This is a genomic window from Amycolatopsis sp. NPDC101161, assembly GCF_044768185.1.
Lineage (GTDB): Bacteria > Actinomycetota > Actinomycetes > Mycobacteriales > Pseudonocardiaceae > Amycolatopsis.
Genome location: NZ_JBIWPI010000002.1, coordinates 251,804 through 363,881, shown reverse-complemented (window position 1 = coordinate 363,881; position 112,078 = coordinate 251,804). Strand labels below are relative to the sequence as shown.

Here is a 112,078-nt window from a genome sequence, read left to right as displayed (position 1 = left end):
TGGGCTCGCTTGTGGTGCCCGTGGAGAACACGGTGTGCGCGTTGCGCCGGCTCGCTCCCGGCGCGGCGTTGCGCTCGCCGGAGTCTCCGGAGCTGCGGGTGCTGGCGCGGGCGTTGCGGTCGTGTTCGCCAGCGGAGCTGGCCGCCGGTCATCCGGGTGCGGTGGTGCGGGCGGTGCTGAAGGCGCAGTCGCGGGCGCTCGACCGGGCGATGACGGGCCTGTTCGGCTCGGACGCCCCGGAGGCGGCCCGGCTGGTCCGGGCGGCCCGGTTCAGCGGGCGCGGCTCCCAGCTGTCGCGGGTCCGGGTGGAGCCGGGGTTGCGGGCGGCGGCGCTGGGCTGGGCGTCGGCGACGGGCGCCCGGTTGCTGGCCGACTCGCTGCGGGGCGTGCCGCTGGTTCCGGACACGGCCGACGGCCGGTTCGCGGCGGAGCTGGCGGTGGCGGCGTTGCTGCCGCGGGCGGAGGCGGGCGGGGAGGCCGTGGCGGTCGACGGCCGCGCCGGTTTTCTCGAGGCCCGGTCGGTGCGGGTGGGCGACAGCGGGTTCCGCGTCGACATCCGCGCGGACCCACCGGTGGAGCTGACGGGGGTCGGCGAGACCCTGGCGCTGCGGGCGCTGTGGTGGAACGGCCTCGACCGTGTGGCGGATGACCTGGGGCATGAGTATCTGATCGTGCGGAAGGACCCGGAGGGCGCGGGGGTGGTTCGGCACTGGTGCCACCCGCGGCCGGCCCCGGGGGCGAAGGTGTTGAAGCTGGAGTCGGCGGGGTACCGGGGCGAGTGCCTGCGGCTGGCACCGGCGGCGGTGCACGGGACTTCGGCGGAGGTGCTGGTGAAACGGGAGTTGATGGTCCGGCTGGGGGCTTAGCGCGGCGGGTTGCTGCTGCGGGGCTGGCGGGCGCCCGCTGTTTGGTTGGGCCTGGCGCGGCGGGTTGCTGTGCTGCGGTCCGCTTGGTGGGCTGGCGGGCTGGGGCGGCTGGCGGGCTGGCGCCGAAGTCCGGCTGGGCTTGGACCTGGTCTCAAAACTCGGCGTGTCGGTAGGTGAACCAACGGCCCGCCCCTGGCTCCGCACCCGCCCGCCGGTGGGCCCGGCCCGACGGACCGGAGGCCTGTCAGAGAGACTGGGGGCCAGTGCCCGCCCTCTCGACCTGGAGACTTTGATGCCGCAAGGGACCGTCCGTTGGTTCGACGCCGAACGGGGTTTCGGCTTCCTCGCGCCCGAGGACGGCTCGCCGGACGTGTTCGTGCACGCCTCCGAGATCGTCGGGGACGGCGGCGCGAGAGTGCTCCGCGAGGGTCAGACCGTCGTGTTCGAGGTCGGCGAGAACGACCGCGGGCCCCAGGCGCTGCGCGTTCGCGTCACCGCCGATGCGGCCACCGGCAGCGCCGTGGGCCTGCTCGGCACCATCAACTGGTACGAGCCGGGCAAGGGGTACGGCTTCGCGTCGCCGGACGGCGGCGGCGCCGACATCTTCGTGCACAGCTCCGCCATCGTGACCGGCGGCGTGGTCACCGAGGGGCAGCGGGTGGCCTTCCTGATCGTCGAAGGCGAGCGCGGCCCGCAGGCCGGGCACGTGATCCCGCTGGGAGCAGGGGCCGGCTCACCCGCTGCGGCTGGTACCGCGGACGGTGCCGACGGCACGGTGGCCTGGTACGACGAGGACAAGGGCTTCGGCTTCATCAACCCCGACTCCGGCGCCGGGGACGTCTTCGTTCACGCCCGGGCCCTGGCCGAGGGGCTGACGTGGCTCGCGGAGGGCGACCGCGTCGCCTACGAGGTGGCCAGTGGAGACAAGGGCCCGCAGGCCCGCGACGTGCACCTGGTCCAGGGCGCCGAGCCCCAGACGGCGCCGCAGCGGTCGGCACCTGCCGCGGCCGCAGGGCCGGCGGCGCGGGACGTGCCCGTACGAGGCGGCGAGGGCGTCGTCGCGCGCTACGACGGCGACCGCGGCTTCGGCTTCATCACCCCGGACGCAGGCGGCGACGATCTCTTCGCCCACGCGTCCGTGATCATGGGGTCGGAGCCGCTGCAGAAGGGTGACCGGGTCCGGTACGCGGTGCGTCAGAGCGACCGGGGCCCGCAGGCCGACCGCGTCGAACGCCTCTGAAGAGGCGGCCCCACCGCAGCTCGAGGCGTTCGAACCGCAGCAGCCAGGAGATGGTGCGTTCGACGACCCAGCGGACCCGGCCGAGGCGGGACTTGCCCTCAATCCCGCACCGGGCGATACGGACCTTGATTCCGCGGCGGGTCAGGCAGCGGCGGCAGCGGCGGTAGTCGTAGCCCTTGTCGGCGTGCAGCTTGCCCGGTCGGCATCGAGGCCGGCCCGCCCGGCCGTGGTGGCCGCCCACGGTCGGGTTCGTGTCCAGCAGCGGCTCGAACAGGATCCCCTCCAGCGCGGCACGTCATCGATCCGGGGCCGCCCGTCCGGACCGCGCGGCGCCGGTCGGGACGGGATCAGGGGTTCGATCAGCTCCCGGAGCCGGTCTTCGACCCGCCGCTGCTGCGTCGTCTTCGCCACGACTGCCCACGATCGACGACCAGGACCGGCAGGTGGGTCGCGTCGCGGTGCGGTCCGGCTGGGGGCCTAGCGCGGCGGGTTGCTGTGCGGCGCGGTCCGCTTGGCGGGGTGGGGCGGTCGGCTGGCGCCGGGGTCCGGCTGGGCTTACCGCGGCGGGTTGCTGTTCTGCTGGCGGCTGGCGGCTGGCCGGCGCCGCGGTCCGGCTGGGCCGAGCGCGGGCGAGCTGGCGCCGCTCCTTGCTCAGCCGGGTGGGTTCTCCGCGCCGCCCGGGAGGCCCCCACCAGGGGTGTCCGGGGCGAAACACACCTGGTCTCGGCCGTTCTCCTTCGCCAAGTACACCGCCGCGTCCGCCGACTGCAAAAGGCGCTCCAGCGTGTCTCCGTGGCGGGGGTGGCGGGCCACGCCGATCGACGTTGTCCGGTCGGCGACCGTGGCTGGGTCGCCGCGCTTGTCCGTTGTCACGATGTGCAACTTGGCAATGGCAACGCGTATGCGTTCCGCCGCGTCCCACGTCGACTCTTCGTCGATGTCCGGGAGCAGAATGAGGAATTCCTCACCCCCGAAACGGCCGACCAAGTCGCTCGGTCTCGTCACTTCGTCGAGGGTTTGCGCAACCGTCCGGAGGACGTCGTCGCCCGCCGGATGTCCATAGGTGTCGTTAATCCACTTGAAGTGGTCGAGATCGACCATCAGCAGTGCCAGTTGATCACCCGATCGGGCGGTCCGTTCCAGTGCGCGCTCGGCCGACTCCGACCAGCCGCGCATGTTGAGAATCCCGGTTTTCGGGTCGGTGCGGACGTCGTTCTGGAGCTGGTCGAGTTCCGCGAGCCGATTGAAGACCACGGTGACCACGGCCATCACCGCCACCATCGGCGGGACGGCGTCGAGCAGGATCGCGGTCACCGCGCCCAGGCCGATGGTGATCGCTTCGAGCATGTTGTCGGCCGGGCTGCCCAGCACGTTACGGACGCTGCGCCCCGCGGGCGACCCGAGCAGCAGGACCCCGCCCACGTACACGATCTGGATCGCCTCGTAGATGGCGCCGGTGACGGCGATCGTGCCGAACTCGCGCAGGAAGCCGCCCCAGCCCGCGGTGCCCAGCAGGGGTGGTCCCAGCGCCGTGTACGTCAGGTGCGCGAGCGTGCCGGCGAGGCCGTGGGTAATGGACGAGAAAACGAAGTTGTGCGCCGGGCGGCGCGCGATGAACCAGTGCTGCGCCCGGATCACGGCGATGACGGAAAGCGTCAGCGGTACCGGCAGTATCATCGCCGCGGAAAACGTCCACACGGCGGTGAGGTCGATCAGTACCGTATTCGCCCGGTTTCGCCGCCGCTCTTCCTGACGCTGCGTCAGCTGAATGTGCACGGTGGCCCCGGCCGCCAGGATCGCGAAATTGATCCAGTCGTTTCCGGCCGGAATCGGCGAGCGGGCGAACGCGACGACGAGAATGGCGGCCGCGACGGCTTCGGCCACGAGCATGAACGCGACCTGTGCCGGCCGGCGGCGCCACAGCGCCCAGTTGCGCGGGCGGTAGGGGTGGCCGGTTCGGACGGTCGCGAGTGGATCACCCGTCGTGGTCGCGGTCCCGTCCGTGGTCACGCCCCGTTCCGCCGCGGTTCCCCGCTGCGTCGGCTCCGCCGCGGCCGGCTCGTCCGGCGTGCCCGGGCCGCCGTCCGGTCCTGGATGCAATTGGTCACCTCCTTTCCAGGCTAGTCGCCGTCTTGAGTAATCTCATCGGTACCTGGCAGAGTGTTCACGCATTCCGCGGCCGGGTACCATCCCACAGCAACGGACTCGCCAAGGCCCCGGATGAACTGCCGGGAACGCGGCGCGAAAATTCCCGCGAGACTGTCCCCGCATGGAGGTGTCCCCCATGAGCAACCGCGACTGGTGAACCATCCGCGAATTGTCGCCCGTGAAGTCCGCGAATGCCATTCATGATCTTGGCAGCACAGAGAGGTGGCACCCGATGGCCAACCGTGACTGGTGATCCGTCCCGCTCATGACCGCCGCGGTTCCGGTTCGGTGCCGCCGACGCGGCGCCAGGACACCGCGACCGGGACCGCCAGCAGCAGTCCCACCGCGCCCGCCAGCGCGATGGTCGTGTGCGCGGAACCGAGCCACTGGGCCACGAGCCCGCCGATGCCGACGCCCACACCCTGGGCCACCCGCAGCCCCGTCCGGTAGAGCCCGCCGGCGCTGCCCCGGATCTCGTTGGGGATCCACGTGATGAACGTGGCGGTCACCGTGATGACGTACGCGCCGGTCGCCCCGGCCAGCGCGAGCAGAACCAGGGCGAAAGCCAGGTTCGGCCGCAGCGCGAACGCCGCGAGCGCGGCCAGCGGCAGCGCGGCCAGCACCCCCAGCAGCCGGCGCCGGTGCTCCGTCGAGACGAACCGCGACAGCAGGAACGTCCCGACGACGAAGCCGAGCGGATCGGCCGCCAGCAGCCACCCCACCGCCTGGTCGCCCGCGCCCAGCTGTGCGGCGAGCGGCGCGGCGAGGCCCTCCGGGATCACCGCGAGGCCGACGAGCCACGACAGGTAGAGCAGCACCCGGAGCCGTTCGTCGCCGAAAACCTGCCGGATGGCGCCGAACCACGGGGTGCCGCCGTCCCCGGCGGCCGGTCGGCGCAGCACCGCCAGCCGCACGGTGACCGCGGCGACGAGGAACGTCAGCGCGTCGATCGCCAGCGCCCACGACGTGCCGACGCCGGTCACCAGCAGGCCGCCGACGGCCAGGCCGGCCAGCATCGCGGTGTTGTTCGTGATCCCGCGCAGGTCCTGGCTCTGCAGGTAGACGTCGTCGTCGCCGAAGATCTCGCGGCCGAGCGCGTTCTGCGCCGCGTTACCCGGCGCGTTCGCCAGCCGGGCGAAGACGAAGAGGACGAACAGCCAGCCCATCGGCATCCCGGGCACGGCCATCAGCCCGATCAGCACGGCTTGCGCGAGCGAGCCGGACACGAGCACCGCGCGGCGCGGGAACCGGTCCGCGAGCTGGGACAACCCGAGCCCGCCGGCGAGCGCGGGCAGGAACGTCAGGGCGTAGACGACGGCGGAGAGCAGCGGTGACCCGGTCCGGTCGAAGATCAGGATGGCCAGCGCGACGATGGTCAGCTGGTCGCCGAGCATCGACTGCGTTTCGGCGAACCACAGCGCGCGGAACTCGCGGTTGGCCAGGACGGCCCGGAACCGGGGGGTCGCGCGCGTCGTCACCTCGTAACCACCGTCCCCCGATCGAGTGAATGGATCGTTCGCATTGTGCCTCGCGCGTGACGACCCCGTCCGGGGGAGTCACACTCGGCCGCCCGGAAGCACTGACAGTATGCCGCCGATTACGCGCCGGTGTCACCGGAACGCGCGTCCCGGTTCCCTTCGGAGCCGATCGGGTTACGCCGCTCCCGGGTCCCGGTGATCGGCCGTGACCGGCCCGCGGGTACCTCCGGGCTGATCGAACCGGATTCGCTCGGCGCAGGGCGACGGCCGCTCGTCGTCGTGGCGCTGCCCCGTTGGGCCGGATGGGCCAAGACTGGATGTCAGAGCCGGCCGGGGTGGACGGACCGCGCCAATGCCGGCGCGCCGCAGAGCGGGGAGACGACGATGGACGGGTTGATGCAGGGCAAGGCGGTCGTGGTGACCGGTGCCGGCCGTGGCCTGGGCGAGGCGTTCGCGGTGCACGTCGCGCGGGCGGGCGGGTCGGTGGTCGTCAACGACATCGACGTCGAACTGGCCGAGCGCACGGCGGAGAACATCCGCGTGCACGGCGGCCGCGCCGTGGCCAGCGGGCACAGTGTCGCCGAGGCCGGGGAGGCGCAGGAGATCGTCGACCTCTGCGTCAAGGAGTTCGGCGGGATCGACGGGCTGGTGAACAACGCCGGCCTGAACTACGAGGCACTGCCCTGGGAGGACGACGCCGAGCAGGCGCGCGAGCTCGTCCAGGTCAACGTCATGGGCGTGGTGAACACCGGCCTGGCCGCCATCAAGGCGATGGTCGACGCCGGCACCGGCGGCTCGATCGTCAACATCTCCTCGGGCGCCTCGCTCGGGCAGCGCAAGCTCGGCGTGTACGCGGCGAGCAAGGGCGCGGTGGCGTCGCTGACCTACTCGTGGGCGCTCGACCTCGAAGAACAGGGCATCCGCGTCAACGCCGTCTGCCCGCTCGCGCACACGCGGATGGTGTGGAAGTCCGAACGCTCGCTGCGCGCGTGCCCGCCGGACCGCACGCCGTCGCGGATCGCGCCGGTCGTGCTGTTCCTGCTGGGCGAGGGCTCGCACGGCATCACCGGCCAGATGATCCGGTGCAACGGCCCGCAGCTGCACGTCATGGGCCAGCCGTTCCTCAAGGAGCCGATCCTCGAGCGCCCGGTGTGGGACACCGAGACGGTGCAGAAGGCGTTCGACGAGGTCTTCTCCGCCCACCTGGAGAACTACGGCCTGGAGAAGCGCGTCCCGCCGCGGCTGCGCAAGTGGACGGAGTCGACCTCGCCCCGGACCGCCTAGGCGCCCGCGGCGGGCTCGCGCGCCGCCGCGTACAGGGCCTCGATGTCGGCCGAATAGCGGTCGTTGATGACCCGGCGCTTGAGCTTGAGCGTCGGGGTCAGCTCGCCGGACTCGGGCGTCCACGCCTTCGGGAGCACGTGGTAGCGCTTGATCTGCTCGATCCGCGCGAGCCTGCTGTTGGCCGACTCGACCGCGCGCTCCAGCTCGGCCCGCACGGCCGGGTGGTCGGCAAGCTCGTCGGGTGCCGCTTCGACGCCGTTCGCCGCGGCCCAGCCGGGGGCGATCTCGTCGTCGAGCACGATCAGCGCCGTCACGTACGGCCGGTCGTCGCCGATCGCGACCGCCTGGCCGATCAGCGGGTGCTCCTTGAGCAGGCCCTCCACCCGGGTCGGCGCGATGTTCTTGCCGCTCGAGGTGATGATCAGCTCCTTCTTGCGGTCGGTGATCGTCACGAAGCCGTCTTCGTCGATCGTGCCGATGTCACCGGTGGCGTACCAGCCGTCGGCGTCGGTGGCGTCGGCGATCGTCCCGTCCTCCTGCAGGTAGCCGAGGAAGACGATCGGGCCGCGCACCAGCAGCTCGCCGTCTTCGGCGACCTTCACCTCGACGTCGGCGAGGGGCTTGCCGACGGTCCCCGCGCGGAAGTGCTCGCCGGAGTTCGACGTCGCCGCGCCGGTCGTCTCGGACAGGCCCCAGACCTCGCAGATCTCGACGCCGAGGCCGGCCAGGAAGTAGATGATCTCCACCGGCAGGGCGGCCGCGCCGCTGGAGGCGACGAGCACCTTGTCGAGCCCGAGCAGCGCGCGGATCGGGGCGAGCGCGGTCTCGTCGGTCTGCCGGATCTTCTCGGCCAGTTCTTCGGGCACCGGCTGCCCGGCGCTGCGCAGCTTGTAGCCCTGCTGCAGCAGTTCGTTGGCCTGCAGCAACGCGGTGCGCCGGTCCTCGGGCACGCCGCCGAGCATGTTCTTCAGCCCCGCGACCATCTTCTCCCACACGCGCGGGACGCCGAAGAAGCTCTCCGGGTGCACCTGGCCGAGCGCGCCGACGACGCCGGAGGGGTCGGCGAGCGTGTGCACGTGCCCGGCCCAGACGATCGGCAGGTAGATCGACAGCTCCCGCTCGGCGATGTGCGCGAGCGGCAGGTACGCGATGTTCGTCGCGTGCATCGGCGGGTGGTGCAGCTCGGTGACCGCGTACGCCTGGTGGATCGCGTTGCGGTGCGACAGCACGACGCCCTTGGGGTCGCCGGTCGTGCCGGAGGTGTAGATCATCGACAGCGGGTCGTCCGGCTTGATCTCCGGCCAGGACCGCTCGAAGGCGCCGGGGTCGGCGGCAAGCGCTTCCCGGCCCTGGGCGCGCACGTCGGCGAAGGAGTCGAAGCGGTCGTCGCCTTCGGGGATGGCCGACTCGTCCATGACGACGATGTGGCGCAGGGCCGGGAGGTCGTCGAGCACCTGCCGCCAGCGCGCCAGCTCGCTCTCCCCGCCGAGCACGACGACCGGCGCCGCGCTGTGCCGCGCGACGAACCGGATCTGGTCCGGGCTGAGCGTGGCGTAGGCGGTGCACGGGATCGCGGACAGGTGCGTCGCGGCGAGGTCGGCGATGATGTGGTCCGGGCAGCCCGGCGCCATGATCAGCATCCGGTCGCCGGCGGCGAGCCCGAGCCCGGCGAGGCCGCGCGAGACCTCGGCGATCGCGGTGCGGAACTCCAGCCAGCTGAGCGTCGGCTTGCCTTCGATGTCGAGCGAGGTGATCGCCGGCAGGTCCGGGTAGTCGACCGCGTTGCGGTGCAGCAGCCGCGGGATCGTCAGGCCTTCGGTCTGCTCGGCGACGGACGGGGTGGTCAACGCTGGCCTCCTCGGTGCTGAAGATGGCCACACTGTATTGGCTCCCCGCCGAGGTGGATAGAGAATCGCGGCCACGCCAAACGTCCCCTTCACACCGGCTCACGCGGTCAGGTCCCCACGACTGTCCACAGTGCACACGGGCGCCGGCGCGCGAACTCCGGTTCAATGGAGGAGGACTTCCAGGGGGGAACGATGACGCGGTCGGCTCGGAAACTGCTCGACGAGATCCAGGCGGAGCTCGCGCCGCACGACGGCGACAACCGGCTCGTCCCGCTGATCACCGCCGGCCGCGCGCCGCGCGCGGTGTTCGCCGCGCTCGCCGCGGAGGAGAAGCGGATCACGCTGTCCGACTGGCGCAGCTTCCACGCGCTCGCCGCCCGCGCCGACGAGCCGAACGCGCGGACCTTCTTCGGCGGGCTCGCGCCGGGGGAGCAGCAGGCGAACGGGATGCTCGACGCGTTGCAAGCGGCCGCTGGTCCGGACCACGGGAAGGAACGGCCGCGCGCCGGCTGCCAGGTCTACCCCGCGTACGTCGCGTGGCTCGCGCTGAACGGCGAGTCGTCGGCGACCGCGGCGGGGATCTTCGCGAACTTCGCCGCCTTCGGCCGGTACTGCAAGGACGTCGCCGCGGGCATGCGCCGGCACTACGGCTTCGGCGACGACGCGTGCGCGTTCTTCGACTTCTTCGCGGCGGACGTTCCGGAAATTGAAGAACAAGCGCTCGCCGCGATCCAGGCGGGCCTCGACGCGCACCGGCTCGACGAACGCGAAGCCCACCTCTACGCCCGGCTCTTCCAGAGCTACGAACTGCAGTTCTGGAACACCCTCGCGGACGAGTTCCCGGGCTGACGCCCGCGGAACCGGTTCCAGGGCGTTCGGGGTGCCACTCGCGGTGGTCGAACCACCGCGCATGCGGAATAGCGGGAATTTCGTCTCGCCGTCCGGTGAATCCGCGGTGAGGGTGGCGAATGCCACGCAATTCCGCTTTGCGGAGCCCGCGAACCCCGGACGAAGGAGGCGGCCCCGGTCGCCGTGGTCCGCTCGTGACCTTTCTCACCGAACCATCCGGCCGTTCCGTACGTAGGGCGTCCCCGCCGGAGCGCCGGGTCGATCGCCCCATCGAAGAGCGTGCACCCAAGGGGCGAAACGGAAGTCGCCCTGGGACGAACGTCACGACTTTCGGTGGTGGACTTTCCAAGCGCAGGCAGCAAGTGTGGACGGGTCACCGTTCCAAGATCACGTTCTCGCCACGGACTTGACGCGCCCTACGGGGCTGCATACCGTCGTCGCGGGCGAAGCAGACCACGGTGATGTTGATCCGGCTGGTCGGAATCCGGGTGTTGACCGCCTCGGGCGACCCGAAACCATGTACTGCCGGAAGGAAAACGGACCCAGGTGAAGCAGATTTCTCTTCGACGCAACCGGGGATCCTCGATTCGGAAGCGCGTGCTCACGATCGCGCTCATCCCCAGTGTTGCCTTGCTGTTGGTCGGCGTGGCCCTCGCGGGCTACCTCATCTACGACGCGGTCACCGCGCGCGACTACACGACCAAGATCCGCAACTCGGAAGCCCCGGCGATCCCGTTCTTCGCCGCAATCCAGCAGGAGCGCCAGGCGACGCTGAGCCTGCTGGCCGGCCAGGGCAACCAGCGGGCCGTGCTCGCGGCCGTCCGCCCGAAGGTCGACGCGACCGCCGCGAAGGAGATCGAGAACCTCCGCGACAACTTCGCCGACTACAACGGCACGCCGCCGAGCGTCCAGAAGAACATCGCGACGTTCTTCGGGCTGTTCCAGCAGCTGCCGCAGACCCGCCAGGCGGTCGACGGCGGCCAGATGCAGATGCTGCAGGCCTTCGGCTACTACAACAAGATCATCGACCAGTTCACCGACGGCGTCGCCGGGCTGGCGCAGAACGCCCGCGGCGCGCAGAACGCGTTCGACCGGCTGACCGCCATCCCGATGTTCACCGCCGCGGACGAGATGCAGCGCAGTGACGCGCTCGCCGCGGCCGGGCTGGCCGCGGGCGGCCTCGGCAACGACGAGTTCCGCACCTACGTCGGCCAGGTCGGTGCCTACCACGCGCAGCTCGACGCGTCGGCGCCGAAGATGATCCCCGAGGTCAAGGCGAAGTACGACCAGCTGCTGGCCAGCCAGCCGTGGCAGACGGTGACCCAGGTCGAAACCGCTTTCCTGCGCGGTGACCTGTCGAAGCTGCCGGTGGCGCAGGACCAGTGGCGCACCGCCGCCCGCCAGGTCGGCGACGCCCTGATGGGCATCTTCGTGGCGCAGAGCTCGAACGCGAGCCAGGCCGCGATCGACGACGCCGACTCGACGTTCACCGAGTCGCTGATCGCCGGCGTGATCGCGGTCCTGTTCGCGGTCTTCGTGGTGTTCGTCGCCGTCCGGCTGTCGAACCGGCTCATCGGCCGCCTGCACCGGCTGCGCGAGGACACCCTCGACGCGGCCGAGGTCCGGCTGCCCGAGCTGGTCGCCCGGGTCCAGGCTGGTGAGCCCGTCGACCTCGAAGAGGGCGGGCACTTCCTCGACCACGGCACCGACGAGATCGGCCAGGTCGCCGACGCGTTCAACAAGGCGCAGCAGACCGCCATCGCGGCCGCGATCGACGAGGCGAAGATCAAGGAGGGCACCAAGACGGTGTTCCTCAACATCGCCCACCGCAGCCAGGTCATCGTGCACCGGCAGCTCAAGGTGCTCGACCAGGCCGAGCGCAAGCAGGAGGACCCGGAGCAGCTGGACACCCTGTTCCAGCTCGACCACCTCTCCACCCGCGCCCGCCGCAACGCCGAGAACCTGATCATCCTCGGCGGCGGGCAGCCGGGCCGGCAGTGGCGCAACCCGGTCGGGCTCGCCGAGCTGGTCCGCGGCGCGTCCGCCGAGACCGAGGACTTCGCCCGGGTCAAGACCGCCGCGCTGCCGCAGATCGCCATCCGCGGCCCGGTCGTCGGCGACCTCGTGCACCTGCTCGCCGAGCTGATCGACAACGCGACGTCGTTCTCGCCGCCGCAGTCGCGCGTCGAGGTGCGCGGCAACGTGGTCGGCAAGGGCGTCGTGATCGAGGTCGAGGACCAGGGCCTCGGGCTCGAGCCGGACCAGACCGAAGAGATCAACTCGATGCTGGCCAACCCGCCGGACTTCGGGATCATGGCCCTGTCCGACGAACCGCGCCTCGGCCTGTTCGTGGTCGCGCGGCTGGCGGCCCGCCACGGCATCCAGGTGCACCTGCGCGAGTCGGCCTACGGCGGTACCCGGGCGATCGTGCTGGTGCGCACCGACCTGCTGGCCCCCTTGGCGGAGTCCGAGCCGGAGCAGCCGATCACCCCGCCGAAGCCGGAGCTCGTGCCGAACCCGGTCGAGCCGGAGCCGGTGAACGACGAGGTCGCGCCGCTGCGGCGGCCGGTCCGCCGGCCGGCCCGCCACCGCACCGAGCCGCCGGCCCCGGTGACCCAGCCCGAGCCGGTCGCACCCGTCGCGCCGCCGGCCCCGGCGCAGCCGCCGTCCGCGCCGACGCCGGTCCCGGTCGGGTCCGTGTCCGTCTCGGAGCCGGTCAGCCAGCCGACCCAGGCGCAGCCGGCGGTCGCGCCGGTGCGCCCGGCCGCGCCGCCCGCCCGGACGTCGCGCCCGGCCCGCCCGGCCGCGCAGCAGCCGGTGTGGCCGCCGTCGGAGCCGCGTCCCGCGGTGCCCGAAGGCCGGCCTTCGCAGCCGCGCCGCCCGGAGGCCCCCGGCCGCCCGCCGCTGCCGCAACGGCGACGCCAGCAGAGCCTCGTTCCCCAGCTGCGGGAAGATAGGCCCGCACAGGAACGCGAAGAGGTCAGGCTGGACTCGCCGGAAGCCGCCCGCAGCAGGCTGTCCGCTTTCCAGCAGGGCACCCGCCGGGCCCGTGACGAAGAACCGGCTGAGAACGACGACAGGTACGGAGAGCGCGACTAATGGCCAACGTCAGTGAGCTCGACTGGCTGCTGGACGACCTCGTCAAGCGGGTCGCCGGGGCGGACCGCGCGGTGGTCTTGTCCTCGGACGGCCTGCTCATCGGGCGGTCGGGCAACCTGTCCGAGGAGGACGCCGAGCACCTCTCGGCGGTCGCCTCGGCGTTCCAGAGCCTCGCCCGCGGGACCGGCCGCCACTTCGGCGGCGGCAACGTCCGGCAGACGATGGTCGAGATGGACCACGCGTTCCTGTTCGTGACGGCGGCCGGCCGGGGCGCCTGCCTCGCGCTCCTGGCCCGCGAAGACGCGGACATGGGCCTCGTCGCGTACGAGATGAACCTGATGGTGAAGCGCGTCGGCCAGGTGCTCACCTCGGCCCCGCGCACCGGCGCCGGCGTCCTGCCCACGTCGCCATGAGCGGACGGCACGAAGCCTGGTTCGACGACGAGGCCGGCCCCCTGGTCCGGTCCTACGCGGTCACGGGCGGCCGCACGCGGTCGGACACGCTCGGGCTCGACCTCATCACGCTCGTCGTGGCGCTGCGGACGGCGCACGAAGCGGGCATGCTCGAACCGGAGTACGCGCGCATCATCGCCCTGTGCCAGCGGCCGGTCTCGGTGGCGGAGGTCGCCGCCCGCGTCGACCTGCCGCTGCCGGTCGTCAAGGTGATGCTCAGCGACCTCATCGAGCAGAACCTGGTGCTGTTCCGTACCGCGGCACCGGCCCAGGAATCCCCCAACCGACACGTATTGCAGGCGGTCCTTGATGGCATCCGGAAACTCTGACCCCCGGCGGAACCTGACCGCGACCGCGGTCAAGGTACTCATCGCCGGCGGGTTCGGGGTCGGCAAGACCACGATGGTCGGCTCGGTGAGCGAAGTGCCGCCGCTGCGTACCGAAGAGGTCATCACGACCGCGTCCGAGGGTGTCGACGACCTCTCGGGGATCGAGCAGAAGACGACCACGACGGTCGCGCTCGACTTCGGCCGCATCACGATCAACCCGGACCTGATCCTGTACCTGTTCGGCACGCCCGGGCAGGACCGGTTCTGGTTCATGTGGGATGAGCTGGCGGAGGGCGCGCTCGGCGCGGTCGTGCTGGCCGACACCCGCCGGCTGGACAGCTGCTTCGCGGCGGTGGACTTCTTCGAGCGCCGCAACCTGCCGTTCGTCGTCGGCGTGAACTGCTTCGACGGCGCGTACCGCTACGGCACCGAGGAGGTCCGGCAGGCGCTCGACGTCGGCATGGACGTCCCGCTCCTGCTGTGCGACGCGCGTGAGCGGGAGTCGACCAAGCAGGTGCTGACCAGCCTGATGGAACACGTGATGGCGCGGTCCGACCTGGCGGCCGCCCAGGGCGGCTACTAGACCGGACCGCGCGTCTTCTCTCAGCGCTTGCGCAGGTTGTCGAGCGCGAGGCGGCCGGGACCGATCGCGGCGAACAGCAGGAAGACCCACGAGTAGACCGCGGCGGGCTCGCCCATGTTCTGCAGGGGCAGCAGTCCCATCGGCGCGTGCACGGTGAAGTAGGCGTAGGCCATCACACCGGACAGCAGGAGCGCGGCGGGCCTGCTGGCGAGCCCGGCGAGCAGCAGCGCCGCGCCCACGAGTTCGAGGACGCTGCCCCACCAGCCGGGGAACGAGCCGAACGGGACGCCGCCGCCCTGGCCGTCGATGCCACCGAAGAAGCCGAATCCCTGCAGGCCGTGGAAGCCGAAGAGGAACGAGATCACGATCCGCGAGGCGCCGACGACGATGCCGGTGACCGGGGTGGTCTTGGTGGCGGCGGTCCGGGTCTGGGTCTCGCGGGCGGTGGTGGTCATGGCGGGTTCCTTCCCTGGGTTCTTCCTTGCCTTCTGCCTACGCGTCGAGTGAGTTCTCGCCGGATCGACAGCGTCGCGGAAAAAATCTCGGCCGGGTTTCGGGGACCGGCCGGGTGACGTGATCCCCGCACTCCCCGGGTTCGACGCGGCGATCTTCGCCGTGCCAGCGCCGGCTTCCTGCACGGCGAGCACGGCGTCGGCCACCACAAGTGAGCACTCGACGCCGATGCTCCCGAGTGGACCGGCGAACGAATCGAAGCGCTGGTCCGGTCCTGCCCACACGACGAGTCCCAAGCCGTGGTTCTGCCCGAGACCGCGCTGCACACGGCGGCGATCGCCGACCGGCTCGACGAAGCCGCCGGCCGTCCGGTCCTCACCGCCACTCAGGTCAGCGCACGAGGGGTGGCCGGTGCTCCGCCGACAGGCGGATGAGGTTCACTGTGCCGATGGCGGGCAAACGCAGTGCCGGGCTCCTGCTCCACCGCGGGCGGGGCGAGGACGTCGAAGTGCTGCTCGGGCACATGGGCGGGCCGTTCTGGGCGAAGAAGGACGCGGCGGCTTGGTCGCTGCCCAAGGGTGAGCTGGACCCCGACGAGCCACCCGAGAAAGCAGCGCGGCGCGAGTTCGAAGAGGAACTGGGCCTGCCCGCGCCCGCGGGGGAGTACGTCCCGCTGGGCGAGGTGAAGCAGTCCGGCGGCAAGGTTGTGACCGCGTGGGCCGTCGAGGCCGACCTCGATCCGGCGTCGGTCGTGCCCGGGACCTTCACCATGGAGTGGCCGCCGCGCTCGGGGCGGCAGCAGGAGTTCCCCGAGCTGGACCGGGTTTCGTGGTTCTCGCTCGACGTCGCGCGCGAGAAGCTGGTGAAGGGCCAGCTCCCGTTCCTGGACCGGCTGGTCGCGCTGCTCAGCGAGTGAGCAGGGCCTCCAGGGGCTTGGCGGTGAACGCCGGGAGCACGACGTCGGCCTGGCCGAAGTCGAGGCTTTCGGTGATGGCGTTCGGCACCGCGACGCAGGTCAGCCCGGCGGCCTTGGCCGAGGTGACGCCGTGGGGCGTGTCCTCGAAGGCGATGGTCTCTTCCGCGGTCGTGCCGAGCGCGTCCAGGGCGGCGAGGTAGAGGTCGGGGTCGGGCTTGGCCTTGTGGAGGTCGCCGGTGAGGACGGCGTCGAAGTAGGGCGCGATGCCGAGCCGGTCGAGGTGCGGGTTCACCCAGGCCCCCGACGAACTGGACGCGACGGCCAGCTTGAGGCCTCGCTGACGGGCGTCCTCGAGGTAGGTGCGGACGCCTTCACGCGGGCCGAGCTCGTCGAGGAGCTCGAAGACGCGGGCTTTCGTCTTCGGCCGCAGCGCTTCGGGGTCGATGCCGGGGACGTGCTCGGCGAGCAGGCTGAACATCGCGGGCGTGGTGTGCTGCGTCCCGATGACGGCGTACCAGGCTTCCATCGGCAGCTCGACACCGTGGTCGAGGAAGAGCTCCCGCCACGACTGCAGGACGGCGGACTCGGTGTCGGCGAGGGTCCCGTCGAAGTCGAAGACCAGGGCGCGGGTGGGCACGCCTGCACCCTGCCCGCCCGGTGATCGCTCAGGCAAGGGAGTTGTGACGAGCCCGAAAGGCGGCCATGGCCTCGGCGCCGCGCAGGGCGAAGACGACCTCCTCGATCCCACCGGCGTCGGCCTGGCTGACGGTGGTGAGCGCGATCTCGGCGGCCGAGTCGAGCGGCCACCGGTAGATGCCGGTGGAGATGGCCGGGAAGGCGACGGTCTTGGCCCCCAGCTCGTTGGCCACCTTCAGCGCGTTCCGGTGGCAGTCGGCGAGCAGCTCGGACCGGTCCTCGGTCTTCGACCAGACCGGGCCGACGGTGTGCACGACCCATTTCGCGGGCAGGGTCCCGGCGGTGGTGGCGACGGCCTGGCCGGTCTTGAGGCCTTTCCCGTAGTGGCCGGCCCGCAGCTTCCGGCACGCGGCGAGGATTTCGGGGCCGCCCTTGCGGTGGATGGCCCCGTCGACCCCGCCGCCGCCGAGCAGCGAAGAGTTGGCGGCGTTGACGACGACGTCGACTTCGAGGGTGGTGATGTCGGCGTCGAGGATCCGGATGTTCGTCACTTGAGGTAGAACTCCTTCAGGACCGGGGCCAGCGCCGCGGCTTTCACGATGTGCGTCTGGCCCGGCAGCGTCCGGTACTCCGCCGCCGGCAGGACCTTGGCCAGCGCGGCCACGCCGTTGCGCATCCAGTCGGGGCTCTTGCCGCCGTCCGCCACCAGCGCCGGGACCTTCACGTCCGGCCACGCCGCCGGGAGGGGCTCGCCGGACTGGCGGCCGTCGACCAGCGCCGCGTCGTACGGGATCGTGTGGGCCACGCGCTTGAGCTTGGCCCAGAACGGCATGATCCGCATCAGCGCCACCGTCGTGCCGCTCAGGCCGACGCCTTCGGTCATGAACATCTTGACCGCCTTGCCGCGCTTGCCTTCCCGGAGCGCCGCGTCGAGCCGGGCCGGGTAGTCGGCCGGGACGCGGGGGCGCGTGTCGTCGACGATGAACGGCGGCTCGTACAGCGCCAGCTTCGTCACCGGGAGGCTGCGGGCCGCTTCGAGCGCCAGCGCCGCACCCGAGGAGGTGCCGAACAGGAACACCTCGCCGCCGGCTTCTTTGACCAGTGCGGCGAGGTCCTCGACCTCGCGCTCGACCGCGTACGGCCCGGTGTCGGTGCTCTCGCCGCGTCCCCGCCGGTCGTAGGTGTACACCGTGAAGTGCGCGGCCAGCTCTTTCGCGAGCGCGTCGTTCGGGGACGAGCCGCGGTAGCACATCGCGCCGTCGACGAGGACGAGCGCGGGGCCGGACCCGGCGCGGGTGTAGGCGATCTTCGTGCCGTCGGCGGAAACCGTCGTGCTCATCGGGACTCTCCTCTCGACAGCAGGTGGGTCGACGTGGTGGCGAGCCACGCGAAGGCGATCACCACGGCCGCCCAGAAGCCGAGGATGACGACCGGGCTCGTCGACCCGGACGCTACGCCCGCGAAGCCCGCGAGGAACAGCAACCCGCTGAGCCGCGAGTACCACGCTCGCGCGGGCGTCAGGTGCGAGCCGATCGCGAAGCAGGCCGCGACCAGGGCGAGGAACCCGACACCGCCGGCGGCGAAGTGCAGCGTGCCGTGCCAGCTGATCGTCGACGGCGGACCGGCGGGCGTGCCGGCCGGGAAGCCGTCCTGCGGGTCGGCGCGGAACACGCCCGCGCACAGCAGGCCGATCCCGTAGACCGTGAGGAGTCTCGGCCCCCAGCGGCCCGGCAGGACGCGCCGGATCCCGGCCGCGGCGGCGATCGCGAGCAGGCCGGTGACCAGGAAGTTCGCGATCTGGACGAAGCCGAGCGACCCGTTGGACAGGACGCTCGCGGGGTGGCGGGTGAAGTCGAAGCCGGCGCGGGTCAGGCCCTGGACGACCCCGGTGGTGACGAAGACGGGGCCGGCGAGGATCCCGCAGGTCAGCAGCGCGCGGGTGGTCGAAAAGGTGCTGGTGGGAAGCGTTGTGGTGGTCATGGCGGACAGCTTGGCATCCGACGATCGAAACTGTCAAGACAAAAAAAGTTGTCGGTGGCGGGGTTGCCAGCCGTGAAGGTGCCCTTCGTGGCTTTCGAGTCAGGCGGAGCGCAGCGTGAGGAGCGTGATCTCGCTGGGCGCGAAGACGCGGAACGGCGGACCCCAGAACCCCGTCCCCCGGCTGTTGTACAGCTGGGTCGGCCCGTGCCGGGTCAGCCCGGACAGCGTCGGCTGGTCCAGCCGCACCAGGAGGTGGAACGGCCAGATCTGCCCGCCGTGCGTGTGCCCCGAGATCTGCAGCGCGACGCCGGCTTCGCGCGCCTGCTCGACCTGCTTCGGCTGGTGCGCCAGCAGGACCACCGGGACGTCGGCGGGGGCGTCCGCCAGCGCCGCGGCCAGGTCGGGACCGTGGCCGGGCAGGCCGGACGCCGACCCGGTCGGGTCGTCGATGCCGGCGAACACAATGCGGTCGCCGTCGCGCTCCAGGAGCGCCGAACGGTTGTGCAGCGGCTCCCAGCCGAGCCCTTCCATGTGGTCGAGCCAGGCCTGGGCCTCGCCGAAGTACTCGTGGTTGCCGGTGATGTAGAACCGCCCGAGCGCGGCCTGGACGCCGCCGAGCGGGTCGACCTGCTTGCGGCGCTCGGCCACCGCGCCGTCGGCCAGGTCGCCCGCGTGGCAGACGACGTCCGCCTCGAGCGCGTTGACCGCCGCGACGACCTCCTCCGACCACTTCGTCCGGTCGATCGGCCCGTAGTGGGTGTCGGTCAGCACGGCCACGCGCAGGCCGTCGAGGCCGGGGCCGAGCCGCGGGATGACGACGTCGGTCGCCTTCACCGGCGGCACGCGCATCGCGACGCGGTTGCCGTGCACGAGCAGCCCGGCGGCCACCACGAACGTCGCGGCCGCGACGATCCGCGAGCGCAGCGGGTCGTCGACGCCGAGCAGCGCGGCGCGCAGCACGAGGCTCAGGATCGACCAGCTGAACAGGACCCAGATCACGGCCAGCAGCGAGTCGCCGACGCGTGCGGCGCCGTCCTGGTGCCGCGCGTGGCCGCGGAACATCGCGACCGGCATGGTGACCAGGCCCAGCGCGAACACCGCGGTGCCGGCGACCGTGGCCGCCGTGCCCCAGTCCGGCGCGAGGACGAGCGTCCACCAGGGCACGGTGAACAGCAGGATCAGCGCCAGGATCGGCACGACGACGAATTGGCCTCTCATCGAACCAGGTTACAGCCCATCGGGCTCTTACCCCCGGCGCCCGGGGTCGCGATTCCGCTACCCTGGGGTTTCGGAGGATAGGGGGACGACCGCCGTGAACACACTGCTGGAGCTGGCGTTCCCCGTCGTCTCGAGCCCGACGGCGCTGGTCGCCTTCGCCTCCATCGCCGCCGCGAGCCTCCTGGTCGTGCTGCTGGTCGGCAGCACCCACCGCGGCGAGTTCGCCGTCTGGTCGGCGCCGGTGCGCAGCCGCGCGACCGCCCTGCGCCGCCGCGCGCGGCGTGCCGAGTCGATCCGCCTGCGCGACCCCGGCGCCCCCGGACGCAGCAGGCCACGAGCACCCGGTTCCCGCAGCACGGCTGCGTAGGAACCTCTTCGACGCAGCCATTCCGCTCACCCACACCCCTTCCACTCATGCGGAGTGCTGCCCATGTTCGGCTTTCTCGACGTGCCCGTCGAAGGCGCGTACCACCTGATCCACGCGTTGACCGGCCCGTTCTCCACGGCGTTGGCGATCGTCCTGTTCACCCTCGGCGTGCGGCTGCTGCTGCACCCGCTCGCCCGGTCGGCCGCGCGCGGCGAGCGCGTCCGGGCCACCCTGCTGCCGGAAATCAAGACGCTGCAAGCGAAGCACGGAGGTGACCGGGACCGGCTCGCCGCGGAGGTGACGAAGCTGCAGCAGGAGTCCGGGACCTCGCTGTTCACCGGCTGCCTGCCGATGCTGCTGCAGCTGCCGTTCTTCACGGTCATGTACCGGCTCTTCACGACGCCGGTGATCGGCGGCGAACCCAACTCGCTGCTCGGCGCGACCCTCTTGGGGACGCCGCTGGGTGCGCACGGCCTCGCGGGCGGCCCGCTCGTGTTCGTCATCGCCGCCGGGCTGGCGGTGGTCGCGTGGTTCTCGGTCCGGCAGAACCGGCAGGCCGCCGACGGCGTGCCGGGTGGCAGGCTGATCCGGCTGCTGCCGTACGGCACCGTGCTCGCGACGCTCGTCCTGCCGCAGGCGGCCGGGATCTACCTGCTCACGACGACGGCGTGGACCGCGGCGGAACGGGCGTTGCTACGACGCGGCTCGTGAGCGCCGCCAGTCCGCGACGGCCTCCTCGACGTCCACCAGCGCCACCGTGAGCGGCGGGCCCGTGTGGTGGTTGAGGTAGGCCTGGCGGATCCGCAGGTTGAGGTCGTCGACGACCTCCCGCACCTGCTGCTCGGTCCGCTCGGCGGCGAGCCGGCCGGGCAGGTCCTGGACTTCGCGCTTGAGCGCGAGCGCCGGCGGCAGCAACGCCTTGGTGTCGTGGCCGCCGGCCCGGACCTGCCGCAGCACCCAGTCGGTCGCCGCGTCGTTGCCCGTGGGCTTCGGCAGCGGCTTGCCGGTGCCGGGCAGGTCGTCGAACTCGCCGCGGTCGCGGGCCTCGTCGATCTGCCGGTCGACCCACCAGCGGAAGGAGACCTTGGGCGGCTTGCGTCGGGTCATGCGTCCAGAATGCCAGGTGGGACGGGTGGGCCGGGTAGGATCACCGGCGGGGAGCGAGGGGAGCGCATGACCGCCGAACGCACTGGTGCCGACGACGTGGACCGGACGCTCGCGCTGCTCTGGCGCGCCCGCGGCGGCGCGGCCGAGCCGACCCGGGGCCGCCGCCCGACGCTGACGATCGAGCGGATCGTCGCCGCGGCGATCGCGGTCGCGGACGCCGACGGGCTGGTGGCCGCGTCGATGCACCGCGTCGCCAAGGAGCTCGGCGCCGGCACCATGACGCTCTACACGTACGTCCCCGGCAAGGCCGAGCTGGTGGACCTGATGGTCGACGACGTGCTCGTCGAGCGCCGGCTGCCCGGGCCGGGCGAGCCGCGGCCGGCGGACTGGCGCGCGCAGGTGGCGCTGTACGCGGAGCGGACGCACGCGGCGTACCGCAAGCATCCGTGGCTGTGCGAGGTTTCGCGGGTCCGGCCGCCGCTCGGGCCCGGTCAGCTGGCCGGGCAGGAGTACCTGCTGTCCATCATGGACGGTCTGGGGCTGCCGCCGCGGCAGGCCGTCGCGGCGGCCAACGGGATCGGCACGTACGTCGACGCGAACGCGGCGCTCGGCGCGGAGAACACCCGCCTCGAGCGCAGCACCGGGCAGTCGACCGAGGCGTGGTGGCACCAGCGCTCGTCGTTCTGGGAGAACTACTTCGTGGTCGACGCGCACCCGGCGATGAACCGGATCTGGCTCGGCGGCGGCTTCGACGACAGCCCGAAGGGCCAAGGCGAAGCGGCGTACGAGTTCGGCCTCAACCGCATGCTCGACGGCATCCAGGCGATGGTCGGCTAGCGGCGGGTCCGCCACCTCGACCGGCGGCGCTCCTGGCGGGGCACCGACGGCTCGGGCGCGTCGCGCAGGAGGTCGCGGCAGATCGGGTCGAACCGGCCGGGGGCCTCGATCATCGGCGCCGCCAGCACCACGTGCCCGCACACCGCGCGGAACCGCCCGTCGTGCCGCCCCGCCGCGAACTCGTCCTCGGTGACGGCGTGGGTGTAGCCGTCGGTGTCGCAGCGGATGTGCACCAGGAACGGCTCCACCGGGCTCACCCGGTCGGGCTGGTCGTGGTGGACTCGGTCGGCGTGCTCGCCGAGCCGGCGGCGGTGCTGGTCGGCGCCGCGGAGCTGGTCGCCGGCGTGGTCGGCGTCGTCGCCGGCGGCGGCGTGGTGGTGGTCGTGGACGACGGCGGCGGGGTCGTCGTCGGGGCGGTCGTGGGCGTGCCCGGCTTGGTGGTCGGCGTGGAGGACGACGACGGCGTGGTGGTCGGCGTCGTCGTGGTGACCGGGAGCGAGCCCGGCGGCAGCGCGACCACCGGCGGCGCCGGCGGGGCGGGCGCGCCGACCGGGCCGCCCGCGGCGGCCGCGTCCGGGGCGTTCGGCGTGCCGATCGGGACCTCGCTGTCGGGCAGCTGGGCCACCCCGCCGCGGTAGGCCGCGGCCCACGCCATCACTGTGTCCACATAGGACTGCGAGTTGTTGTAGCGGCGGACGGCCAGGCGCTGTCCGGCGTCCGTCGACAGGTCCAGCCCGCCCGAGCACAGGTAGCGCGCGGTGGCCAGGGTCTCGTCGTAGATGTTGTTCGGGTTCGACACGCCGTCGCCGTTGCCGTCGGAGGCGTAGCCGCGCCACGTCGACGGGATGAACTGGGTCGGGCCGACCGCGCGGTCCCAGACCGCGTCGCCGTCGTACTTGCCGCCGTCGGTGTCCGGGATCGCGGCGAACGCGCCGGCGCCGTTGAGCACCGGGCCGAGGATCGGCTCCAGGGTGTCGCCGTTGGCGTTGACGTACCCGCCGCGCGCGTGGTTCGACTCGATCCGGCCGATGCTGGCGATCAGCGCCCAGTCCAGGTGGCAGTTCGGCTGCTCCTTGGCGAGGATGTCGGCGGCGTTCTTGTACGCCTTGAGCATGCTCGCCGGGATGCCGAGCGGCCCGGAGATGCCCGCGGAGCCCGCGCGCCCGCCGGGCACGACCAGCGGGGTGGGCAGCGGCGGCTGCGGGAGGCTGCCGTCGACGGCGACGGGCGGCATCACGATGTTCGGCGGCTGCAGCGGGGCGGCGGCCTGGTCCGGCAGGGTGTCCCCGGCGTTGGCGACCACGACCGGCGTCGGCAGGCCGGTGGTCAGCGTCGGCAGCACGACGAGCGCCCCGCCCGCGAGCGCGGCCGCGGCCCGGCGAACCGTCCGCGAGCTCTTGCGACGTGGCCGGTGCTTCGCCATGGTGCGTCCCCGCTTCCCTCGATCTTCGCTGATCGCCTCACCCGATCGGCCCCACCCACCGGTACTGACCGGTAGGAGCAAGCTATCCGATGGAACCAAACTTTGGCGAATAGCACAGCGAAATCGGGGTGGCGGAGAGAAGTTCGTCCTGATGGCACAAAACCTTCGTAGGGAATCTGTCACATTCACGAGGACTTAACGAGGGGTTGAGGAGAGTTTGTCCTGGAGGACGCCCGGAAGGGCGATCCCGCGGTGCCTTACGTCCGCGGAAAACCGCCGGACGAGTGGATCCGACGGCGTCGCGGTGAACGTGACGACGTCCCGGTGCAGAGCGGGCTTCAGCCGTCGCAGCGCGCCGGGGAACGTGCGGGTCAGCGCGGTCGTCGGGACCAGCGCGACGCCCAGCCCGGCCGCGGCGAGCTGCGCCGCCGTCGCCGCCTGCTTCGTCCGCATCACCGCGCTCAGCACGGTTCCGCGCCGCGCCGCCTCCTCGTCGAGCCAGCCCCCGAGGCCGTTGTCCGGGTGGTAGTGCACCACCGGCAACTCGGCCAGGTCGGCCATCGGGACCGCCGCCCGGGTGGCGAGCGGGTGGTCGGCGGCCAGGGCGACGACGACCTCCTCGCGTCCGACCAGCTCGGTGTGCCCGGTCCAGTGGGTCGGCCGCGGCCCGGCGGCGACGTCCGCTTCGCCCGCTTCCAACGCCGCTACCAGCGCGTCCGCGCTCGTCGTCTCGGTCAGCGTGATCAGCACGCCGGGGCGGTGCCGGTGCCAGGCCCGCAGCACGGGCGCGAGCAGGCCGGCGGTCATGCTTTCCGCGCACGCGATCCGCAGCGTGCCTTCGCCGCCGGCGGCCACCGCGCGGCCGGTCCGGACCACGCGCTCCGCGGCGGCCAGTGCGGCTCGCGCGTCGGCCAGGACCGCGCGTCCGGTGGCGGTCGGCCGGACCCCGCGCGGCAGGCGTTCGAGCACCGGCGTGCCCAGTTCCCGTTCGAGCGCCCCGATCTGGTGGGACAGCGCGGGCTGCGACAGGTGCAGCCGCGCGGCCGCTTCGGTGATCGACCCGGCGTCCAGCACCGCGACCAGGCACTCGAGCGCGCGCAGCGTAGGCATTCGCCGATTCTATCGCAGCCATCGAAAACCTTCGGATCGCGATGGGATGAATACGGCGCCGGCCCGCGCTGACTCCTGGTGTGCGAAACGGAAGGAGCACGGAAATGTCGTTCGAAGGAAAGCGCCTGGTCGTCGTCGGAGGCGGTTCGGGGATCGCGCGCCGGATCGCGGTGGACGCGCACGCGGCGGGCGCGGAAGTCGTCTTGGCCGGCCGGGAACCGGCGCGGATCGACGTTCCCGGTATTCGCGCCGCATTCGCGGATCTCGGGGACGAATCGTCGCTGAAAGCGCTTGCCGAAGAGGTCGGCGAACTCGATTACCTCGTCACGCTCGCGGCGGCGCCGGCGAACGGGCCCGTCTCGGCGCTTTCGCGCGACGCGGTCACCCGGGCCTTCGACGCCAAGGTGATCGGGCCGCTGCTGCTGGCCAAGCAGTTCGCGCCGAGGTTCCGGGACGGCGGCGCGATCGCGTTGTTCTCCGGCGTCGCGGCGTGGCGCCCGGCGCCCGGACGGGTCGTGATGGCCACGACGAACGGCGCGGTCGCGTTCCTCGCCGAAGCGCTCGCGGTCGAGCTCGCGCCGATCCGGGTCAACGCCGTCTCCCCGGGCATCGTCGACTCCGGCGCCTGGGACCGCCTCGGCGACGGGAAGGACGAATTCCTGCGCCGGACCGCGGAGGCGAATCCGGCGCGCCGGGTGGGGCAGCCGGCGGATGTCGCGGCGGCGACCCTGCAGGTGCTGGCGAATCCGTTCATGACCGGCACGGTGCTGCACGTGGACGGCGGCGGCCGGCTCGCTTAGGAACGCTGGGTGATTGAGCCTTTACAGAGGCCTGAACCATTCCTATGATCGGCCGTCCGGACGCAGTTGCCCGCGTCCGGTCGGCCCAGGTGGAGGGTTTGATGGCACGCAGGGCTCCGCGCGGCGACGCGGTCACGGTCGCCGAGTTGCTGGTCCGGTCCGCGGCGGACGGTCGACACCGCGAGCCTTCGCGGCATCGCGAGAAATCCCAGGCCTTGCGCTCGCTGGCCCGGTTGCGGGTGTTCTCCGTGGTCGCCGGCGCGCTGGCGCTGACCGGCGGCGTCGCGACGGCGGTGTCGATGCCGGCCGAGCGCGGCACGGGAGCGGTCTGGCCGCCGGCCGGGCTGGAACCGCCGGCCGCCGCGCTGGTGCCGTTCCCCGCGGACGTCGTCGTGCCGCCCGCCGCACCGGCTCCGAAATCCGTTCCGGCCGTCGGTGAACCCGACGAAGTCGCCCCGATTGTGGCGCAGCCGGTTTCGAATTCCGGAACGACGGCGGCTCATCGCGGAAATCTCGCGAAGGCGGTCAAGATCGTCGGCAAGGTGAAGCCGCAGAAGCTTTTGAAGGTGCCGGTCCTGTCTTCGCCGTCTCCGGCTCAGGGCAAGAAGGCGGCGCCGGTGCGGCACGAAATCCCGGACTTCTCGGCGTGGTGGCGCGAGTGGGCGCAGCAGCCGCCGTCCCACGGCCGGCACGACGGCTGCGGCCACCACCGCCGGTGAGCTCAGAGCGGGATTTGGTACTGCATGAAGCCCTTGTCGAGGGCGACCTGGTCGTAGAGCCGGCGCGCGGTCGTGTTCGACGTCTGCGTGTGCCAGTAGACGCGCACGCAGCCTTGCGCGCGCGCCCAGCCGGCGACGGCTTCGATCAGCGTCCGGCCGACGCCCCGGCCGCGGGCTTTGCTGTCGGTGAACAGGTCCTGCAGGTAGCAGACGTCGGCGGAGGTCGTGCTCGGGTGCGTGAAGAAGTGCACGATGCCGACGAGTTCGCCGTCGAGCCGCGCGCCGAGCGCGTGCATGCGCTCGCCGGTCTCGAACTCGCGCCAGGCGCGGTCCACCAGTTCCGGATCGAGCGTCCTGCCGTAGAACGTGTTGTAGCCGGCGAACAGGTTTTCCCAGGCCGGACGGTCTTCCGCGGTGAGGGCCCCAGTGGTGATCACGCATTCGAGGCTAACGCGCGGGGTGACACGCTGGACACAACTGGCCAGTAAGGTGACGAACCCGAATCCGATTCATAGAATCACCAGCCATCAGGTCCCGATCAGTGGAGGTTACCGATGGCGCGCACGGCGCACCGTGCCAGTGGCAAGCCGGTGACGGTGGGAGAGCTGATGCTCCGCCCGGACGTCCACGGCAGACGCCGGCCCGAGGACCTGGAAGTACTGGAGCTGGCGTACCGGATGCGCCGCCGGGTGGGCCCGGAGCCGATCGTGGCGCGCACGCCGCGTTCCCGGGCATTGGCGGTGGTCACCGGCCTTTGGCGGCGCAAGGCGCGGTAGGTTCGCCGCTCTGGTGCCGACGCGACTCATTTCTTTGTGGGCCACCCTTCTGGCGAGGGTGGCCTTTTTCGTGCCTGGCAGCGTGCAGGAGTCACCGCCAATGCAGCATACTGCTCGAAACAGCCGCGAACAGAGCACGAGACTGCGCGAAAGCCAAAACCAGGGAGCACCGGATGGCCCGGCACGAAAGACTCACCACCCTTCTGGACATGCTGGGCCAGCGAGAAAAGATCGACGTCGAAGACGTCGCAGCCGAACTGGACGTCTCCGCCGCCACGATCCGGCGGGACCTCGACCACCTCGCCGAACAACAGCTGCTCACCCGCACCCGCGGCGGCGCCGTCGCGAACGACCTCGCCTACGACCTTCCCCTGCGGTACAAAACCGCCCGTCACGTCCCGGAAAAGCAGCGGATCAGTACCGCGGCGGCCGCGGAAGTCACCAAAGGCATGGTGGTCGGGCTCAACGGCGGGACCACCACCGCGGGTGTCGCTCGCGCTCTGGCTATGCGGGCCGATCTCAGTGGACGCGGGGATGCTCCTGGCCTCACCGTCGTCACCAACGCCCTCAACATCGCGCACGAGCTCGCCGTGCGGCCGAACGTCAAGATCGTCGTCACCGGGGGTGTCGCGCGGCCGCAGTCGTTCGAGCTCAGCGGGCCTCTTGCCACGCGGGTGCTCAGCGAGCTCACCATCGATCTGCTGTTCCTCGGCGTCGACGCCTTCGACGCCGACGCCGGCGCGTTCGCCCACCACGAAGGCGAGGCCAGCATCAACCGGCTCATGGTGGAACGCGCCGAACGCGTGGTCGCCGTCGCGGATGGGTCGAAGCTCGGCCGGCGGGCCTTTGCCCGGATCTGTGAAACCACGCAGGTGCACGCCCTCGTCACCGATACCGACGCCGACCCCGAGGCGGTTCGGGCCTTCGAAGCCGCCGGGGTCGAGGTGCGGACCGTCTGACTCAGCGCGCGAACGCCAGCGCCGCGGCCAGTGCGCGGTGGCCGGCCGCGCTCGGGTGGACGTCGCAGCCGCCCGTCGGGAGCTTGACCAGCAGGCCCGCCGCGCACGGGTCGCCGCCCGTGCGCAGGGATGCCAAGAGGAACGCCGTGAAGCCGTCCGCGACCTTGCCGTGGTAGCGGCGGGTCACCTGGATCAGCGCCGCGTCGAGCGCCTTCACCTGCGCCACCTGCGTCGGATCGCGGTAGTCGAGCGAGTAGTACGACACCAGCACGACGTCGCCGCGATACTGGGCACGCACCGCGGAGAGGATGGCCGCGAGGTTGCGGCTCACCTGGTTCAGGGCGGCCTGGAAGTCCGGGCCCGTGCAGTGGTCCGGCGTCGTGTTCTGGCACAGGAACATGTCGTTCGCGCCGATCGTCAGCGTCACGAGCCGGGTGTCGCGGTGCGTCCGCAGGTACTGCACGGCGTAGTCGATCTGGGCGCCCGCGTACGAAACGTGCAGCGGGTACGCCAAGCGGTAGCCGTTTTCGCAGCCGTTGCTCGGTGCGGTGACCACCAGCAGGCTCCCCGTCGTCTCACCCGGACAGGACGCGTTCGCCAGCCGCAGCCCGCGCAGGGCCGCGTATTTCTCCGCGTAGCCGCTGAAGTTGGCCGCGTTCAGGTAGTCCGCGCCCGCGTTGGGCCGGTAGCCGAACGCGACGGAGTCGCCGAGCGCGAGGTACCCGCCGTGGCGGGACGTCGCTTGCGCCGGCGCCGTCAGGAGCGCGCTCGCCGCGATGACCGCCGCGGCCATGACGAAGAATCGACGAAGCATCCTCGGCTCCCTTCCCCGCACCGTCGCGTGGCCTGAACGATTGTCCTCGTTCCGGCCACGCGACGGAAGCGTCAGAAGCCGATCGTCGCCGGCGCCTTCGGCCCGTCCATCCGGGCTTCGGCCGATCCCGGCTCGACGGCGGCGCAGTGCGTGCCGCGCGCCGGGAGCTTGCCGGTGATCAGGTAGTCGTCGGTCGCCTTGATCACGCACCGGCTGTTCTTGGAGTACGCGCCGTGGCCCCAGCCGTCGTAGGTGAGCAGCGTGCTGCCGCTCTGCCGGGCCGCGGCCTGCGACCACGCGTACGGCGTCGCGGGGTCGAACTTGCTGCTCAGCATCAGCAGCGGCGGCGCGCCGTGGATCTGCAGCGGGTGCTGCGGGTTGCTGGTCCTGTTCGGCCAGCCGATGCAGCCGGTGACCGCGGTCCAGCCCAGCGAGTTGACCTTGACGTCCGGCGCGAGCGCCGCGGCCGTCCGGCGGTACGCCTCGAGCTCGGCGTAGTTGTGCACCGGCAGCTTCCAGTCGTCGCAGAACACGCTTTGGAACACGTTGTTGACCGGGAGGTCGTCCTTCAGCCGCGCCGACGCGGGCGGCGGCGTGCCGTCCGCCAGCGACCTGAGGACCGCCGCCAGCCGGTCCCAGCTCGGGCCGTAGAAGGAACCTTGGAACATCCCCGCCAGCGCAAGCGGCGTGACGACCTCGCCGCTCTGCGGGTCCTTCAGCTCCCCGCGCGCGGCCTTGTCCTGCAGGGCGCGGGTCAGCTTCGAGACGTCCCGGCCGTGCAGCGCGCAGCTCGGCGTCCGGTCGCACCAGGCGGCGAACTCGCCGAACTCCGCTTGCACCGACTGCGTTTCGCTGTTCAGGAACTCGAACGCCGTGTACTGCGAGTGGTCCATGTTGCTGTCGAGCACGAGCGCGCGGACCTTGTCCGGGAACAGCTCGGCGTACTGCTGGCCCATCAGCGTGCCGTAGGAAACCCCGTAGTACGTCAGCTTTTCGTCGCCGAGCGCGGCGCGGATCGCGTCCATGTCGCGCGCGACGCTCTTGGTGTCCCCGAACTGACCCAGCGGCCCGGAAAGCTTGTCACAGCTCTCCCCGAGCTTCCGGTTGTACGCCGCGAGCTGCTCGAACTCGGCCTGGTTGCGCGGGACTTCCGGGTGGTCGGCGATGATCTCGTCGAGCCCGCACTTGATCTGCGTGCTCTCGCCGACGCCGCGCGGGTCGAAGCCCACGGTGTCGAACCGCTTGGTGACCTCCGGCGAGAGCGACCAGCCCGCTTCGACCTGGCCCGCGCCCGGACCGCCGGGGCCGCCCGGGTCCATCAGGATCGACCCGATGCGCGCCTGCGGGTCCGTGGCCTTGCGCCGCGCGAGCGCGATGTTCGCGGTGCCCCGATCCGGGTGGGCCCAGTCGATCGGCACGGTCACCGTGCCGCAGTCCACGCCGGGCGCGTCGGGGCACGGTTTCCAGTCGATCGCCCCGGTGGCCGCCGAAGCCGGCGTCGCCGCCAGCAGGCTCCCCAGTACTGCCGCCGCCGTCAGCAGCTTCGCTACCCCCGCCATGTCAGCCCTTCCCCTTACCGACAGTGGTTGTTCGGCTCCAGGAAATCACCAAACCGGGGTTCGCGCCAGGTTCCCTGGTGGATCAGGCCGTGGTGTCCACTGTGGACGAACGCTCGGCGTGCCGGAGCCAAGCCGTCGCGCCGGTGCCGAGCGCGCAGACGCCACCCAGGACGCCGAAGGCCCACCCGAACCCGGTCGCCGGATCGACGGCGAGGCCTTGGGACAGCACGATCACGCACAACGCGCCCCCGGCCGCGCCGCCCACGCGCATGACGATGTTCACCAACGCCGTCGCGTGCCCGAGCTCGCCGGCGGCGACCGACGCGTACGCCGCCGTCGACGCGGGCATGATCGACAGCCCGAGTCCCGCGCCGCGGACCACGAGCAGCGCCTGGATCAGCCACGTCGGCGCGTCCGGGCCGAGCCACGGTAGCGGGACGGTGGCCGCCAGCACCACCACCGACCCGGTGAGCGAGACGGTGCCGCCGCCGTAGCGGTCGGTCAGCCGGCCGGCGACGAGCACGAACGCGGTCGTGGCCAGGCCCATCGGGGCGAGCAGGACGCCGGCCTCGGCGGGTCCGGCGCCGAGCCGGACCTGGAACCACAGCGGCAGCACCAGGACCGCGCCGAACATCCCGGCGCCGGCGAGCAGAACGGACGCCAGCGCCGAGCCCATCACGGGCCGGGCGGCCAGCCGCAGGTCCAGCACCGGGTGCCGCACGCGCAGCGAGCGCCAGACGAACACCGCGAGCGCGAGGGCGCCGACGGCCGCGAACAGCGCGTTCCGCTCGGTGAGCGTGTAGACGAGCAGCGGCAGGCCGAGGGTGATCAGGGCGAGGCCGGGCCAGTCCACCGGCGGCGGCTGGCCGCGGTCGCCGCGCGGGACGTACCGCAGCGCCAGGCCGAACGCGAGCAGGCCGATGGGCAGGTTGAGCCAGAACAGGACCGGCCAGGAGAAGTGGGCGAGCAGGAGGCCGCCGACGCTCGGGCCGACGACCGGTGCCAGCCCGACGACCAGGCCGAGCGTGCCCATGGTGCGGCCGAGCCGTTCCGGGCCGACGGCGAGGCCGATGACCGTCTGCCCGGCGGTGACCATGACGCCGGTGGCCATGCCTTGCAGCGCGCGGACGGCGATCAGCGTGCTGGCGTCCGGGGCGAGGGCGCACGCGATCGACGTGAGCAGGAACGCCGCCAGGGCCCAGAGCCAGAGTCTTCCGGCGCCGAGTTTCTTGACCAGCCACGGGGTCAGCGGCAGGGCGGCGGAGAGGCCGAGCAGGAAGGCCGTCGCGACCCACTGGATTTCGATGAGGCTGACCCCCAGGCGCAGCCTCATCGACTCCAGCCCGACCGCGACGATCGAACCGTCCATGTTGCCCAGGAAGCCGCCGAGCGCCATGACGCCGGAGGCGATCCAGACGCTGCGGGGGATGGGCGGGGCAGTGGTCATGGTGGCGACGGTAGAAGTTCGAGCAAGGTTGAAGTCAAGGACCGACGTCAGCCGTTGCCCCGCGCGTAGACCTCGGCCGCGTTCGCCTGCGTGACGAGCTGCGTCGGCAGCATCTGCGTCTTCGCCGGCTTCGCGCAGTCGACGAGGATGCTCTTCGCCGACGCCACCGCCTCACGACCGCCCGTCGGGTAGACGAACGTCGCCGCCAGGCGGCCCGCTTCCACCGCCTTGATGCCGCCGGACGGGATGGGCAAGCCGTCGATGCCGATGAACTTGACCTTCTTGTCCAGTCCCGCGGCCTTCGCGGCGAGGTAGGCGCCTTCGGCCATCGGGTCGTTCTGGGCGTAGACGGCCTGGATCTCCGGGTGCGCCTTGAAGACCGCGTCCGCCTGCTGCTGGCCCTTCTCGCGCAGCCAGTCACCGTCCACAGTGGTCACGATGTCGATGCCGCGGCCCTCGATGCCCTTCGCGAAGCCGTCCTGGCGCTCCTTGGCCGGGGTGGACCCGGCGAGCCCGCGGATCTCGGCGATCTTCCCGCCCTGGGGCAGGATCCGGTCGGCCAGGTACTGCCCGGCCTGCCGGCCGATGTCGACGTTGTCGGCACCGATCCACTGCGTGTACGCGTCGCCGTCGACCTTGCGGTCCAGCACCAGCACCGGGATGCCCTTGTCGTAGGCCTTCTTGACGACGGCCGTCAGCGGCGTGGCCTCGTTGGGGCTGATGATCAGCAGGTCGATGCGCTGGGTCAGGAAGTTCTCGACGTCGGCCACCTGCTTGGAGTTGTCCTGCTGCGCGTCGGCGAAATTGACGGTGAACTGCGGAACCTCGCGAGCCGCGCGGGCGATGTCGTCGTCCATCTGCTTGCGGTAGGGCTCGTTGAGGTTGGCCTGGCTGACGCCGATCGCGTACTTCCCCGCGGCGCCCTTGCAGGCCGCGGCGGAGGTCGTCGCGCCCTGGCCGGAGTTCTCGTGCGTGGTGCCGCAGGCGGCCAGGAGCAGGACGAGCGCGGGTAGCGCGAAGTGCTTGCCGGACATCTCTTTCTTCCCCTCTACGGTGTCGGACGCAGCCGCTGCAGACCCGCGGCGGCCACGATGACCAGGCCCTTGATCAGGAGTTGCACGTTGGGATCGACGCTGTTGAGCGCCAGGACGTTGTTGAGCACGCCCAGCAGCAACGCGCCGGCGACGGTGCCCGACACCGAGCCGCGGCCGCCCGACAGCGCCGTGCCGCCGATCACGACCGCGGCGATCGCGTCCAGCTCGTAGCCGCTGCCGTCGTTGGGGCTGCCCTGGTTCAGCTGGCCGGCGTGGATGATCCCGGCGAGCGCGGCGAGCAGCCCGCTCAGGCCGTAGACCAGCACCTTGACCCGGGTGACGGCGACGCCGGAGAGGCGCGCGGCCTTCTCGTTGCCGCCGATCGCGTAGACGTGCCGGGCGAACGCGCTGGTGCGCAGGAAGACGATGGCCGCGACGGCGACCACGGCGAAGATCACCGCGGGGATCGGCACCAGGCCGTTGAAAGTCCGCTCGCCGAGCAGCGAAAAGGCGACGGGCGCCTCGCCGGGGCCGTCGCCGTACGCGATCGCGACGCCCTGGCCGCCCGACCAGATCCGCGCGAGCCCGCGCGCGACCTGCAGCCCGGCGAGGGTGACGATGAACGCCTGGATGCCGAACACCGCCGACGCAACTCCTTGAAGCAGGCCGAAAACGAGCCCGGCGGCGAGCACGACCAGCACGGCCGGAAGCACGCCGAAGCCGTCGTCCACCAGCAGCACGGCCGAGCCGACGGCGGCCAGCCCGAGCACCGCGCCGACCGACAGGTCGATCCCGCCGATGAGGATCACGAACGTCATGCCGACGGCGATGATGCCGATCTCGGCGATCGCGCGGACGACGTTGAAGAGGTTCTCGCCGCTCAAGAACACGAGGTCGCCGTCGTGGCTCGGCGAGAACACGATCGCCGCGGCGAGCACCAGGACCAGGCCGAAGAGGCTCTGGAAGCGGAACAGCGCGGCCACGACGTCGCGCCGCGGCAGGAACTCGGTTGTGGTCATCGCGTTTCCCCCATCGCGGCGGCGAGCAGTTCGGCTTCGCCGGCGGCGTGCGTGTCCAGTTCGGCGGCGCCGCGGCCGTCGTGCAGGACGACGACCCGGTCGCACAGCCCGACCAGTTCGGCGGGTTCGGAGGACGCGAGCAGGACGCCGATGCCGCGGGCGGCCGCGGCGGCCAGCAGCTGGTAGATCTCGGCCTTCGCGCCGACGTCGACGCCGCGGGTCGGCTCGTCGAGCAGGAGCAGCTTCGGCTCGGTGAGCAACGCGCGGCCCAGCACGACTTTCTGCTGGTTGCCGCCGGAGAGCGTGCCGACCGGGTCGGCGAGCGCCCCCTTGACCTTCAAGTCGCCGAGGACCTTCGCGACGGTGTCGTTCTCGCGCCGCCGGGTGAGGAACCCGGTCGTCGCCAGTCCGTCCACAACGGACAGTGCGGTGTTGGCGCGGACGGAATGGGGGAGCGCGAGGCCGGCGATCCGGCGGTCCTCGGGTACCAGCGCCAGCCCGAGGCGGACGGCGTGCCGCGGGCTCCTCGGGCGGATTTCCCGGCCACCGAGGGAAACGCGGCCGTGCCAGCGGCCAGGGGTGCCGGCCCCGAACAGCGTCTCCAGCAGCTCGGTGCGCCCCGAGCCGAGCAGCCCTCCGAGGCCGACGATCTCGCCGGCGCGGACGGTCAGCGTGATCCCGGCCGGCTCCCGGCGGCCGGCCCGGTGCCGCCGCGGGCGCAGCGCGAAGTCGTCGAGGCGCAGCAGCTCGTCGCCGGTTTCGCCGTGCTTGACGCGGAAAAACGCTTGGACCGGGCGGCCGATCATCGCCTCGGTGACCCGCTCGACGGTCAGGTCGCGGGCGGTGAACGCGGCGGCGACGCGGCCGTTGCGCAGGACGGTCGCGCGGTCGGCGAGCCGGCCGATCTCCTCGAGCCGGTGGGAGATGTAGACGATGCCGGCGCCCGCGTCGCGCAGCTCGTCGATCACCTTGACCATCCGCTCCACCTCGGCACCGGTGAGCGCGGAGGTCGGCTCGTCCATCACCAGCACGCGCGCGTCGAGCGCGAGGGCCTTGGCGATGGCGACCAGCTGCTGTTCGCCGGTGCGCAGCTCGCCGACCACGCGCTTCGGGTCGAGCGCGATCCCGGTGCGGGCCAGCAGTTCGCGCGTCTCGCGGTGCATGCGCTGCCGAGCGAGGGTGCCGAAACTCGTGTGCGGCTCGCGGCCGAGGAAGATGTTGGCGGCCACGGAAAGCCCGGGAACGAGGTCGAGCTCCTGGGGGATCAGCGCGATGCCGCGGCGCTGCGCGTCGGCCGGACCGCCGAACACGACGGGCTCGCCGTCGACCTCGATCGTGCCGCGGTACCCGGTGATGTCGCCGGACAGGATGCGCACGAGCGTCGACTTGCCGGCGCCGTTTTCGCCGAGCAGCGCGTGGACTTCGCCGCGGCGCACGGTGAAGTCGACGTCGTCGCAGGCGAGTGTCCCGCCGTAGGCCTTGCTGACGCCGCTCAGCGCGACCAGCGGGGTACCCGGCTCTTCCATGACACCCCTCGCGTCGGCGGAAGATGGGAGTAATCGATTACTCGACGCTAGGGGCGATGCCGGGGTGTGTCAAGCGTCACTTCGGGCGGACTAACGGGCGGAACTGCCCCGGACGATGAGCTGCGCGGCCATCGTCGTGGTGGTCGTCGCGCGGGAACCGTCGCCGATGCGGTCGAGCAGGAGCCGCGCGGCCAGCTGGCCCATCGCGTGGGCCGGCTGGGCGACGACCGTGAGCGCGGGCGAGATCAGCGTCGCCCACGGCGCGTCGTCGAACGACACGATCCCGACGTCGCGCCCGGCCCGCCGGCCGAGTTCCGCGAGCGCCTGCAGCACGCCGACGGACATCGTGCTGCTGGACACCAGGAGCGCGTCCGGCGGGTCGGGCCGGGTCAGCAGCCGGGTCGCGGCTTCGCGGCCGCCGGTTTCGCGGAATTCGCAGCGGCGAACCAGTTTCGCGGAGTACTTCCGGCCCGCGGCACGGAGTCCGTCGCGGTAACCGTCGAGCCGGTCGTCCGCCGTGGTGACCCCCGGCGGGCCGGCGATGCAGCCGATCCGCTCGTAGCCGTTCTCCGCCAGGTGGGCCACGGCTTCCCGGGCCGCGGCGCGGGAATCGAGGAGCACGGCGTCGCAGTCCGCCGAGTCGAGGCGCCGGTCGACCGTCACGATCGGCGTCCGGTGCGCGGTCAGCGGCCGGACGTCGCTGTCGCCGGTCGTCGGAGAGATGATCACGCCCGCGAGCCGCTCCTGCGCCGCGACCTCGACGTACCGGCGTTCCTTGGCCGTGTTCTCGTCGGAGTTGCACAGCATCACCGAGTAGCCGGCCGCCTGCGCCGCGTCCTCGACGCCGCGCGCGATCGCCGTGAAGAACGGGTTTTCGACGTCGGAGATGATCAGCGCCAGCACCGCGGTCTCGCGGCGGCGCAGGCTGCGGGCGAGGCCGTTCGGCGTGTAGCCGAGCTCTTCGACGGCCCGGGCCACGCGCTCGGCCAGCACCGGGTCCACAGTGGACTTCCCGTTGAGCGCCCTGGACACGGTCGCGGTCGAGACGCCGGCCAGCGCCGCCACGTCGGAGATCGTCGCCACGCGCGTCCTCGCTCGTCTCGTTGACAGTGCTCTGGGCACACCATAGCGTGGTGGTAATCGATTTCCCGCAGGGTGAGTCCGTGGAGGGGCGGATGACGGGACTGCTGCTCGGGGTGGACATCGGCACGGCGAGCTCGAAGGGGGTGCTGGTGGACCCCGGCGGCGCGGTGCTCGCCCGGTCGGTCCGCGAGCACGCCGTCTCGACGCCGCGTCCCGGCTGGTTCGAGCACGACGCCGAAACGGTGTGGTGGGCCGACTTCACGGAGATCGTCGCCGACCTGCTGCGCGCCGCCGGCGGACGGGCGCTCGCTGGGCTCGGGGTCAGCGGCATCGGGCCGTGCCTGCTCCCGGCTTCGGCGGCGGGCGAGCCGTTGCGGCCGGCGATCCTCTACGGCGTCGACACCCGGGCGGGCGCGGAGATCGCGGAGCTGAACTCCGAGCTGGGCGCGTCCGAAATCCTCGCGCGCGGCGGTTCGCCGCTGACGAGCCAGGCGGTCGGGCCGAAGGTGCGCTGGCTGGCCCGGCACGAGCCGGACGTCTACGCGCGCACCCGCAAGCTGCTGATGGCCAGTTCCTTCCTGGTGCACCGGCTGACCGGCCGGTACGTCCTGGACCACCACTCGGCGAGCCAGTGCACGCCGATGTACGACCTGGTGGCCGGCAAGTGGGCCGAAGACTGGGCGGAGCGCGTCGCGCCGGGCGTGGCGCTGCCGGAACTGCTGTGGCCGACGGAGGTCGCGGGGGAGGTCACCGCCGCCGCGGCCGCGCTGACGGGGTTGCCCGCGGGGCTGCCGGTGACGGCGGGGACGGTCGACGCGTGGGCCGAGGCGGCGAGCGTCGGGGTCCGCGAGCCGGGCGACGTCATGGTGATGTACGGGACGACGATGTTCCTTGTCCAGGTGCTCACCGAACCGCGCCCGCACCCCGGCCTGTGGGGCACGCGCGGGGTGACGCCGGGCAGTTTCACGCTAGCGGCGGGCATGGCGACGTCCGGCGCGGTGACCGGCTGGCTGCGCGAACTCGTCGGCGGCTCGTACGCGGACCTGGTGGCGGAGGCGGCTTCGGTGCCGGCGGGGAGCCGCGGGTTGCTGATGCTGCCGTACTTCGCGGGCGAGCGGACGCCGTTGTTCGACCCGGACGCGCGCGGCGTGCTGGCGGGGCTCACGACGTCGCACGGCCGCGCCGAGATCTACCGCGCGGCCTTGGAGGGGATCGCGTACGGGGTGCGGCACAACCTGGAGGCGATGGCGGCCGCGGGCGGCGCGGCGGGCCGGCTGGTGGCGGTCGGCGGCGGGACGAAGGGCGGGTTGTGGACGCGGATCGTCTCGGACGTGACCGGGCTGCCGCAGCAGATCCCGGCCGAGACGATCGGGGCCTGCCTGGGTGACGCGCTCCTCGCGGCGGAGGCGGTGGGGCTGGAACCGGCGCGGGGCAACCCGATCGCCGCGACGGTGACGCCGGACCCGGCGAACCCGGCGCGGTACGAGGAGTTCTACCGGCACTACCGGGCGTTGTACGACGCCACGGCGGGGACGGCGCACTTCTTGGCGGAGCAGCAGCGCGTGGCGACGCCCTGACTAGCCTCCTCCGGCCGGCGAGCGCGCTCGGGTCACTGGGCCGAACGGCGGCGGTCCGCGACCATCCCGCGGTAGTGCTCCAGCGCCGCCACGGATTGGGTGACCTGCTCGAAGCTGGGCAGCGCGTGCACGTTCGCCACCAGCGTCATGTCCTTGCGCGGGATGTCCATGAAGCACACTTCGATGCCGAACTCGGCCGCGTGCTCGGCCACCTGCAGCCGCCACGTCGGCAGGTCGTGCTCATCGCCGAGCCACTCGTGCAGGTAGACGCACCACTTGCCGCGGCTGAGCTCGCCCGCGATGGCGTCCTGCCCGACCAGGTACGGCTCGGTCACGCCGTCGTCCATGACCGTCCCCGGGTACACCAAGGCACTGCTTCCCTCCTGTCCGGCGGCGACCCCTACCTCCGGAAAGCGCTCTCTCGGCGGGCCTCCCCACCACGGCCGAGCAGCGCGAGTCCCGGGAGCCATTGTCGGCCGACCGGGACGGCGCCAACATACCGGCGGATTTGGCGCACAGCAACCATTTCGCGCGTGCGCGCCGCTCGCGTGACGGAGAGCGTGCACAGCTCGCGTGCGGATGCACGTGCCGATCATCGGCGGCCGGCTGCCGAATGCAGACTGCAAATTGCGCATCGCGGCACCCGCTCGCCCATGCCCGGGCGGGCGGGTGCCGCGAACCGGCCGCTACCGCGCGAGCCAGGTCCGGAGGAGGTTCGGCGATCCCCCGAAGTAGGCACCGTCGGTGACGTAGACCGTGTCGCCCCGGACGGCGACCGCCGTCGGGTTGGCGAGTCCGTCCGAAGTGGACAGAATCGTCTTCGTTCCGGCCTCGCCGACCGTCACGACCCGGTTGTCCTGGTTGATCGCGGCGACGACCGTGCCGCCGTGGAACGCGAAGTCGTCGACCGGCCCGAGGCCCGACGCGACGACCCGCCCCGGTGCACCGGTGAGCGGGAACCGGACGAGCGTGCCCCGGTCCAGGTTGGACACCCAGACGGCGCCGGCGTGGACCTTGATCCCGTTGGCGCCGAAGCCGCTCACCGGTGCGAGCAGTTCGCCGGTCGCGAAGGCGGTGACGCGCCCGCGGGAGATCCGCCAGACCGTCGAGCCGAACGAGTCGGCGACGAACAGGTCACCGGTCGCCGGGTCGCGCGCGACGCCGTTCTGGAACCCGGACGGCGGCAGCGACGCGACCTGGACCGGGGTGCCGCCGGGCCGGACGCGGTAGAGGCCGGTCGCCGCGGTGCCGGTCGAGACGGCGAAGTACAGGTCGCCACCGGGCGCGCGGACGATGCCGCCGAGGAACAGTTTCTTGTGGACGACCGGGATGTCGCCGTCGTCCGGCACCGGAACGCGGGCGATGACGCTCACCTGTCCGCCGGGTGTGACCCGGCCGATCTCGCCGGACCAGGCGAAGGTGAGGTCGGCGGAGCCGTCGGGCTCCAGGGTGATGTTCTCCGGCTGCTGCCCGGTGGCGGCGTCGAGGGGAATGATCCTCGACGCCGCCGTCGCGGGTGTCGCCGGCAGGGCGAAGACGGCGGCCGCGGCCAGCACGGCGCCGAACTGCTTGATGCGCAACGGAAACTCCGATTTGTCGGTGGAACGGCGAAGAGAACCCCAGATCGCCGTGCCTTCGACGGTAGGCCCGGTGCGCCCCCGGCCACCAATAGCCCAGGCTGGGGCGGCCATCGGAAAACCGATCACAGGTCGCGGGCGGAACAACGCGAGAGCTGCGGCCCGAGCCGACTGCCCGCAGCCGCGTCCGGGCTTCCTAAGCCGCAGGTCCGAAGCGGCGGCGGTACGCGCTCGGGCTCAACCCGGTGTGCCGGCGCAGCTGCAGGCGCAGGTTGGCCGCCGTGCCGAAGCCGCTCGCCGAAGCCACCCGGTCCAAGCGCAGCTCACCGCGCTCGATCAGGCGGCACGCCAGCGACACCCGCTCGGTCGTCAGCCACGCCAGCGGAGTGGTGCCCAGCTCCGCACGGAACTTCCGGTGCAGCGTCGCCGGGCTGGTCGCCGCGCGGGTGGCCAGGTCGGTGACGGTCAGGGGCTGATCCAGTCGGCCCAGCGCCCATGCGAGCACCGGTGCCAGCGATGTCTCCGGCACCGCCGGCACCGGCCGCGCGATGAACTGCTGCTGCCCGCCGTCGCGGTGGCCGGTGAACACCAGGCGGCGGCTGACCGCGTTGACGACTTCGGCGCCGTGGTCGCGCTGGATGATGTGCAGGCCGAGGTCGAGGGACGCCGCGCTGCCCGCCGCCGTCAGGATGTCGCCCTCGTCGACGAACAGCACGTCCGGCTCCCACCGGACCGCGGGGAACCGCGAGGCGAAGTCGGCCGCCCACTGCCAGTGGGTGGTCGCCCGCTTGCCGTCGAGCACGCCGGCTTCGGCGAGCGCGAACGCGCCCGTGCAGAAGCTGACCAGCCGGGCACCGCGAGCCGCGGCGCGGCGGATCGCCGCGATGATCGCCGGGTCCGTAGGCACGCCCGTGTCCGGCCGGGCCGGCGCGATCAAGGTGTCCGCGGTGTCGGCCGCCTCGATGCCGGCGACGCCGGTGAGCGTGAACATGCCGAGGTTCATCCGGACGTCCGGGGTCGCGGCGCAGAGCGTGAAGTCGTACCAGGGCCGGTCCAGCTCCGGGCGCCGCAGCCCGAACAGCTCGGTCGCGACGCCCATTTCGAACGGGTTCGACTCCGCCGTCACGATCGCGACGACCCGGTGCGAGAATTCTTGCGGCATGTGCGATTCCTAGCACTCGCGCCGGCGGAACGCCAGGTCGAGCATGGACGCATGAACCCGATCGACCTGAACGAAGTCCTGGCGACCTTCGACGCCGCCTGGAGCCCGCGGATCGTCACCCGCGTCAACGACTACGACATCCGGCTCGCCCGGTTCGACGGCGAGCACGTCTGGCACGTCCACCAGGACACCGACGAGTTCTTCCTGGTCCTCGACGGCGAGATCGAGATCGGCGTGCGCGACCCGGACGAGCGCGTCGTCACCCTCGCGCGCGGCCAGGTCTTCGTGGTGCCGAAGGGGACGTTCCACAAGCCGTCGTCGAAGACGGGCGCGAGCGTGCTGCTGGTCGAACCGGCCGGGACGCTCTCGGTCGGCGACGCGCACGACGAAGTGCCCGAGTACGTCGACGTCACCACCGGGCACCTGGTCTAACGTCGGGGAAATGCTGACTGTCGTACCCGTCGACGAGGCCTCCTGGGCGGACCTGGAGGCGATCTTCGGCGACCGCGGGGACCCGGCCCGCTGCCGGTGCCAGTACTTCAAGCAGACGCCCGCGCAGTGGCGGGCGGGCACCCCGCCGGAGCGTGCCGAGCGGTTCCGGCGACAGACCGCGGACCACGCCACCGGGCTCGTCGCCTACCTCGACGGCGAGCCCGCTGGCTGGTGCGCGGTCGAACCGCGCACGGCCTACCCGCACCTGCTCGGCAGCCGCGTCGTCTGGTCCGGGCGTGACGAGGACCCGGCGGACGACAGCGTCTGGGCGGTGACGTGCTTCGTCACCCGCAAGGGCTTTCGCCGGCGCGGGGTGAGCGCCGCGCTGGCGAAGGCGGCCCCGGGCTTCGCGCGCGAGCGTGGGGCCCGCGCGGTCGAGGGGTACCCGATGCTGGTCGCACCCGGGCAGCAGGTCGCCTGGCCCGCCGAACTGTTCGTCGGCACGGCCGGGATCTTCGCCGACGCCGGCTTCAGCGAGGTCAGTCATCCGACGGCTCGGCGCGTCGTCATGCGGCTGACCTGCTGAGTCCTTCTCGGCAACGGGGTACGCTCGGCCGCATGAAACGGACCTCGTTCGCGAAGTGGCCGTGCTCGATCGCACGCACCATGGACCTGCTCGGCGACTGGTGGACCCCGCTGGTGCTGCGGGACGCCTTCTACGGCGTCCGCCGGTTCGACGAGTTCCAGCAGGCGCTCGGCATCGCGCGCAACACCCTCGCCGACCGGCTCAAGCGGCTGGTCGAGGAGGGGCTGCTGGAGAAGGTCGCCTACCAGAGCGAGCCGGTGCGCTACGACTACGTCCTCACCGAAAAGGGCCGCGACTTCTACCCCGTGCTGCTCGCCATGACGCGGTGGGGCGACAAGTGGCTCGCCGCCGAGGCCGGCCCGCCGATCACCGTGCACCACCTCGCCTGCGGGCACGACACGCACGCCGAAATCGTCTGCGCGGAGTGCCGGGAGCCGATGACCCCGGACGACACGCGGATGCGCCGCGGCCCCGGCTTCCCGTCGCGGCTGGCGCAGCGCCCGGACGTCGAAGCCCGCTTCGCGCGGCAGGAGTGACGTTGACAGGGTAGGTCTATCTACGCAACTATCGTGGTCACCGGCTCGGTGAGGGGAGTGGCGACCACGATGGAGTGGACAGGCGCGCGGTACGCGGACAAGCCGACGGCCGAGGTCTCGACCTGGATCGACGCCGTCCCCGAGGACGTCTGGCCGGTCGTTTCTGACATCTCGCTGATGCCGTCGCTGAGCGCGGAGCTGCAGTCCGTCGAGTGGTGCGAGCAGGGCCGGACGTTCGTCGGCCGGAGCAAGCACGACGCGTTCGGCGAGTGGGAGACGACCTCCTACGTCGTCGAATGCGAGGCCCCGCGGGTGTTCTCCTGGGCCGTTGCGGACCCGGACCGGCCGAGCGCGGTCTGGAAGTTCACCCTCGAGCCCGACAACGGCGGCACGCGGCTGAGCCAGTGGATGCAGATGGGTCCGGGCCGCTCCGGGCTGTCGTTCGCCATCGACCGGATGCCCGAGAAGGAACAGAAGATCGTCTTCGTGCGGCTGCGCGAGTTCGAAGCCGCGATGGTCGGCAACCTCGCGGCGATCAAGGAGCGGGTGGAGAACCCGTGAGGACCGCGACCACCGTCGAGTTCTCCAAGGACACGCGCACGACGCTGGACTTCGTGCTGGAGGCGGAAAAGCTCGGTCTCGACGTCTGCTGGGTCGCCGAAGCCTGGGGCGCGGACGCGCCGTCCGCGCTCGGCTACCTCGCCGCCCGCACCGACCGGATCCGGCTCGGCTCCGGGATCATCCAGCTCGGCACGCGCACGCCGGTCGCGATCGCGCAGGCCGCCTTGACGCTGGCCGACCTGTCCGGCGGCCGGTTCGCCCTGGGCCTGGGCCCGTCCGGGCCGCAGGTGATCGAGGGCCTGCACGGCGTCCCGTTCGCGAAACCGCTGACCCGCATGCGGGAGACGGTCGAGATCATCCGCCAGGCGTTCGCCGGGGAGAAGATTTCGTTCTCCGGCAAGGCGTTCGAGATCCCGCTGCCCGGGGACGCGCGGCCGATGCGGCTGTCCACCGCGCCGAACCCCGATATCCCGATCTACCTCGCGACTTTGTCGCCGAAGCTCCTGGAACTGACCGGCGAGGTCGCGGACGGCTGGCTCGGCACCAGCTTCGTCCCCGAAGGCGCCGACGCGTACTTCGGTCCCCTCGACGCCGGGCTCGCGAAGTCGGGCCGCACGCGGAAGGACATCGACGTCTGCCAGGGCGCCGAAGTCGCCTTCGCCGACAACGAGGACGAACTGCGCGTGCTGGTCGGCAGCCGCAAGAAGGAACTGGCCTTCAGCCTCGGCGGGATGGGCTCGGCCACCACGAACTTCTACAACGACGCCTACAGCCGCCAGGGCTGGGCGGACGTCGCCGCCGAGGTCCGCGAGCGCTGGCAGGCCGGCGACCGCGACGGCGCGACCGCGCTCGTCACCGACGAAATGGTCCTGGGCACCACGCTGATCGGCACCGAAGAGATGGTCCGCGACCGGCTGCGCGTCTGGCGCGACACCGGGATCGACACGGTCCGGCTGTACCCGGCCGGCGAAACCCTCGACGCGCGTCTCGCGACGCTCGGCCGCGCAATGGAGCTGATATGACCGGCGAGTGGCACCGCACCGCGTGCAGCCTCTGCTACCTGAACTGCGGGCTGGAGGTGCAGCTCGACGGCCGGAAGATCACCCGCGTCCGCGGCGACAAGGCGCACCCGCGCTCGGCCGGGTACCTGTGCCAGAAGGCGCAGCGCCTGACCTGGTACGGCGACCACGACGACCGGCTGACGACGCCGCTGCGCCGGCGTCCCGACGGCACCCACGAGCCCGTCGACTGGGACACCGCGCTCACCGAGATCGCCGCGAAGCTGCGTGAGATCCGGGACGCCGACACCGAAGCCGGCCGGCCCGGCTCGTTCGCCTACGTCGGCGGCGGTGGCCAGGGCAACCACTCCGGCGGCGCGTACGGCGCGTCGCTGCTGAAGTGGATGAACTCGACGCGCCACTTCAACGCGCTGTCGCAGGAGAAGACCGGCGACTTCTGGGTGAACGGGCAGATGTACGGCTCGACGCTCGTGCACACCGCCGAGGACGTCGAGCACTGCGACCTGCTGCTCGTGCTCGGCTGCAACCCCTGGCAGGCGCACGGGTTCAGCAACGCCCGGCACGCGCTCAACACGATCAAGAACGACCCCGCGCGCACGATGATCGTGATCGACCCGCGGCGCACCGAGACGGCGGAGATCGCCGACCTGCACCTGCCGCTGCGCCCGGGTACCGACGCCTACCTGCTGGGCGCGATCCTGGCGCTGCTGCTCGAACGCGGCGGCGCGGATTCCGCGTTCCTCGCTTCCCGGACCGAAGGCTTCGACGAGGTCGCGGCGGTGCTGGCGAAGATCCCGGTGGACGAGTGGATCGCGCACGCCGAAGTGTCCCGTGTGGACGTCGACCGGGCCGTCGACCTCATCCTGGCGGCCCGGGCCATGACCGTGCGCGTCGAACTGGGCATCCAGCAGGGCCGGCACTCGACGCTCAACAGCTACCTCGAGAAACTGTTGTACCTGGTCACCGGGCACTTCGGCCGGCGGGGGACCAACAACCTGCACTCGTGGCTGCTGCCGCTGTGGGGTTCGGGCGGCGGCAAGCGCTCCGAGGTGACCGGCTTCGAGTACATCGGCGGCCTGCTGCCGGCGAACACGCTGGCCGAGGAGATCCTCACCGACCACCCGAACCGGGTCCGCGCGCTGTGGGTCGAGTCGTCGAACCCGGCCAACACCTTCGCGGGCACGCGGGACGTCGAACGCGCGATCCGCGAGACCGAGCTGTCGGTCGTCGTCGACGTCGCGTACACGGAGACGGCCGCGCTGGCGGACTACGTGCTGCCGGCGGCGTCGCAGCACGAGAAGTGGGAGTTCACGCTCTTCACCTTCGAGTGGCCGACGAACTACTTCCAGCTGCGGCCGCCGCTGCTGGACCCGTTGCCGGGCACGCTGGTCGAAGCCGAGATCTACACGCGGCTGTTCGACGCGCTGGGCGTGCTGCCGCCGTCGGACGTCCTGGCTTCGCTGGCCGAGGGGCCGCGTTCGGAGCTGCAGGCCGGGCTCGGGGCGCTGGTCCAGGCGATGCCGGAGCGGTCCGCGATCCTGCCGGTGCTGCTGTACCGGACGCTGGGCGCGTCGCTGCCGGACGGCGCGGCGTCGATCGCGCCGCTGTGGGCGGGGTGCCACCGCGCGGCGAAGACGATGACCGTGCCGGTGCAGCGGGCCCTGGGCAGCTCCGCGACCGGTGTCGAGCTGGGGGAGGAACTCTTCTCGCGGATCTTGGCCGGGCCGACGCCGTTCTCGGCGCACGAGCAGGACGAGGTGTGGAGCCTGATGCGCCGTGCGCGGGTCCGGCTGGCCGTGCCGGAACTGCTGGACTGGCTTTCGTCGCTCGACCCGGCTTCGGAGCGGCCCGACCCGGCGTTCCCGTATTCGCTGCTGAACGGGCAGCGCCGGGCGCACAACGCGAACCAGATCCTGCGCGACCCGCGCTGGCGCCGCACGGATCCGGACGGCGCGCTGCGGGCGCGTCCCGAAGAACTGGCGTCGATCGGCGCTTCGGCGGGTGACTGGGTGGCGGTCGTGACGCCGGCCGGCCGCGTGGTCGTCCGCGCCGAAGCCGACCCGGGGCTGCGGCCGGGGCAGCTGGCGTTGCCGCACGGCTACGGCATGGCCCACCCGGACGCCGACGGCCGTCGCGTGGTCAGCGGCCCGCGGATCAACCTGCTGACCGACGCGCTCGACCGCGACCCGATCGCCGGAACGCCGCACCACAAGGACGTCCCGGCGCGGCTGGAGCCGGCGACGGAGGAGGAGCGCGCCCGCGCGGAAGCCGACAGCGTGCGCGTTCGTGCGACTGTCGCGAGTGGACGGTCCTGACGTTTCCCCGGTTTATAGTGGGACCCCTCAACCGAAGGGTGCCCATGCGCAAGATCGTTTCGAACCTGTTCATCTCGCTCGACGGCGTGGTCGAGGCGCCCGACAAGTGGTCGCTCCGGTACTGGAGCGACGAGATCGGCCAGGCCGTCGGCGGCGGGATGGCCGCGGCCGACGCGATGCTGCTCGGGCGCGTCACCTACGAAGGGTTCGCCGAGGCGTGGCCCGGCCGGACCGTCGAGGACGACGAAGGTGCCGAGTTCATGAACAACGTGCGCAAGTACGTGCTTTCGGCCACGTTGTCCGAAGTGAGCTGGAACAACTCGACGCTGCTGACCGGCGACCCGGCCGCGGCGGTCCGCGCGCTGAAGACCGAGCCCGGCGGCGACATCATGACCAGCGGCAGCACGACGGCGGTGCGCTGGCTGCTGTCCGAAGGCCTGGTCGACGAGCTGAACCTGCTGCTGTACCCGATCGTCGTGGGCCGCGGGAGGCGGCTGTTCCCCGAGGAGGGGCCGACGTTCCCGCTGGTGCTGAAGAAGTCGGCGACGTTCGCCAACGGCGTCGTGCAGCTGACGTACGTCCCGGCGTGAAGCCGTTCCGCGTCGAGGTTCCCGAGGCCGACCTCGAGGACCTGCGCGCGCGGTTGCGCCGGACGCGCTGGCCCGAGGCCGGGCCCGACGACTGGAGCCAGGGTACGCCGCTGGCGTACCTGCGTTCTCTGTGCGGCTACTGGGCTTCCGGCTACGACTGGCGTGCGCTGGAGGCGCGGGTGAACCGGTTTCCGCAGTACCGCACGGAAATCGACGGCCTGGGCATCCACTTCCTGCACGTGCGGTCGGCCCGTGCCGACGCGCTCCCGCTGATCCTCACGCACGGCTGGCCCGGGTCGTTCCTGGAGTTCCTCAAGGTGATCCCCCTTCTCGCGGAGGAGTTCCACCTGGTGATCCCGTCGCTGCCGGGGTACGGCTTCAGCGACAAACCGTTGTCGCCGGGCTGGGGCATCGAGCGGATCGCTGCGGCCTGGGCCGAACTGATGGCCCGCCTGGGCTACTCGCGGTACGGCGCCCAGGGCGGCGACTGGGGGACGTCGATCACGACGTCGCTGGCCCAGCAGGACGCGGCGCACCTGGCGGGCATCCACCTGAACCCGCCGATCGCGGCGCCGGATCCCGCGACGTTCGACGACCTGACTCCCGCTGAACGGGACGCGCTCGCCGCGCTCGAGCACGCGCAGCGGTGGGAGGACGGGTACTCGGTGCTGCAGTCGACGCGTCCGCAGACCGTGGGCTATGGGCTCCTGGATTCGCCGGCGGGGTTGTGCGGCTGGCTGGTGGAGAAGTTCCACGCGTGGTCGGACGGCTTCCCGTTCACCCGCGACGAACTGCTGGACGACGTGACGCTGTACTGGCTCACCGGCACGGCGGCCTCGTCGGCGCGGTTGTACTGGGAGAGCATCCGGCAGGTGCAGAAGTGGTTCTCGGAGGCCACGGACGACACGGTCGACGTGCCGGTGGGCTGTTCGATCTTCCCGAAGGAGATGCCGCGGCCGTCGCGCCGGTGGGCGGCGAAGCGGTACCCGGACATCCGGCAGTGGCACGAGCTGGACCGCGGCGGCCACTTCGCGGCTTACGAGCAGCCGGAGCTGTTCGCCGAGGAGGTGCGGACGTTCTTCCGGCTGCTCTGAGTTCAGCTGATCGGGTGCTCCGGCGGCGCGAGGACCCGGTACTCGCAGGCGCGGTCGTGCGGGAAGTAGTAGTGGACCATCGTCCGGAACCCGGCCGCGGCGAGCACGTCCAGTGCGGCCCGCAGCAGGATCGCGTGCGTCTCGACCGCGTACGACAGCAGCTCCGTCCGGTTCTGCGCCAGGAGGCCGTCCCGGTACTCCTCGGCGTTTTCGAACGGGCTGCGCCACTTCAGCGTGACGCCGTAGGGCGGCAGCGTGAGGGCCAGGTCGATGTGGATGCCGGGCGTCGGGTCGAAGAGCCGCGTTTCGATCGTCGCGTCGATGCCCGCGCGCGTGAGCTCCGCGTGGACCTTCCCGGCCAGGTCGCTCCAAGCCGCGATCGCTTCCGGTGGCGCCAGGGTGACGATCTCCTCGGGATCCTCCAGCCCGTCGACGACCAGGGGATCGGTCACGAGCGGTTCGCCCGGCGCTTCCGCGCCGCCGTCTTCCTCGCGGATCCGCGCGACGAGCGCGGGCTTCCACTGCGGGTCGACGGTCATCCATTCCGGCGCGCCCGCGGGCCACGACGTGAACAGCACGACGCACACGCGCCGGATGCGAACACCCAGTGACGGCCACAGTTCCCGGACCGACTCGAGATCGAGCGCCCCGCGCAGGAACATCTGGATGACGGTGTGCCGGTCCGGGTCGCCGGGGCCGGCGAGCACGTCGTCGAGCACGGCCAGCACGCGGAGGCGTTCCGCCGTGCTCATCCCGGAGCGGGACGCGAACGCGCGGCCCAGCGAGATGACCCGGATCCCGCGCGGCTGCTGGCGGTCGGGAGGAAGCTCTTCGTCCGCCGGGATGTCGGAAGCGCAGCGCTCGCGCCAGCTCGGCACCTGCTCGGCGTCGAACTCGGCGAGGTGCTCGCTCGCCGCCAGCAACGCACCCCACCACTCCGGAACTCTGTTGGCCGTCACGGATTCCACCACTCAGTCGAAGGGGAGGGCCGGCGGGCCCAGGACGCGGCAGACGCGCGACCGGCCGTACAAGAAGTCGTACCGCACCTCGGTCTTGAACCCGGCCGCGGCGAGCACGTCCAGCGCCGCCCGCGCGAAGAGGCCGCGGACGTCGTCCACGTAAAAGCGCAGGTACATGTCCCCGGCGCGGGCCCCGGTGAGGACCTGGTACCGCTCGGACCCGCTGTCGAGGGGGTTCCACTCCAGGAAGACGCCGGCGGGTTCTTCGGCGCTCACCGACAGCACGACTCCCGTCGGCGCCGGGCGGGCGCCAGGCGGGACCACCGTCGCGGGCAGGCCGCAGCGGTCCAGCTCGGCCCGGGCCAGCTCCGCGAGTTCGGGCCAGGACGCGAGATCCGCGCCGGCGGCCGGCCGGTGCCCGGCGATCAGGTCCAGCTCCCGCCGCACCCGCTCACCCAGGCCCGCGGGACGCGGCTTTCCGGCGAGGGGCCACAGGAACGTCAGGGCGATCGCGCGGCGGTGTGGCTCGCTTTCGTCGCCGAGCAGGTCGTCGAGCACCGCCAGGACCCGGCCGCGTTCGGCGTCGCCGACCTCGGGATCGGCGGCGAACCCACGGGCCAGCTCCCCGACCCGCAGGTAGTACTGCGCGTTGGGACCGAAGCCGTGTTCGTTCGCCTGGAGCGGTTCCACCGCGGCGAGGTGCTCGCTCACCGCCACCACCCGCTGCCACCAGCCGGGAACCCCCATGATCGGCAGCTTAGCGGCCCGGCGTCAGTTGACCTGCCGGGACTGGTCCTTCCAGAACGGCTCCCGCAGCTTGAACTTCTGGATCTTCCCGGTCGCCGTGCGGGGCAGCTCGTCGAGGAACTCCACCCGCTTCGGGCACTTGTACCCCGCCAGGTACTCCCGGCAGTGCTTGATCAGCTCCTCGGACGTCACTTCTTCGGACGTCACCACGAGAGCCGTCACCAGCTCGCCCCACTTCTCGTCCGGGATGCCGATCACCGCGGCCTCGCGGACCGCCGGGTGGGAGATCAGCGTGTCCTCCACCTCGATCGACGACACGTTCTCGCCGCCCGAGATGATCACGTCCTTCTTGCGGTCGGCGATCGTCAGGTAGCCGTCTTCGAACGTCCCGCCGTCGCCGGTGTGGAACCAGCCGCCCTCCTGGACCCGCGCGGTCTCGGCCGGGTTCTCCCAGTAGCCGTCCAGGTTGTGGTTCGACTGGGCCAGCACCTCGCCGTCGGTGTCGACGGCGATCCGGACGCCGAGCGCCGGCGTGCCCGCGCGGCCCAGCAGGCGGGCCTGCTCGTGCGGGTCGAGGCCGGCCCACTCGCTGCGCATCCGGTTGACCGTCAGCAGCGGTGCCGTCTCGGTCAGGCCGTAGATCTGGATGAACTCCCAGCCCAGCTCCGCCCGTACGCGCTCGATCGTGCGCGTCGGCGGGGGTGCGCCGGCCACCACGATCCGGACGCGGTCGCGGCCCGGGATCTCACCGTCCCAGGTCGCCGCGCCGTCCAGCGCCGCCGTGACCACTGCCGGTGCGGCGCACAGGATCGTCACGCCGTGCTCTTCGATGCGGCGCAGGATCTCGGTGCCGTCGACCTTGCGCAGCACGATGTGGCGCCCGCCGAGGCCGGTCACCGCGTACGGCATGCCCCAGCCGTTGCAGTGGAACATCGGCAGCGTGTGCAGCAGGACGTCGTTGTCGCTCAACGTCGTGTGCAGGCCGAAGACGGCCGCGTTCAGCCAGAGGTTGCGCTGGGTGAGCTGGACGCCCTTCGGCCGCGCCGTCGTCCCGGACGTGTAGTTGATGGTCGCCGTCGCCGACTCGTCGCCGGCCCACGGGCGCGGTGTCCCGCCGCCGCCCCAGATCGCCTCGTCGTCGCGGCCCAGGACGAAGACGTGCTTCGCCGTCACCGTGTCCAGCAGGTGCTCCAGCTCGGGGTCGACGATCAGCACCTCGGCGCCGGAATGCTCCACGATGTACTTGACTTCGGCGGGAGCGAGCCGGAAGTTCACCGGCACGAGGATGCGGCCCCAGCCGGACACGCCGAAGAACGACACGAGCAGCCGCGCGGCGTTGTGCGACACCATCGCGACGCGCCCGCCGACCGGCACGCCCAGCGCGTCGAGGTTGGCCGCCTGCGCGCGGGCCCGCCGCGCGACCTCGGCGTAGGTGAGCGAACCCCAGCTCGGCGCGGGCTGGTCCGGCTCGTCGACCACCGCGACGCGGTCCGGGTACACCGTTTCCGCGCGGTCGAGGAAGTCCCGGACACCCAGATCGAAGTACATGTCCCCGATGATGACCCTTCGCAGGTGCTCGCACCAGTCCGATGTGGTTCGCTGGAGCGCGATGGACTTCGACACGGTGGCCGGCGAGCTCTACGGGGGTGACCTCGCGGAGTTCGTCACCGCGCGCAACGCGGCGGCGAAAGCGGCGAAGGCCGAGGGGGACGCCGAGCTCGCGGCCAAGATCCGCGAGCTGCGGAAGCCGACCACCGCCGCGGCGATCGTCAACCGCCTGGCCCGGGAAGACGCCGCCGAGCTGCGCGAACTGGCCGAGCTGGGGGACGAGCTGCGCGACGCGCACACCCGCCTGGCCGGCGACGAGCTGCGGGCGCTGACCCGCCGCCGCGGCGAGCTGGTGCGGCGGATCGTCCACGGGCTGCCGTCGATGAGCGACACCGTGTCCCGCGAGGTCGAGGCGACGCTGGAGGCCGTGGCGGCCGACCCGGACACGGCGGCGCTCGCCCTCGCCGGACGCCTGACTTCGGTGGCGCACCAGGACACCGACCAGTGGTTCACCCTCGCCGCGTCGGCCCCGGCGTCGACCGGTGAGCGGTCCGCGAAACTGGTGGAAAAAGCCGAACCGGCCAAGCCCAAAAAGGACCACCGGCGCGAGGAAGCGGACCGCAAGGAGCGCGAACGCGCCCGCGCCGAACGCGAGCGGCTGCGCAAGGAAGCCGCCGAGCTGGCCAAGGAACGCGCGGTGGCCGAGCGCGACCTCGTCCGCACCGAACGCGCGGCCGAGCAGGCGACGGCCCGCGTCGAGGATCTGCGCACCCGCCTGGCCGAGGCCGAGGAACGCGCCGAGCGCGCGACGGCGGAGTTCGAGCAGGCGAAGGAAACCTACGAGCGCGCCGACGCGGCCGCCGAGGAAGCGCGCAAGGCCGCCGAAGCGCGCTGAGGCCGGGACCTTCGAAGCAACGGCCGTGCTCCCGCCGGACCCTGTTCGCCGGTATCGTAGCGCGGTACCGGGGTTCGCGGCCTACCAGGCGCGAACGCCCCGGCTCCTGCGCGTCGTCGAAAAGCGTTTCAGAGCAACACTTCGGCCAGCCGGCGGTGGTTCTCGGCCTCCACCTCGGCCGACCGGCCGATCACCTGGACGGCCACGTGGTCGGCGCCCGCGTCCACATGGGACCGCAGCCCCTTCGCGACCTCCTCCGCGGTCCCGTGCAGCGCGAGGTCGTCGATCAGCCGGTCGCTGCCGCCGCCCGCGACGTCGGCGTCGGTGTACCCGTGGCGCAGCAGGTTGTTCACGTAGTTGCGCAGCCCGAGGTAGGGCTCGCGGATGAAGGCGCGGCCGACTTCGCGAGCCTCCTCGGCGTCGCCGAGGACGACTTTTTGCTCCGGCGCCAGGATCTTCCCCGCGCCGAGGACCGACCGGGCGTGCCGCGTGTGCGCGACCGGCACGAGGTACGGGTGCGCGCCCGCCGTGCGGTCCCGGGCCAGCTCCAGCACCCGGTCGCCGAGCGCGGCGAGCACCCGGGCCTCGGCGGGCACGCCGGCCGCGTCGAGCCGGTCGAGGAAGCCGACGAGCGTCGCGTACGGGCTGTGGTACCCGGTGACGGACTCGGGGTGGCCGACGCCGATCCCCAGCAGCAAGCGCTTTCCGTACCGGTCCGCGAGCCGGTGGTACGACGCGGCCAGCGCCTCCGGCTCGTCGGCCCAGACGTTCACGATCGCCGTCGCCACGGTGATCCGCTCGGTCGAGGCCAGGATGTCCTCGACGAAGGCGAGGTCGCTGATCGAGGCGCGCCCGGTGCCGAGCCAGGCCGTGCCGTAGCCGAGCCGGTCCGCCGCGATGGCGTGCTGCTTGCGCGTCACGTCGTCGCGGTGCGGGGACAGGAAGACGCCGTAGGTGCCGAGGTTCACTACACTTGTCATACGGCTTAATGTAGCAAATGTAGCGCGGTCAGTTCGAGAGGCGGTGCAGCCACTCCCGCAACATCTGCCGCTCGGTCGGGGTCAAGGCGTCGACGTCGTCCGCGAGCCGGGTCGACAAAGCGACCGCGAGCGCGCCGACGGACGAGCCCCCGTCCGGCCGCTCGGCGAGCAGCCCGGCCAGCACCGACTCCCTGACCTGCGTCGACATCGTCAGGTCGCGGCTCCCTTCGGGCTGCGCGATCAGGCTGAGCGTGACCCCGCTGTTGGCCGCCGCGAACTGCCGCGCGGCCTCCGCCGCGTCGACGCGCAGCCGGCCGTCGCGCGCGAGCGGCGTGAACAGTTCCAGCAACATCGCTTCGGCGCTGGAGGTCAGGTTGCACGGCACGCCGGGTTCGATCTGGCCGTAGAGCAGCACGTAGAACTGCGGGTTTTCCAGGCCGTACTCGACGTGCCGGTCCCAGCCCGCGCGGATCCGGTCGACCGGGTCGCCGCCCGGTGCCGGGGCCTGCACGTACTGCGTGAAGCCGTAGTTGACGACCGCGTCGAGCAAGCCCTGCTTGCTGCCGAAGTGGTGGTACAGCGTCGGGGCCTGGACGCCGGCGCGTTCGCAGATCGCCCGCGTCGACACCGCCCCGCCCTGCGCTTCGTGCAGGAGCTGCCCGGCCGCCAGCAGCAGGCGGTCGCGGGTGCTGGTGGCGTTGCTCGATCGTCCGGCCATGTAGCAATTGTAACGCCGGTCTGTAACGTCAGGCGCGCAACCGCAGCTGCACCCGGCGCAGGCCGGCGAAGGCGTTCAGCACCGCCGGGTCGGTCGTGGCCGCGTCCGGGCGCACCGACCGGTAGCCGTCCAGCAGCGCCTCGCGCAGCTCGGCGCGCTGCGGCAGGTGCTTGAGCTCGTCGAGCGCGACGGCGAGGTCGTAGGCGTAGTGCCCGTACCCGCAGTCGTCGAAGTCGATGGCCCGCACGCGCCCGCGGTGGAACAGGTAGTTCACCTGGCGCAGGTCGCCGTGCACCAGGCCGAAGACGTCGGCGCCGCACCCCAGCCCGGCCCGCACCGCGCGGACCCGCTCGACGGCGCCGCGGACGCGTTCGTCGCCGCCGGCCAGCGTCACGGCCCGGTCGAGGACCGCGTCGGAGAAGCCGTCCACCTGGGACCGGCCGAACTCGGTGAGGTCGTCGACGCGCCCGCGGTCGAGGCCGTTCATCCGGGCGCCGTGCAGGTGCAGCCGCGCGGTGAACTCGCCCACCGCGTACAGCTGCGGCGCGCTGAGCCGTTCGTCGACGAACCGGCCGTCGACCCAGTGGCAGAGCACGCACGTCCGCGGTTCCGGCACCGCCGGGTCGGCGACGACGGTGACCAGGTCCCGCGCCCGCGTCGGCACCGGCCGCGGCACGACGAGGTCGGTTTCCTTGCGCAGCATGGAAAGCCACGCCATCTCCGCCCGCACCTGCGCGGCGCTCGGCCCGTCCGCGCGCTGCACGCGCAGCACGTACCGGTGGCCGTCGGCGCCGTCGACGCGGAACGTCGTGTTGAGCCCGCGGCCCAGTGGCGTCAGCCGGGCGACCGGCACGTCGTAGCCGGTCAACGCCGCTTCGGCGAGCCGGCGCAGGCGCCGGGTGCGGCCCGAGCGGTCCAGCTCGGCGAACGGCCGGTCGTTCGCCGTCGAGCCGGCCATGGCCCAGGTGCTCAGCTGATCGACCGTTCCGGCTCGCGGGAGTGCGCGACGGGAGCCACGGAAAAGAACGACGGGCGGTGGGCCGCGCTCTGCTGGAAAAGGCCTCTGGTGGTCATGCCGTGCCGCACGCGTGGTCTCCGTCCGCCGCTTCACCGGCCCCTTGCCTTCCCGATGGGGATACGTGTGAACCGGACCGGCGGTTCAATGCCGGACAGCGCGTAAACACCCGTGCCGGCCAGCAAGCCCAGGGACAGCAGGGACAACGCCAGGACCGGCAGGGGCGCGGTCAGCGGGTTCACGCCGGTGAAGGACTCGACGCCGATGACCGCCGTGAGCACGGCGTCGGCGGCGACCGCGATCTTCACGACCAGCAACCGGTGCGCCTCGGGCCAGCGCGTGGAGCGCAGCACCCACGCCAGCGCGGGGAGCACGAGGATCGCGTGCATCGCGACCGCGTGCAGCGGCTTGAGCGAGCCGGCGGTCGTGTACGCGGCTTGCGGGTCGCCGCCGCGCGCCGCGACGACGCCGCGGCCGATCATCACCGCGCCGGTCGCCAGCGCGACCAGCAGCACGACCAGGCCGGCGCGGACGGCCAGGCGCAGGCTCGCCGCTGCCGGCCCGGGTTCGACCAGGGCCGCGGCGGTGAAGCCGATGACGACCACGACGAGCACGGCGCCGCCCGCGGCGAGCGTCATCGAGACGGCGGCGTCGAACGGCGTCTCGAAGTCGAAGTGCGACGGCACCCCGCGCCAGGCCTGCATGCTGACCAGGACGACCTCGACGACGCTCGCGGCGGTGAACGCGCCGAGCAGGGCCGTGCGCAGCCGCGGGCGGACGGTCAGGAACGACGTCGCCCAGGCGACCGAAGCGAGCGTCAGCCCGAAAGACAGGCCGAACGTGACGGCCTTGCGCATCGACAGCGGACCCAGCCACGAGCCGCCCGAGGCGATGAGCACGATCGCGTGGACGACGCCGCTGACGAACAGCGCCGCGCCGACGGTGTAGGCGACCTTTTCGGCTCGCCGGCCGTCGTGCCAGATCCGGGTCACTGCGTTCATGGGACCGAGTGTCGCGCCCCGCGGGGCGGCACCGCGTCGGCCCGGTGGCGGCACCGCGGCGTACGACGACGGGCGTACGGCAACGCGGAAGAATGTCGAAAAGCGTTGGTAAAGGAATTGTGTTGTCCTTGACCGGAATATGAGGGAAACGCGTGTTTCGCGACACTCGCCAGGCGGATGCGCCGCGACCGGAAGAGTTCTACCATCGAATCATGTACATAGCCCTGCTGACCTACACGGCGCCCGAAACAGAAGTCGACTACGCGCTCCCGGACCATTCGGAATGGTTGCGCAAACAATTCACCAGGGGGGTCTTCCTCGTTTCCGGAAAGGGGAACGGCGCGGCCGACCACGTGATCCTCACGCGGTCCGTACAGCGCGGCAAGCTCGACGCCGTGCTCGCCAGCGACCCCTTCGTCGTCCAGCGGCTCGCCCGCTACGAAGTCATCGAATTCACCGCCACGCGCACCGCGCACGAGCTGCTGGCGATCAACGAGGCCATCGCCTCCTGAGGAGCTCCGCCACGGGTCGGGTGGCCCGGCGACGAGGCCCCGCCACCTGCCGGTGAAGTACGCGCACCTGCCGGCTCGCTTATGATCGCGAGGCCCGGATGTCCAGCAGGGAGAGCGCGATGAAAACCCCCGACCTCGTCTTCCGGGGCCGCCGGTTGAGCAGTGACCGCGCGCTGGTGCTGGCCGCGATCCAGGTGCTCCCGGAGCCCGACGCGGCGCGCGAGGCGGTCTCGGGCGCCGTCGAGGACGGCGCCGACCTCGTGGGTTTCGCCGGAACCGGCGTCGAACCCCTGATCTCGTGGACGCGGGAGAAGTTCCCCGATCTCGTCCTGGCCGTCGACACCGCGGACGCCTCGGTGGCGGCCGCCGGCTGCGCGGCCGGCGCGGACCTGATCCTCGCGCGCACCGACCTCAGCGACGTCGCGGCGCGCTTCGGCGCCGGTTACGCCGGCTCTTCGAAGGCCGACCTGCCCGGGTTCGTCCTGGACGTCGGAGTGCTGCGGTCGCCGCCGTCCCTGCCCGAGGACGTCCCGGTGCTGCTGGAGGTGGCCGGCGACGGGACCCCGGCCGGCCTGGCGCTGGCGGCGCTCGCGGCGTCGGCGGGCGCGGCGATCATCCGGACCCGGCACGTGCGCGCGACGCGGCACGTGGCCGAGATGGCGGCGAGCATCGCGGGCACCCGCCCGCCGGCGAAGGCGGTCCGATGGGAGTGATCCGGCAGATCTGGCCGGTCGAGCGCGGCCTGGACGACCACGAGCTCGAGCAGCTGTACCGGTACCCGGCCGACCCGCGCTGGGTGGCGGTCAACTTCGTGTCCAGCGCGGACGGCGCGATCACGGTCGAGGGCCGGTCGGCGAGCCTGTCGACCGCGGCCGACCGGATCGTCTACCGGCTGGGCAACGACCTCGCCGACGTCGTGCTGGTGGGCGCGGGCACGGCGGTGGCCGAGGGCTTCGAGGGTATGCGCCCCGACGAGCGCACGGCCGAGCGCCGCCGCCGGTTCGGCCTGGCCCCGATCGCCCCGGTCGCGGTGGTGACGACCGGGCGGTCGCTGCCCCCGGACGCCCCGGTGATCACGAAGGCGGCGGTCCCGACGCTGGTGTTCACGTCCGAGGCGGCGCCTTCGTCGCTGCGTGACGCGTGGACCGCGAACGGCGCCCGGGTGTTCGTCGCGGGCTCGACGGGCGTTTCGGCCAAGCAGGTGGTCGAGACGTTGGTGGCGGAGGGCTTGGGCCGCATCGACTGCGAGGGCGGGCCCCGGCTGTTCGGCTCGCTGATCGAGGCCGGCGTCGTCGACGAGTTCCGCCTGACGGTGGCTCCTTTCCTGGTCGCGGGTTCGTCGAGCCGGGCGGCGGTCGGCGGGGCGATCGACCCGGCGTCGCTGGAGCTGGCTTCGGTGCTCACGGACGGCGCCAGCGTGCTGCTGCGGTACCTCAGTCCGCGGTAGCCAGCTGGTCGCGGCGGCGGGTCAGGGACGCCGTCTCGGCGGTGTTTCCCGCCAGCCCGATCGCCTTGTCGTAGGCCGCGCGCGCCTCCTGGTCACGGCCCAGCCGGCGCAGCAGGTCGGCGCGGGTGGCGTGGTAGGGGTGGTAGCCGGCCAGCTGGGGCTCCAGCTGGTCGACGGCCGCCAGCGCCACCTGCGGGCCGTCGAGCTCGGCGACCGCGACGGCCCGGTTGAGCGCGACGATCGGCGAAGCGTCGACGCGGACGAGCTGGTCGTAGAGCGCGAGGATCTGCGACCAGTCGGTGTCGCGCATGTCGCGGGCGGACGTGTGCACGGCGTTGATCGCGGCCAGGATCTGGTAGCGCCCCGGCGCCACCCCGGCAGCCAGGCGCTCGCGGACCAGCCGGTGGCCCTCGGCGATCAGCCCGGCGTCCCAGGTCCCGCGGTCCTGCTCGTCGAGCGCGACCAGCTCGCCGCCGGCCGAGACCCGGGCGGTGCGGCGGGCCTCGGTGAGCAGCATCAGCGCCAGCAGCCCGGTCACCTCGCCGTCGTCCGGCAGCAGGGCGTGGATCAGGCGGGTGAGCCGGATCGCCTCGGCGGTCAGGTCGTGGCGCACCGGATCGGTGTCCGGGCCGGTCGCCAGGTAACCCTCGTTGAACACGAGGAAGAGGACGGTCAGCACGCCGGAGACGCGGGCCGGGAGGTCCTCGGCGGACGGCACGCGGTAGGGGATGCGGGCCGCCTTGATCTTGGCCTTCGCGCGGGTGATCCGCTGGCCCATGGCGGGCTCGGCCACCAGGAAGGCGCGGGCGATCTCGGGCACGGTCAGGCCGCCGACCATGCGCAGCGTCAACGCCAAGCGGGCCTCGACGGCGAGCGCCGGGTGGCAGCAGGTGAAGACCAGCCGGAGCCGGTCGTCGTCGATGGCGCCGAGGGGTTCGGGCGGGTCGTCGTCGTACACCAGCCCCGCCTCCTTCTGCTTGTCATCGCGCTTGCTCTCGCGCCGGATCCGGTCGATGGCCTTGCGCTGGGCGGTGGTGGTCAGCCAGGCGCCGGGGTTCGGCGGCACACCGTCGGACGGCCACCGCTCGACGGCGATCGCGAACGCTTCCGCGGCCGCTTCTTCGGCGATGTCGAGGTCACCGAAGCGCCTGGTCAGGGCGGCGACCACCCGGGCCCACTCCGCGTGGTGGGCCCGGGTGATCGCCTCTTCGACGTCGTTCACCGGAATGGCCGCACCTCGATCTTCCGGTCGCAGGCCTTCGACGCCTCGGCGGCGAGCTTGAGCGCCACGTCGAGATCGGGCGCTTCCCACACCCAGAAGCCGGCGAGGTACTCCTTGGACTCCACGTAGGGCCCGTCGGTGACGACCGCCTGCTCGCCCCGGTTGTCGATGACGGTGGCGGCGTCGGTGTCGGTGAGCCCGCCCGCGAAGACCCAGTACCCCTCGGCGATCAGCCGGTCGTTGAACTCGCTGATCAGGGGCTGCCGGTCGGTGCTGCCGGGGTTGCTCTTGTCGTCGATCACGGAAACCAGGTATTGCATGCACGTTCTCCTGTGTCGGGCCGTCGCGTACCGCGGGCGTCCGGCCGGCCGGTGGACCTGGATCGTCACGCCTTTCGGGTCGACCCGCGAGTCAACCAGGTCGAGCGCGAGGTCCGGGCCGGTTTCCGGGAACAGGCGCGTGCGCCGGGTCAGCTCGTCGGCCAGGTCGTTCGCCGGCAGCCACCGGATCAGGGTGCCATTGCCGTGCACCTGCAGCTCGCCGCCGGGCTGGGCCTTCAGTTCTTCGATGGCCGCGGCGAGGTCTGCTTTGAGCACGATCGAGTTTTCCCAGGCCGGCGCGGTGAGGGTGGTCGAGGCGACGTACTTGCGGGCCGCGTTCAGGGCGGCGCCGACGGGGTGGGTGCGCTGAGGTCCCCAGGCGGCGGCGAACAGCTCGTAGGTGCGCCGGCCGAACAGGAACGCGTCGGCGTGCTGGTAGGTGCGCGTGACGAACGCGCGGGTGTCGTCGTCGCCCTTCCCCAGGGCCCAGCCACCGCGCTCGAACCCGCCGCGGCGGTCCTCGTCGGACGCGCCGCCGTTGCCCTGCACGACCCCGTCGAGGTCACCTGGGTCAGGGTGGTCAGCTTCATGGTCGCTCCTCGGCTTCGGCGCCGCCTCCGTTCGGGCGCCCTCACCCCTGCTACGAACGCCCCGACCCGGATCCGACAGTCTCTTCGGAGAATTTTCCGGCAGGCGCAAGACGTGACAGAACGTCCTGTGGTGCAACAGGTTTTCGGTCTCCTAGTACTTTCGGCCGATGTCCGCAGGGCGAAAACCCTCCGGAAGACGTGGGCCATTCCGGGGGACTTGTCCCACTGCCGGTTCGGCTGTCAATCACCGCCCTACTGTGGCGGTGCTTGGTGATCTTGAACCGGAACAGAAGAGGGGAAACCACGTTGCCCGATCGAACCGGATTTCTCGGCAGAACGCTGGCCGCGGCGAGCACCGCGGTGGCGCTCGCGCTCGCCACGGCGATTCCCGCGTCGGCGGCCGCACCGTCCACCGTCGAGCAGGACGTCGCGCAGCTGTACCAGGACGTCATCGACCTCTACAACGGCCTGCCCGCGGACGCTCTGCGCGGTGTGGACCGGCTCATCGAGTCGCCCGTCCCGCGCATCGGCCCGCGGAGCCAGGCCGCGGCGGGCCCGATCCCGGGCTGCACCGAGGGTTCGCTGCTGACGTACGCGAACAAGCTCGCGTCCCAGCTGACCCCGCTCGAAGGCCAGGCGCTCGACGCGTTGTCGGGGCTCAGCCAGCTCTACGTCCAGGGCGTCACGTCCGACAAGACCACGCAGGTCTTCGGCACCGACGGCCAGTACACCCCGCGCGCCACCGCCACGATCGACAAGCTGCGCGGCTTCTGGGACATCGAGAGCTGGAACATCCAGCTCGTCGCCTGGAAGGGCACCGATCTCGGCAGCCAGGCGAAGATGGCGCAGACCTTCAGCCTGGGTCTCGCGCCGGCGAAGGTGAAGGACGCCGCCGCGCTCGCCACCAAGGTGCTCTACGAGGTGCCGGCGATGCAGGGCGGCCGCAACCCGCTGCTGACCCTGAACGCGTTCTCCGCCCCGGCCGGCAGCCTCGGCGGCAAGCGCGTGGCCCTCGGCGACGGCCTGCTCGACACGGTGAACGTCCTCGGGTTCGACGACGTTTCGGTGGAGTCCGTCGTCGGCCACGAGTACGGCCACCAGGTCGACTTCGCCCACGAAAACTACCCGCGCAACGAGTCGTCCGAGATGGGCCCCGACGCGTACGGCGGCTATTTCGTGGCGCACGCCAAGGGTTTCGCGTGGAACTCCCGCACCCAGCAGGAGGTCCAGTACCTGGACGCCTCCATCGGCGACTGCTACCACAGCCACGGAACGCCGGAGCAGCGCAAGGCCGCCGGCGCGTGGGGCGAGAAGCAGGCGACGACCCAGGGCAACCCGAACCGGATCATCCCGTCCGCCACGATGATCGAGAAGTTCCAGAAGGAGTACCCGAAGCTGATGCCGCCGGCGACCGACCAGCCGACAGCCGCACTGGCCGCGGCGCACGGCTGAGTTCCCGGGCCGTCTCCCTTGAACCGAGGGAGACGGCCCGCTTCTCCGTAACGGCCTGCGGGCGGAGCGCGACTGGGATGAGGAGATCTTGCCGACGGGGGGCCGTGCATGGGGCTGGCTGTCGGAGGTGTCGGCGGCTGGCTGGTCCAGGCCTTCCCCGACATCTCCAGCAATCTGATCGCGGCGGCCATCGGCGGCGTACTGGTCTGGTCGGCGACGAACGCGAGACGACGCCTCAGGCTGCTCCGCGCGCGCAGGTTCTGGCGGGCGCTGGGTGGCCGTCGCCCGTTCATCGTCTTGGGAGCTCACGATTTCGGACCCCATCGGCGGTGGGCCAGGGCCGGTGTGGTGGGCATGGGCGACATCGGGGCCCTCGTGGAAATCGAAGCCCAGCTCCGCAAACTCGGCTTCGCCGGGAAGATCGCCGAGTCGAAGCAGTTGTCGCCGCGTGACTTGAGTTCGGACCTCGTCCTGATCGGCGGCCCGGTGGCGAACGCCGTGACGCGCACGATGCTGGCGAAGCTGAACGGCGTGATCTCCTACGCCTTCGCCGACGACCCGGACCACGAGGCAGCCGTGGTGCACGACCTGAGATCCGGCCGGGTTCTGGCGCCGCAATACGACGAGGCGGGTTATCCGGTCAGCGACCACGCCTTGATCATCCGGACGCCGAACCCCTTGGCGCCGGACAAGGCGGAGATCGTCATCGTGGCGGGGTGCTGGGAACACGGCACCGCGGCCGCGGCGGAGAAGCTCGGCGACCGGAAGTTCCTTCGTAGGCTGAAGAAGCTGAAACACTTCGAGGTCAGCGTCGAGACCACCGTCGTGAACGGTGCCCACTACAGCACCAAGGTCGTCGAAATCCGGGAGATTTCGGCAGAATGACCGCGCCGGGTCGACCGCCGGCTCAGAACAGCGTCGCGGGCTCGACCGGCTCCGGCTCGGGCAACGGGTCCACTCCGGACACCAGCGCCCGCACCTCGTCGTGAAACCGGCGGGCCAGCGCTGGCGCGTCCACATTGTCCGGCGTGTGCACGAACACCGTCGGCGACCGGCCCTCGCGCAGCCAACCCGCCACCACCTCGACCCACGGCTGCCACCCGAGCACCGTCTCCTCGACCGAGTCGCGGCCCAGATAACGGACGATCGGCTGGTCGGTCAGCGCCCGGGTTCGGCGCGGCAGCCTCGGTTTCTTGGCCCACGCCTCCTGTTCCGCCTCGCTTACCGGCGGGCTCCGGAAGAACACCGTGGTGTCGAACGGCACCCACTCGGCGTCCGCGGCCGCGAGCGTTCCCTCCAGCAGCGACGTCGAACCCGCGTCGGTGAAGAAGCCGGGGTGGCGCACCTCCACCGCGCGCCGGCGGTTGACGGGAAGGCGGCGTAAGAAACGGCCGAGCGCGTCGACGTCCGACGGGCCGAACGCGCCGGGCAGCTGCGTCCACAGGACCGCGCGGTCGCCGAGCGGCTCGATCGCGTCGAGGAACGCGCGCATCTCCGTCTCGACTCCTGCGAACCGGCGCTCGTGCGTGACGACCTTGGGCAGCTTGACCACGAACCGGAAGTCCGGGCCGGTCTGCTCCGCCCAGGTCGCGACGGTGGCCCGGGCGGGAGTCGCGTAGAAGGTGGTGTTGCCTTCGACGGCGTTGCACCAGCCCGCGTACGCCCGCAGACGCTCCTTGGCCGGCAGCGACGGTGGCAGGAACCGCCCCGGCCACGCCTTGTGGGTCCACATCGCACAGCCGACGTGCAGACTCGCCACGGGAGTCACCTTCCCTCGATCGTCAAAGCGGCAACATGTCTCCGGCGAGGCGGAACCGCACGTCCCACTGACCTTGCTCGCCCGACGACCACGGGAAACCGCCGTTGCGGAAGACCCAATTCAGGTACGAGACGAACGGCATCGGCGTCTCCCAGGTGAACATGCCGTCGGCGCAGTCGTCCGGCAGGACGATGCCGTAGGGCGAACCACCGCTGGTGTTGTCCTTGTGCAGCCGATCGGGCGCGACGGGCAGCTCGAACAACCCGGCCGTGCCGGGGTCGTCCGTCCGGCGATCCAGCCACTCGGCCCACTCCTCCTCGACGTACTCGCGCATCGGCTCGCCGGGAAGGCGGGCCCCCTCCAGCTCGATCACCAGCGGATCGGCGGCCGCCGACGTGGGCCACTTCGGGTGCGTGCCCACGAGCCAGACGTCGCCGACGATCCGCAACCACGACAGCAGCGTCATCGGTACGGCGTCGAACCGCTGCCGCAGCCAGGCCGCGTACGCGGACGCCGCCGGGGTCGGCGGGATGTGGGCCGGCACCGGCGCCTGCTCGTCGTCGTTGGTGTGGAAGCGGTAGCCGTCTTCGGACAGTCGTTCGACGAGGACTTCGACGTTGTGCCGCGCACGCCGGGCCATCTCGTCGCAGACGAGCTGCGCTTCCCCGGCCCATTCGGATTCCCGGACGCGGCTGCCGAGCCCGCGCAGCTCGTGCCACACCTGGTCCCGCTGCCCGCTCTCGTAACGGCTGAGCCAATCCGGCGACGACGTCATGCCGCAATCCTGCCCGACCCGCTGAGCCGCGCCTCAGAGCAACCGGCGGAAGTGCTGCGCCATCTCCAGGCCGCGCGCCTCCTCCGGCGTCAGCCACGCGAAGTCGTCGTGCTCCTCCGGGTTCAGCACGACGTCTCCCGCGCCGTCCTCCTCCACCGTGTAGACGAACGCCCGGATCTCCAGCGCGCGTCCCGCGATGTCCGGCCACGCGGTGCGGGACAGCTCGCCCGTCACCTGGACCTTCAACCCCGTCTCCTCCACGACTTCGCGGATCGCCGCCGCTTCGAAGTCCTCGTCCGGCTCGACCGTTCCGCCCGGCAGCTCCCACCGGCCCGCGAGGAACACGCCCGGCCCGCGCCGGAGGAACAGCACCCGGTCGCCGCGGGCCACCCAGCAGTACGCCAGGTACTTGGTCTCCGTCATGCGCCCGATTCTCGCTCAGTTGGTCTTCGACGTCGGCAGGTGGGCGCCGAGGTAGCCGACGTACACCGTGCCCGTGCGGTCGGTGTCGTCGAGGAAGTGCAGCCGCGGCGCCGGCGCCTTGAAGCGCTCCAGGGCGATGTGGGCGCCGAAGTAGTCGCGGCCCGCCGGGTTCGTCCGCGGGTCGACGCGGAACGTCCGCGCCTGTCGGAGCCGCTCGTTCGTGGTCACCGTGTCCGACTCGGCCAGGGCGATGATGTTGGCGCTGATCAGCGAGCCCGGCTGGCCGGTGCGGGCGAACGCGAGCACGTCCGACAGCTCGGGCCCGGGGTCCTGGCCCGCGTCGAGCAACGTCGTGCGCGCGCTCGCGTACGCGTCGAGGGTGCGCAGCGCGTCCCACGCCTTCCGGCGCCACGCCGTGGCTTTCGGGTGGTGGTCGAGGATCGCGGCGGGCGCCGGCTCGGCCGTGATCGCGAGGTGCTTGAGCGTCGCCGCCGCGGCGCCGATCAGCTCGGCGAAGCTGGGGAACTCCTCGGGCGGCCGCTCGGCGGCGGCGACCTCGTCGTCGGCGTCGTGGAACCGGGCCAGCGTGCCCGCCAGGAGCCCGTTCACGCGCCTGAGCTCGTCGCGCTCGGCCTCCGTCTCCTCGAACGCGCGCGCGTAGTCGTCCACTGCCCCCTGCAGCTGCGCGAGCTGCGTCCGCAGGCCCGGGACGTCGACCGCGGACAGTTCGTCGAGCCGGCGCCGGAGCGCCTTCGCCTCGCTCGCGTGCCGGTCCCGTTCCTCGGTGTCGGCCTTCGCCTTCTTGCGCAGGATCGTGATGACCCCGCGTGCCTCGGCCAGCTCGCGCTCGGCGCGGTCCAGCTTGTCCGTCAGCTCGGCGTCCGGTTCCCGTTCCGGTGCGTCGAACGGATCCGCGGCGTACCAGGCCTTCACGCTCGGCACCTCGGCCCATTCCTCCGGCAGCGGCGTGCGGCCGCGCGCCTGCAGCAGCCGTGTGATGGCGCCCTGGAGCGCCTCGCCGGACACCGGGCTGGCCGTCTCGACGAAGTCGGGGAGCTGGTCGCACAGCGGCGCGTACAGCCGCGCGCCCTGCGGCACCTCGTAGCCGAGCGGGACGTGCTGGTTGAGGGTGCGGCGGAAGCGGTCGTCGACGTCGAACACGTTGACCAGGCCGGGCCAGCCGTCGACCGGGACCGTCGGCGGTTCGGTGAGCACCAGCACCGCCGACGTCCGCCATTCCGCGACCAGCGCCTCGCCCAGCAGTTCCGCGACGCGGTCGCACTCCTCGCGAGACCATCCGCGCATCGCGAGAACCGGGGCTTCGATCGGGATTTCGTCACTGCCGCTCGCGCCGAGCTCCTCCAGCCCGATCCGCTGCGCCGGCGCTTCGTGGCAGCTGCGCCACGGCCGCGTGCACGCGGCGGCCAGCAGCCACGCCACGCGGTCTTCGCCGGCGTGGTAGCACAGGGAAAGCAATACCTGAACGGAGTAGCGGCCTCGACCGTCCGTCCAGCCGAACTTGAGGTCGCACCGGCGCGATCCGCCGTCGTCGGACGAGCCGAGGTCGGCGACCGTGTAGTCGTCGTGCTGCCGCTGGCGCGCGATCAGCCTGCTGCGCAAGGCGTCCAGGGGGCGTTTTCCCTCGGTGGGGACCAGTCCGTGGTGCCAGATCCGGTGCACCCCCACGGGACTCAACTCCGTTCGCCGGAAACAGGACCTCAGCCGAACATAGCGGATCCTGTGACCGGACGAACGCGGGGCGTCACGTCATTCACGCGTCCAGAGGCAGAAGGGGTGCCCGGCCGGATCGAAGCAGACGCGGACGTCGTCCTGCGGCTGGAAGTCCGCGACGACCGCGCCCGCGGCGGTCGCTTCCGCCGTCGCCGCGGCGAGGTCGTCGACCTCGATGTCGAGGTGCAGCTGCATCTGCTGGGCGCCCCCGGCGGGCGGCCACACCGGCGCGATGTGGTCGCGCTCCAGCTGGAAGGACAGCCCGGCGCTGCCGTCGTCCGGGCGCAGGGTCACCCACTCCGGCTCATCGGTCTTGATCGGCCAGCCGAGCAGCTTGGAGTAGAACTCGGCGAGCGCGCGCGGATCGGGCGCGCCGAGCACGGTGGAGGTCAGCTTCATGATCCGGTGGTACCCGCCGGGCGGGGACTTCTACCGGGCCGGGCCGAGCGACGCGATCGCCGTCGTTGCGCGGAATACCCGGGAACCGCGCGGGTTGACTCCAGGCACAGGCTGAAGATCACTGAGGGAGCCGCCATGTCGTCCGAGCACATCCAGGGGACCGTCGCCGACGGGTTCGAGGCCGTCCGCAAGGAGTTCGCCGCCGTCGCGATCGACGAGGGCGGGGACTACGCCGCCCAGCTCGTCGCGCACGTCGACGGTGAACGCGTCGTCGACCTGTGGACCGGGCCCGAATTCACCGGCGACTCGCTCACCGGCGTCTTCTCCTCGACCAAGGGCGCGGCGCACCTGGTGGTCGCGCTGCTCGTGCAGGACGGCGTGCTCGACCTCGACCAGCGCGTCAGCCACTACTGGCCGGAGTTCGGCGCGGCGGGCAAGGCCGCGATCACGCTGCGGGAGCTGCTCGCGCACCGCGCCGGCGTCGTGGGCGCGGACGACGGCTTCACCGCGGAGGAGCTCGCCGACGACCGCGTGATCGCCGAGCGGCTCGCCCCGCAGCGGCCGTACTGGCGGCCCGGCACGCAGTTCGGCTACCACGCGCTGGTGATCGGCGCCCTGACCGGCGAAGTCGTCCGCCGCGTGACCGGCCGCAGCATCCAGGAGCACTACGAGGAGCGCGTCCGGAAGCCGTTCGGGCTGGACTTCTACCTCGGGCTGCCGGAGGAGCTGGAGCCCCGGTTCCTGACGACGCAGCCGATGCTGCCGACGCCGGAGCAGCTGGCCCAGCTGGAGGCCGGCGCGACGGGCGCGGACAGCATCACCGGCATCGCGTTCAACCGCAACCACCCGAAGGCCCCGGAGCTCTGGGACCTCCCGAACATCAAGCTGGTCCGGCAGCTGAGCCCGGCTTCGGTGGGCGGCGTCGCGTCGGCCCGCGGCCTGGCGGGGATGTACGCCGCGGCGACCGACCTGCTGAACCCCGAGACGGCGGCCGAGTTCGCCCAGATCCACTCGGCGGGCTACGACCTGTCGACCCGCAACCGCAACGCTTTCGGGCTCGGTTTCGCGGCGGTGTCGGACGACTACCCGGTGCTGGGGCAGGGAGCGTTCGGCCACAGCGGCGCGGCGGGGTCCCAGGCGTTCGCGGATCCGCGGAGCGGGCTGGCGTACGGGTACAACCGCCGCCGGTTCGCGTTCCCGGGCGGCGCGGCGCCCGAGAACGTGCGGCTGGTGAGCGCGATCCACCAGGCGGTGTCGGCCAAGCGGGGCTGACTGTCTACAGAGGACTCCCCTGGCCGAGGTGGGCCAGGGGAGTGGGTGACGCACGCCTTCGCGACGGCGCTTCCGACCCGCGGCCGGATCCGGTCAGCCCCTGGCCGAAACCGGTCACCCGGGCGGGCGCGAGATCGCGCTCCGCACTTGGACGACGCCCCACTCCGCCACCCAGCGGGATGCACGTCCCCAATGGACGTCGTTACAGAGTTCACTCGTTAGGACGTTCCAACCCAGACGTTTCGCCTGATCACGGACGTCGGACTGACTTTCCGTAGCGAAAACCCTCCCGATCACTGCTCCGTTGTGCAACTATTGGGCCGTTCGCGGGGAGAGGGCCCCGCGAGGGGGACTCACCGTCACGGCGAGCGTCCCCATGCAGATCCCCAGGGGAGAGGAGATCGACCATGTCGACGCCCACGGACACCAAGCCGGAGGAAACCCCGGAGCCGGTCGAGAAGGCCGGCCCGGTGGTTCCGGAGCCCGACGAGCACGGCTGGGTGCACATCGACCACCCGCCGCTCAAGGACGGCCCGATCATGACGCCGAACTGCGGGTCGCCCTGCTACCAGGTCGTCAAGTCCTGAGCTTCACCAAGCTGTGATCGCCCGCCTGCCGATCTTCGACCGGTAGGCGGGCGTCATTTCGTCACGAGCTGTGCTGTCATAGGGGAGTGCCTGTGACAAACCTGGACCCGCCTGGTGTCATCGACCGGGTCCGCGCCCTTCAGAAGGATGCCGCCGACGCCTCGTGCGTCGGACGTTATCGCGAAGGTGTCAGGTTGCTGCGCCGCGGGATGGGCATGCTGGACTCCATTCACCCGGTGCCCGACGAGTACCGCACCGACTGGCTGGTCACCCGGATCCGGCTGGCCAGCACACTGGCCGCGATGTCGACCGAGATCACCGGAGACGTGCCCGCCGGGCTGGCCGGACTGGACGATGTTCGTCTGCTGGTCAGCACGGTCACCGAGCCGGTGCTGCGGGCCGAGCTCGACGGCTCGCTCAACCACAACTACGCCGTGAAGCTGATGACTGTCGGGCGCTACGAGGAGAGCATCGAGTACTTCGACCAGTCGATCGCGCACCACGAATACCGCCTGGAGCACGGACCCCACCCGGAAGCGCGGATGGGCGCCTTCGTCCAGACCCTTTCGACCCGCGGGTGGTCCCACACGAAGCTCGGCAACGTCGCCTTGGCCCGGGCGGACCTGACCCGGTCCATCGAGCTCGCCGAAAAGTACGAGCTGGGTGCCGTCGCCGCGGATGTGCGGCGCACCCTCGGTGGGCTGGCGCACCGGACCGGCGACGTTCCGGAGGCGTTGCGGCTGTATGAGGAGAGCGAGCGCACCTACCGCGCTTTGGACCGGGAAGTTCCGGCGCTGCTCCGGCTCGAGCAGGCGGAGGCGCTCCTGGCAGCGGGGTTGGCCGAGGAAGCCGCGGGTCACCTCGACGAAGTGCTCGAGCTCATGCGGAACGATCAGGTGATCACTCGCGAGCTGGCGTTCGCGGAACTCCACCGGGCTTCTGCCGCGCTGCTGAACGACGACATCGAGCTCGCCCGGCAGATGGCATCATCCGCACGCCGCGGTATGCAGCGCGCGGGCTGCCGCACGTGCACGGCCAACGCGACGATCGTCGGCCTGCACGCGGACACCCGGGAAGCGCTGCGTGCGGATCGCGTTCCCGCCGCGTTGCCGACTCGGGCGATCAACACGGCGGCGAAGATGCCGACCCCGCAGCTGGCCGACCAAGCCGCCACCGCGCGGATGCTCGCCGTCCGCCTCGACATCCGGCGTGGCAACCTCAAACGCGCCGTCGAGACCCTCGACAAGGTCCCCCGCCCCGGGCAGCTCACCCCCATCGACTACCGGATGCTGCGCCGCCTCTGCCGGGCCGAGCTCGCCGTCGCTCAGGGGAACCGGGCCAAAGCCCTCACCGAAATCCGCTCGGGCCTCACCGAGCTCGACGCCGTTCGCGACCGGATGGGCGGGCTCGACCTCGTCTCCGGGACCGCCCTCCACGGCCAAGAGCTCGCCGACCTCGCCGTCAAGCTCGTGCTCGAACGCAACGATGCCCGGCGCCTCTTCGTCTGGCTCGAACGCACTCGCGCGCAGACCTACCGGTACGAACCGCTGTCCGCCGGGACCGATCCCGAGCTCGCCGCGCGCGTCGCCGAAGTTCGGGGCCTCGGGCAGGCCATCCAGGAGGCCCAGCACGACGGGCACCCCATCGCCGGGCTGCGGGCGAAGTACAACGAACGCCTGCGGGAGGCCCAGCGGCTCGGCTGGCACACCGGCCGGTGGGGACGGCCGCGGCCGGTGGCCGGGCTCGACGAGGTCTCCGACCGGCTCGGCGACCGGGCCATGGTCAGCTTCGCCGCTTCCGGGGACGAGCTCGTCGCCGTCGTCGTGGCCGGGGGCGAGTGCCGGCTCGTGCGGCTCGGGTCCGCCGGCGCCGCCGCCGAGTCCGGGCGCGTGCTCAACGTCGACCTCGACGCCCTCGCGCCCGACAACCTGCCCGAACGGCTCGCCGAGGTCGTCATGGCGTCGGCGCGCAAGCAGGCCGACAAGCTCGACACCCAGCTCATCCAGCCCCTGGCCGAGACGATCGGCGACCGCGATCTCGTCATCGTCCCGACCGGCCCGCTCTACGCCGTGCCGTGGGGCGTCCTGCCGGGGCTGCGGGGGCGGCCCACCGTCGTCGCGCCGTCGGCGACCGCCTGGCTCGCCGCCGAGCTGACGAAGTCGCCGCGCGCCCGCAAGATCGTGCTCGTGCGCGGGCCCGGCCTGGCCGGCGCGCGCGGTGAGCTGGAGAAGCTGACCACGCACTACCGCACCGCGACGACCATGACCGGCGCCAAGGCCACCGTGAAGTCCGTGCTGCGCGCGATGGACGGCGCCAAGCTCGCCCACTTCGCCGCGCACGGCGCGCACGAGCCGGAGAACGCGCTGTTCTCCCGCCTCGAACTCGCCGACGGTGCGCTCTTCGGGCACGAGATGGCCGGGCTGCGGCAGCCGCCGCGTCAGGTCGTCTTCGCCGCGTGCGAGCTCGCGCTCAACCGGATCCGGCCCGGCGACGAGGCCCTCGGCTTCGCCAGCGCCCTGCTCGCCAGTGGCTCCCGCACGGTCATCGCGCCGCTGTCGCGCGTCGGCGACCTCGCGTCGGCGGCCGCGATGGACGACTACTACCGCGCGCTGGCCGTCCGCGACAGCCCCGCGCTGGCGCTGGCCGACGCGATCGCCGTCGACCCGTTCCGCCGCCCCTTCGTCTGCCTCGGCTCAGGCTGAAGACGCTGAGAAGGCCGGAGGCGACCACACCAGCCGCGGGTCGGTCTGCACGAAGCTGCCGAGCAGGTGGTCGACACGGGTCAGGACGTCGAGGTCCAGCCGGACGCCGGCGGCCTTCGCGTTCTCGGTGACCTGCTCCGGCGTGCTCGCGCCCACGACCGCGGACGCGACCGTCTCGTGCTGCAGCGTCCACGCCAGCGCGAGCTGCGCCATCGTCAGCCCCACGTCGTCCGCGACGCCGCGCAGCAGCTCGACGCGCCCCAGCAGCTCCGGCATCAGCAGCGGCCGCGCGTGCGCCGGACCGGCCCCGCGCGAACCCGCCGGGACGCGCCCGTCGCGGTACTTGCCGGTCAGCACGCCCTGCGCCAGCGGCACCGACGCGAACTGCCCGACGCCGATCCGCTCGCCCACCGGCATCACCTGCGCCTCGGGCACCCGCCACAGCATCGAGTAGTGCGGCTGGTTGCTGATCAGCGGGACGTCGTAGCGCGCGGCCGCCTCGTGCGCCTGCAGCAGCTGCTCGGCCGTCCACTCCGCCGTGCCGACGTACCGGACCTTCCCTTGCCGCACGACGTCCGAGAGCGCGAGGAACGTCTCCGCGACCGGGGTCCGGTAGTCGAAGCGCAGCAGCTGGTAGACGTCGACGTGGTCGGTGCGCAGCCGCCGCAGCGAGCCCTCCAGCGACGCGAGCACGTGCTTGCGGCTCAGCCCGGCGTCGTTCGGGCCGGGACCCTCGGGCCAGAACACGCCGGTGCACAGCACGAGGTCGTCGCGGCGCATCCCCGAGAAGGCCCGCCCGAACGCGGTTTCCGCCGCGCCGCCGTCCCAGGCCGCCGCGGTGTGGAACGTCGTGACGCCGGCGTCCAGCGCCGCGGCGACGCAGCCGGGGGCGTCGTGCGTCAGCCAGTTGCCGTAGGCGATCTCGCTCACGGCGAGCCCGCTCGCGCCGATCCTGCGGTACTCCACTCCTCAGCCTCCCTGGACGGCCATCTCGTCGATCCACGCGTCGACCGCGCCGGCCTTGCGCAGGAACGCTTCCCGCACCGAAGCGTGCGGCAGGATCAGGAACTCCTCCGCGCCGAGCCCGGCCACGACCGCCTCGGCGACGTCTTCGGGTTCGAGCAGCGGTGCCGCCGCGGCGATCGCCAGCGCGGCCGGGTGACCGGCGGCGATGCCGGGTTCGAGCAGTGCCGTGCGGACGCCCAGCGGGCACAGCGCGCTGACCCGCACCCCGCGCGGCCGGTAGGTGATCGCCAGCCACTCCGCGAGGCCGACGGCCGCGTGCTTGGTGACCGAGTACGGCGCGTCGCCGGGCGTGCCGAGCAGCCCGGCGCCGGACGCCGTGATCAGCAGGTAGCCCTCGCCGCGGGCGAGCATCGCGGGCAGCACGACCTGCGCGGCGTGGACGTGCTGCATGACGTTGATCTCCCACGACCTCGCCCACTGCTCGTCCGCCGCGTGGACGCCGGTGCCGAACGCCGCGCCCGCGTTGGCGCAGAACAGGTCCACCTCGCCGAACTCGGCGCGGGCCGCCGCGACCAGCGTCTTCAGGTCCTTTTTGGACGTCGCGTCGGCGGTCACGGCGATCGCGCGCCCGCCCAGGTCGGTGATCTCGTCGGCCACCCGGCCGGCGCCGGCGGCGTCGACGTCGGACACGACGACCCCCGCCGCGCCTTCCGCGGCGAAGCGGCGGGCCATCGCCGCCCCGATCCCGTGGGCCGCGCCGGTCAGCACGACCACCCGTCCGGTCAGTTCCACGTGGGCTCCCGTAATTTTCGAGCCATTGTTACGCAGGTGAGTGAATGGTATTTCTCATTTAGAAGCCGTATGATAAAAGTGCTGGTCAGGGCTATGATCGTGCGGTGTTCCACGGTTTCGCACCCTAGCACGAGTATTGCTTTTTCCGGGCCTGGTGCGTTATTCCTGTGATTGGTCTCGTGAAGATCACCCCACCCGCACAGGAGGTCCGCCGATGGCCGAGCTCGTCCCGCCGTCGCACGCTCGACGGCTGCGGTGCCTCGGCATCGGCGACCCCGGCGCGGTGGCGGCCGTCGCGCGCGGCGGGGGCCTCGGGGTCCTCGACGGCGCCGATCCGGTCGCGCTCCGGCTCGTCGCCGCCCGGGTCCGGGTGCCCTACGGCGTGCGCACGGACGGCCCGCTTCCCGAGGGAGCGGCCTTCGCCGTCCGCACGACGGCGCCGTGGACCGGCGCGCTCGCCGAGGTGTCCGATGTGGCCACGGCCGCGGAGGCCGTCGCAGGGGGTGCACTGGGCCTGCTCGCCCGGGGCGGCGAACTGAGTGAGTTCGTTCTGCTGCAACAGCTTCTCAGTACATTCGACGTCCCGGTGTGGGGCCGGGCGGCCGGGCCGCGGACGGCGGTGGGAGCGCTCGCCGGGGGCGCCGCCGGGGTGCTGCTGGAGTCCACAGTGGAAGCGGACGTTCGCCGGGTCGTCGGCGCCTCGCTCCCGGTGGTGACGCCGTCGGATCGGCTGTGCCGGACGCTGGGCAGCGCGCTGCCGGTCGTCCAGGGGCCGATGACGCGGGTGAGCGACCAGCCCGGGTTCGCGGTCGCGGTCGCCGACGCGGGCGGGTTCCCGTTCGTCGCGGTCGCCACGGCGAACGGCGCGCGCACCACCGACCTGCTCACCCGCACCGCCGAGCGCCTCGGCGACCGGCCGTGGGGCGCGGGGATCCTCGGGTTCGTGCCCGACGACCTGCGTGCCGAGCAGCTCGCCGCGATCCGGGCCGTCCGGCCGCGGTGCGTGCTGATCGCGGGCGGCAAACCCGGGCAGGTCAAGGCCCTGGAAGCCGACGGGATCGCGACGTTCGTGCACGTGCCGTCGCCGATCCTGCTCGGCCAGTACCTCGAGGCCGGGGTCCGCCGGTTCGTCTTCGAGGGCGCCGAATGCGGCGGGCACGTCGGGCCGCGGTCGAGTTTCGAGCTGTGGGAAGAACAACTGGCCGTGCTCGGTGCGGCGAAGGACGTCGAGGTGCTCTTCGCCGGCGGGATCCACGACGCCCGGTCCGCGGCGATGGTCACCGCGATGGCGGCCCCGCTCGACGCGGTCGGCGTCCTGATGGGCACCGCCTACCTGTTCACCGAAGAGGCTGTGGCGCACGGCGCGATCACCGGGCTGTTCCAGGAACGGGCGCTCGCCGCCGACGCGACGGTCACCCTCGAAACCGCGCCGGGCCACCGCACGCGCTGCCTGCCCAGCCCGTACACGGCGGAGTTCGAGCAGGTCAAAGCCGGTTTGCGGGATGTGCCCGCGCAGGAAGCGTGGCAGCGGCTGGAGGAGCTGAACACCGGACGGCTGCGCGTCGCGAGCAAGGGCGTCCGCCGGGACGGTTCGCCGCTCGGCGAAGGGACCCAGCTCGCCGAGGGGATGTTCATGGCCGGCCAGGTCGCTGTGCTGCGCGACCGCCGGACGACGATCGCCGAGCTGCACCGGGAAGTCACGTCGGGGAAAACCTTTGCCCGGCGGGAAGAACCGGAGCCGCGGGACAGCCGGGACATCGCCGTCATCGGGATGGCCTGCACGTTCCCCGGGGCGCCGGACCTGGACGCGTTCTGGTCGAACGTCCTGCGCGGCGAGGACGCCGTCACCGAGGTGCCGCCGGAGCGGTGGGACCCGTCTGTCTACTTCGGACAGTCGACGTCGAAGTGGGGCGGGTTCCTGCCGCCGGTGGCCGTCGACCCCCTGGACTACGGCATCCCGCCGTCGGCGATGGGCAGCATCGACCCGGCCCAGCTGGTGTCGCTGGAGACCGCGCGGCGGGCGCTGGCCGACGCGGGGTACGGCGAGCGCGAGTTCGACCGCGAGCGCACGAGCGTCGTGTTCGGCGCGGAGGCGGGCGGCGACCTCGCGAACGCGGGCACGCTGCGTTCGCTGCTGGCCGGCTACCTCGACGAGGTGCCGCCCGAGCTGCTCGCCCAGCTGCCCGAGCCGACCGAGGACACGTTCCCCGGCACGCTCGCCAACGTCATCTCGGGCCGGATCGCCAACCGGCTCGACCTCGGCGGCGCGAACTACACGGTGGACGCGGCGTGCGGGTCGTCGCTGGCCGCGCTCGACCTCGCGGCGAAGGAGCTGCGCGCGGGGACGAGCTCGCTGGTGCTGTGCGGCGCCGTCGACCTGCACAACGGCATCCACGACTACTTGATGTTCACGTCGGCGGGCGCGCTTTCGCCGACGGGCCGCTGCCGCCCGTTCGACGCGGCGGCCGACGGCATCGCGCTCGGCGAGGGGGTGGCGTGCCTGGTGCTGAAGCGCCGGTCCGACGCCGAACGCGACGGCGACCGGATCTACGCGGTGGTCAAGGGCGTGGGCGCGGCGAGCGACGGCAAGGCTTTGGGGTTGACCGCCCCGCGACCGGAGGGTCAGCACCGGGCGTTGGAACGGGCTTACCGCGACGCGGGAGTGTCCCCTGTGGACGTGGGGCTGGTGGAGGCGCACGGAACGGGCACGGTGGTCGGCGACGCGACCGAGCTGCGCACGTTGACGGGGTTCTTCTCGTCGGCGGGGGCGGCGCCGGGCTCGTGCGTGCTGGGGTCGGTGAAGAGCCAGATCGGCCACACGAAGTGCGCGGCGGGCTTGGCGGGGCTGATCAAGGCGGCCCTGGCGTTGTGGCACGAGGTGGTGCCGCCGACGCTGAACTTGAGCACGCCGAACGCGGCTTGGGACGCGGAGACAAGCCCGTTCACGTTCACGACTTCGGCGCGGCCGTGGGCGGAGCCGGCCCGGCTGGCGGGGGTGAGCGCGTTCGGCTTCGGCGGGACGAACTTCCACGCGGTGCTGGGAGCGGGCCCGGTGGCCCCGGACCGGCGCCACGGCCTGCGGGATTGGGCACCGGAGGCAGAGGCGGCTTTGGATGACCTGCGCCGCGCGGTGGCCGAGCGGCCGCTGCGGGCGGCGGGGCGCGCAGGCGGCGGAGAGGCCGCGCTCGGCAAGGCGGGGGTGGCCGACCCCGGCAAGGTTGGTGCGAGTGTGGCCGAGCCCAGCAAGGCCGGTGCGGGCGTGGGCAGCGCCGGCCCGGGTGATGCGCGCGCGGATGGGGCGGGCGTGGCCGACCCCGGCAAGGTCGCCTTTCTCTTCCCCGGCCAGGGGAGCCAGCGCCCCGGGATGCTCGCCGAGCTCTTCGTGCACTTCCCCGAGCTTGCCGACCTCCTCCGCCTCGCCCCCGATGTCGCCGCGAAAGCGTTTCCACCGCACGCCTTCCACTCCACCGAAGCCCAAGAACGAGCCCTCACCGACACCCGCGTGGCTCAACCCGCGCTCGGGCTCGTCGAAACCGCCGTGGCCCAGCTCCTCGAGGAAACCGGTGTCCGGCCGGACTTCCTCGCCGGGCACAGCTACGGCGAACTCGTCGCGCTCTCGGTCGGCGGGGCCTTCGACACCGAGACCCTCCTGCGCGTCAGCCACGCCCGCGCGCACGCCATCGCCGACGTCGCCGAGCCCGGGACCATGGCCGCCGTCAAGGCGCCGCGGGATCGGCTCACCCCCACCCTGATCGGCCCGGACGTCGTCGTCGCCAACCACAACGCTCCGGAACAAGTCGTCCTTTCCGGACCGGTCGCCGCCGTCGAACGGGCGATCCGGCGGCTGCGCGAGATCGGCGTCAGCGCCCAGCGGATCCCCGTCGCCTGCGCCTTCCACAGCCCGCTGGTCGCCAAAGCCGGCGACCTCTTCGCCTACGAGCTCACCCGGGAACCGATCCGCGAGCCGCGGCTGCCGGTGTGGTCGAACCGCACCGCGAAACCGTACGAAGGCGACGTCAAAAGCGAACTCGCCGCGCAGATCGGCGCTCCCGTGCGGTTCCTCGACCAGATCGAAGCCATGTACGACGCCGGCGCGCGCACGTTCGTCGAGGTCGGGCCGGGCCGGGTGCTCACCCGGCTGGTCGGGGAGATCCTCGGCGACCGCCCGCACACCGTCGTCGCGTGCGGCCCCGACCTCCCGGCTTTCCTGACCGCGCTGCGAAAACTCGCCGACGCCGGTGTCGACGTCCGCACCGAGCGGCTGACCAGGGTGAAGCGCCCGACGCCGGCCCCGACCGCCTGGGCCGTCGACGGGCGGTCCGCCCGCGCCCCCGGCGCCGAGACGCCCGCCCTGCCCCCGGCCCGACGAATCCGGAGTTCCGCCATGACCCAGCCCGCTTCCGGCCACGACCAGGCCGTCGTCGACTTCCTGCGCACCACCCGCGAGCTCGTCGCCGCCCAGCGGGAGGTCATGCTCGGCTACCTCGGCAGCGCGCCCGCGCCCGTCGTCGTTCCCGAACCTGTGCGAGTCCCGGAACCCGAGCCGGAACGACAGCCCGAACCAGAACCCGAAGCCGACGTCCTCACCACCGTGATCGGCGTGATCAGCGAACGCACCGGCTACCCGGCCGAGATGATCGCCGGCGACCTCGACCTCGAAGCCGACCTCTCCATCGACTCCATCAAGCGCACCGAGATCGCCGGGACGCTGCTGGGCCGCCTCGGCCTGCCCGCCGACGACCGCACCGACCAGCTCAGCCGCGACCGCACCGCGAACGCCTTGACCGCGCACCTCGAGAGCTGGCTGAACCCCACGCCGGCCGCGGCCGCGCCCACGCGGTACCGGCTGGAACGGGTGCCCGTCCCGCTCGACCCCGATCCCGAACGGCTGCGCGGCAAGTCCGTCGCGATCATCGGCGACGACGAATCCGTGCGCGCCGCGTTCATCGGAGCCGGCGCCGAGATCGTCACCGGGGACGCCGACATCACCGTCATCCTGGCCACGGACGCCCCGGAAGTGTTCACCCACCTCAAAAACGCCAAGGGCACCGTGCTCGTCGCGGCCAAGCCGGGAACGCCGGGCCTCCGCGGCCTGGTCCGCTCGGCCGCGCTGGAACGCGACGGCGTGACGCGGCTCGTCGAAGCCGACCAAGACCTGGCGAAAGTGCTCGTCGACGAGGCTCTCAGCGACGGCCCCTCGGTCGTCGGCCACGACGAGACCGGCCGCTTCACGATCGAGCCGCGCCCGGCGGACCTCCCGTCGATCGCCTACTCCGGCGCCGGACCGGGCGGCGGCGAACTCGCCGCGCTGGGCCTCGGCCCGGACTCCGTGGTGCTGCTGGTCGGCGGGGCCCGCGGGATCACCGCCCGCGCGGCGATCGCGTTCGCCGCCTCCGGCTGCCGGCTCGAACTCGCCGGGCGGACCCCGTGGCCGGGCGAACCGGACGACCTGCCGGCCGACCCGACGGCGATGCGCGCGGTGCTGGCCGGCCGCGGTGGCTCGGTGGCCGAGATCGAACGCCGGGTGCGGACCGTGCTGGCCCAGCGCGAGATCGGCCGCACGCTCGACGAAATCCGCGCCGCGGGTGGGACCGCGGGCTACACCTCGCTCGACGTCCGCGACCCGGACGCCGTGCGGCGCCTGGTCAAGGACCTGCCCAGCCGGCTCGACGGGGTCGTCTTCGCCGCCGGCGTCCTCGACGACAAGCTCATGGCGGACAAGGACGAGACGTCGTTCCGGACCGTGTACGAGACCAAAGTGGACGGTGCGCGGATCCTGCTCGACGCGCTCGACGCCGAACCCGGGTTCGTCACGTTCTTCGGCAGCATCGCCGCGGTGCTCGGCAACCGCGGCCAGACCGACTACGCCGCCGCGAACGACGCCCTGGAGGCACTCGCGAAGGACTGGCCCGGCCGGGCCGTGACCGTCCACTGGGGACCGTGGGCGCCCGCGGCCGACCACAGCGGCATGGTCTCCCCGGAGCTGGCGCGCGAGTACGAGCGCCGGGACATCAGCCTGCTCGACGCGGACGCGGGCACCGCCGCCCTGCTGCGCGAACTCGCCTACGGCACCGACCGCGCGGTGCTCTACACGGCGTCGCTGTGGTGAGCCAGGAACCGGTCGCCATCGTCGGCATGGGGGTATTCCTGCCTGGCGCGTCCACAGTGGACCAGTACTGGCGCAACCTCGTCGGCGGCGTCGACGCCGTCACCGACATCCCGGCGCACCGCCGCGACCCGGCGTTCCACGGCCACGACGGCACCGCGCCGGACCGGACCCACGGCCGCCGCGGCGGTTTCGCCCCCGACACCATCGAGTTCGACCCGGTCGCCCACGGCGTCCCGCCGACGTCGCTGGAAGGCACCGAACCGGACCAGCTGACGGCGCTCGCCGTCGCCGTGCAGGCCGTCGAGGACGCCGGGGGCCTCGGCCGGCTCGGCGACCCCGAACGGATCGGTGTCGTGCTCGGCCGCGGCGGCTACCTGTCGCCCGGGCTGCAGGGCTTCGACCAGCGGGTCCGGACCGTCCGGCAGATCACCCGCACGGTCGGCGAGCTCCTGCCGTCGGCGGGCCCGGACGTCCTCGACCGGTTGCGGACGGCGCTGCTCGAACCGCTCGGGGAGTTCCGGCCGGAGACCGCCGCCGGGCTGGTGCCGAACCTGGCCGCGGCCCGCGTCGCCAACCGGCTCGACCTCGGCGGCCCGGCGTACACCGTGGACGCGGCCTGCGCGTCTTCGCTGGTCGCGGTCGACCAGGCGATCGGCGAGCTGACCCGGCACCGCTGCGACGTCGTCCTGGCCGGCGGCGCGCACCAGACGCACGACGACACGCTCTGGTCGCTCTTCACCCAGCTCGGCGCGCTGTCGCCGAGCCAGCGGATCAGCCCGCTCTCCCGCGAAGCCGACGGCATGCTCATCGGCGAGGGCACCGCGCTCGTCGTGCTCAAGCGGCTGGCCGACGCGCGGCGCGACGGCGACCGCGTGTACGCCGTCATTCGCGGCAGCGGGACGTCGAGCGACGGGCGCGGCGCCAGCCTGCTCAGCCCGTCCGTCGCCGGGCAGACCCTCGCGCTGCGGCGGGCCTGGGACGGACTCGACCCGGCCCGGATCGGCCTGCTGGAGGCCCACGGCACGGCCACGCCCGCCGGGGACGCCGCCGAGCTGACCACCGTCGCCGACGTCTTCGGCCAGGCCGAGGGGCCGGGGGCACGGTCGGTGATCGGCTCGGTCAAGTCGATGATCGGCCACACCCTGCCGACGGCCGGGGTCGCCGGCCTGGTCAAGGTGGCCCTCGCGCTGCACCACGGGGTGCTGCCGCCGACGCTGCACTGCGCCGACCCGAACCCGCTGCTGGACAAGACCCGGTTCCGCGTGCTCGCCGAGGCCGAGGAGTGGGGTGCGCTGCCGCGGGTGGGCGCGGTCAACGCGTTCGGCTTCGGCGGCGTCAACGCGCACGTCGTGCTGGAGGCGGGTGTTGACGCCGCGCCGAAGCGGCGGGTGCGCGTCGACGAGCCGGAACGCGTGCTGCGGCTGGCCGCGAACACGCCCGAAGAGCTGCTGGAACGCCTCGACCGGCCCGGCGAAGGCGACGGGCCGTGCCGGATCGGGATCGTCGGCCCGGACGAGCGCAAGCTCGCCACGGCCCGCAAGGTGCTCGCCAAGGTGGCGGCCGAGGGCCGGTCGTGGCACGGCGGCGGGGACGTCTGGTGCTCGGTCGACCCGCTGCTGCCGGCCGGGAAGGTCGCGTTCGTCCACCCGGGACTGGAGGACGGCGCCGAACCGCGGATCGACGACGTGGCCAAGCACTTCGGCCTCGACCGTCCACAGTGGTCCACGGCGAGCGTGCTCGACCGCGCGGCGAGCGTGTCGGCGAGCGGGCTGCTGCTCGACCAGGCCCTGCGCCGGCTGGCGATCCGGCCGGACGCGCTCGCCGGGCACAGCGTGGGCGAGTGGACCGCGATGCAGTCCGCCGGGATGTACCGCGCGGGGCCGGACCTGCTGGACCGGTACTGGCCCGACGGGTTCGAGCTGCCCGACGCGGACTACCTGGTGCTGGGCTGCCCGGTCGAGCGCGTGGCCGAGCTGCTGCCGGACGACCTGGTGGTCTCGCACGAAAACGCAGCGAAGCAGACGATCGTGTGCGGGCCGCCGGAGTCCGTCGCGGAGTTCGCCGAGACCTGCCGCGGCGCCGGGATCGTGGCCCGGACGCTGCCGTTCCGCTCCGGCTTCCACACCCCGTTGCTGCGGCCGTACCTCGGGCCGTTCGCCCGGCTCGCCGCCGACCTGGACCTGCGGGAGCCGACGGTGCCGGTGTGGTCGGCGACGACCGCGCGGCCCTACCCGGACGAGCCGGACGCCGTCCGCGAGCTGTACCTCGTGCACCTGATCCGCCCGGTCCGGTTCCGGGCGCTGACCGAGGCGCTGCACGACGCCGGGTTCCGCGCGTTCGTGCAGGTCGGCGCCGGGCAGCTCGGCTCCTACGTCACCGACACGCTCGGCGAGCGGCGGCACCTGGTCGTCGCCGCCGCGTCCGGCACCCGGTCCGGGCTCGCGCAGCTGCGCCGCGTCGCGACCGCGTTGTGGGTCGAAGGCGGCAGCCCGGACTTCCAAGCGCTCGAACCGCGGCGGGTCCGGCTCACCACCGGGAACTCCCTGCTGTCGCTGGGCGAATCGGCCCGTGGCCTGCTCGACGACCGCGCGGTGCCGGAGCTGCCGGCCGGGGTCCCGGACGCGATCGTCGCCGAGTTCACCGCCCTGCTCAGCGAGACCCGGCAGACCGCGGCGGACGTCGTCGCGGCGGCCGCGCGCCGGCGCGTCGAGTCCACTGTGGACGTTTCGCTGGCCGCGATGCCGTACCTGCGCGACCACCGGTTCTTCCGGCAGCGGGACGACTGGCCCGACGAGTCCGACTTCCGGCCGGTCGTGCCGGCGACGACGCTGGTGGCCCTCGCGTGCCGGTCCGTCGAACGCACCTGGCCGGGCACGACGGCGGTCGCGGTGCGGGACGCGGTGTTCTCGCGGTGGCTCATCGCTTCCCCGGCGCAGCGGGTGCCGCTGGCGATGAGCCGCGAGGGCGACCAGGTGACCGTCGAGATCGGACCGTACGCGCTGATGACCGTCGAGCTGGGGACGTACGCGCCGCCGCCGTCGCGGACCGCCGTGCCGGGCCCGGAGACCGCGCCGCCGTTGAGCGCGGCCGAGATCTACGCGCGGCGCGAGATGTTCCACGGACCCTCCTACCAGGGCCTGGCCCGGCTGACCGGGCTCGGCGAGCAGCACATCCGCGGCGAGCTGGTCGTCCCGGAAGCACCCGGCGGTTTGCTCGACAACATCGGCCAGCTGCTCGGCTGCTGGCTGATGGCCACCCGGTCCGACGGCCTGCTCGCCTTCCCGCGGTCGATCGGCCGGCTCACCTGGCACGGGCCGGAACCCGCGCCCGGCACCCGGCTCGAGTGCCTCGTGCGCGTCCGGCTGCCGCGGCCGGACGTCCTGGAGATGGACGCCGAGCTGGTGCGCGACGGGCGCGTGCTGGCGAGCGTCGAGGGCTGGCGGGACGTCCGGTTCCCCTGCGACCGCGCGGCCCACCGCGTCTACGCGTTCCCGGCGGAGAACCTGCTGGGCGAGCGGCGGGCCGACGGCACGGTCACGGTCACCGACCGCTGGCCGACGGTCGCCGCCCGGGACATCTACGCCGGCGTCTACCTCAGCGCCGAGGAACGCGCGGAGTTCGCCGCCGTCCCGCCGCGGCGCGCTCGCGGCTGGCTGCTGGAACGCATCGCCGCCAAGGACGCCGTCCGGGCCCGGCTCGCCGAGCCCGTCTACCCGGCGGAAATCCGCGTCCACGCCGACGGCCGGGTGTCCGGCCGCGGCCGCGCACTCCCGGGCTTCGCCGTCACGGTCGACCTGACCGGGGACACCGCCACCGCACGACTCAGGAGCACGCCATGACCCTCGACCACGCGTCCGCCGTCTTCGACGTCGTCGCCGAGCTGCTGACCCAGCTCACCGGCGACGCCGAGGTGCTCGGCATCGAGATCACGCCGAGCACGACGTTCCACGAGGACCTGCAGCTGGAGAGCATCGACCTGGTGACCTTCGCGAGCATCCTCTCCGAGCACTTCGGCGCGGACGTCAACCTCGCCGAGTACCTGGCGGAGAAGGACCTCGACGACGTCATCGGGCTGACCGTCGGCGACATCGCCCGGTTCGTGGGGGAGCGCACGTGCCCACGATGACCGTGAACGGGCTGCGCACCAACGTCCAGCTCGTGCCCGCCGGCGGCACCGAGACCGTCGTGTTCCTGCACGGCATGGGCACCGACAGCCTGGCGAGCTTCTACCTGACGCTGGCGCCGCCGGTCGCGGCCGCCGGCATCGACGTGATCAGCTACGACCTGCGCGGACACGGCAAGACCGAGCGCCCGGAGCGCGGCTACACGCTCGGGGACTTCGTCGCCGACCTCGACGACCTGCTGCGGCAGCTCGGCGTCGACCGGCCGGTGCACCTGGTGGGCAACAGCTTCGGCGGGACGCTCGCCTACAGCTACGCCGTCGCTTGTCCGGAACGGGTGCGCAGCATCGTGTGCATCGAGTCGGAGCCCGCGACCGAGGTGTGGGCGGGCAAGATGACCGAGATCCTCGCGCACACCGTGCGGTTCCTGCAGGTGGAGGAGAGCTTCGACTGGATCGAGGCGAACTTCAGCGCCCACCACCGGCGGCTCGCGCGGATGGCGGCCGAGCGGATCACGTCGACGAAGATGGCGGAAGAGGTGCCGCTCGGGCCGTTGCTGACGTGGGAGCAGGTGGCCGCGATCGGCTGCCCGGTGCTGTCCATCCTCGGCAGTCACGGCTACCAGGCCGACGACCTCGAAGCCTTGACGTCGTTGCTGCCGAACGGCGAGCTGCACGTGTTCGAGGGGCAGGGGCATTCGGTGCTGGTGGAGCAGCACCGGGAGGTGCGCGAGCTGGTGCTGAAGTGGGTCGAGCGGCACGCGGCGTGAAGTTCCTGCTCGTCGTGCCGCCGCTGGCCGGGCACGTGGCGCCGTTGCGCGGGGTGGCCGCGGCGCTGACTTCGCGGGGCCATCAGGTCGCGTGGTGCGGTCCGTGCCCGGAACTGTCCACTTTGGTCTCCGGGCCGGTGTTCCCGGCGGGGGACTCCGGGCCGTTCTCGCTGGAGCTGCGACCACCTGAGCTGCGCGGGTTCGCCGCGTTGAAGTACCTGTGGGAGTCGTACCTGGTTCCTTTGGCCGACGCGATGGTGCCGGGGGTCTTGTCGGCGGTGTCCGCTTTCGCGCCGGACGTGGTCGTGGTGGACCAGCAGGCGATGGCGGGGGCGCTGGTGGCCGCGCGGTGCGGGCTGCCGTGGGCGACGTCGGCGTCGACGTCGACCGAGCTGGCCGACCCGCTGGGTTCGCTGCCGAAGATCGCGTCCTGGGTGGGCGAGCTGCAGGCCGGGTTGCGCGCCCGGCACGGCGTCCTGCTCGGTGACCTGCGGTTTTCGCCGCACCTGGTGCTGGCGTTCACGACCCGGGCCCTGGCCGGCGAGTCCCGGCTGGCGGTGCCGGCGTCCTACGTCGGCCCGGCGCTGCCCGCGGCTTCGGGCGAATGGTCCCCTGTGGACGATCGGCCGCTGGTCGTGGTGACGCTGGGGACGTCGAACGCGTCGGCGGGTGCGCGGTTCCTGGCCGAGAGCGTGGACGCGTTGGCCGGGATGCCTTCCGTGCGGGGGCTCGTGGTGGACCCGTCCGGTGGGCTGGTCAGTGAGAGCGTGCTGCTGGCCCGCCGGATCCCGCAGGTGGCGGTGTTCGCGCACGCCTCGGTGGTGGTCTGCCACGGCGGGCACAACACGGTGTGCGAGGCGCTGTCGGCCGGAGTGCCGCTGGTGGTCGCCCCGATCCGGGACGACCAGTCGATGCTGGCCCAGCAGGTCACGGCCGCGGGCGCGGGCGTGCGGGTCCGGTTCGACCGCGTGAAGGCGGCGGACCTCCGCACGGCGATCGAGTCGGCGGAGGCTTTCCGGCCCGGCGCGTCCCGCATTCGCGAGTCGTTCGAGGCGGCGGGTGGTGCGGAGGAGGCGGCTTCACGCTTGGAGTCGCTGGGCTAAGCGCGGTTGCGGAAGGTGCGGGCCGCCAAGAAGGAGCCCGCCACCGCGGCCACCGCCGCGATCACCAGCGCCGTCAAAACCGACCAGCCGATGGGGCGGGCCAGCGCCAGCGCCCGGGTCGCGTCGATCGCGTACGTCAGCGGGTTCACCGCCGACACCGCGCGGACCCATGACGGCATCGTGTCCAGCGGCATGTACGCGCTCGAGGAGAACATCAGCGGGAACATCACCACGAACGACGCCGCCTGCAGGGTTTCCGCCTTGCGCAGCCACGTCGTGATCGCGACGAACACCCAGCTCAGGCACCAGCCCACCACCAGCGTCAAGACCAGCGCCAGCCCCAGGCCGAGCACCCCGCCCGCCGGGCGGAACCCCAGGAACACCACGCTCGCCAGCGCCGTCACCACCAGCTGGACGCCGAGCCGTGCCGAATCCGCCAGCGTACGGGCCACCAGTACCGAGAACAGCGAAATCGGCAGGCACCGCAGCCGGCCGGTGAAACCGCCGTAGATCTCGGCCAGCAGGCCCGCGCCCGAGCTCATCGCCGTCGTCATCGCGATGTTGACCAGCGTTGCCGGGACCAGAAAGTTCACGTAACCCTGGTACGCCGCCACGCCCGGCAGCGCCCCGACGCCGCTGAAAACCTGGCTGAACAACAGAAGCAGCACCACCGGCTGCAACAGTCCGAAGAAGACCAGCCGCCGGTCGCCGAACGCCGTGCGCAGCGAACGAGCCGCCAGGACGCGCACCTGCGTCCAGAAGCCGGATTCGGGCCACGCCGCCGGGTCGCCGAGCGCGGCCACGGCGGCGCGGTGCCGGGCCTGGGTCATGACGCGGCCCGGTGCAGCGAAAGGTAGACGTCGTCGAGCGTCGGCTCGGTCACCGTCAGGTCCCGCAGCGGCGCGCCGGCCGCGTCGAGCGCGCGCACCAGCACCGGGATGTCGCCCGGGCCGCTCAGCGGTACCGACAGCACCAGGCCGGTGCGGCCGGCCGCCAGCCCGAGGCGGGAGAGGGCGTCCACCGCGCGCCGCAGCGCGAGTTCGGTGCCGAACGTCAGCGTCGCCGTCCGGTTGCCGAGCCGCGCCTTGAGCTGCGACGGCGTCCCGGACACCGTGATGTGGCCGAGCCCGAGGACGACGACGTGGTCGGCGAGCCGGTCGGCCTCTTCGAGGTACTGGGTGGTCAGCACGACGGTCGTGCCGCGCGCGGCCAGGCCTTCGACGACCGACCACAGCCCGGACCGGCTGACCGGGTCGAGGCCGGTGGTCGGCTCGTCGAGGAACAGCACCTGCGGCGCGCCGACGAGGCCCGCGGCCAGGTCCAGCCGCCGCCGCATCCCGCCGGAATAGGTGCCCGCCGGCCGGTCGGCGGCGTCCTCCAGGCCGAACGACGCGATCAGCTCGGCCGCCCGCGCCTGCGCCTGCCGCGGCTTCGCGCCCAGCAGCCGGGCGACCAGCACGAGGTTCCCGCGCCCGGAAAGGGCGTCGTCGACCGCGGCGAACTGCCCGGTCACGCCGATCCGCCGCCGGACCGCGCGCCCGCGCTGCACGACGTCGTAGCCGCAGACGCGCGCGGTGCCGGCGCTCGGCCGGACGCGCGTGCTGAGGATGTCGATCAACGTCGTCTTCCCGGCGCCGTTGTGGCCCAGGACCGCCAGCACCGCGCCGCGGGCGACGCTGAGGCTGATCCCGGCGAGCGCGGTGACCTCGCCGTAGGTCTTCGCGAGGTCCGTCACGGCGATGACCGGCTGGTTCATGGCCGCTCCTTTCCCTGCCCGCGAAAAGGTATCGGGGAACGGCCGATCCGGGCAAGAAGATCGCCGCCATTCGCCGGGCACGTGACAATTTTCGCGAGCCCGGATAGCACGCAGGTGACAAGGGCTGACCTGCGTGACCCTTCACGGTGGGGGTGCTCCCCTGCGCGTGACAAAGAATTTCGGGGCCGCTTGTTAACCCGGTTTTACGGAGGTACTTTTCGCTGAAATTACCCCCATTCCCCGAGGTGACGATCCGTGAAGTTTTCGTGGAAGTCGAGAAAGCCCGCCTACGGCCTCGCCGTCGCGACCGTCGCGGGCATTGCGGCGACCGTCGCGCTGGTCGGGGCCGGGCCGACCCAGGCCGCGCCGGTGAGCCTGACGCTGAACTACAACTGCCCGTTCCCGTTGATCGGCGACCAGGTGCTGTCGGTGAAGATCGACACGAACCTGCCGGACAACGCGGTCGCGGGCGCCTCGTCGACCCCGATCACCTTCGACGTCGACGTCACCGTGCCGGCGACCGCGACCGACGGCCTGGCGCTGGTCGGCGCCACCTCGCTGGACGGTTCGGCGAAGGCCGCGGCCGTGCTCAAGTACCCGGTCGACAAGACGCTGAACCTGAACCTGCCGCTGACCATCGCCTCGACGCCGGTCCCGCCGTCGGGCGCGTTCCACGTCAAGAGCAGCGGCAAGGCGCCGGCCGTGACGTTCCCCAGCCCCGGCACCGCGTCGGTGACGGTCGGGAACTTCAGCACCACGATGACCCCGCGCAACGCCGCCGGCCAGCCGACCGACCTCGGCACGTTCACCTCGGACTGCGTCGCCGTCCCGGGCCAGAACCAGCAGCTGGGCACGTTCGAGATCAAGCCGGCGGGCGGCACCACGACGCCGACCACCCCGACGACCCCGACGACCCCGACCACGCCCACGACTCCGACGACCGCGCCGACGACCCCGACGACGGAGCCCACGACTCCGACGACGGAACCGACCACGCCGACGACGGAGCCCACGACCCCGACGACGGAACCGACGACTCCCACCACTGAGCCGACGACTCCCACGACGGAACCGACGACTCCGACAACCGAGCCGACGACCCCGACAACCGAGCCCACGACTCCGACGACGGAACCGACGACCCCGACGACCGAGCCGACGACTCCGACCACGGAACCGACCACGCCGACGACGGAGCCGACCACGCCGACGACGCCGACGACGGAACCGACGACTCCGACCACGGAACCGACCACCCCGACGACCGAGCCCACGACCCCGACCACCGAACCCACCACGCCGACGACCCAGCCGACCACGCCGCCGGGCAGCATCGAGGTCAAGTACTCGGTCAAGGGCAAGTCGCAGCTCAAGCAGCTGCACGCCACCCTGCCGCTCGGCCCGGGCACCCTGGACGCCAAGCTCGACGCCGCGTCAGGCAAGTTCGGCGCCCAGCTCGCGCTGCCCAAGTCCGATGTGTACTTCCGGGTGCTCGGCTTCATCCCCGCGTCCGCGACGGTGAAGCTCAGCCAGGTCGGCGCGATCAACGGCACGCTCACCGGCGGTGCGGTCAAGGCGAACGCGCAGGTGGACGTCCAGCTCACCAAGGTCCGCGTGTTCGGCTTCCCGATCCTGTCGTCGAGCTCCTGCCACACGGTGAAGCCGGCCGACGTGCCGCTCGTCTCGGCGGCCGGGTTCGACCCGCTCAAGGGCGGCAAGCTCACCGCGACCTACGGCATCCCGCGGTTCACCGGCTGCGGCTTCCTGACCGGCCTGATCACCGGCCTCACGTCCGGCCCGGGCAACAAGCTGGAAGTGGACCTGACCAAGAAGTGAAGTTGTGACGCGGCGCGGAAAAACCGCGCCGCGCACCACTGAGCGGCATGACAAGAACTGCGGATTCCTTGTGTGACAACAGGAATCGTGAGTAACTACGAACCATGAGGAACTACGGATGTCAGTGCTGACACGCGCGGTGCCGCTCCTGCTCGTGCTGGTGCTGACCGCGTTCTCGCTGGGCGCGGCGCAAGCGGCGCCCAGCGAAGACGCGGCACCGGTCCAGGCCGCGGCCACGCCGATCCCCTTCGGGTTCACCCTCGGGGACGCGCAGCAGCCGACCACGAGCCACGTGGCCAAGCTCGGTTCCGACATCGCCTTCCCGCCCGGCACGTTCGACGGCGCACTGGGCGGCCTCACCAGCACCGTGCCGATCTCCGGCAAGCTCAGCATCCCGCCCGCGAACGGCTACTTCGTCGCGTTCCGGTTCATGGCCACCACCGGCCGGGTCGAGATCATCCCCGACGGCGACGCCACCGGCGTCGCCACCGTGAAGACCGGCAAGGACACCAACTGCAAGGCCACGCAGACGAACATCTGCGCCGACACCGACGTCACCGCGAAGGTGTTCATCAAGCTGTCGGACGCCAAAGTGGACGGCAAGGCCCTCGACGTCGGCCCGGACTGCCGGACGGCCCAGCCCGCTTCCGTGAACATCAAGGCCCTGGTGCCGATCTCCCTGCCGGCCCCGCCGGTGAAGGTGACCTCGACGTTCACCGCGCCGCCGTTCGCCGGGTGCGTCGGGCACGAGGACGTGAGCCGGTTGCTCACCGGCCTGGTTTCGGGGCCGGGCAACACGTTCGTCTCGAACCTCGCCCTGCGGTGCTTCAGCAGTGGGTGCAAGGCATGACCACGCTGCTCACGGAAGCGCCGCGCCGGGCCGCGAACGGCCTGCGCGAGTTCGGCCGCATGTGCGCGATGGGCCTCGACATCATCGTCGCGATGTTCCGCCGCCCGTACCAGGTCCGCGAGTTCATCCAGCAGTTCTGGTTCATCGCCAGCGTGTCCATCACGCCGGCGATCCTCGTCTCGATCCCGTTCGGCGCGGTCATCTCGCTGCAGCTCGGCTCGCTCACCAGCCAGATCGGCGCCCAGCAGTTCAACGGCGCGGCGAGCGTCCTGGCCGTCGTGCAGCAGGCGAGCCCGATCGTGACGACGCTGATCATCGCCGGCGCCGGCGGCAGCGCCATCTGCGCCGACCTCGGCGCGCGCAGCATCCGCGAGGAGATCGACGCGATGGAGGTGCTCGGCGTCTCGCCGATCCACCGGCTGATCGTGCCGCGGGTGCAGGCCGCCGTCGGGGTGTCCGTGCTGCTGAACGGCCTGGTCAGCGTGGTCGGCGTGCTCGGCGGCTACTTCTTCAACGTCATCATCCAGGGCGGCACGCCCGGCGCGTACCTGGCCAGCTTCAACGCCCTCGCGCAGCTGCCGGACCTCGTCGTCAGCTCGGTGAAAGCGGTGATCTTCGGCTACCTCGCCGGCGTCGTCGCCTCCTACCGCGGCCTCAACCCCAAGGGCGGGCCGAAGGGCGTCGGCGACGTCGTCAACCAGTCCGTCGTCATCACCTTCCTGCTGCTGTTCTTCGTCAACACCGTGCTGACCGCGCTGTACCTGCAGCTGGTCCCCGCGAAGGGAACCTGAGTGGCCATCCTCGGCAAACCCGGCGACCGGCTGTTCGACCTCGGCGACCAGCTGCTCTTCTACGTCCGCGCGCTCGCGGCCGTCCCGCTCGCCGTGACGCGCTACTTCCGCGAAGTCGTCCGGCTGTTGGCCGAGGTGACGTTCGGCAGCGGCGCGCTCGCGGTCATCGGCGGCACGATCGGCGTGATGGTCGGGCTGTGCGTGTTCACCGGGGTCACCGTGGGCCTGCAGGGCTTCAGCGCGCTGAACCAGATCAACATCTCGGCGATGACCGGGTTCCTGACCGCGTACTTCAACACGCGCGAGATCGCGCCGCTCGTCGCCGGGCTCGCGCTTTCGTCCACTGTGGGCAGTGGGTTCACCGCGCAGCTGGGCGCGATGCGGATCTCCGAGGAGATCGACGCCCTGGAGGTGATGGCCGTGCGGAGCATGCCGTACCTGGTCACCACCCGGATCGTCGCCGGGTTCATCGCGATCATCCCGCTGTACGTCATCGGGTTGCTGATCTCCTACCTCGGTTCGCGGCTCACCACGGTCGTCTTCTTCGGACAGTCCGGCGGCACCTACGACCACTACTTCACGCTGTTCCTGCCGCCCGGCGACGTGCTGTGGTCGTTCGGCAAGGTGCTCGTCTTCAGCGTCGGCGTGATCCTGACGCACTGCTTCTACGGCTACCGGGCCAGCGGCGGCCCGGCCGGCGTCGGCGTCGCGGTGGGCAGGGCCGTGCGGACGTCGATCGTGCTGATCAGCGTCCTCGACCTGTTCCTGTCCCTGGCCATCTGGGGCGCGACGACGACGGTGAAGGTGTCGGGATGAGCCGGTTCGGCACGCAGCTCGCCGGGGTCGCGTTCCTCGGCGTGCTCGTCCTGCTCGGCTACCTCGCGGTCGCCATCTACGACAAGGACTTCGACGACTCCGAGCTGGTGACGCTGCGCGCGGACCGGGTCGGCAACCAGCTCGCGCCGACCGCCGAGGTGAAGGTCAAGGGCGTCCCGTTCGGCGAGGTCCGGGCGGTGCGCAGCACGCGCACGGGCGCCGAGATCGACCTCGCGCTCGACCCGGTGAAGATCGGCCTGCTGCCCGAGAACGTCTCCGCGCGGTTGCTGCCGAAGACGGTGTTCGGCGAGCGGTACGTCAACCTCGTGCTCCCGGACCGTCCACAAGGGAAACTCGGGGCGGGGGACGTCATCGGGCAGGACCACTCCGCGAACGCGATCGAGCTGGAACGCGTGCTCGGCGACCTGCTGCCGCTGCTGCGCGCGGTCCAGCCGCAGAAGCTGAACAGCTCGCTCGGCGCGATCTCCCAAGCCCTCGACAACCGCGGTCAGCCGATCGGCGACAGCATCGTCAAGCTGCAGGACCTGCTGGCCCAGCTGAACCCGCTGATGCCGCAGTTCAAGGCGGACATCACCGGGCTGGCCAACGCGGCCGACGTCTACACGACCGCCGCGCCGGACATCCTGCAGGCGCTCACCGACCTGTCGACGACCGCGAAGACCATTGTGGACACTCGTGCGGACCTCGACAACCTGTACTCGAGCGTCACGAGCGCGACCGGTCACCTCAACGACTTCCTGCGCAAGAACAAGGACAACATCATCGGCGTCTCGGCGGAAAGCCGGCCGTCGCTGGAACTGCTGTCGCGGTACTCGCCCGAGTTCCCGTGCTTGTTCGACGCCGTCAACCGGCTCAAGCCGCTGATGGAAAAGGCACTCGGCAAGGGGACGAACGAGCCGGGCCTGCACGTGACGCTCGCCGTCCAGGACCCGCGCGAGAAGTACGTGCCCGGGCGCGACAACCCGCGTTACGACGCCACCGGCGGCCCGAAGTGCTACGGCGGCGGGGCGGCGGCGTCGGGAGCCACGGACGGCGACCTCGGCCCGGCCAACTCGCCGGGTGAACGGCAGCTGGTCGCCGAACTCCTGAAGCCCACGTTGGGGGACGTGCCCGACTGGAGCAGTGTCCTGATCGGACCGGCGCTGCGCGGGACGGAGGTGACCGTCCGATGAGGAGCGTCGTGGGTCCCGCCGTCAAGGGGCTGATCTTCTTCCTGGTGACCGCGGTCGCCACGGGGATCCTCGCGATCACGATCGCCAACTCCAGCGTCGGCGCGACGATCGAGTACACGGCCCGGTTCACCGACGTGACTTCGGTCAACCCCGGCGACGAAGTCCGGATGGCCGGCGTCCGGATCGGCCAGGTCGACTCCGTCCAGGTCGTCGAACACCGGCTCGCCGACGTCGCCTTCTCCGTCGACCGCACGCACCGGCTGACAGCGTCGGCCGCGATCACCATCCGGTACCGCAACCTCGTCGGCCAGCGGTACCTCTCGGTCGACCCAGGCGCGACGGACACCTCGCCGACCCTCGCCGAAGGCGCGCAGATCCCCTTGGAGCGGACCAAGCCGGCGCTCGACCTCACCGCGTTGTTCAACGGTTTCAAGCCGCTCTTCCAGGCGTTGTCGCCGAACGACGTCAACCAGCTGTCGTTCGAGATCATCCAGGTCCTGCAGGGCGAGGGCAGCACGATCGAAAGCCTGCTGCGGCACACGGCGTCGCTGACGTCCACTTTGGCCGGCAAGGATGCCGTGATCGGCCAGGTCATCGGCAACCTCAACACCGTCCTCGACACCGTGAACGCCCAGGGCGACCAGTTCGACGCGCTCGTCGACACGACCGCGCAGCTCGTCACCGGCCTCGCCGCCGACGCGAAGCCGATCGGCCAGGCGATCGGCGGGCTCGGCGAGCTGACCACGGCCACCGCCGGGCTGCTGCAGCAAGGGCGTCAACCGCTCAAGGACAGCATCACCGCGCTCGGCGACCTGTCGAAGAACCTCGCCGACAACACCCCGGTGTTCCAGCGGTTCATCGACAACCTGCCCAAGAAGCTCGACCGGATCGGCACGCTCTTCTCCTACGGCTCGTGGGCGAACTTCTACCTCTGCTCGGTGGAGTCCGACGCGAAACCCGCCCCGGGCGGACCCCCGCCGGGCATCCCCGTGACCGCTGCGAGGTGCCGGTGAAACCGCCGCGGATCAAGCCGTTCCGAAGCCGCAACCCGATCGTCGTGGGTGCGGTGACCGCCCTGGTCATGGCCCTGATCGGCGGGGCGACGTTCTTCTCCGACGACCTGCCGATCGTCGGCGGCGGCACCACGTACAAGGCCGAGTTCCACGAAGCCGCCGGGCTCAAGCCGAACGACGAGGTCCGCGTCGCGGGTGTCAAGGTCGGCGAGGTCACCGACGTGCGGCTGGCCGGCGACCACGTCGAGGTGCTGTTCCGGGTCAAGGACACCTGGATCGGCAACCGGACGACCGCGGCGATCAAGATCAAGACGCTGCTGGGCCAGAAGAACCTCGTCCTCGACCCGGTCGGCAACGGCGAGCTGAACCCCGACCAGCCCATCCCGCCCGAGCGCACCAGCTCGCCCTACGACGTCACCGCGGTGTTCAACGACCTCGCGAGCACGGTCGGGGCGATCGACACGAACCAGCTCGCGCAGGCGTTCCGCGTGCTGTCCGACACGCTCGGCGCGTCGGCGCCGCAGGACGTGCGGACCGCGTTCGACGGCATCGCCGCCTTGTCGCAAACGCTTGCGTCCCGGGACGACGAGCTGGTCAAGCTGTTCCAGAACACCAACCAGGTGTCGAAGACGCTGGGGGAACGCTCCGACCAGATCCAGGCCCTGATCCGCGACGGCAACACGCTGCTCACCGAGCTCAACGCCCGCAAGGACGCCATCGCGCAGCTGTTCACCGGCATCAAGAACCTCTCGATCCAGCTGCGCGGGCTCGTCGCGGACAACCAGAAGACGCTCGGCCCGGCGCTCGACCAGCTCGACCGCGTCGCGACCGTGCTGCAGCAGAACCAGGGCAAGCTCGAGGACAGCCTGCGCCTGGCCGGCCCGTTCTACCGGCTGCTCGGCAACGCCGTCGGCAACGGCCGGTGGATCGACACCTACATCTGCGGGCTCATCCCGACCGGCACGACGCCGGGCAGCTGCCTGCCGCCGAAGAACGGAGGACGCTGATGGCCCACCAGCTCATCGACCTGGGAGCCCAGGCACGCCGGCGGACGCGGTTGCGGGCGCTCACGCTCGGCGTCCTGCTCGCGCTGGTCGTCTCGGCGGCCTGGCCCGTGGCGACCGCGCCGGCCGATCGCACCTTGACCGCGTACTTCGCCGCCGCGGTCGGCATCTACCCGAACTCGGACGTGCGGGTCCTCGGGGTGGCCATCGGTTCGGTGTCCAAAGTGGAGCCGAACGGCACCGACGTCAAGGTGACCATGACGCTCAAGCCGGACGTCCAGCTGCCGGCCGACGCGGGTGCCGTCGTCATCACGCCGAGCCTCGTCGCCGACCGGTACGTGCAGATCACGCCCGTCTACCGCGGCGGCCCGCAGCTGGCCGACGGTGCGTCCATTCCACGCGAGCGCACCGCGACCCCGGTCGAGGTCGACGACCTGCTGCACAGCCTGAACCAGCTGATGACCGCGCTCGGCCCGCAGGGCGCCAACAAGGACGGCGCGGTCAGCGAGGTGCTGACCAAGTCGGCGGAGTACCTCAACGGCAACGGGCAAACCATCGGCACGGCGATCAAGAACCTCGGCGAGTTCGCCCGCGCCGCGAGCGACTCCAAGGACGATCTCTTCGGCTCCGTCGACAACATCAGCAAGTTCACCGCGATGCTCGCGGCCAACGACGGGCAGGTCAAGCAGGCCATCTCGCAGATCGCGTCGCTCAGCAAGGTCCTGGCCGACCAGCGCGACCAGTTCTCCGGCGCGCTGACCGAGCTGACCCAGGCGCTGACCGTCGTGCAGGGGTTCATCAAGGACAACCGCGGCAAGGTCCAGTCCGACGTGGACAAGCTCGCCGACGTCACGAAGGTGCTCGTGAACCAGAAGGACTCCCTCGCCGAAGCGCTCAGCGCCGCCCCGAACGCCCTGACCAACCTGCTCGGCGCCTACGACCAGGCCAACGGGACCATCGACGGCCGCGGCAACCTCCTCGAGTTCGCGGAGCCGAAATGAAATCCCTGGTCAAGCTGGCCGCGGTGGTGACGCTCGCGCTGGTCACCACCGGCTGCGGGCGCGGGGTGAGCGTGTACGACATCCCGCTGCCCGGCGGCGCCGCCCTCGGCGACCACCCGATCCACGTCACCGCGAGCTTCACCAACGTCCTCGACCTGGTGCCGCAGTCCGGGGTCAAGGTCAACGACGTCCCGGTCGGGCAGGTCGTCAAGGTCGAACTGGCGCCGGACGGGCACAGCGCGATCGTGGACCTGCTGCTCAACGGCGACGTCGACCTGCCAGGCAACGCCGTCGCGCGGCTGCGGCAGGCGAGCATCCTGGGCGAGAAGTTCGTCGAGCTGGCCCCGCCGGACGACGCGACGCCGTCCGGCCGGCTCCTCGACGGCGCGGCCATTCCCTTGGACCGCTCCACGCTGACGCCCGAAATCGAGGAAGTCTTCGGCGCGTTGTCGTTGCTGCTCAACGGCGGCGGGGTGGCGCAGGTCCAGAACATCAGCCACCAGCTCAACGAAGCCCTCGGCGGCCGCGAAACCGCGGCGCGCAGCCTGCTGTCCAGTTTGGACGCGTTCGTGAAGGGGCTCGACGAGCACCGCACCGAGATCACGCGCGCGATCGAGAGCGTCAACAAGCTGGCGCAGACGTTGAACGCGCACACCGACCAGATCACCACGACGCTCAACGGCCTCACGCCCGGCATCGGCGTCCTCAACCAGCAGCGGGAAGCGCTGGTCGGCATGCTCAAGTCCCTGGACGGGCTCACTTCGGTCGCCGTCGACACGGTGAACCGCAGCAAGGACGACCTCGTCGCCGACCTCAAGGCGTTGGAGCCGTTGCTGCGCCGGCTGGCCGACTCCGGGGACAAGCTGCCGAAGGCGATGGAGATGATCTTCACCTTCCCGTTCCCGGACGCCGCGCTCGACACGATCCGCGGCGACTACCTCAACGGGTTCCTCAAGGTGGGCCACTGATGCTGACCCGGTTCGTGCGCGTCCAGGTGACGATCTTCGTCGTCATCGCGGTCCTCGGCGTCGCGTACGTCGGAGCCACCTACGCCGGGCTCGACAAGGTCTTCTTCGACCGCGGTTACACGGTGAAAGCGCAGTTCCCGACCGGTGGCGGCATTTTCACGAACGCCGAGGTCACCTACCGCGGCGTCCCGATCGGCCGCGTCGGCGAGCTGCGGCTGACCCCGGCCGGGATGGAAGCCGACCTCGAGATCGACTCCGGCACCGCGCCCGTCCCGGCCGACACCGAGGCTGTCGTCGCCGACCGGTCGGCCGTCGGCGAGCAGTACGTCGACCTGCGGCCGCGCGCCGACGGCGGCCCGAAGCTGCACGACGGCTCGGTGATCACGCAGGCCGACACGAAGATCCCGCTGCCGGTCGACGTCGTCTTGTCGACAGTGGACTCGTTCGCCAACTCGGTGCCCAAACCGGCGTTGCGCACGGTCGTCGACGAGCTGTACCACGCGACGTCCGACGCCGGCCCGGCGCTGGACCAGCTCGTCGGCCGCGGCATCGAGTTCGTCCAGGCCGCGAGCGCGCACGTCGCGCCGCTGACGAGGTTCGTCACCGACGCGCACACGGTGCTCGACACGCAGGTGCAGCAGGCCGACGCGATCCGCGAATTCGGCGTCAACGCGAAGCTGCTGGCGTCGACGTTGAAGCAGTCCGACGGCGACCTGCGCACGCTGATCCCGGCGGTCCCCGCCGCGGCGAACGAGGTCGGCGCGCTCATCCGCGACTCCGGACCCCAGCTGGGTGTGCTGCTGGCCAACCTGCTGACCACCGCGGACGTCCTCGAAGCCCGCCAAGACGGTCTGCGGCAGCTGCTGATCACCGCGCCGCAGGCGGTCGCCGCGGGCAGCGCGGTGATCCGGCCGGACGGCGCGCACTTCGGGCTGTCGCTGACCTTCTTCGACCCACCGCCGTGCACCACCGGGTACACGACGCCGTATCGCGACGGCCTGGACACGTCGACCCGCCCGTTGAACACGGCCGCGCGGTGTGCGCTGCCGAGGGGAAATCCGACGAACGTGCGGGGTTCGCAGAACGCACCGGGAGGACGGCCGTGAGGATTGTCGTGGTGCTGGCCGCGGTCTTGGCGACCGTCGCGGCCGGGTGGTCGGGGTTCGGCTGGTGGCAGGCGGCGCACGACGACGGCGTCGCGCGCGCGGTCGTCCGCGAGGACGCGCTGGCGGCGGGCCGGACCGCCGTCGCCGGACTGACCACTTTGGACTACCGGCAGGCGGCGCCGGGGTACCAGCACTGGCTGGACCTTTCCGGCGGCGCGTTGCACGACGAGCTGGCCGCCGACCGTCAAGGCAGTCTCGACCGGATAGCGCAGGCCAAGACCGTCACCACCGGCAAGGTGACCGACGCGGCGGTGACCGAAGTGGACACCGGAGCGGGGACGGCGAAGCTGATCGCGTCGGTCGAGCTGGTGGTGGCGCCCGAAGGCGGCGACGCCGTGACGAAACGCAACCGGCTCCAGGCCGACCTCACGCGCGGGCCCGACGGCTGGCGGGTCACCGGGCTGGGCCAGGTCCCGACGGGGGAGACGCCATGACCGTGCCGACGAAGAAGCGAACGGTGAAGGTCGCCGGGCGCCACCACGAACCGGCGCCGGCCGAAGAGGCCGTCGCCGAACCGGCGAAGCCTCGGCGGCGGGCGACGGTGGTGCTCGCGGTGGTGGCTGTGTTCATGACCGGTTTGGCGGTGTGGTGCACCCTGGAAGCGCGGAGCACGAACGCGGTCGTCGCGCACAACACCGCGCTTTCCGACACCGCGGGCACGGCCGAGGCGGGGAAACAGATCAGCGCCGCGCTCGGCACGCTGTTTTCCTACCGCTACGACGATCCGGCCAAGAACGAACAGGCGGCGAAGGACCTCCTCGCCGGGCCGGCGCTCGCGCAGTACGACCAGCTCTTCGGCCAGGTCCGCAAGCTGGCCGCGGACCAGAAGCTCGTGGTGACGTCGACGGCCGTCGCGTCCGGCGTGAAGCTGCTCGACGGCGACCGCGCGGCGCTGCTGGTGTTCCTCGACCAGACCGGCACGAGAGGCGACGGGCAGCACAGCACCGGCGCCGCCCAGCTGAGCGTCACGGCCGAGCGCGTCGCCGGGAAGTGGCGGGTCACGGGCATGTCCGCCGCGTGATTGTCATCCTGACAACAGGCGTTGCCCGCGTCGCAGTGAACGGAATGACAAAGTATTTCCGCGCATTCCCGGTTCGTTGACACGGATTCAACGCGGGAAATACGGTGAATCACCGATCCGCCGCGAGAAATGCGCGAGGAATCCATGCTCACGAGTTCTGAACGGGTCTTCGGTGGCCGCTTCGCCTCGGGCGCCGCGCCCACGTTGCCCACCCTGCTGGCCGGCCGGGCCGCGGTGGCGGGCGACGAGCCGGCGCTGACGTGGCTCGCGACCACGTTGACGTGGGCGGCGCTGGACCGCCGCGTGACGGCGGTCGCGACGGCGTTGTGCCAGGTCACCGAGCCGGGACAGCGGGCGGCGATTCTCATCGCCCGGCCCGTGGACCACATCGTCGCGTTCCTCGGCGCGCTGCGGGCCGGCCTCGTCGCGATCCCCCTGGCCCCGGGGAACCGGGCGGCCGTCACCGACGCCGAACCGTCGATCGTGCTGGCGACGGCGGACACCGTGGCCGCCACCCGGCGTTTCCTGTCTGCTTCGGACACGTGCGGGCACCGGGTGCTCGCCGTCGATATCGTCGAAGAAACGCGTGAATTCACCGAGGCTCCGGTGGCGGCCGGGGACGTGGCCTACTTGCAATACCCGGCGGGGGTGATGGTCACGCACGCGAACGTGGTGGCCAACGCGCGGCAGGCGGCCGCCGTGCTGCCGGGGCGGACGATCGTGACCTGGCGGCCGCCGAGTGACCCGCTCGGGTTGCTGCTCGCCGTCGCCGTGCCGATCACCACGGGGCGGCCGGTGGTGCTCGTCGACCGGTCCGGTTTTCGTCCTCCGCCGGACGCCGGAACGTTGGTGAGCGCCACCGATCCGGACCTGGGGCGGCTCCAGGAGGCCTTCGCCCCGGGCGCGCTGCGGGTGTGTCACGTCGTGGCCGAAGCGACGGCCGTGGTGACCGTCGAGGGAGAGCCGGCCGGGCAGCGGATCGCGATCGTCGGTCCCGGCGGACGGCGGTGGCCCACAGGAGAGGCCGGCGAGATCTGGGTGAGCGGGCCCAACGTCGGCCGCGGCTACTGGAACCGGCCGGCGGAGTCGGCGCGCGTGTTCTGCGCCTTCCTCGCCGATGACGACGAGCCCCGGTGGTGGCTGCGGACCGGGGACCTCGGGTTCCTGGACGGGGCCGGCGCGCTGTCGGTGACCGGCCGAATCGCTGCCGGCCACGACTCTCAGGACCTCCAGGTGACGGCGAAGGCGGCGCACCCGGCGGTGCACGAGGCGGCCGCGTTCGGCGGGGAGCAAGCGGTGGTCGTCGTCGAGCTGCGGCCAGGAGCCCTCCCGCCGCGCGGCGAGGTCGAGCGGGCCGTGCGAGCCGCGCTTTCGGCGGAGCACGGGCTGACGCCGCGCAGGGTCGTCGTGCGGTCTCTCGGTGGGCTGCGGTGAGCGACCCGGACGAGCTGCGGCGGTGGCTGACCGAGCGGATCGCCGGTCTCGCGGGTCTCGCGCCGGAGCTGGTCGACGCCGGGGCCCCGCTGGCCGAGCTGGGACTGTCCTCACGGGACGCGGCGACGGTCGCGGCCGAACTCGGGGAGCTGCTCGGCCGCGAGCCCGACGTCGGCTTGCTGGGGCGGTACCCGTCGATCGCGGCGCTGGCGGCGGCCCTCGCCGACCGCGACGCCCGGCCGCGGCCCCGGGCGGGTGAGCCGATCGCGGTGCTCGGCATCGGCTGCCGCCTGCCCGGCATCGACTCGCCCGACGTGCTGTGGCGCGCACTGCGGTCCGGCGCCTCGCGTGGCGCGTCTGTGTCCGGGTTCGACGCGGCGTTCTTCGGCATTGGCGTGGCCGAAGCGGCGGAGATGGACCCGCGAGAGCGCGTGTTGCTGGAGACGACGTGGGCGGCGTTCGAGCACGCGGGCATCGCCCCGGGCACGCTGCGCGGCAGCCGCACGGGAGTGTTCGCCGGGGTTTCGGCGGGGACGTCGGCGATCGCGAGCGGGGTATCGGACTGGTTCGACTTGCGCGGGCCGAGCCTGGCGGTGGTCGCCGAGGGGTCGGCCTCACTGGCGGCGGTCCACCACGCGGTCCGCGCCCTGGCGGCGGGCGAGGCTGACGTGATGGTCGCCGCGGGGGTGCATGAGCAGGCTGCCGGGGTGGTGGTATTGAAGCGCCTGGCCGACGCCCGCCGCGACGGAGATCGTGTCTTGGCGGTGATCCGCGGCAGCGCGGTCGGTTCGGTGGGGCGTGCGGGTTTTTCGGCGCACGAGCAAGTATTGGCCGACGCGCACGCGGTGGCGGGTTCGGATCCGGCCACTGTGGACTATTGCGAGACGTTGGGGTCACCGGCGGAGATCGGGGCGCTGGAGGCGGTGCTGGGCCGAAATCGCGACCGCCGGCGGCCGCTGTTGTTCGGTTCGCCGATGGCGGGGTTCGGTGAGCTGGATGCTGCGGAGGGGATCCTCGGGTTGATCAAGGTGGTGCTCGCTCTTTGGCACAACCGGATTCCGCCGAGCTCGGTTCGGTTGTCCGGTATAGATGAGTCGGTGGACCGGACTTCGCCGGGGATCTCACGAGCCGACCCGGCGCCGCGGTCCGATGCGGCACCGCCCAGCCCGCACCCCAATCCGTCTCGCCTTTCCCCCGTGACCCAACCGGCCGACTGGCCGCGCTACGGCGGGACCGCCCGCGCCGGCGTCTCGGCGTTCGGTCGCTCCGGCGCTCACCTCGTTCTCGAAGAATGGCCGAAACCCCTAACCCCCGCCGCGCCGAGTTCGCGCTGGAGTGGACGGCCTCAGGTCTTCGCCCTCTCCGCCCACTCCGAACCCTCCCTGCGTCGCCGGGCCGGGGAGCTGGCCGACTGGCTCGGCGGGCCCGGCCGGGGGATCGCGCCCGGGGATCTTGCCGGCAGTCTCGCCCGGCGCCGGGAGCACCTGCCGCTGCGGGCTGCCGTGGTCACCTCCTCTCGCGAGGCCCTCGTCGCCGGGCTGCGGGCTCTCTCCGAGGGGCGGACCACCGCCGATGTCGTGCGCGACACGGCCGGGCGCGACTTCCCGCGGCCGGTCTTCGTCTTCTCGGGCCCCGGCTCGCAATGGCCGGCCATGGGACGGCGCATGCTCGGTGCCGAGCCGGAGTTCCGGGCCGCCGTCGCCGCGCTGGAGCCCGTCTTCCTCGCCAAAGCCGGGTTCTCGCTGCGCGGCGCGCTGCGCCGGCCCCTCGGCGACCCCGTCGTGGTGGCGCCGCTGGTGTTCGGCACGCAGGTCGCCCTCGCCGGCTGGTGGCGCGCCCACGGCGTCGAGCCCGCCGCCGTCCTCGGCCACTCGACCGGTGAAGTCGCGGCGGCCGTCGTCGCCGGGGCGCTGGACGTCGGCGACGGCCTTGACATCGTCGTCACCGCGGCCAACCTCCTCGCGGAGCTGCCGCCGAGCGCGATGGCCGTCGTCGAGCTGCCCGCCGACGAGGTGGTCGAGCCAGGCCTCACCGTCGTCGAGTACGCGTCGCCGACGCAGTGCACCGTCGCCGGCAGCCCCGAACGCATCGCCGCCCTCCTGTCGCATGTGGACGGACTCGGCCGGCTGGCGCGACGCATCGAGGGAACCGGGCACACGGTCGCCGTCGAGCCGGTGCTCGAGCGCTTTCGTGCCGCGATAAGGGATTTACGCCCGCGGCCGCCCGCGACGACGTGCTATTCGAGCGCCCTCGACGACCCATCCTACGACGTCGACCACTGGGCAGCCACCCTCCGGCGGCCCGTCCGGTTCACCCAGGCGGTCGCCGCCGCCGTCGCCGACGGGCACCGCTGGTTCGTCGAGATCTCGCCGCACCCGATCGCCTTGCCCGCCGTCGAACAGACCGCCGCCGGCGTCCGGACGCTGGCCAGCCTGAGCCGTCGCGACGGTGAAGAAAACGCTTTCGCCCGCTCCCTCGCCGAACTCCACACCGCCGGCCACCCGGCCGTGCTCGACCGCCGGTACCCGGAGGCGCCCGTGCTCGACCTGCCCCCGCCCCCGTGGGACCACCGGCCGTTCGGCCTGCCCCGGCGCGCCGAGAACCATCCGCTGCTCGGCGCCCGCGTCGAAGTGCCGGGCGAGGACCGGCACCTCTGGCAGGCGGCGATCGCCCCGGACGCGCCCGCCTGGCTCGGCGAACACCGGGTGCACGACGTCCCGGCGTTCCCGGCAACCGGGTTCCTGGAGCTGTTCCTGGCGGGCGCGCGCGAGCTGTTCGGCACCGACCGCGTCCGCGTCGACGGCCTCGAAGTCCACCGGCTGCTCGCGATGACCGGAGAAACGTTGCTCAGCACGGAAATCCGCGTCGACGGCACCGCCGTGGTGCGGGCGAAAGCGGGCGCGGGCTGGGTACGGCACGCGACGGCGTGGGTTTCACCCGACGCCGAGGCGCCGCCGCAAGTGCTGTCCGAAGTGGACAGAGAACTGCCGTCCGTGCCGAAAGGATATGCACTGCACCCGATCCTGGCCGATGCTTGCCTCGAAGCGGGCGAACCGGCCGCGTTCGGCCGGGTCCGGCTGCTCGGCGACGCGAGCCGGGGCGCGCGGGTGCGGACCGACGGCGCCGGAACGGTCCAGCTCGTCACGCGGGACGGCGAAGTCGTCGCCGACTTCGCCGACGTCCGCTTCCGGGCACCCGGCGACGTGCCGCTCACCGCCCGCGCCTTCGGGACGACGTGGCCGGAGGTGCCGTTGACCGGTCCGGGCGAGCCGGGTTCGTGGCTGCTGCTGACCGACGAGCACCCGGCCGCGCTGGGCCGGGCCGTCGCGCTCGCCCTCGCGTTGGCCGCGGCCGGCGACGAAGCGCTTTCGCTGCCGCAGGACGACCTCGACGAGCTGCCGGGCTTCCTGGCCGAGCGTCCGGTCCGCGGCGTCGTCTTCCTCGCCGGCGCCCCGCACGCCTACCACGACCCTGAGGACGCTCGGGACCTGCTGCGCACCGTCCGTTCGGTGATCGCCCGCCTCGGGCCGGATGTCCGGTTCCACCTCGTCACGCAGTCGAGCGGCGAGCCGGGGCTGGCGTTCCTGCGCGGGCTCGTGCGGGTACTCGCCTTCGAGCGGCCGGAACTGCGGGCGACGCTCGTCGACTGCGACACCCGGTCCGATGTGGACGTTCTCGCCCGCGAGCTGCGTTCGGACGCGCCCGACGACGACGTGCGCTGGCGCCACGACGTCCGGTACGCGGCGAGGCTGACCCGCGTCCCGCTCGTCGACGGCGGGTCGACCGGGCCGGGCGCCTACGTCGTCACCGGCGGGGGCCCGCTGAGCCTGGCCACCGCCCACTGGCTGGCGGGCAACGGCGCGACCCGCATAGTCCTCTGTGGACTCGAAGGGATCGATCTCCCCGGCGTGGACGTCGTGGTCGTCGACGGCGACATCGCGGCACCCGGCGTCGCGGAACGGCTCGTCACCGCGGCCACGGCGGATGGCTTGCGGCTGAGGGGAATCGTGCACGCGGCGAGCGTCGCCGGCGACGACGTCGCGGCCGTGTGGCGCGCCAAGGTCATCGGGGCGCGACGCCTGCACGAAGCGACCGCCGGCACGCCGCCGGACTGGTGGCTGACGTACGCGTCGACGGCGGCGCTGTTCGGCGCGCCCGGCGAGACGGCCAACGCGACGGCGGACGCGTGGCTGGACGCGTTCGCGACCTGGCGCCGCTCACGCGGCCTGCCCGCGACGACGGTGCACTGGGGCGCGCTGCCGGAGGCCGTCGAAGTCCTGCCGGCCGTGCTCGCGGCCGACCGGCCGTCGGTCGGGATCGCGCGGCCCGACGCGAACCGCGACTTCGCCCGGCGGCCGTACTTCCCGGTCGGCGTCCCCGCGGTCGCCACCCCGCGCGATCGGCTGGCGGACATCGTCGCCGGGCTGCTCGGCCGCGCGGCGGCTCCGGACGTGCCGCTGGTCGAGCTGGGCCTGGACTCCCTGACGGCGATGCGCGCGCGGGCCGCGGTCGAGCGGGAGTTCGGTGTCGCGCTGCCGGTGCCGCTCCTGCTGGGCGGGGCGCGTCTCGACGACCTCGCCGGCTATGTGACGGGCACGGCCTTGCCCGTGCGAGTCCGGCGCGCGGGCGTGCCGCTGGTGCTGTTCGGCGAACCCGGGGTGTACCGGCCGCTGCTCGACTGCCTCGAAGGCGTGCCGTGCCACGTCCTCGAAGTGTCCGATGTGGACTCGGGCGTGCGGCGGCTGCGGGAGGTGCGACCGGCCGGACCGTATCGGCTGGGTGGCTGGGCGGCCGGCGGGGTGCTGGCCTTCGAGCTCGCGCGGCGGCTGACCGCGCTGGGCGAGCGGGTCGACGTCGTGGTGCTGTTCGACGCCGAAGCGCCGCTCGACGCCGAGCCGTACGCGGGCCGGGTCGTGTTGTACGCGGCGGGCGGCGCGACCGTGCCCGGCTGGGTGGCGTGCTGCGCGGACCTGCACGTCGAGGTCGTGCCGGGGGACCACCGGTCGATGCTGGAGCCACCGCACGTCAGCCACCTCGCCGCCGAACTGGGCGGCCGCACCAGCCCGGGCACCACGCCGGTCTAGGTGTGATGTCCGGGGAGGTTGTCCCGAGCTGAGGTGACCCGGTGAGGGCCTAAGCCGGCTTTACCCGTCCGAGAGCCGGCGTCGGGCGGTGCTACCGGGATGGCTGCACTTCTGCAATCACCACCGACCCCACAGCTCACGCCGGTCTAGGTCAGGGTCGCGCGCAGGGCGAGGATCATCTCGAAGCGGTCGTCCGGATCCCGCAGGTGGTCGGCGAACAGCGCCTCCAGTTCCTGCGCCCGGGCGCGGACCGTCTGCGGGTGGATCGCCAGCCGGTCGGCCACCTCGCGGACGTTGCCGCACGTCTCCAGCCACGCCAGCAGCGTCCCCGCCAGCCGGTTGTACTGCTTCGGGTTCAACGCCGTCAGCGGCGCCAGCCGGCGGCGGGACACCTCCGTCGCCAGGAACGGCTCCTTGCGCAGCCACAGCGTCGCCAGGTGGTCTTCGCACCAGGTCAGCGGCTCGTCCGGCAGGACGTCGGGGACCAGGCGCAACGCCTCCTGCGCCGTCGCCAGCGAGCGGCCGGCCTGCCGCGGGGGCACCGGCGGGCCGACCGCGGCCCGGTGGCCCGCCAACGCGGCCGTCAACGCGGCGCGATCCGTCGGGGCCGGCAGCAGCAGCCGCGGGGTCCCGTCCTCGAAGTCCTCCAGCGCGCCCAGTCCCGCGACGTCGGCGGGCCCGTCCAGGGCCACCGCGACCAGCCGGTGCGGCAACGGCCAGTCCGCCGCCGTCGCCGCTTCCTGGACCGTCCGCGACGGCGACGGCGGGTCCGCCAGCAGCAGGTCCAGCAGGCGGCGACGCCGTCGTTCCAGCGCGCCGGCGGCGCGGGCCTGCGCGGCCGCGTGCCCTTCGATCGACAACGCCGACAGCTCGTCGATGTAGGCGAAGATCGCCTCGGCGAGCAGGCACAGCGTCGCCGACGGCACGCCCGCCCGCGTCCCCACCTCGGCCATCCGCCGCCACGTGACGCGCGCGCCGACCCGGTAGGCCGCCTGCAGGACGTCGAGGTTGCGGCCCTGCGCGAGCTCGTGCACACCGAGCCCGACGAACACCTTCCGCCGCGAGTCCGGGATCGGCCCGGACGCGGCGATCCGGTCGATGAACTGCAGGATCGCCGCCTGCACGCCCGCCCGCAGCGCCTTGCCGAAGGCGCCGTCGAGCGGCCGCGCGTAGTCCGGGATGGTCCGCTGGATCTCGCGCAGCACCTCGTCGGCGACGTCGAGCAGGCGCGGCCGGAACACCGCGGCCAGCTCGCGGGGGAGCATCGCCCACAGCTGCCCGGGCCGGCCGTCACCACCGAGCATCGGCCCGAAAGTCGTTTCGCCGGACGGTCCCGTCACGGGTACCTCACCACTTCTTCGGGGTGGCAGAGCGTTGAAGCGTCAGGAGCCGAGGAGGGCCTCCGCCCGCAGCGCGATCTCCATGTCGAGCCGGTCGTCGGCGTTGTTGAGCCGGTCGCCGAACAGGTCGATGAGCTGGTGCATGCGGTACCGGACGGTCTGCGGGTGCACCTTGAGCTTCTTCGCGATCTCCGGCGCGCTGCCGCGGGACTGCAGCCAGATCAGCAGCGTCTCGCCGAGGCGCGCCCGCTGCTTCGGGGTGAGGTCCTTGAACGGCTCCAGGCTGCGCGAACACAGCTCGCGGACCAGGAACTCGTCGGCGAGCAGCCACAGCGTGGACAGGTGGTCGGTGCAGCGGGTGACCGGCGCGTCCGGCAGCACCCCGCGTTGCACGAGCTTCAGCGTCCGGCGCGCCCACAGCAGCGACCGCGGCGCGTCGGTGAGCCGCACGGTCGGGCCGATCACCGCGCGCCAGCCGCTCAACCGCTCGCCGAGGTTCTTCAGGTGCTTCTCCGGGTCGCCGGTGACCAGGCACGGCTCGCCGCCCTCGAGGTCGACGAGGACGTCGGTGTGCAGGTCCGGCGCGGCGAGGCTGTGCTGGTCGGCACGCGGTTCGAGCGCGACGACCGTGACCTCGGCCGGCAGCGTCCAGTGCGCGGTCGCGGCCTGCGCGCTGATGGTCTGCGGTGCCGACGGCGGGTCGGCGAGCAGCAGTTCGAGCAACCGTCTCCGGCGCCGCGCCTGGGTGCCGGCCGCGCGGGTCTGCGCCGCCGTGTAGCCCTCGATCGAGAGCGCGGAGATCTCGTCGACGTAGGCGAAGATGGCCTCGGCGGAGGTGCAGAGCGTGTCCGCGGCGACGCCGGCGGCCTGCCCGAACTCCGAGATGTGCCGCCACGCCACGCGGCCGCCGACCCGGTAGGCCGTTTGGAGGCAGTCGAGGCTGCGGCCCTCGTTGAACTCGATCTTGCCGAGGTTGCGGAACACGGTCGTCCACGTCTCGAGCGGCACGGCACCGGGGGTGCCGACACTGTCGAGGCACTGGATGATCGCCTGCCGGACACCCTGCGTGATGATGTGCCCGAACGCGCCTTCGAGGGGCTGGCGGTACTCGGGCACCGCCCGCTGGACCTCCTGCAGGATGGCGCGGGCCAGCGGGTCGACCCGCGGCTTGAAGCGGATCGCCAGCTCACGGGGCAGCGACGCCCACAGCCCGATGGCGCCGGAAGCGCGCACGGGCCGGGGTTCCGCCGGGCTGCGGGGAGTGGGCGGGTAGGCGGGCCGGGGCCGGTCGGCCGACACGGACTGGTGCCGGTAGGCCGGTCCGGAAGGGCGTTCTCCGGGGTTGGGCCGTCCCGCGCGCAGGGCGGGGGCGGCGAACCCGGTGTCCACGTCGGTCATGTGTTTTATCCTTGCTGGCAACAAAACCAGCCTCTTCGTCGTCGAAGCCGGTCCGGATTTTGTGGCTCAGGCAACATAATTTCGCGCGAACCGCAGTGTCAACGGGTTCTCCGCTGACTTTGCGGTAACCCGTCCGGACTACACCCGAACGGGTGGAACGGCGCGAGGCGAGGTGACACTTCCGCTTCGGGCGGATGGTGCGCGGGTGACAACTTTTCCGCGGGGGTTCACGACCCGGCTGTCAGGCGCGCGACGACGTCGTCGAGCGTGAGCCTCGCGGGTTCGGTCTCCGCGACGAACTCGCGTAGGAGCAGGCAGAAGCCGTCCGGATCGGACACGTGCGGAAAGTGTTTCATGTTTTCTCGCACGGTCAAGCGGCTGTTCGGCAGCAGCTCGGCCGCCCGGCGCCCGTGCGCGACGGGGATGAGCGGGTCGCGTCCGCCCCAGACCAGCAGCACCGGCACGCCTTCCGCCAGGTAGAGCTTCTCCAGCGCGCTCGCGCGCTGGCCGCGCAGGTCGATCAGGCCGCGCGCGATGGCGAAGAACGCCCGCCGCCGGGCCGGGTCGGCGAGCGAGCCGAAATGCCTTGCCAGCTCACGTGTTTCAGTTTTCAACGATCCACCCAGCCGGCGCCCGAGCCGGGCCGCGACGCGCGCGATCGCGAGCGTCACCCGGTTCACCGCACAAGCCACGACCACTCGCGCGCCCGGCAATGCCGTGGCGCGCAGCACCGGGCTCACCTCCGCGCCGAGCCCGGCGCTGCCGACCAGGACGAGCCGGTCGCACATTTCCGGGAACTGGTAGGCGAACTGCAGCGCGACGCCGCCACCGAGCGAATGGCCGACGACGGTCGCGTGCCGCACGCCCGACACCGCCAGCACGTCCCGCACGGTGCTCGCCAGCGCGCCGAGACCGTAGTCCGCGCGCGGTGCCTCGGATTCCCCGTGCCCGGGCAGGTCGGGCGCCAGCACGCGGTACTCGAGCGATCCGCATCGCTCGAGTACCGGTGTCCACGTCTCGGCGCTGCCCGCGATCCCGTGCAGCAGCACGATCGCTTCTTCACGCGCACCCGAAGCGGGCAGGTGCTCGTGCAGCCGGATGCGACGGCCGTGGAGGGTCAGGATGTGCGTCTCGAGTGTCATCGGCGCCCTTTCTCGCGAACCCGAAAATAGGGCATCCGACTACTCGCACCGGATGTGTCGAACGCCACTTCCCGGGAATGCGGGCGCGCGTGACAAGAACGGCCGCCGAAAGGCGGTCGCGGGTGCGGGTTTCCCGGTTCACCCGGTAATGCGTATCGACATTCCGTCAGTATCCGCGTATTCCTCGAAGGCATGGTCGCAATGACGCACCGGACGCGCTGATGTCGTGCCGCGCGAGTTTCCACCCCTATTCGCGAGAGCCCCGCCCGCCGCGGCCGGTGCGGCGCCCGTGGCGGCGCGTGCTGCCCCAGCCGGTGCGCGCCCTCGACCGCGCCCTCAGCGCTCCCGCTCACCGTCCGGCCGGTGCGCGCGCATGAGCCGCTGAGCCCGCAGCGCCAGCTGCATGCCGAGGCGGTCGTCGGCGTCCTTGAGCCGGTCGCCGAACAGCTCCTCCAGCTGCCGCAGCCGGTTGCGCACGGTCTGCGGGTGGACGCCGAGGCGCTGCGCGATCTCCGGGGCCCCGCCGCGCGTCTCCAGCCAGGCCAGCAGGGTCTCACCGAGCCGTTCGCGCTGCTTCTCGCTCAGCGAGGCGAACGGGTCGAGGCTCTGGCGGGCCAGCTCGGCGGCCAGGAAGTCCTCCGCGAGCAGCCAGAGCGTGGCCAGGTGGTCGCGGCACCAGATGATCGGGCCGGGCACGTCGGGCCCGGACAGCAGCAGTGCCCGGCGGGCGGTGCGCAGCGCGGCGGGGGCGTCGGCGAGCGGGACGGTGGGCGACACCGCGGCCCGCCAGCCGTCGAGCTTGGCCTCCAGCGGCGCGAGGTCCGCGTCCGGGTCGCGGGTCAGCAGGTGCGGCTCGGGGCCGTCGAGGTCGGCCAGGACCCCGTCGCCGAGCAGGTCGGCGGGGAAGCCGGCGGCGTCGGGACCGCGTTCGAGGGCGACCATCGCGGCGGTCTCGGGCAGTGGCCAGCCGGCGCCCCCGGCCAGCTCGGCGATGCTGCTCGCCGCGCCTTCCGGGGCTTGCACGATCAGCTCCAGCAGGCGCCGGCGCCGGATCGGGACGGCGCCCTCGGCCTCGGTCTGCGCGCGCTGGTAGCCCTCGATCGCGGTGGCGCAGAGCTCGTCGACGTAGGCGAAGATGGCCTCCGCGGCGACCGAGATGACGGCCGGGTCGACCCCCGCGGCGACGACGCCGGGGTGCATCGCCCGCCAGGCCACCCGGGCCCCGATGGTGGCGCTGTCCTGCAGCGCGTCGAGGCTGCGGCCCTCGGTGAACTCGATGCGGCCGCGGCCGCGGTAGAAGTCGATCCAGTGGTCGTGGGCGAGGTCCGGTTCGCCCATCGAGTCGACGCAGTGCTGCACGGCGTACTGGACGCTCTTGACCAGCACTTTCCCGAAGACGCCCTTGAGCGGCTGGCCGTAGGCCGGGACCGTGCGCTGGACCTCCTGGATCATCGCGGCCGCGGCGCGGCCGACGTGCGGGCGCAGGCCCGCGCCCAGCGCGCGCGGCAGCGAGGCCAGCAGGCTGAAGCTGCGGTACTCGACCACCGATCCCCCTTAGAGTCGCTCCGGGCGGAGCAGAGCGTATCCGACGGTTGTGTCACTGAAAAATCAACGAGGTGTTCCCGGAAAGGGTGACGGGATGACGTCCTTTTGACACGGACGGGTGGGCGTCCTACGCTCCGTGTCAGATGGTGGGGGCTATTTCCGAGTGTCGATTAATCCGGTGGAGGACCGAATTCCCCATGCGCGGTTCTCCTGCGTCGGACGGCTCGGTGTGGGCCCGGCTGCCCCACGAGCTCGGTGACGCCGTGCGCCCGCGGATCCCGGAGATCGCGCGGGCCTGCATCGACGGCATCGCCGCCGAAGTTCCGGAATATTCCGGGGTTTTCGGCCGGGGACCCGAGCGTGTCGCGGCGATCGAGCAGGCGCGGCGCGGGATCGAGCGGGACATCGACCGCGTCGGCACGCCCGCGCTGTGGCAGGCCGACCGGCTCGCCGAGTTCCGCGCGCACGGGCGGGCGGCGTTCCACAATGGCCTGAGCCTCGAGTCCGTGCAGGCGGCCGTGCGCGTGTCGAGCCGGGTGACGTGGCGCTGGATCGCCGACATCGCCCGGGAAGCCGGCCTGTCGGCCGACGTCCTGTACGGCGCGGCCGAGGGCATGTTCGCCGACGTCGAGACGTCGATGGCGGCGGTCGCCGAGGGCTACCGCGCGGCGGAAGCGGCGATGTCCGGCACGGGCGAGCGGCACCGCCGCCTGCTGCACGCGCTGCTCGGCGGCCGCACACCGGCCGAAGTGGACGGTCTGGTCGCGGCGTCGGGGCTGCCGGTGCCGTCGGCCGTGGCGGCGGTGGCGTTCCGCGCGCTGCCGGGCGCGCCGGAGTTCCCGCCGGGCCTGCTGCCGGAACACGTCCCGGCCGACCCGTCGGGCGACCCGCCGGCGGCGCTGACCCCCGCCCCGGACACGGATCTGGCCGGGCTGGCCGGGTTGCCGGCCGGCTGGACGGCGGCGGTCGGGCCGCTGGTGCCCCCGGCGGCGGCGCCCGAGTCGTTCCGGGTGGCCCGCCGGGCGCTGGAGCTGTCGGCGCGCGGGCTGCTGGACGCCCCGGGGCCGGTGGTGTGGTGCCGCGACCACCTGACGACGTTGCTGCTGCTGGCCGATGAGTTCCTGGTGTCCCAGCTGGCCTCGACGACGCTGGCGCCGTTGGCGGAGCTGTCGGAGCGGCGGCGGGAGCAGCTGGCCGAGACGCTGCTGGCGTTGGTCCAGACCCGCGGGAGCGCGCCCGAGCTGGGGAGGCTGCTGGAGCTGCACCCGCAGACGGTCCGGGCGCGGTTGAAGAAGCTGAGCGAGCTGTTCGGGGCGCGGCTGGACGACCCGGGGGAGCGGCTGCGGCTGGAGCTGGCGCTGCTGGCGGAACGGGCGCTGCCGGCCGGTCGTGAGTGAGGAACAGCGTGCTAACCCTGTTTCTCACTCACGACCAGCTGCGGCAGACCACCCGGCCGGGCGATCCCGACCGGGGGTGCCGACCGCGGGAACACCCACCGCCGGTAACCGAACCAGCGGAACGCCGTCCCGGACAGCGTCCCGAGCACCATCCCCGACACGAAGTCCGCGACCTCCTGCGCCACGAAGCCGACGTGCGGGACGGCCAGGTGCAGGACGTACCGCGACACCAGCGGCGGCACCAGGTTCACCGCCACCGCACCCGCGTTGACCACGAAGAACAGCGTCGCCTCGCGTACGCGGTGGTGGCCGCCGCGGCCGGCGAACGACCAGCGGCGGGACAGCAGGTACGCGAACGCCGTGGAGGCCACCGTCGCGAAGAAAAGCGCCGTCACCGGCTTCTCCCGGAACACGGTGAGCTTCAGGCTGTAGTCGCCCAGTAGGGTGACCCCGTACGCGGCCAGGCCGACGACGGCGAAGCGGAGCAGCTCTCGCGGCTCGGGCATGGTTCCTCCAGGTGACGCCGACAGGGTGGAGGTCTTTCGATGGCACGCACGGGCGGTGAGGGTGACATCCCCTCGGTCGCCGAGCTGGTGAACCTCTCGCAGACGAAACCGCTGATGATCCGCGGTGACCTCGACGCGATGCTCACCGGGGAAGAACCCGCGCCCGAGCCGAAGCCCGATCCGCTGGCCATCCTCGACGCCGAGCTCGCGGCCCCGGAGCCCGAGGACGAGCGTCCGCTCGAAGCGCCGCCCGCCGAGTCCCGCCGCACGAAGCCGTACGTCCTCGCCGCGGGCGCCGCCGTCGCGCTCGGGCTGGCCGCCGTGGTGCTGTTCCAGCCGCAGCAGGTCGGCGGGACGGCCACGCCGCCGCCGGGCGCGACCGCCTCCGCCGCGCCGCCGACCTCGAGCGACGCGGTGGAGACGATGAGTGCCACGGCCCAGGCGCCCCCGCTCACCGCGGAGGTGCACCACTCGCCGGTCCGGACCACGGACCCGC

General features: G+C 72.2%; 103 protein-coding genes and 3 pseudogenes (2 of these 106 cut by a window edge). 57 read left to right on the top strand and 49 right to left on the bottom strand.

Going from position 1 to position 112,078, the window contains the following annotated elements:
* The 3 genes and pseudogenes from ACIRSS_RS12730 to ACIRSS_RS12720 form a co-directional block, all read left to right on the top strand.
* On the top strand, window positions 1-866 hold the 3' portion of the coding sequence (locus ACIRSS_RS12730) for a hypothetical protein (protein WP_400894060.1). 1 nt of this gene lie to the left of the window's left edge; the window shows 866 of its 867 coding nt (coding positions 2-867); its start codon straddles the left edge of the window (only 2 of its three bases are visible, at window positions 1-2); the stop codon is at window positions 864-866.
* Between the two features lie 292 nt (window positions 867-1,158).
* A pseudogene (locus ACIRSS_RS12725) lies at window positions 1,159-1,356 on the top strand (cold-shock protein); the annotation flags it as partial.
* Between the two features lie 30 nt (window positions 1,357-1,386).
* On the top strand, window positions 1,387-2,106 hold the full coding sequence (locus tag ACIRSS_RS12720) for a cold-shock protein (RefSeq protein ID WP_400897432.1): 720 nt from the start codon (window positions 1,387-1,389) through the stop codon (window positions 2,104-2,106).
* 4 nt (window positions 2,107-2,110) lie between these two features.
* Here ACIRSS_RS12720 and ACIRSS_RS12715 read toward each other — a convergent pair.
* From ACIRSS_RS12715 to ACIRSS_RS12705, 3 genes and pseudogenes are all read right to left on the bottom strand, one after another.
* Window positions 2,111-2,365 (bottom strand): annotated as a pseudogene (locus ACIRSS_RS12715) (IS5/IS1182 family transposase); the annotation flags it as partial.
* 392 nt (window positions 2,366-2,757) lie between these two features.
* The gene (locus ACIRSS_RS12710) at window positions 2,758-4,206 is read right to left on the bottom strand and encodes a diguanylate cyclase (RefSeq protein ID WP_400894058.1); all 1,449 of its coding nucleotides are present in this window, start codon (window positions 4,204-4,206) and stop codon (window positions 2,758-2,760) included.
* Between the two features lie 311 nt (window positions 4,207-4,517).
* Window positions 4,518-5,732 (bottom strand): MFS transporter, encoded by a 1,215-nt coding sequence (locus ACIRSS_RS12705; protein ID WP_400894056.1) that lies wholly within the window; start codon window positions 5,730-5,732, stop codon window positions 4,518-4,520.
* 384 nt (window positions 5,733-6,116) lie between these two features.
* Between ACIRSS_RS12705 and ACIRSS_RS12700 the strand changes: the two genes are divergently transcribed.
* The gene (locus ACIRSS_RS12700) at window positions 6,117-7,016 is read left to right on the top strand and encodes an SDR family NAD(P)-dependent oxidoreductase (protein ID WP_400894054.1); all 900 of its coding nucleotides are present in this window, start codon (window positions 6,117-6,119) and stop codon (window positions 7,014-7,016) included.
* Here the strand turns inward: ACIRSS_RS12700 and ACIRSS_RS12695 are convergent.
* Window positions 7,013-8,863, bottom strand: coding sequence for an AMP-dependent synthetase/ligase (locus tag ACIRSS_RS12695; protein ID WP_400894052.1), 1,851 nt, complete (start codon window positions 8,861-8,863; stop codon window positions 7,013-7,015). The genes ACIRSS_RS12700 and ACIRSS_RS12695 overlap by 4 nt on opposite strands.
* Window positions 8,864-9,055: 192 nt before the next feature.
* Here ACIRSS_RS12695 and ACIRSS_RS12690 point away from each other — a divergent pair, with 192 nt between their 5' ends.
* The 5 genes from ACIRSS_RS12690 to ACIRSS_RS12670 all read left to right on the top strand — a co-directional run bounded on the left by ACIRSS_RS12690 (window position 9,056) and on the right by ACIRSS_RS12670 (window position 14,175).
* Window positions 9,056-9,712: a transcriptional regulator gene (locus ACIRSS_RS12690; RefSeq protein WP_400894050.1), complete on the top strand. Its 657-nt coding sequence runs from the start codon at window positions 9,056-9,058 to the stop codon at window positions 9,710-9,712.
* A gap of 597 nt (window positions 9,713-10,309) precedes the next feature.
* Window positions 10,310-12,811, top strand: coding sequence for a nitrate- and nitrite sensing domain-containing protein (locus ACIRSS_RS12685; RefSeq protein WP_400894048.1), 2,502 nt, complete (start codon window positions 10,310-10,312; stop codon window positions 12,809-12,811).
* Window positions 12,811-13,224: a roadblock/LC7 domain-containing protein gene (locus ACIRSS_RS12680; protein WP_372664208.1), complete on the top strand. Its 414-nt coding sequence runs from the start codon at window positions 12,811-12,813 to the stop codon at window positions 13,222-13,224. The genes ACIRSS_RS12685 and ACIRSS_RS12680 overlap by 1 nt, the downstream gene beginning before the upstream one ends.
* Window positions 13,221-13,592, top strand: a complete 372-nt coding sequence (locus tag ACIRSS_RS12675; protein ID WP_155541361.1) for a DUF742 domain-containing protein — start codon at window positions 13,221-13,223, stop codon at window positions 13,590-13,592. Before ACIRSS_RS12680 ends, ACIRSS_RS12675 begins: the two co-directional genes overlap by 4 nt.
* Window positions 13,573-14,175: an ATP/GTP-binding protein gene (locus tag ACIRSS_RS12670; protein ID WP_086674902.1), complete on the top strand. Its 603-nt coding sequence runs from the start codon at window positions 13,573-13,575 to the stop codon at window positions 14,173-14,175. Before ACIRSS_RS12675 ends, ACIRSS_RS12670 begins: the two co-directional genes overlap by 20 nt.
* 20 nt (window positions 14,176-14,195) lie before the next feature.
* Here the strand turns inward: ACIRSS_RS12670 and ACIRSS_RS12665 are convergent, their stop codons facing one another.
* The gene (locus ACIRSS_RS12665) at window positions 14,196-14,630 is read right to left on the bottom strand and encodes a DoxX family protein (RefSeq protein ID WP_400894046.1); all 435 of its coding nucleotides are present in this window, start codon (window positions 14,628-14,630) and stop codon (window positions 14,196-14,198) included.
* A gap of 297 nt (window positions 14,631-14,927) precedes the next feature.
* On the opposite strand from ACIRSS_RS12665, the gene ACIRSS_RS12660 reads away from it, so the two are divergent.
* Both ACIRSS_RS12660 and ACIRSS_RS12655 read left to right on the top strand, forming a co-directional pair.
* Entirely contained in the window at window positions 14,928-15,062 is a 135-nt protein-coding gene (locus ACIRSS_RS12660) for a hypothetical protein (protein ID WP_400894044.1), read from the top strand.
* 14 nt (window positions 15,063-15,076) lie between these two features.
* The gene (locus ACIRSS_RS12655) at window positions 15,077-15,544 is read left to right on the top strand and encodes an NUDIX domain-containing protein (protein WP_400894042.1); all 468 of its coding nucleotides are present in this window, start codon (window positions 15,077-15,079) and stop codon (window positions 15,542-15,544) included.
* Here the strand turns inward: ACIRSS_RS12655 and ACIRSS_RS12650 are convergent.
* The 5 genes from ACIRSS_RS12650 to ACIRSS_RS12630 form a co-directional block, all read right to left on the bottom strand.
* Window positions 15,534-16,181, bottom strand: a complete 648-nt coding sequence (locus tag ACIRSS_RS12650; protein ID WP_400894040.1) for an HAD family hydrolase — start codon at window positions 16,179-16,181, stop codon at window positions 15,534-15,536. The two genes, ACIRSS_RS12655 and ACIRSS_RS12650, sit on opposite strands and share 11 nt — an antisense overlap.
* 28 nt (window positions 16,182-16,209) lie before the next feature.
* The gene (locus ACIRSS_RS12645; protein ID WP_400894038.1) at window positions 16,210-16,731 is read right to left on the bottom strand and encodes an O-acetyl-ADP-ribose deacetylase; all 522 of its coding nucleotides are present in this window, start codon (window positions 16,729-16,731) and stop codon (window positions 16,210-16,212) included.
* Window positions 16,728-17,519 (bottom strand): alpha/beta fold hydrolase, encoded by a 792-nt coding sequence (locus ACIRSS_RS12640; RefSeq protein WP_400894036.1) that lies wholly within the window; start codon window positions 17,517-17,519, stop codon window positions 16,728-16,730. The genes ACIRSS_RS12645 and ACIRSS_RS12640 overlap by 4 nt, the downstream gene beginning before the upstream one ends.
* Window positions 17,516-18,160, bottom strand: a complete 645-nt coding sequence (locus ACIRSS_RS12635) for a DUF998 domain-containing protein (RefSeq protein ID WP_400894035.1) — start codon at window positions 18,158-18,160, stop codon at window positions 17,516-17,518. Before ACIRSS_RS12635 ends, ACIRSS_RS12640 begins: the two co-directional genes overlap by 4 nt.
* Window positions 18,161-18,259: 99 nt before the next feature.
* Window positions 18,260-19,378, bottom strand: a complete 1,119-nt coding sequence (locus tag ACIRSS_RS12630; RefSeq protein ID WP_400894033.1) for a metallophosphoesterase — start codon at window positions 19,376-19,378, stop codon at window positions 18,260-18,262.
* Between the two features lie 94 nt (window positions 19,379-19,472).
* Here ACIRSS_RS12630 and ACIRSS_RS12625 point away from each other — a divergent pair, with 94 nt between their 5' ends.
* Together ACIRSS_RS12625 and ACIRSS_RS12620 are read left to right on the top strand one after the other, a co-directional pair.
* A complete protein-coding gene (locus ACIRSS_RS12625) occupies window positions 19,473-19,745 on the top strand; it encodes a DUF6412 domain-containing protein (protein WP_400894031.1) in 273 nt (90 codons plus the stop codon).
* 63 nt (window positions 19,746-19,808) lie between these two features.
* On the top strand, window positions 19,809-20,456 hold the full coding sequence (locus ACIRSS_RS12620) for a YidC/Oxa1 family membrane protein insertase (RefSeq protein WP_400894029.1): 648 nt from the start codon (window positions 19,809-19,811) through the stop codon (window positions 20,454-20,456).
* Here the strand turns inward: ACIRSS_RS12620 and ACIRSS_RS12615 are convergent.
* The gene (locus ACIRSS_RS12615; RefSeq protein ID WP_400894027.1) at window positions 20,439-20,852 is read right to left on the bottom strand and encodes a DnaJ family domain-containing protein; all 414 of its coding nucleotides are present in this window, start codon (window positions 20,850-20,852) and stop codon (window positions 20,439-20,441) included. The genes ACIRSS_RS12620 and ACIRSS_RS12615 overlap by 18 nt on opposite strands.
* Before the next feature lie 66 nt (window positions 20,853-20,918).
* Here ACIRSS_RS12615 and ACIRSS_RS12610 point away from each other — a divergent pair, with 66 nt between their 5' ends.
* Window positions 20,919-21,689 (top strand): TetR/AcrR family transcriptional regulator, encoded by a 771-nt coding sequence (locus ACIRSS_RS12610; protein WP_400894025.1) that lies wholly within the window; start codon window positions 20,919-20,921, stop codon window positions 21,687-21,689.
* Here the strand turns inward: ACIRSS_RS12610 and ACIRSS_RS12605 are convergent.
* The 3 genes from ACIRSS_RS12605 to ACIRSS_RS12595 form a co-directional block, all read right to left on the bottom strand.
* Window positions 21,686-21,937, bottom strand: coding sequence for a hypothetical protein (locus ACIRSS_RS12605; protein ID WP_400894023.1), 252 nt, complete (start codon window positions 21,935-21,937; stop codon window positions 21,686-21,688). The two genes, ACIRSS_RS12610 and ACIRSS_RS12605, sit on opposite strands and share 4 nt — an antisense overlap.
* Window positions 21,938-21,942: 5 nt before the next feature.
* Window positions 21,943-23,112: a lytic transglycosylase domain-containing protein gene (locus ACIRSS_RS12600; RefSeq protein WP_400894021.1), complete on the bottom strand. Its 1,170-nt coding sequence runs from the start codon at window positions 23,110-23,112 to the stop codon at window positions 21,943-21,945.
* A 195-nt stretch (window positions 23,113-23,307) separates the two neighbouring features.
* Entirely contained in the window at window positions 23,308-24,222 is a 915-nt protein-coding gene (locus ACIRSS_RS12595) for a LysR substrate-binding domain-containing protein (RefSeq protein ID WP_400894019.1), read from the bottom strand.
* A 104-nt stretch (window positions 24,223-24,326) separates the two neighbouring features.
* Here ACIRSS_RS12595 and ACIRSS_RS12590 point away from each other — a divergent pair, with 104 nt between their 5' ends.
* Both ACIRSS_RS12590 and ACIRSS_RS12585 read left to right on the top strand, forming a co-directional pair.
* Complete coding sequence (locus ACIRSS_RS12590) at window positions 24,327-25,022, top strand: SDR family oxidoreductase (protein WP_400894018.1); 696 nt, start codon at window positions 24,327-24,329, stop codon at window positions 25,020-25,022.
* A 101-nt stretch (window positions 25,023-25,123) separates the two neighbouring features.
* Window positions 25,124-25,741, top strand: coding sequence for a hypothetical protein (locus ACIRSS_RS12585; RefSeq protein WP_400894017.1), 618 nt, complete (start codon window positions 25,124-25,126; stop codon window positions 25,739-25,741).
* Window positions 25,742-25,743: 2 nt separating this feature from the next.
* Here ACIRSS_RS12585 and ACIRSS_RS12580 read toward each other — a convergent pair whose 3' ends face one another.
* Window positions 25,744-26,178 carry a GNAT family N-acetyltransferase gene (locus tag ACIRSS_RS12580; protein WP_400894016.1) on the bottom strand — a complete coding sequence of 145 codons (435 nt, stop codon included), beginning with the start codon at window positions 26,176-26,178 and terminating at the stop codon, window positions 25,744-25,746.
* 117 nt (window positions 26,179-26,295) lie between these two features.
* On the opposite strand from ACIRSS_RS12580, the gene ACIRSS_RS12575 reads away from it, so the two are divergent.
* Both ACIRSS_RS12575 and ACIRSS_RS12570 read left to right on the top strand, forming a co-directional pair.
* The gene (locus ACIRSS_RS12575) at window positions 26,296-26,517 is read left to right on the top strand and encodes a hypothetical protein (protein WP_400894014.1); all 222 of its coding nucleotides are present in this window, start codon (window positions 26,296-26,298) and stop codon (window positions 26,515-26,517) included.
* 173 nt (window positions 26,518-26,690) lie between these two features.
* The gene (locus tag ACIRSS_RS12570; RefSeq protein WP_400894012.1) at window positions 26,691-27,476 is read left to right on the top strand and encodes a DeoR/GlpR family DNA-binding transcription regulator; all 786 of its coding nucleotides are present in this window, start codon (window positions 26,691-26,693) and stop codon (window positions 27,474-27,476) included.
* Window position 27,477: 1 nt separating this feature from the next.
* Here ACIRSS_RS12570 and ACIRSS_RS12565 read toward each other — a convergent pair whose 3' ends face one another.
* From ACIRSS_RS12565 to ACIRSS_RS12535, 7 genes are all read right to left on the bottom strand, one after another.
* Entirely contained in the window at window positions 27,478-28,290 is an 813-nt protein-coding gene (locus ACIRSS_RS12565; RefSeq protein ID WP_400894011.1) for an SGNH/GDSL hydrolase family protein, read from the bottom strand.
* 71 nt (window positions 28,291-28,361) lie between these two features.
* Window positions 28,362-29,849 (bottom strand): alpha/beta hydrolase, encoded by a 1,488-nt coding sequence (locus tag ACIRSS_RS12560; RefSeq protein ID WP_400894009.1) that lies wholly within the window; start codon window positions 29,847-29,849, stop codon window positions 28,362-28,364.
* Window positions 29,850-29,931: 82 nt separating this feature from the next.
* The gene (locus ACIRSS_RS12555; protein ID WP_400894007.1) at window positions 29,932-31,296 is read right to left on the bottom strand and encodes an MDR family MFS transporter; all 1,365 of its coding nucleotides are present in this window, start codon (window positions 31,294-31,296) and stop codon (window positions 29,932-29,934) included.
* Between the two features lie 47 nt (window positions 31,297-31,343).
* Window positions 31,344-32,330, bottom strand: a complete 987-nt coding sequence (locus ACIRSS_RS12550; RefSeq protein WP_400894005.1) for a substrate-binding domain-containing protein — start codon at window positions 32,328-32,330, stop codon at window positions 31,344-31,346.
* Between the two features lie 14 nt (window positions 32,331-32,344).
* Complete coding sequence (locus tag ACIRSS_RS12545; RefSeq protein ID WP_400894003.1) at window positions 32,345-33,349, bottom strand: ABC transporter permease; 1,005 nt, start codon at window positions 33,347-33,349, stop codon at window positions 32,345-32,347.
* Window positions 33,346-34,875 carry a sugar ABC transporter ATP-binding protein gene (locus ACIRSS_RS12540; protein ID WP_400894001.1) on the bottom strand — a complete coding sequence of 510 codons (1,530 nt, stop codon included), beginning with the start codon at window positions 34,873-34,875 and terminating at the stop codon, window positions 33,346-33,348. Before ACIRSS_RS12540 ends, ACIRSS_RS12545 begins: the two co-directional genes overlap by 4 nt.
* 90 nt (window positions 34,876-34,965) lie before the next feature.
* Window positions 34,966-35,958: a LacI family DNA-binding transcriptional regulator gene (locus ACIRSS_RS12535; RefSeq protein ID WP_400893999.1), complete on the bottom strand. Its 993-nt coding sequence runs from the start codon at window positions 35,956-35,958 to the stop codon at window positions 34,966-34,968.
* Window positions 35,959-36,050: 92 nt separating this feature from the next.
* Here ACIRSS_RS12535 and ACIRSS_RS12530 point away from each other — a divergent pair, with 92 nt between their 5' ends.
* A complete protein-coding gene (locus ACIRSS_RS12530) occupies window positions 36,051-37,535 on the top strand; it encodes an FGGY-family carbohydrate kinase (protein ID WP_400893997.1) in 1,485 nt (494 codons plus the stop codon).
* Window positions 37,536-37,567: 32 nt separating this feature from the next.
* Here the strand turns inward: ACIRSS_RS12530 and ACIRSS_RS12525 are convergent, their stop codons facing one another.
* The 3 genes from ACIRSS_RS12525 to ACIRSS_RS12515 form a co-directional block, all read right to left on the bottom strand.
* Window positions 37,568-37,900, bottom strand: coding sequence for a hypothetical protein (locus ACIRSS_RS12525; RefSeq protein WP_400893995.1), 333 nt, complete (start codon window positions 37,898-37,900; stop codon window positions 37,568-37,570).
* Window positions 37,901-38,221: 321 nt separating this feature from the next.
* Complete coding sequence (locus tag ACIRSS_RS12520) at window positions 38,222-39,115, bottom strand: hypothetical protein (protein ID WP_400893993.1); 894 nt, start codon at window positions 39,113-39,115, stop codon at window positions 38,222-38,224.
* A gap of 193 nt (window positions 39,116-39,308) precedes the next feature.
* Window positions 39,309-40,274 (bottom strand): helix-turn-helix domain-containing protein, encoded by a 966-nt coding sequence (locus ACIRSS_RS12515; protein ID WP_400893991.1) that lies wholly within the window; start codon window positions 40,272-40,274, stop codon window positions 39,309-39,311.
* Between the two features lie 51 nt (window positions 40,275-40,325).
* Between ACIRSS_RS12515 and ACIRSS_RS12510 the strand changes: the two genes are divergently transcribed.
* The 8 genes from ACIRSS_RS12510 to ACIRSS_RS12475 all read left to right on the top strand — a co-directional run bounded on the left by ACIRSS_RS12510 (window position 40,326) and on the right by ACIRSS_RS12475 (window position 47,407).
* Window positions 40,326-40,706 (top strand): cupin domain-containing protein, encoded by a 381-nt coding sequence (locus ACIRSS_RS12510; RefSeq protein WP_400893989.1) that lies wholly within the window; start codon window positions 40,326-40,328, stop codon window positions 40,704-40,706.
* Between the two features lie 10 nt (window positions 40,707-40,716).
* Window positions 40,717-41,292: a GNAT family N-acetyltransferase gene (locus ACIRSS_RS12505; protein ID WP_400893987.1), complete on the top strand. Its 576-nt coding sequence runs from the start codon at window positions 40,717-40,719 to the stop codon at window positions 41,290-41,292.
* Between the two features lie 32 nt (window positions 41,293-41,324).
* Complete coding sequence (locus tag ACIRSS_RS12500; protein WP_400893985.1) at window positions 41,325-41,828, top strand: winged helix-turn-helix transcriptional regulator; 504 nt, start codon at window positions 41,325-41,327, stop codon at window positions 41,826-41,828.
* A gap of 69 nt (window positions 41,829-41,897) precedes the next feature.
* The gene (locus tag ACIRSS_RS12495; RefSeq protein WP_400893983.1) at window positions 41,898-42,389 is read left to right on the top strand and encodes an SRPBCC family protein; all 492 of its coding nucleotides are present in this window, start codon (window positions 41,898-41,900) and stop codon (window positions 42,387-42,389) included.
* Window positions 42,386-43,411 carry an LLM class flavin-dependent oxidoreductase gene (locus ACIRSS_RS12490; protein WP_400893981.1) on the top strand — a complete coding sequence of 342 codons (1,026 nt, stop codon included), beginning with the start codon at window positions 42,386-42,388 and terminating at the stop codon, window positions 43,409-43,411. Before ACIRSS_RS12495 ends, ACIRSS_RS12490 begins: the two co-directional genes overlap by 4 nt.
* Window positions 43,408-45,723, top strand: a complete 2,316-nt coding sequence (locus ACIRSS_RS12485; protein WP_400893979.1) for a molybdopterin-dependent oxidoreductase — start codon at window positions 43,408-43,410, stop codon at window positions 45,721-45,723. Before ACIRSS_RS12490 ends, ACIRSS_RS12485 begins: the two co-directional genes overlap by 4 nt.
* Window positions 45,724-45,767: 44 nt before the next feature.
* Window positions 45,768-46,313 carry a dihydrofolate reductase family protein gene (locus tag ACIRSS_RS12480; protein ID WP_400893977.1) on the top strand — a complete coding sequence of 182 codons (546 nt, stop codon included), beginning with the start codon at window positions 45,768-45,770 and terminating at the stop codon, window positions 46,311-46,313.
* Window positions 46,310-47,407, top strand: coding sequence for an epoxide hydrolase family protein (locus ACIRSS_RS12475; protein WP_400893975.1), 1,098 nt, complete (start codon window positions 46,310-46,312; stop codon window positions 47,405-47,407). The genes ACIRSS_RS12480 and ACIRSS_RS12475 overlap by 4 nt, the downstream gene beginning before the upstream one ends.
* 2 nt (window positions 47,408-47,409) lie before the next feature.
* Here the strand turns inward: ACIRSS_RS12475 and ACIRSS_RS12470 are convergent, their stop codons facing one another.
* From ACIRSS_RS12470 to ACIRSS_RS12460, 3 genes are read right to left on the bottom strand one after another with little or no spacing between them, the layout of a single operon-like run.
* Window positions 47,410-48,366, bottom strand: coding sequence for a hypothetical protein (locus ACIRSS_RS12470; protein WP_400893973.1), 957 nt, complete (start codon window positions 48,364-48,366; stop codon window positions 47,410-47,412).
* Window positions 48,367-48,378: 12 nt separating this feature from the next.
* Window positions 48,379-49,113, bottom strand: a complete 735-nt coding sequence (locus ACIRSS_RS12465; RefSeq protein WP_400893971.1) for a hypothetical protein — start codon at window positions 49,111-49,113, stop codon at window positions 48,379-48,381.
* Window positions 49,114-49,137: 24 nt separating this feature from the next.
* Complete coding sequence (locus tag ACIRSS_RS12460) at window positions 49,138-50,661, bottom strand: AMP-binding protein (protein ID WP_400893969.1); 1,524 nt, start codon at window positions 50,659-50,661, stop codon at window positions 49,138-49,140.
* A gap of 61 nt (window positions 50,662-50,722) precedes the next feature.
* Between ACIRSS_RS12460 and ACIRSS_RS12455 the strand changes: the two genes are divergently transcribed.
* Complete coding sequence (locus ACIRSS_RS12455; RefSeq protein ID WP_400893968.1) at window positions 50,723-51,556, top strand: hypothetical protein; 834 nt, start codon at window positions 50,723-50,725, stop codon at window positions 51,554-51,556.
* Window positions 51,557-51,684: 128 nt separating this feature from the next.
* Here the strand turns inward: ACIRSS_RS12455 and ACIRSS_RS12450 are convergent, their stop codons facing one another.
* From ACIRSS_RS12450 to ACIRSS_RS12435, 4 genes are all read right to left on the bottom strand, one after another.
* Window positions 51,685-52,536: a TIGR03620 family F420-dependent LLM class oxidoreductase gene (locus ACIRSS_RS12450; protein ID WP_400893966.1), complete on the bottom strand. Its 852-nt coding sequence runs from the start codon at window positions 52,534-52,536 to the stop codon at window positions 51,685-51,687.
* Between the two features lie 28 nt (window positions 52,537-52,564).
* The gene (locus ACIRSS_RS12445; protein ID WP_400893964.1) at window positions 52,565-53,254 is read right to left on the bottom strand and encodes a TetR/AcrR family transcriptional regulator; all 690 of its coding nucleotides are present in this window, start codon (window positions 53,252-53,254) and stop codon (window positions 52,565-52,567) included.
* A 28-nt stretch (window positions 53,255-53,282) separates the two neighbouring features.
* Window positions 53,283-54,212, bottom strand: coding sequence for a phosphotransferase enzyme family protein (locus ACIRSS_RS12440; RefSeq protein ID WP_400893962.1), 930 nt, complete (start codon window positions 54,210-54,212; stop codon window positions 53,283-53,285).
* 149 nt (window positions 54,213-54,361) lie between these two features.
* On the bottom strand, window positions 54,362-55,270 hold the full coding sequence (locus tag ACIRSS_RS12435) for a hypothetical protein (protein ID WP_400893960.1): 909 nt from the start codon (window positions 55,268-55,270) through the stop codon (window positions 54,362-54,364).
* 212 nt (window positions 55,271-55,482) lie between these two features.
* Here ACIRSS_RS12435 and ACIRSS_RS12430 point away from each other — a divergent pair, with 212 nt between their 5' ends.
* From ACIRSS_RS12430 to ACIRSS_RS12420, 3 genes are all read left to right on the top strand, one after another.
* A complete protein-coding gene (locus ACIRSS_RS12430) occupies window positions 55,483-55,782 on the top strand; it encodes a YciI family protein (RefSeq protein WP_400897430.1) in 300 nt (99 codons plus the stop codon).
* A gap of 119 nt (window positions 55,783-55,901) precedes the next feature.
* Window positions 55,902-56,495 carry a dihydropteroate synthase gene (locus ACIRSS_RS12425; RefSeq protein ID WP_400893958.1) on the top strand — a complete coding sequence of 198 codons (594 nt, stop codon included), beginning with the start codon at window positions 55,902-55,904 and terminating at the stop codon, window positions 56,493-56,495.
* Window positions 56,492-57,229 carry a dihydrofolate reductase family protein gene (locus ACIRSS_RS12420; RefSeq protein ID WP_400897428.1) on the top strand — a complete coding sequence of 246 codons (738 nt, stop codon included), beginning with the start codon at window positions 56,492-56,494 and terminating at the stop codon, window positions 57,227-57,229. The genes ACIRSS_RS12425 and ACIRSS_RS12420 overlap by 4 nt, the downstream gene beginning before the upstream one ends.
* Here ACIRSS_RS12420 and ACIRSS_RS12415 read toward each other — a convergent pair.
* From ACIRSS_RS12415 to ACIRSS_RS12405, 3 genes and pseudogenes are all read right to left on the bottom strand, one after another.
* Window positions 57,216-58,451 carry an RNA polymerase sigma factor gene (locus ACIRSS_RS12415; protein WP_400893957.1) on the bottom strand — a complete coding sequence of 412 codons (1,236 nt, stop codon included), beginning with the start codon at window positions 58,449-58,451 and terminating at the stop codon, window positions 57,216-57,218. The two genes, ACIRSS_RS12420 and ACIRSS_RS12415, sit on opposite strands and share 14 nt — an antisense overlap.
* Window positions 58,448-58,771 carry a YciI family protein gene (locus ACIRSS_RS12410; RefSeq protein WP_400897426.1) on the bottom strand — a complete coding sequence of 108 codons (324 nt, stop codon included), beginning with the start codon at window positions 58,769-58,771 and terminating at the stop codon, window positions 58,448-58,450. Before ACIRSS_RS12410 ends, ACIRSS_RS12415 begins: the two co-directional genes overlap by 4 nt.
* 18 nt (window positions 58,772-58,789) lie before the next feature.
* Window positions 58,790-59,361: pseudogene (locus ACIRSS_RS12405) on the bottom strand (dihydrofolate reductase family protein); the annotation flags it as partial.
* 306 nt (window positions 59,362-59,667) lie between these two features.
* On the opposite strand from ACIRSS_RS12405, the gene ACIRSS_RS12400 reads away from it, so the two are divergent.
* The gene (locus ACIRSS_RS12400) at window positions 59,668-60,813 is read left to right on the top strand and encodes a hypothetical protein (protein WP_400893955.1); all 1,146 of its coding nucleotides are present in this window, start codon (window positions 59,668-59,670) and stop codon (window positions 60,811-60,813) included.
* Between the two features lie 108 nt (window positions 60,814-60,921).
* The gene (locus ACIRSS_RS12395; protein WP_400893953.1) at window positions 60,922-61,698 is read left to right on the top strand and encodes a hypothetical protein; all 777 of its coding nucleotides are present in this window, start codon (window positions 60,922-60,924) and stop codon (window positions 61,696-61,698) included.
* A 22-nt stretch (window positions 61,699-61,720) separates the two neighbouring features.
* Here ACIRSS_RS12395 and ACIRSS_RS12390 read toward each other — a convergent pair whose 3' ends face one another.
* The 5 genes from ACIRSS_RS12390 to ACIRSS_RS12370 form a co-directional block, all read right to left on the bottom strand.
* Window positions 61,721-62,545 (bottom strand): DUF72 domain-containing protein, encoded by an 825-nt coding sequence (locus ACIRSS_RS12390; RefSeq protein WP_400897424.1) that lies wholly within the window; start codon window positions 62,543-62,545, stop codon window positions 61,721-61,723.
* 49 nt (window positions 62,546-62,594) lie between these two features.
* Complete coding sequence (locus ACIRSS_RS12385; protein WP_400893951.1) at window positions 62,595-63,347, bottom strand: hypothetical protein; 753 nt, start codon at window positions 63,345-63,347, stop codon at window positions 62,595-62,597.
* 33 nt (window positions 63,348-63,380) lie between these two features.
* Window positions 63,381-63,770 carry an NUDIX domain-containing protein gene (locus tag ACIRSS_RS12380; protein WP_400893949.1) on the bottom strand — a complete coding sequence of 130 codons (390 nt, stop codon included), beginning with the start codon at window positions 63,768-63,770 and terminating at the stop codon, window positions 63,381-63,383.
* Window positions 63,771-63,785: 15 nt separating this feature from the next.
* A complete protein-coding gene (locus ACIRSS_RS12375) occupies window positions 63,786-65,456 on the bottom strand; it encodes a hypothetical protein (protein ID WP_400893948.1) in 1,671 nt (556 codons plus the stop codon).
* Window positions 65,457-65,537: 81 nt separating this feature from the next.
* Window positions 65,538-65,900, bottom strand: coding sequence for a VOC family protein (locus tag ACIRSS_RS12370; protein WP_400893947.1), 363 nt, complete (start codon window positions 65,898-65,900; stop codon window positions 65,538-65,540).
* A 135-nt stretch (window positions 65,901-66,035) separates the two neighbouring features.
* Between ACIRSS_RS12370 and ACIRSS_RS12365 the strand changes: the two genes are divergently transcribed.
* The 3 genes from ACIRSS_RS12365 (at window position 66,036) to ACIRSS_RS12355 (ending at window position 70,461) form a co-directional block, all read left to right on the top strand.
* Window positions 66,036-67,172 (top strand): serine hydrolase domain-containing protein, encoded by a 1,137-nt coding sequence (locus tag ACIRSS_RS12365; RefSeq protein ID WP_400893946.1) that lies wholly within the window; start codon window positions 66,036-66,038, stop codon window positions 67,170-67,172.
* Window positions 67,173-67,579: 407 nt separating this feature from the next.
* Entirely contained in the window at window positions 67,580-67,759 is a 180-nt protein-coding gene (locus ACIRSS_RS12360; RefSeq protein ID WP_400893945.1) for a hypothetical protein, read from the top strand.
* A gap of 92 nt (window positions 67,760-67,851) precedes the next feature.
* Window positions 67,852-70,461 (top strand): CHAT domain-containing protein, encoded by a 2,610-nt coding sequence (locus ACIRSS_RS12355; RefSeq protein WP_400893944.1) that lies wholly within the window; start codon window positions 67,852-67,854, stop codon window positions 70,459-70,461.
* On the opposite strand, the gene ACIRSS_RS12350 is transcribed toward ACIRSS_RS12355, so the two are convergent.
* Together ACIRSS_RS12350 and ACIRSS_RS12345 are read right to left on the bottom strand one after the other, a co-directional pair.
* Window positions 70,453-71,427 (bottom strand): aldo/keto reductase, encoded by a 975-nt coding sequence (locus ACIRSS_RS12350; protein WP_400893943.1) that lies wholly within the window; start codon window positions 71,425-71,427, stop codon window positions 70,453-70,455. The two genes, ACIRSS_RS12355 and ACIRSS_RS12350, sit on opposite strands and share 9 nt — an antisense overlap.
* Before the next feature lie 3 nt (window positions 71,428-71,430).
* Window positions 71,431-72,219 (bottom strand): SDR family oxidoreductase, encoded by a 789-nt coding sequence (locus ACIRSS_RS12345; RefSeq protein ID WP_400893942.1) that lies wholly within the window; start codon window positions 72,217-72,219, stop codon window positions 71,431-71,433.
* Window positions 72,220-72,433: 214 nt separating this feature from the next.
* Here ACIRSS_RS12345 and ACIRSS_RS12340 point away from each other — a divergent pair, with 214 nt between their 5' ends.
* Genes ACIRSS_RS12340 through ACIRSS_RS12320 form a run of 5 tightly spaced genes read left to right on the top strand, consistent with a single transcriptional unit; the run spans window position 72,434 to window position 84,321 of the window.
* A complete protein-coding gene (locus ACIRSS_RS12340; RefSeq protein ID WP_400893941.1) occupies window positions 72,434-78,328 on the top strand; it encodes an SDR family NAD(P)-dependent oxidoreductase in 5,895 nt (1,964 codons plus the stop codon).
* Entirely contained in the window at window positions 78,322-82,167 is a 3,846-nt protein-coding gene (locus ACIRSS_RS12335; RefSeq protein ID WP_400893940.1) for a beta-ketoacyl synthase N-terminal-like domain-containing protein, read from the top strand. Before ACIRSS_RS12340 ends, ACIRSS_RS12335 begins: the two co-directional genes overlap by 7 nt.
* Window positions 82,164-82,454, top strand: a complete 291-nt coding sequence (locus ACIRSS_RS12330) for an acyl carrier protein (protein WP_400893939.1) — start codon at window positions 82,164-82,166, stop codon at window positions 82,452-82,454. The genes ACIRSS_RS12335 and ACIRSS_RS12330 overlap by 4 nt, the downstream gene beginning before the upstream one ends.
* The gene (locus tag ACIRSS_RS12325) at window positions 82,442-83,218 is read left to right on the top strand and encodes an alpha/beta fold hydrolase (protein WP_400893938.1); all 777 of its coding nucleotides are present in this window, start codon (window positions 82,442-82,444) and stop codon (window positions 83,216-83,218) included. The genes ACIRSS_RS12330 and ACIRSS_RS12325 overlap by 13 nt, the downstream gene beginning before the upstream one ends.
* Complete coding sequence (locus ACIRSS_RS12320) at window positions 83,194-84,321, top strand: glycosyltransferase (protein WP_400893937.1); 1,128 nt, start codon at window positions 83,194-83,196, stop codon at window positions 84,319-84,321. The genes ACIRSS_RS12325 and ACIRSS_RS12320 overlap by 25 nt, the downstream gene beginning before the upstream one ends.
* Here the strand turns inward: ACIRSS_RS12320 and ACIRSS_RS12315 are convergent.
* A complete protein-coding gene (locus ACIRSS_RS12315) occupies window positions 84,318-85,151 on the bottom strand; it encodes an ABC transporter permease (protein ID WP_400893936.1) in 834 nt (277 codons plus the stop codon). The genes ACIRSS_RS12320 and ACIRSS_RS12315 overlap by 4 nt on opposite strands.
* Window positions 85,148-86,077, bottom strand: a complete 930-nt coding sequence (locus tag ACIRSS_RS12310) for an ATP-binding cassette domain-containing protein (RefSeq protein ID WP_400893935.1) — start codon at window positions 86,075-86,077, stop codon at window positions 85,148-85,150. Before ACIRSS_RS12310 ends, ACIRSS_RS12315 begins: the two co-directional genes overlap by 4 nt.
* A 255-nt stretch (window positions 86,078-86,332) precedes the next feature.
* On the opposite strand from ACIRSS_RS12310, the gene ACIRSS_RS12305 reads away from it, so the two are divergent.
* From ACIRSS_RS12305 to ACIRSS_RS12240, 14 genes are all read left to right on the top strand, one after another.
* Window positions 86,333-87,913, top strand: coding sequence for a DUF6801 domain-containing protein (locus tag ACIRSS_RS12305; RefSeq protein ID WP_400893934.1), 1,581 nt, complete (start codon window positions 86,333-86,335; stop codon window positions 87,911-87,913).
* Between the two features lie 118 nt (window positions 87,914-88,031).
* The gene (locus ACIRSS_RS12300; RefSeq protein WP_400893933.1) at window positions 88,032-88,763 is read left to right on the top strand and encodes a hypothetical protein; all 732 of its coding nucleotides are present in this window, start codon (window positions 88,032-88,034) and stop codon (window positions 88,761-88,763) included.
* Window positions 88,760-89,554 carry an MlaE family ABC transporter permease gene (locus ACIRSS_RS12295; RefSeq protein WP_400893932.1) on the top strand — a complete coding sequence of 265 codons (795 nt, stop codon included), beginning with the start codon at window positions 88,760-88,762 and terminating at the stop codon, window positions 89,552-89,554. The genes ACIRSS_RS12300 and ACIRSS_RS12295 overlap by 4 nt, the downstream gene beginning before the upstream one ends.
* Window positions 89,555-90,370: an ABC transporter permease gene (locus tag ACIRSS_RS12290; RefSeq protein WP_013229372.1), complete on the top strand. Its 816-nt coding sequence runs from the start codon at window positions 89,555-89,557 to the stop codon at window positions 90,368-90,370.
* A complete protein-coding gene (locus ACIRSS_RS12285; RefSeq protein WP_400893930.1) occupies window positions 90,367-91,563 on the top strand; it encodes an MCE family protein in 1,197 nt (398 codons plus the stop codon). The genes ACIRSS_RS12290 and ACIRSS_RS12285 overlap by 4 nt, the downstream gene beginning before the upstream one ends.
* On the top strand, window positions 91,560-92,576 hold the full coding sequence (locus tag ACIRSS_RS12280; RefSeq protein WP_400893928.1) for an MCE family protein: 1,017 nt from the start codon (window positions 91,560-91,562) through the stop codon (window positions 92,574-92,576). Before ACIRSS_RS12285 ends, ACIRSS_RS12280 begins: the two co-directional genes overlap by 4 nt.
* Complete coding sequence (locus tag ACIRSS_RS12275) at window positions 92,573-93,583, top strand: MCE family protein (RefSeq protein WP_400893926.1); 1,011 nt, start codon at window positions 92,573-92,575, stop codon at window positions 93,581-93,583. The genes ACIRSS_RS12280 and ACIRSS_RS12275 overlap by 4 nt, the downstream gene beginning before the upstream one ends.
* Window positions 93,583-94,581: an MCE family protein gene (locus ACIRSS_RS12270; RefSeq protein ID WP_400893924.1), complete on the top strand. Its 999-nt coding sequence runs from the start codon at window positions 93,583-93,585 to the stop codon at window positions 94,579-94,581. The genes ACIRSS_RS12275 and ACIRSS_RS12270 overlap by 1 nt, the downstream gene beginning before the upstream one ends.
* Window positions 94,578-95,549: an MCE family protein gene (locus ACIRSS_RS12265; protein WP_400893923.1), complete on the top strand. Its 972-nt coding sequence runs from the start codon at window positions 94,578-94,580 to the stop codon at window positions 95,547-95,549. Before ACIRSS_RS12270 ends, ACIRSS_RS12265 begins: the two co-directional genes overlap by 4 nt.
* Entirely contained in the window at window positions 95,549-96,655 is a 1,107-nt protein-coding gene (locus tag ACIRSS_RS12260; RefSeq protein ID WP_400893921.1) for an MlaD family protein, read from the top strand. Before ACIRSS_RS12265 ends, ACIRSS_RS12260 begins: the two co-directional genes overlap by 1 nt.
* A complete protein-coding gene (locus ACIRSS_RS12255; RefSeq protein ID WP_400893919.1) occupies window positions 96,652-97,149 on the top strand; it encodes a hypothetical protein in 498 nt (165 codons plus the stop codon). Before ACIRSS_RS12260 ends, ACIRSS_RS12255 begins: the two co-directional genes overlap by 4 nt.
* Window positions 97,146-97,736, top strand: coding sequence for a hypothetical protein (locus ACIRSS_RS12250; protein ID WP_400893917.1), 591 nt, complete (start codon window positions 97,146-97,148; stop codon window positions 97,734-97,736). The genes ACIRSS_RS12255 and ACIRSS_RS12250 overlap by 4 nt, the downstream gene beginning before the upstream one ends.
* Window positions 97,737-97,880: 144 nt before the next feature.
* The gene (locus ACIRSS_RS12245; protein WP_400893915.1) at window positions 97,881-99,170 is read left to right on the top strand and encodes an AMP-binding protein; all 1,290 of its coding nucleotides are present in this window, start codon (window positions 97,881-97,883) and stop codon (window positions 99,168-99,170) included.
* On the top strand, window positions 99,167-104,254 hold the full coding sequence (locus tag ACIRSS_RS12240) for an acyltransferase domain-containing protein (RefSeq protein WP_400893913.1): 5,088 nt from the start codon (window positions 99,167-99,169) through the stop codon (window positions 104,252-104,254). Before ACIRSS_RS12245 ends, ACIRSS_RS12240 begins: the two co-directional genes overlap by 4 nt.
* 146 nt (window positions 104,255-104,400) lie before the next feature.
* Here the strand turns inward: ACIRSS_RS12240 and ACIRSS_RS12235 are convergent, their stop codons facing one another.
* The 4 genes from ACIRSS_RS12235 to ACIRSS_RS12220 all read right to left on the bottom strand — a co-directional run bounded on the left by ACIRSS_RS12235 (window position 104,401) and on the right by ACIRSS_RS12220 (window position 109,679).
* Window positions 104,401-105,594: a PucR family transcriptional regulator gene (locus ACIRSS_RS12235; RefSeq protein ID WP_400893911.1), complete on the bottom strand. Its 1,194-nt coding sequence runs from the start codon at window positions 105,592-105,594 to the stop codon at window positions 104,401-104,403.
* 42 nt (window positions 105,595-105,636) lie between these two features.
* Entirely contained in the window at window positions 105,637-106,827 is a 1,191-nt protein-coding gene (locus ACIRSS_RS12230) for a helix-turn-helix domain-containing protein (RefSeq protein ID WP_400897422.1), read from the bottom strand.
* A 392-nt stretch (window positions 106,828-107,219) separates the two neighbouring features.
* Window positions 107,220-108,134: an alpha/beta fold hydrolase gene (locus tag ACIRSS_RS12225; protein ID WP_400893909.1), complete on the bottom strand. Its 915-nt coding sequence runs from the start codon at window positions 108,132-108,134 to the stop codon at window positions 107,220-107,222.
* Window positions 108,135-108,470: 336 nt separating this feature from the next.
* Entirely contained in the window at window positions 108,471-109,679 is a 1,209-nt protein-coding gene (locus ACIRSS_RS12220) for a PucR family transcriptional regulator (RefSeq protein ID WP_400893907.1), read from the bottom strand.
* A 197-nt stretch (window positions 109,680-109,876) separates the two neighbouring features.
* Here ACIRSS_RS12220 and ACIRSS_RS12215 point away from each other — a divergent pair, with 197 nt between their 5' ends.
* A complete protein-coding gene (locus ACIRSS_RS12215) occupies window positions 109,877-111,076 on the top strand; it encodes a helix-turn-helix domain-containing protein (protein WP_400893905.1) in 1,200 nt (399 codons plus the stop codon).
* Window positions 111,077-111,087: 11 nt separating this feature from the next.
* Here the strand turns inward: ACIRSS_RS12215 and ACIRSS_RS12210 are convergent, their stop codons facing one another.
* Window positions 111,088-111,582 carry a GtrA family protein gene (locus tag ACIRSS_RS12210; protein WP_400893903.1) on the bottom strand — a complete coding sequence of 165 codons (495 nt, stop codon included), beginning with the start codon at window positions 111,580-111,582 and terminating at the stop codon, window positions 111,088-111,090.
* Window positions 111,583-111,621: 39 nt separating this feature from the next.
* Between ACIRSS_RS12210 and ACIRSS_RS12205 the strand changes: the two genes are divergently transcribed.
* A protein-coding gene (locus ACIRSS_RS12205; RefSeq protein WP_400893901.1) for a hypothetical protein crosses the window boundary here: on the top strand, window positions 111,622-112,078 show its 5' portion. It continues 131 nt past the right edge of the window; 457 of the gene's 588 nt are visible here — the first part of the coding sequence; it begins with the start codon at window positions 111,622-111,624; its stop codon lies beyond the right edge, outside the window.

What these genes read in the sequence shown, in the direction of transcription:
- ACIRSS_RS12700 (WP_400894054.1), top strand. Translation starts at nt 6,117, where the DNA reads ATGGACGGGTTGATGCAGGGCAAGGCGGTCGTGGTGACCGGTGCCGGC.
- ACIRSS_RS12690 (WP_400894050.1), top strand. Translation starts at nt 9,056, where the DNA reads ATGACGCGGTCGGCTCGGAAACTGCTCGACGAGATCCAGGCGGAGCTC.
- ACIRSS_RS12680 (WP_372664208.1), top strand. Translation starts at nt 12,811, where the DNA reads ATGGCCAACGTCAGTGAGCTCGACTGGCTGCTGGACGACCTCGTCAAG.
- ACIRSS_RS12675 (WP_155541361.1), top strand. Translation starts at nt 13,221, where the DNA reads ATGAGCGGACGGCACGAAGCCTGGTTCGACGACGAGGCCGGCCCCCTG.
- ACIRSS_RS12670 (WP_086674902.1), top strand. Translation starts at nt 13,573, where the DNA reads ATGGCATCCGGAAACTCTGACCCCCGGCGGAACCTGACCGCGACCGCG.
- ACIRSS_RS12665 (WP_400894046.1), bottom strand. Translation starts at nt 14,630, where the DNA reads ATGACCACCACCGCCCGCGAGACCCAGACCCGGACCGCCGCCACCAAG.
- ACIRSS_RS12655 (WP_400894042.1), top strand. Translation starts at nt 15,077, where the DNA reads ATGGCGGGCAAACGCAGTGCCGGGCTCCTGCTCCACCGCGGGCGGGGC.
- ACIRSS_RS12640 (WP_400894036.1), bottom strand. Translation starts at nt 17,519, where the DNA reads ATGAGCACGACGGTTTCCGCCGACGGCACGAAGATCGCCTACACCCGC.
- ACIRSS_RS12635 (WP_400894035.1), bottom strand. Translation starts at nt 18,160, where the DNA reads ATGACCACCACAACGCTTCCCACCAGCACCTTTTCGACCACCCGCGCG.
- ACIRSS_RS12630 (WP_400894033.1), bottom strand. Translation starts at nt 19,378, where the DNA reads ATGAGAGGCCAATTCGTCGTCGTGCCGATCCTGGCGCTGATCCTGCTG.
- ACIRSS_RS12620 (WP_400894029.1), top strand. Translation starts at nt 19,809, where the DNA reads ATGTTCGGCTTTCTCGACGTGCCCGTCGAAGGCGCGTACCACCTGATC.
- ACIRSS_RS12615 (WP_400894027.1), bottom strand. Translation starts at nt 20,852, where the DNA reads ATGACCCGACGCAAGCCGCCCAAGGTCTCCTTCCGCTGGTGGGTCGAC.
- ACIRSS_RS12610 (WP_400894025.1), top strand. Translation starts at nt 20,919, where the DNA reads ATGACCGCCGAACGCACTGGTGCCGACGACGTGGACCGGACGCTCGCG.
- ACIRSS_RS12600 (WP_400894021.1), bottom strand. Translation starts at nt 23,112, where the DNA reads ATGGCGAAGCACCGGCCACGTCGCAAGAGCTCGCGGACGGTTCGCCGG.
- ACIRSS_RS12595 (WP_400894019.1), bottom strand. Translation starts at nt 24,222, where the DNA reads ATGCCTACGCTGCGCGCGCTCGAGTGCCTGGTCGCGGTGCTGGACGCC.
- ACIRSS_RS12590 (WP_400894018.1), top strand. Translation starts at nt 24,327, where the DNA reads ATGTCGTTCGAAGGAAAGCGCCTGGTCGTCGTCGGAGGCGGTTCGGGG.
- ACIRSS_RS12585 (WP_400894017.1), top strand. Translation starts at nt 25,124, where the DNA reads ATGGCACGCAGGGCTCCGCGCGGCGACGCGGTCACGGTCGCCGAGTTG.
- ACIRSS_RS12575 (WP_400894014.1), top strand. Translation starts at nt 26,296, where the DNA reads ATGGCGCGCACGGCGCACCGTGCCAGTGGCAAGCCGGTGACGGTGGGA.
- ACIRSS_RS12570 (WP_400894012.1), top strand. Translation starts at nt 26,691, where the DNA reads ATGGCCCGGCACGAAAGACTCACCACCCTTCTGGACATGCTGGGCCAG.
- ACIRSS_RS12565 (WP_400894011.1), bottom strand. Translation starts at nt 28,290, where the DNA reads ATGCTTCGTCGATTCTTCGTCATGGCCGCGGCGGTCATCGCGGCGAGC.
- ACIRSS_RS12560 (WP_400894009.1), bottom strand. Translation starts at nt 29,849, where the DNA reads ATGGCGGGGGTAGCGAAGCTGCTGACGGCGGCGGCAGTACTGGGGAGC.
- ACIRSS_RS12555 (WP_400894007.1), bottom strand. Translation starts at nt 31,296, where the DNA reads ATGACCACTGCCCCGCCCATCCCCCGCAGCGTCTGGATCGCCTCCGGC.
- ACIRSS_RS12550 (WP_400894005.1), bottom strand. Translation starts at nt 32,330, where the DNA reads ATGTCCGGCAAGCACTTCGCGCTACCCGCGCTCGTCCTGCTCCTGGCC.
- ACIRSS_RS12545 (WP_400894003.1), bottom strand. Translation starts at nt 33,349, where the DNA reads ATGACCACAACCGAGTTCCTGCCGCGGCGCGACGTCGTGGCCGCGCTG.
- ACIRSS_RS12540 (WP_400894001.1), bottom strand. Translation starts at nt 34,875, where the DNA reads ATGGAAGAGCCGGGTACCCCGCTGGTCGCGCTGAGCGGCGTCAGCAAG.
- ACIRSS_RS12530 (WP_400893997.1), top strand. Translation starts at nt 36,051, where the DNA reads ATGACGGGACTGCTGCTCGGGGTGGACATCGGCACGGCGAGCTCGAAG.
- ACIRSS_RS12515 (WP_400893991.1), bottom strand. Translation starts at nt 40,274, where the DNA reads ATGCCGCAAGAATTCTCGCACCGGGTCGTCGCGATCGTGACGGCGGAG.
- ACIRSS_RS12510 (WP_400893989.1), top strand. Translation starts at nt 40,326, where the DNA reads ATGAACCCGATCGACCTGAACGAAGTCCTGGCGACCTTCGACGCCGCC.
- ACIRSS_RS12505 (WP_400893987.1), top strand. Translation starts at nt 40,717, where the DNA reads ATGCTGACTGTCGTACCCGTCGACGAGGCCTCCTGGGCGGACCTGGAG.
- ACIRSS_RS12500 (WP_400893985.1), top strand. Translation starts at nt 41,325, where the DNA reads ATGAAACGGACCTCGTTCGCGAAGTGGCCGTGCTCGATCGCACGCACC.
- ACIRSS_RS12495 (WP_400893983.1), top strand. Translation starts at nt 41,898, where the DNA reads ATGGAGTGGACAGGCGCGCGGTACGCGGACAAGCCGACGGCCGAGGTC.
- ACIRSS_RS12485 (WP_400893979.1), top strand. Translation starts at nt 43,408, where the DNA reads ATGACCGGCGAGTGGCACCGCACCGCGTGCAGCCTCTGCTACCTGAAC.
- ACIRSS_RS12480 (WP_400893977.1), top strand. Translation starts at nt 45,768, where the DNA reads ATGCGCAAGATCGTTTCGAACCTGTTCATCTCGCTCGACGGCGTGGTC.
- ACIRSS_RS12465 (WP_400893971.1), bottom strand. Translation starts at nt 49,113, where the DNA reads ATGGGGGTTCCCGGCTGGTGGCAGCGGGTGGTGGCGGTGAGCGAGCAC.
- ACIRSS_RS12460 (WP_400893969.1), bottom strand. Translation starts at nt 50,661, where the DNA reads ATGTACTTCGATCTGGGTGTCCGGGACTTCCTCGACCGCGCGGAAACG.
- ACIRSS_RS12455 (WP_400893968.1), top strand. Translation starts at nt 50,723, where the DNA reads ATGGACTTCGACACGGTGGCCGGCGAGCTCTACGGGGGTGACCTCGCG.
- ACIRSS_RS12450 (WP_400893966.1), bottom strand. Translation starts at nt 52,536, where the DNA reads ATGACAAGTGTAGTGAACCTCGGCACCTACGGCGTCTTCCTGTCCCCG.
- ACIRSS_RS12445 (WP_400893964.1), bottom strand. Translation starts at nt 53,254, where the DNA reads ATGGCCGGACGATCGAGCAACGCCACCAGCACCCGCGACCGCCTGCTG.
- ACIRSS_RS12440 (WP_400893962.1), bottom strand. Translation starts at nt 54,212, where the DNA reads ATGGCCGGCTCGACGGCGAACGACCGGCCGTTCGCCGAGCTGGACCGC.
- ACIRSS_RS12435 (WP_400893960.1), bottom strand. Translation starts at nt 55,270, where the DNA reads ATGAACGCAGTGACCCGGATCTGGCACGACGGCCGGCGAGCCGAAAAG.
- ACIRSS_RS12430 (WP_400897430.1), top strand. Translation starts at nt 55,483, where the DNA reads ATGTACATAGCCCTGCTGACCTACACGGCGCCCGAAACAGAAGTCGAC.
- ACIRSS_RS12425 (WP_400893958.1), top strand. Translation starts at nt 55,902, where the DNA reads ATGAAAACCCCCGACCTCGTCTTCCGGGGCCGCCGGTTGAGCAGTGAC.
- ACIRSS_RS12410 (WP_400897426.1), bottom strand. Translation starts at nt 58,771, where the DNA reads ATGCAATACCTGGTTTCCGTGATCGACGACAAGAGCAACCCCGGCAGC.
- ACIRSS_RS12395 (WP_400893953.1), top strand. Translation starts at nt 60,922, where the DNA reads ATGGGGCTGGCTGTCGGAGGTGTCGGCGGCTGGCTGGTCCAGGCCTTC.
- ACIRSS_RS12390 (WP_400897424.1), bottom strand. Translation starts at nt 62,545, where the DNA reads ATGTGGACCCACAAGGCGTGGCCGGGGCGGTTCCTGCCACCGTCGCTG.
- ACIRSS_RS12385 (WP_400893951.1), bottom strand. Translation starts at nt 63,347, where the DNA reads ATGACGTCGTCGCCGGATTGGCTCAGCCGTTACGAGAGCGGGCAGCGG.
- ACIRSS_RS12380 (WP_400893949.1), bottom strand. Translation starts at nt 63,770, where the DNA reads ATGACGGAGACCAAGTACCTGGCGTACTGCTGGGTGGCCCGCGGCGAC.
- ACIRSS_RS12370 (WP_400893947.1), bottom strand. Translation starts at nt 65,900, where the DNA reads ATGAAGCTGACCTCCACCGTGCTCGGCGCGCCCGATCCGCGCGCGCTC.
- ACIRSS_RS12365 (WP_400893946.1), top strand. Translation starts at nt 66,036, where the DNA reads ATGTCGTCCGAGCACATCCAGGGGACCGTCGCCGACGGGTTCGAGGCC.
- ACIRSS_RS12360 (WP_400893945.1), top strand. Translation starts at nt 67,580, where the DNA reads ATGTCGACGCCCACGGACACCAAGCCGGAGGAAACCCCGGAGCCGGTC.
- ACIRSS_RS12340 (WP_400893941.1), top strand. Translation starts at nt 72,434, where the DNA reads ATGGCCGAGCTCGTCCCGCCGTCGCACGCTCGACGGCTGCGGTGCCTC.
- ACIRSS_RS12330 (WP_400893939.1), top strand. Translation starts at nt 82,164, where the DNA reads ATGACCCTCGACCACGCGTCCGCCGTCTTCGACGTCGTCGCCGAGCTG.
- ACIRSS_RS12315 (WP_400893936.1), bottom strand. Translation starts at nt 85,151, where the DNA reads ATGACCCAGGCCCGGCACCGCGCCGCCGTGGCCGCGCTCGGCGACCCG.
- ACIRSS_RS12310 (WP_400893935.1), bottom strand. Translation starts at nt 86,077, where the DNA reads ATGAACCAGCCGGTCATCGCCGTGACGGACCTCGCGAAGACCTACGGC.
- ACIRSS_RS12300 (WP_400893933.1), top strand. Translation starts at nt 88,032, where the DNA reads ATGTCAGTGCTGACACGCGCGGTGCCGCTCCTGCTCGTGCTGGTGCTG.
- ACIRSS_RS12295 (WP_400893932.1), top strand. Translation starts at nt 88,760, where the DNA reads ATGACCACGCTGCTCACGGAAGCGCCGCGCCGGGCCGCGAACGGCCTG.
- ACIRSS_RS12285 (WP_400893930.1), top strand. Translation starts at nt 90,367, where the DNA reads ATGAGCCGGTTCGGCACGCAGCTCGCCGGGGTCGCGTTCCTCGGCGTG.
- ACIRSS_RS12280 (WP_400893928.1), top strand. Translation starts at nt 91,560, where the DNA reads ATGAGGAGCGTCGTGGGTCCCGCCGTCAAGGGGCTGATCTTCTTCCTG.
- ACIRSS_RS12270 (WP_400893924.1), top strand. Translation starts at nt 93,583, where the DNA reads ATGGCCCACCAGCTCATCGACCTGGGAGCCCAGGCACGCCGGCGGACG.
- ACIRSS_RS12265 (WP_400893923.1), top strand. Translation starts at nt 94,578, where the DNA reads ATGAAATCCCTGGTCAAGCTGGCCGCGGTGGTGACGCTCGCGCTGGTC.
- ACIRSS_RS12260 (WP_400893921.1), top strand. Translation starts at nt 95,549, where the DNA reads ATGCTGACCCGGTTCGTGCGCGTCCAGGTGACGATCTTCGTCGTCATC.
- ACIRSS_RS12250 (WP_400893917.1), top strand. Translation starts at nt 97,146, where the DNA reads ATGACCGTGCCGACGAAGAAGCGAACGGTGAAGGTCGCCGGGCGCCAC.
- ACIRSS_RS12245 (WP_400893915.1), top strand. Translation starts at nt 97,881, where the DNA reads ATGCTCACGAGTTCTGAACGGGTCTTCGGTGGCCGCTTCGCCTCGGGC.
- ACIRSS_RS12225 (WP_400893909.1), bottom strand. Translation starts at nt 108,134, where the DNA reads ATGACACTCGAGACGCACATCCTGACCCTCCACGGCCGTCGCATCCGG.
- ACIRSS_RS12215 (WP_400893905.1), top strand. Translation starts at nt 109,877, where the DNA reads ATGCGCGGTTCTCCTGCGTCGGACGGCTCGGTGTGGGCCCGGCTGCCC.
- ACIRSS_RS12210 (WP_400893903.1), bottom strand. Translation starts at nt 111,582, where the DNA reads ATGCCCGAGCCGCGAGAGCTGCTCCGCTTCGCCGTCGTCGGCCTGGCC.